The organism is Thiosocius teredinicola (genome assembly GCF_002009425.1).
Lineage (GTDB): Bacteria > Pseudomonadota > Gammaproteobacteria > Chromatiales > Chromatiaceae > Thiosocius > Thiosocius teredinicola.
In genome coordinates this window covers 285,406-400,748 of sequence record NZ_CP019936.1, presented here as the reverse complement: position 1 = coordinate 400,748, position 115,343 = coordinate 285,406, and the positions used below count along the sequence as shown (strand labels likewise).

General features: G+C 60.1%; 106 protein-coding genes (2 of these 106 only partly in view). 60 read left to right on the top strand and 46 right to left on the bottom strand.

Features of this window, described 5'->3' with window-relative positions; translation table 11 throughout:
* A protein-coding gene (locus B1781_RS01885) for a PP2C family protein-serine/threonine phosphatase (protein WP_125931826.1) crosses the window boundary here: on the top strand, positions 1-97 show its final stretch. It extends 1,349 nt beyond the left edge of the window; only the last 97 of its 1,446 coding nucleotides appear in the window; the start codon falls outside the window, past its left edge; it ends in the stop codon at positions 95-97.
* Positions 98-192: 95 nt separating this feature from the next.
* Here B1781_RS01885 and groL read toward each other — a convergent pair whose 3' ends face one another.
* Entirely contained in the window at positions 193-1,842 is a 1,650-nt protein-coding gene (gene groL / locus B1781_RS01880) for a chaperonin GroEL (protein ID WP_078118057.1), read from the bottom strand.
* Positions 1,843-1,899: 57 nt separating this feature from the next.
* A complete protein-coding gene (locus B1781_RS01875) occupies positions 1,900-2,190 on the bottom strand; it encodes a co-chaperone GroES (RefSeq protein ID WP_078118056.1) in 291 nt (96 codons plus the stop codon).
* A gap of 248 nt (positions 2,191-2,438) precedes the next feature.
* Here B1781_RS01875 and B1781_RS01870 point away from each other — a divergent pair, with 248 nt between their 5' ends.
* On the top strand, positions 2,439-2,954 hold the full coding sequence (locus tag B1781_RS01870; protein WP_078118055.1) for a hypothetical protein: 516 nt from the start codon (positions 2,439-2,441) through the stop codon (positions 2,952-2,954).
* 12 nt (positions 2,955-2,966) lie between these two features.
* Here B1781_RS01870 and B1781_RS01865 read toward each other — a convergent pair whose 3' ends face one another.
* Entirely contained in the window at positions 2,967-3,419 is a 453-nt protein-coding gene (locus B1781_RS01865) for an FxsA family protein (RefSeq protein WP_078118054.1), read from the bottom strand.
* Between the two features lie 203 nt (positions 3,420-3,622).
* On the opposite strand from B1781_RS01865, the gene cutA reads away from it, so the two are divergent.
* The 11 genes from cutA (at position 3,623) to purH (ending at position 14,142) form a co-directional block, all read left to right on the top strand.
* Positions 3,623-3,943: a divalent-cation tolerance protein CutA gene (cutA, locus tag B1781_RS01860; protein WP_078121875.1), complete on the top strand. Its 321-nt coding sequence runs from the start codon at positions 3,623-3,625 to the stop codon at positions 3,941-3,943.
* On the top strand, positions 3,928-6,312 hold the full coding sequence (dsbD, locus tag B1781_RS01855; RefSeq protein ID WP_078118053.1) for a protein-disulfide reductase DsbD: 2,385 nt from the start codon (positions 3,928-3,930) through the stop codon (positions 6,310-6,312). The genes cutA and dsbD overlap by 16 nt, the downstream gene beginning before the upstream one ends.
* Positions 6,309-6,866 carry a TlpA family protein disulfide reductase gene (locus tag B1781_RS01850; RefSeq protein WP_164513211.1) on the top strand — a complete coding sequence of 186 codons (558 nt, stop codon included), beginning with the start codon at positions 6,309-6,311 and terminating at the stop codon, positions 6,864-6,866. The genes dsbD and B1781_RS01850 overlap by 4 nt, the downstream gene beginning before the upstream one ends.
* Positions 6,867-7,017: 151 nt before the next feature.
* The gene (gene aroQ / locus B1781_RS01845; protein ID WP_078118051.1) at positions 7,018-7,452 is read left to right on the top strand and encodes a type II 3-dehydroquinate dehydratase; all 435 of its coding nucleotides are present in this window, start codon (positions 7,018-7,020) and stop codon (positions 7,450-7,452) included.
* A gap of 38 nt (positions 7,453-7,490) precedes the next feature.
* On the top strand, positions 7,491-7,940 hold the full coding sequence (gene accB, locus B1781_RS01840) for an acetyl-CoA carboxylase biotin carboxyl carrier protein (RefSeq protein ID WP_078118050.1): 450 nt from the start codon (positions 7,491-7,493) through the stop codon (positions 7,938-7,940).
* Between the two features lie 4 nt (positions 7,941-7,944).
* The gene (gene accC / locus B1781_RS01835) at positions 7,945-9,285 is read left to right on the top strand and encodes an acetyl-CoA carboxylase biotin carboxylase subunit (RefSeq protein ID WP_078118049.1); all 1,341 of its coding nucleotides are present in this window, start codon (positions 7,945-7,947) and stop codon (positions 9,283-9,285) included.
* A gap of 74 nt (positions 9,286-9,359) precedes the next feature.
* On the top strand, positions 9,360-10,238 hold the full coding sequence (gene prmA / locus B1781_RS01830; protein ID WP_078118048.1) for a 50S ribosomal protein L11 methyltransferase: 879 nt from the start codon (positions 9,360-9,362) through the stop codon (positions 10,236-10,238).
* Positions 10,239-10,247: 9 nt separating this feature from the next.
* Complete coding sequence (locus B1781_RS01825; protein WP_078118047.1) at positions 10,248-11,012, top strand: zinc-ribbon and DUF3426 domain-containing protein; 765 nt, start codon at positions 10,248-10,250, stop codon at positions 11,010-11,012.
* 186 nt (positions 11,013-11,198) lie between these two features.
* The gene (gene dusB / locus B1781_RS01820; protein ID WP_078118046.1) at positions 11,199-12,218 is read left to right on the top strand and encodes a tRNA dihydrouridine synthase DusB; all 1,020 of its coding nucleotides are present in this window, start codon (positions 11,199-11,201) and stop codon (positions 12,216-12,218) included.
* A complete protein-coding gene (fis, locus tag B1781_RS01815) occupies positions 12,215-12,511 on the top strand; it encodes a DNA-binding transcriptional regulator Fis (RefSeq protein ID WP_408646325.1) in 297 nt (98 codons plus the stop codon). Before dusB ends, fis begins: the two co-directional genes overlap by 4 nt.
* 68 nt (positions 12,512-12,579) lie before the next feature.
* A complete protein-coding gene (gene purH / locus B1781_RS01810; protein WP_078118044.1) occupies positions 12,580-14,142 on the top strand; it encodes a bifunctional phosphoribosylaminoimidazolecarboxamide formyltransferase/IMP cyclohydrolase in 1,563 nt (520 codons plus the stop codon).
* Positions 14,143-14,236: 94 nt separating this feature from the next.
* Here the strand turns inward: purH and B1781_RS01805 are convergent, their stop codons facing one another.
* Positions 14,237-14,575 (bottom strand): MGMT family protein, encoded by a 339-nt coding sequence (locus B1781_RS01805; protein WP_078118043.1) that lies wholly within the window; start codon positions 14,573-14,575, stop codon positions 14,237-14,239.
* A 49-nt stretch (positions 14,576-14,624) separates the two neighbouring features.
* Here B1781_RS01805 and B1781_RS01800 point away from each other — a divergent pair, with 49 nt between their 5' ends.
* From B1781_RS01800 to msrA, 6 genes are all read left to right on the top strand, one after another.
* Positions 14,625-14,927: a hypothetical protein gene (locus B1781_RS01800; RefSeq protein ID WP_078118042.1), complete on the top strand. Its 303-nt coding sequence runs from the start codon at positions 14,625-14,627 to the stop codon at positions 14,925-14,927.
* A gap of 70 nt (positions 14,928-14,997) precedes the next feature.
* The gene (locus B1781_RS01795; RefSeq protein WP_078118041.1) at positions 14,998-15,303 is read left to right on the top strand and encodes a hypothetical protein; all 306 of its coding nucleotides are present in this window, start codon (positions 14,998-15,000) and stop codon (positions 15,301-15,303) included.
* 378 nt (positions 15,304-15,681) lie between these two features.
* The gene (lpxA, locus tag B1781_RS01790) at positions 15,682-16,461 is read left to right on the top strand and encodes an acyl-ACP--UDP-N-acetylglucosamine O-acyltransferase (RefSeq protein WP_078118040.1); all 780 of its coding nucleotides are present in this window, start codon (positions 15,682-15,684) and stop codon (positions 16,459-16,461) included.
* A 78-nt stretch (positions 16,462-16,539) separates the two neighbouring features.
* Entirely contained in the window at positions 16,540-17,826 is a 1,287-nt protein-coding gene (gene purD / locus B1781_RS01785; RefSeq protein ID WP_078118039.1) for a phosphoribosylamine--glycine ligase, read from the top strand.
* A complete protein-coding gene (locus B1781_RS01780) occupies positions 17,823-18,194 on the top strand; it encodes a VanZ family protein (RefSeq protein WP_078118038.1) in 372 nt (123 codons plus the stop codon). Before purD ends, B1781_RS01780 begins: the two co-directional genes overlap by 4 nt.
* A 175-nt stretch (positions 18,195-18,369) precedes the next feature.
* Positions 18,370-19,002: a peptide-methionine (S)-S-oxide reductase MsrA gene (msrA, locus tag B1781_RS01775; RefSeq protein ID WP_408646324.1), complete on the top strand. Its 633-nt coding sequence runs from the start codon at positions 18,370-18,372 to the stop codon at positions 19,000-19,002.
* A gap of 19 nt (positions 19,003-19,021) precedes the next feature.
* Here msrA and hslO read toward each other — a convergent pair whose 3' ends face one another.
* A complete protein-coding gene (gene hslO / locus B1781_RS01770; RefSeq protein WP_078118036.1) occupies positions 19,022-19,909 on the bottom strand; it encodes an Hsp33 family molecular chaperone HslO in 888 nt (295 codons plus the stop codon).
* A 21-nt stretch (positions 19,910-19,930) separates the two neighbouring features.
* Here hslO and B1781_RS01765 point away from each other — a divergent pair, with 21 nt between their 5' ends.
* Genes B1781_RS01765 through B1781_RS01755 form a run of 3 tightly spaced genes read left to right on the top strand, consistent with a single transcriptional unit; the run spans position 19,931 to position 23,091 of the window.
* Complete coding sequence (locus tag B1781_RS01765) at positions 19,931-20,803, top strand: tetratricopeptide repeat protein (RefSeq protein ID WP_125931825.1); 873 nt, start codon at positions 19,931-19,933, stop codon at positions 20,801-20,803.
* 34 nt (positions 20,804-20,837) lie between these two features.
* Entirely contained in the window at positions 20,838-22,070 is a 1,233-nt protein-coding gene (locus B1781_RS01760; protein WP_078118034.1) for an aminotransferase class I/II-fold pyridoxal phosphate-dependent enzyme, read from the top strand.
* Positions 22,071-22,089: 19 nt separating this feature from the next.
* The gene (locus B1781_RS01755) at positions 22,090-23,091 is read left to right on the top strand and encodes a GNAT family N-acetyltransferase (protein ID WP_078118033.1); all 1,002 of its coding nucleotides are present in this window, start codon (positions 22,090-22,092) and stop codon (positions 23,089-23,091) included.
* Between the two features lie 6 nt (positions 23,092-23,097).
* Here B1781_RS01755 and B1781_RS01750 read toward each other — a convergent pair whose 3' ends face one another.
* Positions 23,098-24,339 carry a glycosyltransferase gene (locus tag B1781_RS01750; RefSeq protein ID WP_125931824.1) on the bottom strand — a complete coding sequence of 414 codons (1,242 nt, stop codon included), beginning with the start codon at positions 24,337-24,339 and terminating at the stop codon, positions 23,098-23,100.
* 223 nt (positions 24,340-24,562) lie between these two features.
* Here B1781_RS01750 and B1781_RS01745 point away from each other — a divergent pair, with 223 nt between their 5' ends.
* The 4 genes from B1781_RS01745 (at position 24,563) to B1781_RS01730 (ending at position 30,770) form a co-directional block, all read left to right on the top strand.
* Complete coding sequence (locus B1781_RS01745; protein WP_078118031.1) at positions 24,563-25,876, top strand: 3-deoxy-D-manno-octulosonic acid transferase; 1,314 nt, start codon at positions 24,563-24,565, stop codon at positions 25,874-25,876.
* Between the two features lie 562 nt (positions 25,877-26,438).
* Positions 26,439-27,884, top strand: a complete 1,446-nt coding sequence (locus tag B1781_RS01740) for an oligosaccharide flippase family protein (RefSeq protein WP_078118030.1) — start codon at positions 26,439-26,441, stop codon at positions 27,882-27,884.
* 153 nt (positions 27,885-28,037) lie between these two features.
* A complete protein-coding gene (locus B1781_RS01735; protein WP_078118029.1) occupies positions 28,038-29,144 on the top strand; it encodes a glycosyltransferase family 4 protein in 1,107 nt (368 codons plus the stop codon).
* Between the two features lie 159 nt (positions 29,145-29,303).
* Complete coding sequence (locus B1781_RS01730) at positions 29,304-30,770, top strand: lipopolysaccharide biosynthesis protein (protein WP_164513209.1); 1,467 nt, start codon at positions 29,304-29,306, stop codon at positions 30,768-30,770.
* On the opposite strand, the gene B1781_RS01725 is transcribed toward B1781_RS01730, so the two are convergent.
* A complete protein-coding gene (locus tag B1781_RS01725; RefSeq protein WP_078118027.1) occupies positions 30,764-31,915 on the bottom strand; it encodes a glycosyltransferase in 1,152 nt (383 codons plus the stop codon). The two genes, B1781_RS01730 and B1781_RS01725, sit on opposite strands and share 7 nt — an antisense overlap.
* Positions 31,915-32,880 (bottom strand): glycosyltransferase family 2 protein, encoded by a 966-nt coding sequence (locus tag B1781_RS01720; RefSeq protein ID WP_078118026.1) that lies wholly within the window; start codon positions 32,878-32,880, stop codon positions 31,915-31,917. Before B1781_RS01720 ends, B1781_RS01725 begins: the two co-directional genes overlap by 1 nt.
* Positions 32,881-33,652: 772 nt before the next feature.
* Between B1781_RS01720 and B1781_RS01715 the strand changes: the two genes are divergently transcribed.
* The 6 genes from B1781_RS01715 to B1781_RS01690 all read left to right on the top strand — a co-directional run bounded on the left by B1781_RS01715 (position 33,653) and on the right by B1781_RS01690 (position 40,358).
* The gene (locus B1781_RS01715; RefSeq protein WP_125931823.1) at positions 33,653-34,669 is read left to right on the top strand and encodes a glycosyltransferase family 2 protein; all 1,017 of its coding nucleotides are present in this window, start codon (positions 33,653-33,655) and stop codon (positions 34,667-34,669) included.
* 579 nt (positions 34,670-35,248) lie between these two features.
* Positions 35,249-36,340 carry a dTDP-glucose 4,6-dehydratase gene (gene rfbB, locus B1781_RS01710; protein WP_078118024.1) on the top strand — a complete coding sequence of 364 codons (1,092 nt, stop codon included), beginning with the start codon at positions 35,249-35,251 and terminating at the stop codon, positions 36,338-36,340.
* 22 nt (positions 36,341-36,362) lie between these two features.
* On the top strand, positions 36,363-37,241 hold the full coding sequence (gene rfbA / locus B1781_RS01705) for a glucose-1-phosphate thymidylyltransferase RfbA (RefSeq protein ID WP_078118023.1): 879 nt from the start codon (positions 36,363-36,365) through the stop codon (positions 37,239-37,241).
* On the top strand, positions 37,238-37,792 hold the full coding sequence (rfbC, locus tag B1781_RS01700) for a dTDP-4-dehydrorhamnose 3,5-epimerase (protein WP_078118022.1): 555 nt from the start codon (positions 37,238-37,240) through the stop codon (positions 37,790-37,792). Before rfbA ends, rfbC begins: the two co-directional genes overlap by 4 nt.
* Position 37,793: 1 nt before the next feature.
* Positions 37,794-38,672, top strand: coding sequence for a dTDP-4-dehydrorhamnose reductase (gene rfbD / locus B1781_RS01695; RefSeq protein ID WP_078118021.1), 879 nt, complete (start codon positions 37,794-37,796; stop codon positions 38,670-38,672).
* Positions 38,673-38,729: 57 nt separating this feature from the next.
* A complete protein-coding gene (locus B1781_RS01690) occupies positions 38,730-40,358 on the top strand; it encodes an ArnT family glycosyltransferase (protein ID WP_078118020.1) in 1,629 nt (542 codons plus the stop codon).
* 165 nt (positions 40,359-40,523) lie between these two features.
* Here the strand turns inward: B1781_RS01690 and B1781_RS01685 are convergent, their stop codons facing one another.
* The 3 genes from B1781_RS01685 to B1781_RS01675 form a co-directional block, all read right to left on the bottom strand.
* A complete protein-coding gene (locus B1781_RS01685; protein WP_078118019.1) occupies positions 40,524-41,246 on the bottom strand; it encodes a sulfotransferase in 723 nt (240 codons plus the stop codon).
* 209 nt (positions 41,247-41,455) lie between these two features.
* Positions 41,456-42,232, bottom strand: a complete 777-nt coding sequence (locus B1781_RS01680; protein ID WP_078118018.1) for a dienelactone hydrolase family protein — start codon at positions 42,230-42,232, stop codon at positions 41,456-41,458.
* Positions 42,233-42,315: 83 nt separating this feature from the next.
* The gene (locus B1781_RS01675) at positions 42,316-42,930 is read right to left on the bottom strand and encodes a uracil-DNA glycosylase family protein (protein ID WP_334223848.1); all 615 of its coding nucleotides are present in this window, start codon (positions 42,928-42,930) and stop codon (positions 42,316-42,318) included.
* A 109-nt stretch (positions 42,931-43,039) separates the two neighbouring features.
* Between B1781_RS01675 and B1781_RS01670 the strand changes: the two genes are divergently transcribed.
* The gene (locus B1781_RS01670) at positions 43,040-43,576 is read left to right on the top strand and encodes a metallophosphoesterase family protein (RefSeq protein WP_078118017.1); all 537 of its coding nucleotides are present in this window, start codon (positions 43,040-43,042) and stop codon (positions 43,574-43,576) included.
* Here B1781_RS01670 and B1781_RS01665 read toward each other — a convergent pair.
* Both B1781_RS01665 and B1781_RS01660 read right to left on the bottom strand, forming a co-directional pair.
* Positions 43,546-44,088 carry a histidine phosphatase family protein gene (locus B1781_RS01665; protein ID WP_078118016.1) on the bottom strand — a complete coding sequence of 181 codons (543 nt, stop codon included), beginning with the start codon at positions 44,086-44,088 and terminating at the stop codon, positions 43,546-43,548. The genes B1781_RS01670 and B1781_RS01665 overlap by 31 nt on opposite strands.
* A gap of 33 nt (positions 44,089-44,121) precedes the next feature.
* A complete protein-coding gene (locus B1781_RS01660) occupies positions 44,122-45,561 on the bottom strand; it encodes a DUF2628 domain-containing protein (RefSeq protein ID WP_078118015.1) in 1,440 nt (479 codons plus the stop codon).
* A 203-nt stretch (positions 45,562-45,764) separates the two neighbouring features.
* Here B1781_RS01660 and B1781_RS01655 point away from each other — a divergent pair, with 203 nt between their 5' ends.
* Positions 45,765-46,547 carry an ATP-binding protein gene (locus B1781_RS01655; RefSeq protein WP_334223847.1) on the top strand — a complete coding sequence of 261 codons (783 nt, stop codon included), beginning with the start codon at positions 45,765-45,767 and terminating at the stop codon, positions 46,545-46,547.
* Between the two features lie 33 nt (positions 46,548-46,580).
* Here the strand turns inward: B1781_RS01655 and B1781_RS01650 are convergent, their stop codons facing one another.
* Entirely contained in the window at positions 46,581-47,534 is a 954-nt protein-coding gene (locus tag B1781_RS01650) for a D-2-hydroxyacid dehydrogenase (RefSeq protein ID WP_078118014.1), read from the bottom strand.
* Between the two features lie 57 nt (positions 47,535-47,591).
* A complete protein-coding gene (locus B1781_RS01645) occupies positions 47,592-47,972 on the bottom strand; it encodes a DoxX family protein (RefSeq protein WP_078118013.1) in 381 nt (126 codons plus the stop codon).
* Between the two features lie 203 nt (positions 47,973-48,175).
* On the opposite strand from B1781_RS01645, the gene B1781_RS01640 reads away from it, so the two are divergent.
* From B1781_RS01640 to B1781_RS01630, 3 genes are all read left to right on the top strand, one after another.
* On the top strand, positions 48,176-52,009 hold the full coding sequence (locus tag B1781_RS01640) for a DUF3683 domain-containing protein (protein ID WP_078118012.1): 3,834 nt from the start codon (positions 48,176-48,178) through the stop codon (positions 52,007-52,009).
* A gap of 78 nt (positions 52,010-52,087) precedes the next feature.
* Positions 52,088-52,462, top strand: a complete 375-nt coding sequence (locus B1781_RS01635) for a hypothetical protein (protein ID WP_125931822.1) — start codon at positions 52,088-52,090, stop codon at positions 52,460-52,462.
* 214 nt (positions 52,463-52,676) lie between these two features.
* Positions 52,677-53,552, top strand: a complete 876-nt coding sequence (locus tag B1781_RS01630; protein ID WP_078118010.1) for an HDOD domain-containing protein — start codon at positions 52,677-52,679, stop codon at positions 53,550-53,552.
* A 25-nt stretch (positions 53,553-53,577) separates the two neighbouring features.
* Here B1781_RS01630 and B1781_RS01625 read toward each other — a convergent pair whose 3' ends face one another.
* Together B1781_RS01625 and B1781_RS01620 are read right to left on the bottom strand one after the other, a co-directional pair.
* The gene (locus B1781_RS01625) at positions 53,578-54,021 is read right to left on the bottom strand and encodes an NfeD family protein (protein ID WP_078118009.1); all 444 of its coding nucleotides are present in this window, start codon (positions 54,019-54,021) and stop codon (positions 53,578-53,580) included.
* Positions 54,018-54,941, bottom strand: a complete 924-nt coding sequence (locus B1781_RS01620) for an SPFH domain-containing protein (protein ID WP_078118008.1) — start codon at positions 54,939-54,941, stop codon at positions 54,018-54,020. The genes B1781_RS01625 and B1781_RS01620 overlap by 4 nt, the downstream gene beginning before the upstream one ends.
* Before the next feature lie 171 nt (positions 54,942-55,112).
* Here B1781_RS01620 and lipA point away from each other — a divergent pair, with 171 nt between their 5' ends.
* The 5 genes from lipA (at position 55,113) to B1781_RS01595 (ending at position 60,695) form a co-directional block, all read left to right on the top strand.
* Positions 55,113-56,084 (top strand): lipoyl synthase, encoded by a 972-nt coding sequence (gene lipA, locus B1781_RS01615; RefSeq protein WP_078118007.1) that lies wholly within the window; start codon positions 55,113-55,115, stop codon positions 56,082-56,084.
* Positions 56,084-56,860, top strand: coding sequence for a YdcF family protein (locus B1781_RS01610; RefSeq protein WP_078118006.1), 777 nt, complete (start codon positions 56,084-56,086; stop codon positions 56,858-56,860). Before lipA ends, B1781_RS01610 begins: the two co-directional genes overlap by 1 nt.
* A gap of 161 nt (positions 56,861-57,021) precedes the next feature.
* Complete coding sequence (locus B1781_RS01605) at positions 57,022-57,939, top strand: hypothetical protein (RefSeq protein ID WP_125931821.1); 918 nt, start codon at positions 57,022-57,024, stop codon at positions 57,937-57,939.
* Positions 57,940-58,074: 135 nt separating this feature from the next.
* Complete coding sequence (locus B1781_RS01600) at positions 58,075-59,643, top strand: inorganic phosphate transporter (RefSeq protein ID WP_078118004.1); 1,569 nt, start codon at positions 58,075-58,077, stop codon at positions 59,641-59,643.
* Positions 59,640-60,695: a substrate-binding domain-containing protein gene (locus tag B1781_RS01595; protein ID WP_078118003.1), complete on the top strand. Its 1,056-nt coding sequence runs from the start codon at positions 59,640-59,642 to the stop codon at positions 60,693-60,695. Before B1781_RS01600 ends, B1781_RS01595 begins: the two co-directional genes overlap by 4 nt.
* Here the strand turns inward: B1781_RS01595 and B1781_RS01590 are convergent.
* From B1781_RS01590 to trxA, 6 genes are all read right to left on the bottom strand, one after another.
* Entirely contained in the window at positions 60,680-61,168 is a 489-nt protein-coding gene (locus B1781_RS01590) for a 3'-5' exonuclease (protein WP_078121872.1), read from the bottom strand. The genes B1781_RS01595 and B1781_RS01590 overlap by 16 nt on opposite strands.
* Before the next feature lie 110 nt (positions 61,169-61,278).
* A complete protein-coding gene (locus B1781_RS01585; RefSeq protein ID WP_408646322.1) occupies positions 61,279-62,319 on the bottom strand; it encodes a M14 family metallopeptidase in 1,041 nt (346 codons plus the stop codon).
* Complete coding sequence (locus B1781_RS01580; protein ID WP_078118002.1) at positions 62,316-63,737, bottom strand: glutamate--cysteine ligase; 1,422 nt, start codon at positions 63,735-63,737, stop codon at positions 62,316-62,318. The genes B1781_RS01585 and B1781_RS01580 overlap by 4 nt, the downstream gene beginning before the upstream one ends.
* A gap of 196 nt (positions 63,738-63,933) precedes the next feature.
* A complete protein-coding gene (murU, locus tag B1781_RS01575; RefSeq protein ID WP_078118001.1) occupies positions 63,934-64,590 on the bottom strand; it encodes an N-acetylmuramate alpha-1-phosphate uridylyltransferase MurU in 657 nt (218 codons plus the stop codon).
* A 151-nt stretch (positions 64,591-64,741) separates the two neighbouring features.
* Positions 64,742-66,004 carry a transcription termination factor Rho gene (gene rho, locus B1781_RS01570; RefSeq protein WP_078118000.1) on the bottom strand — a complete coding sequence of 421 codons (1,263 nt, stop codon included), beginning with the start codon at positions 66,002-66,004 and terminating at the stop codon, positions 64,742-64,744.
* A gap of 186 nt (positions 66,005-66,190) precedes the next feature.
* On the bottom strand, positions 66,191-66,517 hold the full coding sequence (gene trxA / locus B1781_RS01565) for a thioredoxin TrxA (protein WP_078117999.1): 327 nt from the start codon (positions 66,515-66,517) through the stop codon (positions 66,191-66,193).
* Between the two features lie 193 nt (positions 66,518-66,710).
* On the opposite strand from trxA, the gene rhlB reads away from it, so the two are divergent.
* The 4 genes from rhlB to B1781_RS01545 all read left to right on the top strand — a co-directional run bounded on the left by rhlB (position 66,711) and on the right by B1781_RS01545 (position 71,897).
* Positions 66,711-68,081 (top strand): ATP-dependent RNA helicase RhlB, encoded by a 1,371-nt coding sequence (gene rhlB / locus B1781_RS01560; protein ID WP_078117998.1) that lies wholly within the window; start codon positions 66,711-66,713, stop codon positions 68,079-68,081.
* A complete protein-coding gene (locus tag B1781_RS01555; RefSeq protein WP_078117997.1) occupies positions 68,078-68,458 on the top strand; it encodes a YkgJ family cysteine cluster protein in 381 nt (126 codons plus the stop codon). The genes rhlB and B1781_RS01555 overlap by 4 nt, the downstream gene beginning before the upstream one ends.
* A gap of 67 nt (positions 68,459-68,525) precedes the next feature.
* Positions 68,526-69,383 (top strand): PhnD/SsuA/transferrin family substrate-binding protein, encoded by an 858-nt coding sequence (locus tag B1781_RS01550; protein WP_078117996.1) that lies wholly within the window; start codon positions 68,526-68,528, stop codon positions 69,381-69,383.
* A gap of 18 nt (positions 69,384-69,401) precedes the next feature.
* The gene (locus B1781_RS01545; RefSeq protein ID WP_078117995.1) at positions 69,402-71,897 is read left to right on the top strand and encodes a putative bifunctional diguanylate cyclase/phosphodiesterase; all 2,496 of its coding nucleotides are present in this window, start codon (positions 69,402-69,404) and stop codon (positions 71,895-71,897) included.
* 15 nt (positions 71,898-71,912) lie between these two features.
* On the opposite strand, the gene yrfG is transcribed toward B1781_RS01545, so the two are convergent.
* Positions 71,913-72,581, bottom strand: a complete 669-nt coding sequence (yrfG, locus tag B1781_RS01540; RefSeq protein WP_078121870.1) for a GMP/IMP nucleotidase — start codon at positions 72,579-72,581, stop codon at positions 71,913-71,915.
* A gap of 98 nt (positions 72,582-72,679) precedes the next feature.
* On the opposite strand from yrfG, the gene cysQ reads away from it, so the two are divergent.
* Complete coding sequence (cysQ, locus tag B1781_RS01535) at positions 72,680-73,465, top strand: 3'(2'),5'-bisphosphate nucleotidase CysQ (RefSeq protein ID WP_078117994.1); 786 nt, start codon at positions 72,680-72,682, stop codon at positions 73,463-73,465.
* A 92-nt stretch (positions 73,466-73,557) separates the two neighbouring features.
* The gene (locus B1781_RS01530) at positions 73,558-74,565 is read left to right on the top strand and encodes a thioredoxin family protein (RefSeq protein WP_078117993.1); all 1,008 of its coding nucleotides are present in this window, start codon (positions 73,558-73,560) and stop codon (positions 74,563-74,565) included.
* Here B1781_RS01530 and B1781_RS01525 read toward each other — a convergent pair.
* Complete coding sequence (locus tag B1781_RS01525; protein WP_078117992.1) at positions 74,541-74,984, bottom strand: DUF4124 domain-containing protein; 444 nt, start codon at positions 74,982-74,984, stop codon at positions 74,541-74,543. The two genes, B1781_RS01530 and B1781_RS01525, sit on opposite strands and share 25 nt — an antisense overlap.
* Positions 74,985-75,225: 241 nt before the next feature.
* On the opposite strand from B1781_RS01525, the gene B1781_RS01520 reads away from it, so the two are divergent.
* Entirely contained in the window at positions 75,226-76,353 is a 1,128-nt protein-coding gene (locus tag B1781_RS01520) for a GGDEF domain-containing protein (RefSeq protein ID WP_078117991.1), read from the top strand.
* Positions 76,354-77,438: 1,085 nt separating this feature from the next.
* Positions 77,439-77,861 carry a hypothetical protein gene (locus tag B1781_RS01515; protein WP_078117990.1) on the top strand — a complete coding sequence of 141 codons (423 nt, stop codon included), beginning with the start codon at positions 77,439-77,441 and terminating at the stop codon, positions 77,859-77,861.
* Positions 77,862-77,930: 69 nt separating this feature from the next.
* Here B1781_RS01515 and mtgA read toward each other — a convergent pair whose 3' ends face one another.
* The 3 genes from mtgA to B1781_RS01500 all read right to left on the bottom strand — a co-directional run bounded on the left by mtgA (position 77,931) and on the right by B1781_RS01500 (position 80,213).
* A complete protein-coding gene (gene mtgA, locus B1781_RS01510; protein WP_334223845.1) occupies positions 77,931-78,611 on the bottom strand; it encodes a monofunctional biosynthetic peptidoglycan transglycosylase in 681 nt (226 codons plus the stop codon).
* A gap of 130 nt (positions 78,612-78,741) precedes the next feature.
* Complete coding sequence (locus B1781_RS01505; protein WP_078117988.1) at positions 78,742-79,050, bottom strand: EF-hand domain-containing protein; 309 nt, start codon at positions 79,048-79,050, stop codon at positions 78,742-78,744.
* Positions 79,047-80,213 (bottom strand): hydrogenase small subunit, encoded by a 1,167-nt coding sequence (locus B1781_RS01500; RefSeq protein WP_078117987.1) that lies wholly within the window; start codon positions 80,211-80,213, stop codon positions 79,047-79,049. The genes B1781_RS01505 and B1781_RS01500 overlap by 4 nt, the downstream gene beginning before the upstream one ends.
* A gap of 191 nt (positions 80,214-80,404) precedes the next feature.
* Here B1781_RS01500 and B1781_RS01495 point away from each other — a divergent pair, with 191 nt between their 5' ends.
* The 3 genes from B1781_RS01495 (at position 80,405) to B1781_RS01485 (ending at position 86,559) form a co-directional block, all read left to right on the top strand.
* Positions 80,405-82,195, top strand: a complete 1,791-nt coding sequence (locus B1781_RS01495) for an ATP-binding protein (RefSeq protein ID WP_164513208.1) — start codon at positions 80,405-80,407, stop codon at positions 82,193-82,195.
* Positions 82,196-82,470: 275 nt separating this feature from the next.
* Positions 82,471-84,300 (top strand): response regulator, encoded by a 1,830-nt coding sequence (locus B1781_RS01490; RefSeq protein ID WP_078117985.1) that lies wholly within the window; start codon positions 82,471-82,473, stop codon positions 84,298-84,300.
* Positions 84,301-85,116: 816 nt separating this feature from the next.
* Positions 85,117-86,559, top strand: coding sequence for a lipopolysaccharide biosynthesis protein (locus tag B1781_RS01485; RefSeq protein WP_164513207.1), 1,443 nt, complete (start codon positions 85,117-85,119; stop codon positions 86,557-86,559).
* Positions 86,560-86,783: 224 nt separating this feature from the next.
* On the opposite strand, the gene B1781_RS01480 is transcribed toward B1781_RS01485, so the two are convergent.
* From B1781_RS01480 to B1781_RS01430, 11 genes are all read right to left on the bottom strand, one after another.
* Positions 86,784-88,352 (bottom strand): hypothetical protein, encoded by a 1,569-nt coding sequence (locus B1781_RS01480; protein WP_125931818.1) that lies wholly within the window; start codon positions 88,350-88,352, stop codon positions 86,784-86,786.
* Positions 88,353-88,516: 164 nt separating this feature from the next.
* Positions 88,517-89,476 (bottom strand): glycosyltransferase family 4 protein, encoded by a 960-nt coding sequence (locus tag B1781_RS01475; protein WP_164513206.1) that lies wholly within the window; start codon positions 89,474-89,476, stop codon positions 88,517-88,519.
* A gap of 11 nt (positions 89,477-89,487) precedes the next feature.
* Positions 89,488-90,654 (bottom strand): hypothetical protein, encoded by a 1,167-nt coding sequence (locus B1781_RS01470; protein ID WP_078117981.1) that lies wholly within the window; start codon positions 90,652-90,654, stop codon positions 89,488-89,490.
* Between the two features lie 540 nt (positions 90,655-91,194).
* Positions 91,195-92,598, bottom strand: coding sequence for an FAD-dependent oxidoreductase (locus tag B1781_RS01465; protein ID WP_125931817.1), 1,404 nt, complete (start codon positions 92,596-92,598; stop codon positions 91,195-91,197).
* A gap of 5 nt (positions 92,599-92,603) precedes the next feature.
* Positions 92,604-92,984 (bottom strand): DUF302 domain-containing protein, encoded by a 381-nt coding sequence (locus B1781_RS01460; protein WP_078117979.1) that lies wholly within the window; start codon positions 92,982-92,984, stop codon positions 92,604-92,606.
* 44 nt (positions 92,985-93,028) lie between these two features.
* Positions 93,029-94,162, bottom strand: a complete 1,134-nt coding sequence (locus B1781_RS01455) for an acyl-CoA dehydrogenase family protein (protein ID WP_078117978.1) — start codon at positions 94,160-94,162, stop codon at positions 93,029-93,031.
* A 29-nt stretch (positions 94,163-94,191) separates the two neighbouring features.
* Entirely contained in the window at positions 94,192-94,740 is a 549-nt protein-coding gene (locus B1781_RS01450; protein ID WP_078117977.1) for an OsmC family protein, read from the bottom strand.
* A gap of 225 nt (positions 94,741-94,965) precedes the next feature.
* Entirely contained in the window at positions 94,966-96,564 is a 1,599-nt protein-coding gene (locus B1781_RS01445) for a sigma-54-dependent Fis family transcriptional regulator (protein ID WP_334223844.1), read from the bottom strand.
* 189 nt (positions 96,565-96,753) lie between these two features.
* Positions 96,754-97,596 (bottom strand): ABC transporter permease, encoded by an 843-nt coding sequence (locus B1781_RS01440; RefSeq protein ID WP_078117975.1) that lies wholly within the window; start codon positions 97,594-97,596, stop codon positions 96,754-96,756.
* The gene (locus B1781_RS01435) at positions 97,593-98,828 is read right to left on the bottom strand and encodes an ABC transporter substrate-binding protein (RefSeq protein WP_164513205.1); all 1,236 of its coding nucleotides are present in this window, start codon (positions 98,826-98,828) and stop codon (positions 97,593-97,595) included. Before B1781_RS01435 ends, B1781_RS01440 begins: the two co-directional genes overlap by 4 nt.
* A 64-nt stretch (positions 98,829-98,892) precedes the next feature.
* Positions 98,893-99,696: an ABC transporter ATP-binding protein gene (locus B1781_RS01430; protein WP_078121868.1), complete on the bottom strand. Its 804-nt coding sequence runs from the start codon at positions 99,694-99,696 to the stop codon at positions 98,893-98,895.
* Between the two features lie 290 nt (positions 99,697-99,986).
* On the opposite strand from B1781_RS01430, the gene cynS reads away from it, so the two are divergent.
* Positions 99,987-100,427, top strand: a complete 441-nt coding sequence (cynS, locus tag B1781_RS01425) for a cyanase (RefSeq protein WP_334223843.1) — start codon at positions 99,987-99,989, stop codon at positions 100,425-100,427.
* 48 nt (positions 100,428-100,475) lie between these two features.
* Here cynS and B1781_RS01420 read toward each other — a convergent pair whose 3' ends face one another.
* Positions 100,476-101,405 (bottom strand): isoaspartyl peptidase/L-asparaginase family protein, encoded by a 930-nt coding sequence (locus tag B1781_RS01420; RefSeq protein ID WP_078121867.1) that lies wholly within the window; start codon positions 101,403-101,405, stop codon positions 100,476-100,478.
* 171 nt (positions 101,406-101,576) lie between these two features.
* On the opposite strand from B1781_RS01420, the gene edd reads away from it, so the two are divergent.
* Positions 101,577-103,439 carry a phosphogluconate dehydratase gene (gene edd / locus B1781_RS01415; protein WP_078117973.1) on the top strand — a complete coding sequence of 621 codons (1,863 nt, stop codon included), beginning with the start codon at positions 101,577-101,579 and terminating at the stop codon, positions 103,437-103,439.
* 17 nt (positions 103,440-103,456) lie between these two features.
* A complete protein-coding gene (locus tag B1781_RS01410) occupies positions 103,457-104,071 on the top strand; it encodes a bifunctional 4-hydroxy-2-oxoglutarate aldolase/2-dehydro-3-deoxy-phosphogluconate aldolase (protein WP_334223842.1) in 615 nt (204 codons plus the stop codon).
* Between the two features lie 80 nt (positions 104,072-104,151).
* On the opposite strand, the gene B1781_RS01405 is transcribed toward B1781_RS01410, so the two are convergent.
* Together B1781_RS01405 and B1781_RS23060 are read right to left on the bottom strand one after the other, a co-directional pair.
* Positions 104,152-105,264: an SGNH/GDSL hydrolase family protein gene (locus tag B1781_RS01405; RefSeq protein ID WP_125931816.1), complete on the bottom strand. Its 1,113-nt coding sequence runs from the start codon at positions 105,262-105,264 to the stop codon at positions 104,152-104,154.
* Between the two features lie 568 nt (positions 105,265-105,832).
* Complete coding sequence (locus tag B1781_RS23060) at positions 105,833-106,009, bottom strand: hypothetical protein (RefSeq protein ID WP_164513204.1); 177 nt, start codon at positions 106,007-106,009, stop codon at positions 105,833-105,835.
* A 351-nt stretch (positions 106,010-106,360) separates the two neighbouring features.
* Between B1781_RS23060 and B1781_RS01400 the strand changes: the two genes are divergently transcribed.
* From B1781_RS01400 to B1781_RS01385, 4 genes are read left to right on the top strand one after another with little or no spacing between them, the layout of a single operon-like run.
* Positions 106,361-107,542, top strand: coding sequence for an efflux RND transporter periplasmic adaptor subunit (locus B1781_RS01400; protein ID WP_164513203.1), 1,182 nt, complete (start codon positions 106,361-106,363; stop codon positions 107,540-107,542).
* A gap of 7 nt (positions 107,543-107,549) precedes the next feature.
* Positions 107,550-108,236, top strand: a complete 687-nt coding sequence (locus tag B1781_RS01395) for an ABC transporter ATP-binding protein (RefSeq protein ID WP_078117969.1) — start codon at positions 107,550-107,552, stop codon at positions 108,234-108,236.
* Positions 108,233-109,447, top strand: a complete 1,215-nt coding sequence (locus B1781_RS01390; RefSeq protein ID WP_078117968.1) for an ABC transporter permease — start codon at positions 108,233-108,235, stop codon at positions 109,445-109,447. Before B1781_RS01395 ends, B1781_RS01390 begins: the two co-directional genes overlap by 4 nt.
* Positions 109,448-109,473: 26 nt before the next feature.
* The gene (locus B1781_RS01385) at positions 109,474-110,568 is read left to right on the top strand and encodes a dienelactone hydrolase family protein (protein WP_125931815.1); all 1,095 of its coding nucleotides are present in this window, start codon (positions 109,474-109,476) and stop codon (positions 110,566-110,568) included.
* Between the two features lie 150 nt (positions 110,569-110,718).
* Here the strand turns inward: B1781_RS01385 and B1781_RS01380 are convergent, their stop codons facing one another.
* From B1781_RS01380 to menD, 4 genes are all read right to left on the bottom strand, one after another.
* Positions 110,719-111,096, bottom strand: a complete 378-nt coding sequence (locus B1781_RS01380) for a hypothetical protein (RefSeq protein ID WP_078117966.1) — start codon at positions 111,094-111,096, stop codon at positions 110,719-110,721.
* A 378-nt stretch (positions 111,097-111,474) separates the two neighbouring features.
* Complete coding sequence (locus tag B1781_RS01375; protein WP_078117965.1) at positions 111,475-112,323, bottom strand: SDR family NAD(P)-dependent oxidoreductase; 849 nt, start codon at positions 112,321-112,323, stop codon at positions 111,475-111,477.
* A 7-nt stretch (positions 112,324-112,330) separates the two neighbouring features.
* The gene (locus B1781_RS01370; protein ID WP_078117964.1) at positions 112,331-113,815 is read right to left on the bottom strand and encodes a lipopolysaccharide biosynthesis protein; all 1,485 of its coding nucleotides are present in this window, start codon (positions 113,813-113,815) and stop codon (positions 112,331-112,333) included.
* Positions 113,816-113,830: 15 nt separating this feature from the next.
* Positions 113,831-115,343 carry the 3' portion of a 2-succinyl-5-enolpyruvyl-6-hydroxy-3-cyclohexene-1-carboxylic-acid synthase gene (gene menD, locus B1781_RS01365; RefSeq protein ID WP_078117963.1) on the bottom strand. 248 nt of this gene lie beyond the right edge of the window, so the window shows 1,513 of its 1,761 coding nt (coding positions 249-1,761); the start codon falls outside the window, past its right edge — the gene reads right to left on this strand; its stop codon occupies positions 113,831-113,833.

Genomic DNA, 115,343 nt, shown 5'->3' with positions numbered 1-115,343 from the left:
GCCCACCGACGACATTTCGGTGGTCGAAATCGAGGCCCCCGCGCGGCTTGGCATACGCAGCGGCAGCGCCACCGTAGGCGAAGTCGCCGCTCGCTAATACCGCACCGCCCCCTGCGCACCGAAACGAAAAAGCCCCACCCGGGTTACCCAGGTGGGGCTTTTGAGCTACAGCACAGGTGCCGTGCGGCGTGATTACATCATGCCGCCCATACCACCCATACCGCCCATTCCGCCCATATCGCCGCCAGGCATTGCTGCCTCTTCCTTCGGCTCTTCAGCGACCATGCACTCGGTGGTGATCATCAGACCGGCAACCGAAGCCGCGTTCTGCAGCGCAGAGCGGGTGACCTTGGTCGGGTCGAGAATACCCATTTCGACCATGTCGCCGTACTCACCGTTGCCGGCGTTGTAGCCGAAGTTGCCTTCGCCTTCGACGACCTTGTTCAGCACCACCGACGGCTCGGCACCGGCGTTGGCAACGATCTGACGCAGCGGCTCTTCCATCGCGCGACGGGCGATCGCCACACCGATATCCTGGTCGTGGTTTTCACCTTTGAGCTCGCCCATCGTGGCCTGGGCACGCACCAGCGCAACACCGCCACCGGGGACGATGCCTTCTTCAACGGCGGCACGGGTAGCGTGCAGCGCGTCTTCAACGCGGGCCTTCTTCTCTTTCATCTCGACTTCGGTCGCAGCGCCAACCTTGATGACCGCAACACCGCCGGCCAGCTTGGCCAGACGTTCCTGCAGCTTCTCACGGTCGTAGTCCGACGTGGTGTCTTCCATCTGCGCACGGATCTGCTCGCAGCGTGCCTTGATGTCTTGCTCGGTGCCGGCGCCGTCGATCACGGTGGTCTCTTCTTTCGAGATCACGATGCGCTTGGCGGTGCCCAGCTCGTTCAGGGTGGCCTTTTCCAGGCTCAAACCGACTTCTTCGGAGATCACGGTCGCACCGGTCAGGATCGCGATGTCCTGCAGCATGGCCTTACGACGATCGCCGAAGCCCGGCGCCTTCACGGCGCAGACCTTGACGATACCGCGGATGGTGTTGACCACCAGCGTCGCCAGCGCTTCGCCTTCAACGTCTTCAGCGATGATCAGCAGCGGACGACCGGCCTTGGCGACCGACTCGAGCGCCGGCAACAGGTCGCGGATGTTGGATATCTTCTTGTCGTGCAGCAGTACGTAGGGCTCTTCGAGCTCGGCGGTCATGTTCTGCTGGTTGTTGACGAAGTACGGCGACAGGTAGCCGCGATCGAACTGCATGCCTTCGACGACGTCCAGTTCGTTTTCGAAGCCCGAACCTTCTTCAACGGTGATAACGCCTTCTTTACCGACTTTCTCCATCGCCTCGGCGATGATGTCGCCGATGTTGGTGTCAGAGTTGGCCGAGATGGTGCCGACCTGCGAGATCGCCTTGGTGTCGGCGCACGGCTTCGACATACCGGCGAGGTAATCGACCGCAGCGATGACCGCCTTGTCCATGCCGCGCTTCAGATCCATTGGGTTCATGCCGGCAGCAACGGCCTTCAGGCCTTCGCGCACCATGGCCTGGGCCAGCACGGTTGCGGTGGTGGTACCGTCGCCGGCGACGTCAGAGGTCTGCGACGAAACTTCTTTGACCATCTGTGCGCCCATGTTCTCGAACTTGTCCGACAGTTCGATCTCTTTGGCAACCGAGACACCGTCTTTGGTGATGGTCGGGGCGCCGAACGACTTCTCGAGCACCACGTTGCGGCCTTTCGGACCGAGGGTGACTTTTACGGCGTTGGCGAGGGTGTTGACACCCTTGAGCATGCGCTGACGGGCGTCGTCGGAAAACTTGACTTCTTTTGCACTCATTTCTCTATACCTGAAATCTGTCTGTTATTCGTAATCGTTGGCAACGCGGGGCTGGGATCAACCCTCGATGACACCCATGATGTCTTCTTCGCGCATGACCAGGACTTCTTCGCCGTTCACCTTGACCTCGGTACCCGAGTACTTGCCGAACAGCACGGTGTCGCCGACCTTGACGTCGAGCGGGCGCACCTGACCGCTTTCGAGGATCTTGCCGTTGCCGGCAGCAATGACTTCACCCTGAACCGGCTTCTCGGTTGCTGAACCGGGCAGCACGATGCCCCCAGGGCTGGTGGTTTCTTCTTCCTTGCGACGGACGACCACACGGTCATGCAGGGGACGAATGTTCATGTCTCGAAATCTCCTTAGCGATTAGAGAAGCAGTTGATATGTAAAGGAATTTCGCGCGGTACTTATTAGCACTCGCTGTCGATGAGTGCCAATAATAGGGGCGAACTTTGCTAAGTCAAGGGCGGGCCGAAAGATTTTTCGGCGTCGCGATTTTTGGCACTCGCACTCGCAAAGTGCTGATAACTAAACATTTTCCGAAAAATGCCGTAGAAATATGCATCAGGTTGTTTTGTCGGAGCGGAAGAATCATGTCCGAACACGATGACGGCCGTGTGATTCAAACGGCACACTTGAGCGAGTATTTTCACCACGCCGTGCAATCGGCAGCCGGGCGGCGCCACCTCAATGCCGATTCGGCGACACTGCACTACCTGGCCTCCCTGCTATGTCAGTACGCACGCAGCGAACAGGTGTTCGATTACGACGACCAGCGCACCCAGCTACGCCCCCTGGCACTGCTGTACGGTGAGGCCCTGGAGGCACCGAGCAATGGCGCGCGCCGCCTGTGGCTGCAACGCCTGGGCGATCTTGCCCTGTTCGTCGGCGGCATGTTCGCAGGGCAACTCAGCCGCCGCTTTCGGGACCTCGACTATTGCGTGGCCATGGGCGGCAACGCCTACAGCTACCTGGAGCAAACCGCCACCCGTCCCGGCGAACAAGCCCAAGCCATCGTGTTCGGCGAATTGGCGGATCAGTTCGGCCGCTTCGTCGATGTCGTCGCCATCGTCACCGGCCGGCCGCCATCAGCACACCTCGACGCCTGACCCGTTACAGGCTCATTCGTCGCGCCGGTACTCGCCCTCGATGATCCGATCGGCCTGGGTCTCGGGCGTGGTCCGTGCGCCGGGTTGTGCCGCGGGGCGCAGCGTGCCGCGCGACTTCAGCCAATGCACGATCAACCAGCGCCGCAGCGGGGTGATCAGCAATAGGAAACCGATCGCATCGGTGACGAAGCCGGGCAGCAGCAACGCCAGGCCGGTGAGCAGCAACAGTACGCCTTCGAGCAACTCGATCGCCGGCACTTCCTTGTTCGCCATCTGTGACTGCGCGCGGAACAGCACCGAGAAACCCTGCATGCGCACCAGCCATCCGCCGAGGGCGGCGGTGAAGATCGACAGCAGAATGGTCGGCAGGGCGCCGATCACACTGCCTACCTCGATCAGCAGGTACAGCTCAACGAGCGGCGCGCCGACGAAGATCAATAAAAAAACGACTGCTGGATTAATCATTTAGCTGGCCTGATCGGTTGCTGCAGTGGACCCGCCCGCCGACGCTTGTCGACTCAACCAGCCCAGAATCTGTATGTGAATTTCAATCCAAAGGATTTGCGATTGTGCCGCCAATCCGGCATAAAGTTGCGCCCGTTGAGACATGGGGGCCGTTTGGCCGGTCTTCAAGGTTGGTCGGTCATCGAATCCGCACCGAGGACAGCATGACAGAACTGCAACTGGTCATCACAACGATGCCGGATCAGGCCTCAGCCGAATCGCTGGCCGAGGTACTGGTCGGGCAGCAAATCGCCGCCTGCGTGAATATCAGCGCGCCGCTTACGTCTATCTATAGATGGGCAGGAAAAATCGAACGCGGCAGTGAGGTCATGCTGACGATCAAATCGAGCAAGGATCGTTACACGGCGCTGGAGCGGGCGATCGCCGACAACCACCCCTATGAACTTCCGGAGATCATCGCAGTCCCCATCACCGGAGGTCTCCCTGATTATCTGGCTTGGATCGAAACATGTACAAAAAACTAATTGCCTGGGTCTTGGCGATCGTCGCGACACTGCCGGTCGCGCACGCCGAGGACGAATTCCTCAAGCCCGACCAGGCGTTCGTGATCTCGGCCGAGGCGACCGACAACATGACGGTCCGCGTCAACTGGCAGATCGCAGAGGGCTATTACCTCTATCAGAGCAAGTTTCGCTTCCTCACCGAGAATGCCGATATCGAATTCGGTGATCCCAAGCTGCCGCCGGCAAAACCGAAGAACGATCCGGTCTTCGGCGAGGTGCAGATCTATCGCAACGATGTGACCATCGAGGTGCCGCTCGGCGCCATTCCGCCGAACACCGAGATGCTGACGCTCAAGGCTCGCTCACAGGGTTGCGCCGATGCCGGCATCTGTTATCCGCCGCACACACAGACGGTGCTCGTCGCACTCGACCAGGGCGTCGATGGCCCGCCGCCGGTCGACCCTGGCGCTGTCGACAACTTCGAACCGGCCGGCAGCGTCCCGCCCGAGATGCAGGAGACGGCCGTACCGGCGATTGCCGAAGCCGATCCGCTGCAAGAACTCGAGGCGCTAGGCGACGACCTCGGGCTGGGTGCGAACGAAGACGACATCCTGCCCGCCGAGAAGGCGTTCCGCGCCGATGCAAGCAGCACCGACGGCAGTCGACTTCGGGTGCAATGGGCAATCGCTGACGGCACCTACCTCTACCAGGACAAGGTCAAGGTGGTTCTGGAGGGCGACGGCGTCGCCCTGGGCGAGTTCGCCCTGCCGACACCCGATATCAAGAAAGACTCGATCAAACCGGACGGCACGATTGGCGATGTCGCCGTCTACCACAACCAGATCGACCTCGACATTCCGCTGGTGCGCACCAACACCGATGCCACCAGCATCAAAGTCACCGCCAGCTACCAGGGCTGTGCCGACCGCGGCATCTGCTACCCGCCGCAGAAGCAGGTCTTCGAGTTCGACCTACCGGCCGGCGAAGGCGCGACGACGGTCGCGGCCGCCGCGCCCGGCGATGCAGGCACGGACCAAACCGGCGAGAGTCAGCCGGCACCGCAGATCCAATCCGAACAGGACCAGATCGCCAGTCTGCTGGAAGGCGGCGACTTCCTGGTGATCGTCGCGACCTTCTTCGGCATCGGCGTGCTGTTGTCGCTGACGCCGTGCGTGTTCCCGATGATCCCGATCCTGTCCGGCATCATCGCCGGTCACGGCAAGAACATAACGACCCGCAAGGCGTTCACCCTGTCGCTGATCTACGTGCTGGCGATGGCGGTGACCTATACCATCGCCGGCATCCTGGTCGGCGTTTTCAGCGTCAATCTGTCGACCACGCTGCAGCAGCCTGCCTGGCTGATTGCATTCGCCCTGATCTTCGTCGCCCTCGCGCTGTCGATGTTCGGCTTCTACGAACTGCAGTTGCCGTCGAGTATCCAGAGCCGACTCACCGAGATCAGTAACCGCCAGAAAGGCGGCAGTTATACCGGCGTCGCGGTCATGGGCCTGTTGTCGGCGCTGATCGTCGGCCCGTGCCTCGCCCCGCCGTTGGCCGGTGCACTGATCTTCATCAGCCAGACCGGCGACGGCGTACTCGGCGGCACGGCCTTGTTCGCCATGGGTATCGGCATGGGCATACCGCTGCTGCTGATCGGCGCCTCGGCCGGCAAGCTGCTGCCACGCGCCGGCGCCTGGATGGATGCGGTCAAGGCGGTGTTCGGCGTGCTGATGCTGGGCGTCGCGCTGACGATGCTCGAACGCCTCGCGCCGACCTATATCTCAGAGATGATCATCCTCTTGGCCTGGGGCCTGCTGCTGATCGGCTCGGGCATCTACATGGGCGCGATCGAGCCGCTGCATGCCGAGGCTGGTGGTTGGCGCAAACTATGGAAAGGTGTGGGCCTGGCCGCGGTAATCTATGGCGCAACCTTCCTGATCGGCGCCGCACTGGGCAGCAAGGACACCGTGCAACCGCTGCGCGGCGTGTTCGCCGGCGGCGCGATAGCCGGTCAGGCCGAGCATGCCACCTTCAAACAGATCAAGAGCAACGCTGATCTCGACCGTGAACTGGCCGCGGCCAAGGCACAAGGCAAACCGGTCATGCTCGATTTCTACGCCGACTGGTGCACCTACTGCAAACAGATGGAACGCGAGACCTTCCCCGACGCGAAGGTACAGCAAGGCATGTCGCAGATGGTGTTGCTGCAGGCCGACGTGACTCGTCAGGATGACGCCGACAAGGCACTACAGGAACGCATCGGCATTCCTGCACCGCCGGCAATGATATTCTGGGGACCCGATGGCAATGAGCGTAGGCACTTGCGTCTGCTCGGATTCAAAGGCCCGCAGGGATTTGCCGAGCACGTGGCACAAGCGATATCACCGTGAAAATCAACAAGCTGTTCGTCCTCACTGTCGTCTGTACGCTGATCGGCGCCGGGGTCGGATTCGCCTGGCGAAGCTACGAGCAACAGAAGACGGCAGACGCCGCAAAACTGATCGAGAAAGAGGTGGTGGTCGTCGACTCGCTGCCCGATGCCAGCTACCCGGACCTGCACAACAGCAAACGCAGCCTGTCCGACTATGCCGGCAAACTCGTCGTCGTGAACTTCTGGGCGACCTGGTGCCTGCCGTGTCGCGAAGAGACGCCACTGTTCGTCGAGTTGCAGCAAGAGTTCGGCGAACAGGTGCAGTTCATCGGCATCGCGATCGACGAGGTCGAACCCACGCGCGAGTTCGCCAACGAATTCGGCGTCAACTACCCGATCCTGATCGGCGGCATCGAGGCCACCGTCCTGTCGCGCAGGCTCGGCAACCGCTCCGGCGGCCTGCCGTTCACCGTGGTCGCCGCGCCCGACGGCACGATTGTGATGCGTCACACCGGCGGCCTGAAGCGCGAAAACCTCGAACCCGTGCTGCTGCAACACCGCGGCCGCGGCTGATCGCGGATAAAGGGCGCACAAAGGAAGCCCAGCCCTAGACAAAACCCTCAACTTGGTCGACAATTGCGGGCAAATTACAGCCTTTTCGGCACAAATCCCTGCAAGAGCAACGCTTTGGTCACACAAACGCGCTTGAGGAATCGACGTTAACATGGCGCACATTCTTGTCCTGAACGGGCCAAACCTGAACCTGCTGGGTTCGCGCGAGCCTGCGGTTTATGGACAAGACACCCTCGCCGACATCGAAGCACGCCTCGTCGAGCTGGCGACTGGCCATCAGCTCAGCTTCTTTCAGAGCAACGCCGAATACGCAATTATCGACAGAATCCACGCTGCGGGCACCGAAGGGGTGAACTTCATCCTGATCAACCCCGCCGCCCTGACCCACACCAGCATCGCCCTGCGCGATGCCCTGCTGGGGGTCGCCATCCCGTTCATCGAAGTGCACCTGTCAAACGTATTCGCCCGCGAATCGTTTCGCCACCAGTCCTATCTGTCCGACGTCGCCGTCGGCGTGATCAGCGGACTGGGCGCACAGGGTTACGAACTTGCACTCGCCGCCGCCCTGAGCCGGCTGGCCGATTGAACGGTTCGAGAAACTCCGCGAATTGAGAAAACATCCTGATGGATATCCGTAAAGTCAAAAAACTGATCGAATTGCTCGAAGAGTCCGACGTCGCCGAAATCGAGATACACGAAGGCGAAGAGTCGGTACGCATCAGCCGCGCCAGCACCATCGCCCCGGCGATGATGGCGGCCACGCCCCAGGTTATGGCGGCAGCACCAGTAGCGGCAGAATCGGCAGCCGCCGCCAAGCCGGAGGCACCGGCCGAGCCACAGGGCCACGTGATCCGTTCGCCGATGGTCGGCACCTTCTACCGCGCACCCTCGCCAGGCGCCAAACCCTTCGTGACCGAAGGCCAGTCGGTCGCGCCGGGCGAAACGCTGTGCATCATCGAAGCGATGAAGATCCTGAATCAGATCGAATCGGACAAGGCCGGCAAAGTCATCGAGGTGCTCGTCGAAAACGGCCAGCCGGTGGAGTACAACGAACCACTCTTCGTGATTGGTTGATCGCATGTTTGAAAAAATCGTTATCGCCAACCGCGGCGAGATCGCGCTGCGCATTCTGCGCGCGTGTCGGGAACTGGGCGTGCGCACCGTCGCCGTTCACTCTGAAGCCGACCGAGATCTGAAACACGTACGCCTCGCCGACGAATCGGTGTGCATCGGTCCGGCCGCATCTGCAGCCAGCTACCTCAACGTGCCGGCCCTGATCAGCGCCGCCGAGGTGTGCGATGCCCAGGCCATTCACCCAGGCTATGGCTTCCTGTCGGAGAACGCCGATTTCGCTGAGCGGGTCGAGCAATCCGGCTTCGTGTTCATCGGCCCCAAACCCGAAACGATCCGCCTGATGGGTGACAAGATCACCGCGATCGAGGCCATGAAGGAAGCCGGCGTACCCACGGTACCCGGATCGGACGGGCCGCTCGACGACAACGACGAACGCACCCTGCACCTGGCGCGCGACATCGGCTATCCGGTGATCGTCAAAGCCGCCGGTGGCGGCGGCGGGCGCGGCATGCGGGTGGTGCATTCAGAGGCCTCGCTGCTCAGCGCGATCTCGCTGACCAAGGCCGAGGCGGGCGCTGCGTTCGGCAACGAAACGGTCTATATGGAGAAGTATCTGGAGAACCCGCGCCACGTGGAATTCCAGGTGTTGGCCGACATGCACGGCAACGCCATTCACCTGGGCGAGCGCGATTGTTCGATGCAGCGCCGTCACCAGAAGGTGGTCGAGGAGGCCCCGGGGCCGGGCATCAGCGATGAGCTGCGCCAGCGCATGGGCGGGCGTTGCGCCGAAGCCTGCCGCCAGATCGGTTACCGCGGCGCGGGCACCTTCGAGTTTCTGTATGAGAACGGTGAGTTCTACTTCATCGAAATGAACACCCGCGTGCAGGTCGAGCACCCGGTCACCGAGATGATCACCGGCGTCGACATCGTCAAGGAACAACTGCTGATCGCCAGCGGCGAGCCGCTGAGCTACACACAGGACGACATCAAGTTCCGCGGTCACGCCGTGGAATGCCGCATCAACGCGGAAGACCCGAAGAACTTCATGCCGAGCCCGGGCGACATCACCCAACTGCATATCCCCGGTGGACCCGGCGTGCGCGTCGACACGCACATCTACAACGGTTATCGCGTGCCGCCCTACTACGACTCGATGATCGGCAAGCTGATCACGCACGGCGAGACGCGCGATGTCGCCATCGCCCGGATGCGTACCGCTCTGTCTGAAATGGTTATCGACGGCATCAAGACGAACATCCCGTTGCAGGCTGAGATCATGGTCGACGAGAACTTCGCCGCGGGCGGCATGAACATCCACTACCTGGAAAAGAAGCTCGGCTTGTAAGGCAGGCGAGCGGTGCGGCGGGCGAACCGGGCGCGACGCACCACCCGGCCTGACTTTCCACGTAGAATGCCGCCATGACCTGGCTGCAAGCTCATCTGACTGTCGACAAATCACGCGCCCCCCTCATCGAACTGTTGTTCGAAAACCTAGGCGCCGTGGCCGTCACCCTGGGAGATGCCGGTGACGAACCCATGCTCGAACCCGCGCCGGGAGCAACGCCGCTGTGGCAGGCGACCCGGGTGACCGGGCTGTTCGAACACGACACCGATGCCGACAGCTTGCGCAGTGCGATCAACCAGGCATTGTCGGCAGACGTCAGCCGCCACCTCACGCTCGAACGTATCGACGACCGGGACTGGGAACGCGCCTGGCTCGACTTGTTCAAACCCATGCAATTCGGCGAACGCCTGTGGATCAGACCTACCGGTCACCAGGTGGAACAGCCCGACGCGGTCATTCTCGACCTCGATCCCGGCCTGGCGTTCGGTACCGGCACACACCCGACCACCGCGCTCTGCCTCGAATGGCTCGACGGCCATTCCGTAACCGGCAAATCGGTGATCGATTTCGGCTGCGGCTCAGGGATTCTGGCGATCGCCGCACTGAAGTTGGGCGCCGCTCACGCGGTGGCCATCGACCATGATCCGCAGGCATTGACGGCAACCTTGGACAACGCCAGGCGCAATGGTGTCGAGGACCGGCTCGAGGTGTTTCACAGTTCGGTGTTCGAACCGCGGCAAGCCAACCTGGTGCTGGCCAACATCCTCGCCAACGTGTTGATCGAACTCGCGCCACAGATCGAACCGCTGGTGGCAGCCGACGGCGACCTGGTGATGTCGGGTATCCTGCGCGAACAGGCCGACAGCGTCATGCAGGCTTACACAAAACGTTTACACTTCGGCCCCATCAAACACAAAGAAGACTGGGTGCTGCTACATGGCCGGTCGTCGTAGAGGCAATACGTGAAGACCTATTGTCCGAAATGCCAAACGCTGAACAACGTCAAAGCGAGCGATCTTCTCGAATCCGAAGGTCTTACGCGCTGTTCCGCCTGCGATACTTTGTTCGACGCACTCGACGGCGTCGGCGAACCTCCGTCCGACCGTGCGCCCGATTCGCATCCGGGAGAGCGCGCGCGCGACAAAGGCGCCACCGCACCACAAGAATCCTCGCCGCAACCGCAGGCACTCGATGGCGATTTGCCGGCGCTACAGGCGTCGCCCGAGGCCGCACTTGATGTCTTGGACACCCTGTACGAGAAGAAATCGAGGTTCGGCGCCCTGTACGTGACATTGGCCGTGATATTGGTCGCCGCGTTGGCCATGCAGCTTGCCTGGCAGAACCGCGAGCTGCTGCTTCGCCAATTTCCGCTGCTCGAACCGGTTTGCGAATTTATCGAATGCAGACCCAGTCTGGTTCACGCGCCAAACAAGTTCATCATCGTTTATCGCGACATCCAGCCCACGGAGAACGTTGCCAGTTCATTAACGCTGAATGCACGCATCCGTAACGATGCAGACACCGCTCAACCGTTGCCGGACATTCAATTGTCGTTGATGAACACCAACGGGTTGGTGTTGGTTAGACGTCGTCTGACGCCACGCGAATATCTTTACCCACCACCGCCCAAAGATCGCGTTATCGATGCGGGCGAAGTAATCACTATCAGCCTGGATTTTGAAGATCCCGGGTACCAGGCAACCGGCTTTGCAATCGACTTTCTATAGCGTCGAATTGTCATACTTCTCTACTTGCGCACCTGTCATTTCGGCGTAACATAGCGTCCCCCTGTCGACCTCCTGCCGAACAAAAAAAACGGCGCGGATAACAACAGCGCAGCCAGACGGTACGCAGAGACCGCGAACGGCTTGCGAAGCGAGGCGACGCTGGAATTGTTGAGGCCATCAATCGACGTGCGAATCGGTCCACATCAACTTGACAACAATTTGATCGTGGCGCCCATGGCCGGTGTCACCGACCGTCCGTTTCGCGCCCTGTGCCGTCGCCTGGGAGCCGGACTCGCCGTATCGGAAATGATCACGGCCGACGCGAGTCTGTATGGCACCCGCAAGACCGTCAGGCGACTCGATCACAAAGGCGAACCCGGCCCGATCTCAGTGCAGATTGTCGGCACCGAGCCGCAACGCATGGCCGAAGCGGCACGCGTAAACGTCGCCCACGGTGCACAGATCATCGACATCAACATGGGCTGTCCAGCCAAGAAGGTGTGCAAGGTGGCTGCCGGTTCGGCGCTGATGCGCGACGAAGACCTGGTAAAGCGAATTCTCGACGCCGTGGTTGCGGCGGTTGAGGTGCCGGTCACACTGAAGATGCGCACCGGGTGGGATGCGCACAATCGCAACGCGCCACAGATCGCACACTTGGCGCAGAATGCCGGTATCGCGGCGATCGCCGTACACGGCCGCACGCGGGCATGCGGGTTTCGCGGCGAGGCTGAATTCGACACCGTGCGGCAGGTGAAGAATGCAGTGACGATTCCGGTGATCGCCAACGGCGACATCGACTCACCGCGCAAAGCCGCCGATGTGCTGTCTGTAAGCGGCGCCGATGCGCTGATGGTCGGACGCGCGGCGCAAGGCCGACCTTGGATATTTCGCGAGATCGTTCACTTTCTGAAGACCGGTGAACAACTTGCGGCACCGGATCCCGAATGGATACGGGATCTTCTGCTCGAGCACCTGGACGAACTGTACGGCCTGTATGGCGCAAAGCATGGCGTGCAAGTGGCTCGCAAGCACATCGCTTGGTATTGCAAATCGCAACCGGGAGCAACCGCATTTCGGCAACGGATCAATGCAGCACAAACAACACAAGAACAAGGTAGGCTGATCAGGGAGTTTTTCAGCACCCTCAATGACAAGAAGACAACGGGTATCAGCCCAGTGTCCACAAAGGAGGTACAGGCAGCGTGAGCTTTGAAGGTACGCATTATTCGCCCCGCGTTACAGGTAGTTTTGCCGTGGCCAAGACGAAAAAGAAAGAACCGCTCCGCGAAGTCGTTCGTGACGCCCTGGTCCATTATTTCGATCAGCTCGATGGCACGCAGCCCAATGACCTGCATCAGCTGGTGATGCAGCAGGTCGAACAACCGTTGTTCGAAACCGTGATGGAATACACCGGCGGAAACCAGAGCAAGGCAGCCACCCTGCTCGGAATCAGCCGCAGCACGTTGCGAAAAAAACTGGCGCAGTACGAAATCGAATAAACTCAGCCGAGAACCTAACCGAGAATACGCGGCCACTTGCTGGCCGCGCTTGTTTTTCAGGAATACCCATGCCCACTATCACCCGAGCACTGATCAGCGTCTCTGACAAAACCGGCGTCGTCGAATTCGCCCGCGACCTGGCCGAAGCCGGCGTCGAGATCCTTTCCACCGGCGGCACTGCGAAACTGCTGCGCGACAACGATATCGCCGTCATGGAAGTCAGTGACTACACCGGGTTCCCGGAGATGATGGATGGGCGCGTCAAAACACTGCACCCGAAAGTACACGGTGGCATCCTCGGGCGCCGCGGCACCGACGACGAGGTCATGGAACGCCATGGGATTGGCCGGATCGACTTGGTTGCCGTCAACCTGTACCCGTTCCAGCAGGCGGTAGCCGACCCCGACTGCACCCTGGAAAACGCCATCGAGAACATCGACATCGGCGGGCCCACCATGATCCGTGCGGCAGCCAAGAACTACCGCGACGTGGCCGTGGTGGTCGACCCGCAGGATTATGGCCAGATCATCCAGGAGATGCGCAGCAACAATGGCGAAGTCCGCGGTGAAACCTGCTTCCGCCTTTCGGTGAAGACGTTCGAGCACACCGCGCAGTACGACGGCGCGATCGCCAACTACCTCGGTGCCACCGATCACAGCGGCAGCAAGCGCGAGTTCCCCAATACCATCAACCTGCAGTTCCGCCAGGTTCAGACCATGCGCTACGGCGAGAACCCGCATCAGAATGCGGCGTTCTTCGTCGAACAGGATATCCAGGAATCCAGCGTGGCAACGGCGCACCAACTCCAGGGCAAGGAACTGTCTTATAACAACATCGCCGATACCGATGCGGCCCTCGAATGCGTCAAGCAGTTCGACGAGGGGCCGACCTGCGTTATCGTCAAGCACGCCAATCCGTGCGGCGTGGCGCTCGGCGAAAACCTGCTCGAAGCCTATGACCGCGCCTACAGCACCGATCCGGAATCGGCCTTCGGCGGCATCATCGCGTTCAACGCCGAACTCGATGGCGAGACCGCGCAGGCAATCGTCGACCGGCAGTTCGTCGAAGTCATCATCGCGCCGACCGTTTCGGCTGAGGCCATCGAGGCGGTGCGCGCCAAGAAGAACGTGCGCCTGCTGGCGTGCGGCGAGTGGGCTGCCGAAGATATCCACCGTTTCGACTACAAGCGCGTCAACGGCGGCCTCCTGGTGCAGGATGCCGATCTGCAACTGCTCAACGACACCAAAGTCGTCACCGAACGCAAACCGAGCGATGACGAGATGCGTGATCTGCTGTTCACATGGCGGGTCGCCAAGTTCGTGAAATCAAATGCAATCGTGTACGGCAAAAACGGCATGACCATCGGTGTCGGCGCTGGCCAGATGAGCCGTGTCAACTCGGCGCGTATCGCCGGCATCAAGGCAGAACACGCGGGCCTGGAGGTGAAAGGCTCGGTGATGGCATCCGATGCCTTCTTCCCGTTCCGCGACGGTATCGACAACGCCGCCCAGGCGGGGATTGCCGCGGTGATCCAGCCAGGCGGTTCGATGCGCGATGAAGAGGTGATCGCTGCGGCCAATGAGCACGGCATGGCGATGGTATTCACCGGCATGCGCCACTTCCGTCACTGATTCTGCAACGCCAAAACGAACGATCGGGCAAATCGCCCCACGGGCGTGAAGCGACTTCAGTCGCCGGGGTCGGCGTATCAATGCCGTGCCGACGCTAGTCCGACGCGCCAATCGATGCATCGTCAGCCGCGGGATCCCAACGGAATCGCGCCAGCGAAACCCGGCCGTCGACGACCAACACGCCCTCGCGGGCGAGCAGGCGCAGCTGACGATTCGAGCCGCCTTTGCCGAGAGGCAGGCTGGATCGACCGGCGGCATTGAGCACACGATGCCACGGCAGGGTCGAGCCCGGTGGGAGTTGCGCCATACGCCTGCCGACCCAGCGCGCGCCGTTGGGCCGCCCGATCAGCGCGGCAAGCTGTCCATAGGTCACGACGCGCCCGGACGGTATGGCGGCGACCCAGGTATAGAGTTGTTGTTCATAGTCGTCCATCGGCGCGCGTCTGCTTGATAATCCGGCGGGTCATTCGCATTATGCATTGATGCAAGAGGCCACTTCTGCTCCGCGCTGCGCCCTGTGCGGGCGCGCTACCGAACTGACGTTCCACCACCTGATACCACGCAAGGTGCATCGCCGCCCCTTCTTTCGCAAACACTACGACAAACAACAACTGCAGCAGGGCGTCGACATCTGCCGCTTGTGCCACAAGGGCTTGCACCGGCTATACGACGAGATGACCCTGGCGAAGCGCTTCAACACGCTCGACGCGCTGCGCGCCGACCCGATGGTGCAACGTCACGTCTCATGGGTACGCAAACAACGCACGCCGTCACCAAGTCGTTGACCGGGCTCAGCAAAACCGTTTCACCGGCGTCCTAGAATGGTATTCGTGTTCCACGCCTGACAGGGCCGAAGTGAAACCGGACTCCAACACCGCGATGCAGCAGCTGATCGAACGGATGCGCGATGCCTTTCCGTTCGACCGATCCGAAGCGCAGATTTGCGCCGGCCCCTGTCATGGCTGCCCGCTGAAACTGCTGCAGTTTCTGGAATCTGAACTCGACGCTTGGCAGCAGCGGCTCGATGACGGCGAGCGCGTGGGATTCGTGGAGCTTTCACAGCTGCTGCGTATCTCGCGAAAGATTCAACGTGCACTGCAGAAATCCGACCTGATGCTGACGCCGGCCTGCAACGACGGTGACGGAGCCGCTGTCGATTGATAGCCCGTGTGCCGCGCCCAGCAACGGGTCGACCGTCGGGGGTCAAAGCCCCACCTCATCGTCTGTCGCAGGCAGAACCGTTCGGCGAAACCACGCCACGTACCGGGCATCAACCGGCAGACATTGAGCCACGGTTTACTTCGCGTACGAAAAGCAACAATATCTCTGCCATCCAACGGCCTGTCGGATTCAACAGTTTGACGCGAAAAATCGTGGCAGCGAATCAGATGCGTTCAACGGACAAGGCGAATAGCCGGGGCTATTCAACGAGTTCGATGAACACGCTGGATCGTTATCCATGGATTTGCGGCCAAGCAGTGCCCAATCCGACAGACCCCTAGTTTCCTCCAACGGCACCAGGGCGAGAGAACAGCTGCCATGTCGCTAATTCACCCCAGCGCCATCGTCGAAGACGGCGCCATCGTCGACCCCAGTGTGCGCATCGGCCCGTTCACGCTGATCGAATCCGGTGCCGAGATCGGCGCCGGCTGCGTTATCGAAAGCAGTGTCCGGATCTATGCCCAGACCAAGATGGGCGAAAACAACACCGTGTGCCATGGGGCAACCATCGGTAGCGCGCCGCAAGACCTCAGCTATACGCCGGACAAAGGCAAGCCACTGACCATCGGCAGCGGCAACCATTTCAAGGAAGGCGTGAACATCAGCCACGGGGTCAAAGAGGAACATGGCACCATCGTCGGCAACGACAACTTCCTAATGGCCTTCAGCCATATCGGGCACGACTGCATCGTCGGCAACAACAACATCTTCGCCAACACGGCGACCCTGGGTGGCCATGTCGAGCTGGGTAACCGGGTGTTTCTGTCAGGCCATGTCGCCGTTCACCAGTTCTGTCGGATTGGCGATTTCGCCATGGTGGGCGGGGTGTCCGGCGTACGTCAGGATGTGCCGCCCTATGCCATGGCCAACGGGCAATATGCGCGCTTTGTCGGGATCAACCTGGTGGGCCTACGTCGCGCCGGTTTCTCACAGAGCCAACGCAGCGCCATCAAACAGGCCTACAGACTACTGTTGCAGAGCGGTCTGAAGACTCCGGATGCCATCGAAAGGGTCAAGTCCGGCGACATGACCGCCGAGGTCGAGGCGATCGTGCACTTCTTCGAGACCGGGCAGCGCGGAATAATCACCGTCGGCTAAATCGGACCCGCACGTGCAGGCGTGAACGGTTAAAATACGCCGCATCTTTCGTCCACTCAGTTGCAACGAACCCGACACATGAAGATTCTGGTCATCGGCGGCGGCGGCCGCGAGCACGCCTTGGCGTGGAAAGCAGCACAATCCCCCCTGGTAGATCACGTGTATGTCGCGCCCGGCAACGCCGGCACGGCGCGCGAACCCAAGATGGAGAACATCCAGATCTCATCGGAAAACGTCGAAGCGTTGCTCGAATTCGCCCGCCAGCGGGATATCGGGCTGACCATCGTCGGCCCGGAAGCGCCGCTGGTGATCGGCGTTGTCGATGCCTTCGACGCCGCAGGGATCAAGTGTTTCGGACCGACCCAGGGCGCCGCGCAACTCGAGGGCTCGAAATCGTTCACCAAGGACTTTCTTGCCCGGCACGATATCCCTACCGCCGCCTACCGCACCTTCACCGAGGTGGAGCCGGCGTTGGCCTATGTGCGCGAGCAAGGGGCACCGATCGTCGTCAAGGCTGATGGCTTGGCGGCCGGCAAGGGCGTGATCGTGGCGATGGAACTCGCGACCGCTGAAGAGGCGATCCGCGACATGCTATCTGGCAATGCGTTCGGCGAAGCCGGCCACCGGGTAGTCGTCGAGGAGTTTCTCGACGGCGAAGAGGCCAGCTTCATCGTAATGGCCGACGGCGAACACGTGCTGCCGATGGCCACCAGCCAAGATCACAAGCGGGTCGGCGACGGCGATACCGGCCTCAACACCGGTGGCATGGGCGCCTATTCGCCGGCGCCGGTCGTCACCGACGCTGTGTACGCGCGGATCATGGACGAAGTCATCATGCCGACGATCCGTGGCATGGCCGCCGAAGGCCTGCCCTACACCGGTTTTCTGTATGCCGGATTGATGATCACTGCCGACGGCACGCCCAAGGTGATCGAGTACAACTGCCGCTTCGGCGACCCGGAAACCCAGCCGATCATGCTGCGCATGCAATCCGATCTGGTCGCGCATTGCCTGGCGGCGCTCGACGGCAAACTCGACCATGAAGAAACCGCCTGGGACGAGCGGCGCGCGGTCGGCGTCGTGCTGGCAGCGGGTGGTTATCCTGCAAGCTACGACAAAGGTGATGTGATCACCGGTCTGCCAACATCAGACGCCGCCGATCGCAAGGTCTTTCATGCCGGCACGAGCATCGAGGACGACCAGGTGGTAACCGCTGGCGGTCGGGTGCTGTGCGCTACGGCGCTGGGCGCCACCGTTGCCGAGGCCCAGCAGGCAGCCTATGAACTCGCCGCCCGGATCAGCTGGCCCGGCATGTTCTACCGCAAAGACATCGGCTACCGCGCCATCGCCCGCGAAAACGCGTGATCCCGCTGTTCGGCCGGCAGACCGCCCCATTCTTCCGGGTGCTGTTTGCCTTGGCGCTCATCATAGTGACCTGGCTTGGGGTGAGCCCGGACCCACTGCCCAGCGTCAATTGGAGCGCGTACGACAAGCTGGCACATTTTGCGACCTACGCGCTGCTTGGCATGCTGATCGACGCCAGTTGGCCGGAACAGCCCTTCGGCGTTCACAAATGGCTGGCGCTGATCGCCTACGGCATCTTCATCGAGCTCGTGCAAAGCCAGGTGCCAAACCGCATGTTCAGCCTCGCAGACGTCGTGGCGAATACGGCAGGCATCGCGCTCTATGCCTTTGTCTTCGCAAGATTTTTTCGCACTTACCTCAGTCGCTGAAAGACCCGGAAGCAAGCCCGCACCGAAAGAGCCCAATCCCCCATTTAATGTGCTGGCTTGGACGGCATCGGCGGGGGCAAAATCGCCTCTCATAGTTTCGGCGGTTCACACTGCTGCCACCGCAGCGGCAGCGACCGGCACAACGACTACCAGCGAGGTATGCAGCGCGATGTGGATGCAGAAAAAGCGGACCGAGATGCCGGGGCCCAACGATGCGCTGCCCGGTCGAGATACCGCCATGCCGGTCGAAAACCGGCATTTCGTTTCCGGCCATCCGATCCAACCACCGTTCCCCGACGGGATGCAGCAGGCGATGTTCGGCCTGGGCTGCTTCTGGGGTGCTGAAAGGCGTTTCTGGCAACAGCCCGGGGTCTACACGACGGCCGTCGGCTACGCTGGCGGCTACACCCCTAACCCGACATACGACGAAGTCTGCACTGGGTTGACCGGTCACAACGAGGTCGTACTGGTCGTCTACGACCCGAGCACCGTCGACTACCGGCAGCTATTGAAGGTGTTCTGGGAATCGCACGATCCAACCCAAGGCATGCGCCAGGGCAATGACGTCGGCACGCAATACCGGTCAGGCATTTACGTTTTCTCCGAAGAGCAGCTCAACCAGGCGAAAGAAACACTGGCGGAGTTCCAGCAAGCGTTGAACTCGCGCAACATCGGTGCAATCACCACCGAGATCATCGAAGCGCCGACGTTCTACTACGCCGAGACGTATCACCAGCAGTACCTGGCGAAGAATCCGCACGGCTATTGTGGGCTGGGCGGCACCGGCATCTGCCTGCCGGAAGCCTGAAGCACCGGAGTCAGATCGACTACTGCGTCACATCCGGCGGTTCGGCGATCGGCGCCGGCGAGAACAGCGAGGCCACATCGATCGAATCGAAGCGGTAATGGGCGTTGCAGAACTCGCAGTGGGTCTCGATCGCACCCTGTTCGGCCAGGATGTCGTCGAGTTCCGCCCTCCCGAGAGACCGCAAGGTGTCGGCGACGCGCTCGCGCGAGCAGCTGCAACGAAATGCCACCGGCTCCGGCTCGAACAATCGCACGTCTTCTTCGTGAAACAATCGACGCAGCAACAGCTCCGGCGACGTACTCAGCAGCTCATCGTCATTTAGCGTGTCTGCGAGGATGCATACCCGGCGCCAATCTTCCTCATCGAAGTCGCCGCCGGGCAGACGTTGCAGCAACAGGCCGGCCGCGATGTCTTTGTCGGCCGCAAGCCAAAGCCGGCTGGGCAACTGCTCCGACTGGTCGAAATACTTTTCGATCACTCGCGACAAACGAGTGCCTTCGAGCTCGACTATCCCCTGATATCGCTCGCCGTTCGGCGCACTGGCCGTCAGTACCAGGCGACCCTGCCCAATCGCCGCCGCGATGTCGCCCGCCGGCACATCCCCCTCGCTGTGCGCCATACCGCGGATCATGCGCCGATCCGTGGCCTGGGCAACCAGGGTGCGCAACGGCCCGTCGCCCTGCAGCTGCAGAATCAACGAACCGGAGAACTTTATCGTCCCCGACAACAGGGTGGTCGCGGCAAGCGCCTGACCGAGATACGCCGAAATTGCATCGCCGTAATCGTGCCTTTCAACGACCGCTCGCCAGCTCGCAGCCAAAGTAACCACTTCGCCACGAACGCCGAATGCTTCGAACGTAAAGCGGTAAAGCGAGTCGCCGTGGATTTGTGCCGCGGGTTTAGGCATTGTTTTCGTGAAGTCGCGTAAATGGGAGAAATGAATGCCCAGCGCATAGTGGTGACTAATGCAATGGTGACCACGTATAGTACAGGTCCCATAACTGAATTACCCAAGTCGATCGTGTTCAACAACGTTACATTTCGCGCCGTTGCCATTGTGCTGCTGTTGTTCGGATTGGCAGGCCAATCGACCGCCAAGGTACGCCTGTTCGACAAAGATATCGGCTGGCCGGGTGAAACCCTGCTGGGAGAGCCCTGCTATGGCCGCCCTCAGGGAACCGGGCCTTTTGACTATGCCGACCCCAGATTCGCGACGAAGGGCGAATATCGCCACATCATCGGACACTCCGGTATGTCGGTGCGCACGCTGGTTGAAGGTGCCCATTTCAAACCGCAGACAGAGCGGCTGGAACGAGGCGTCAAATCGGTCAGCCCGATGCCCGATATCGACTATACGATTCGGGCATTCCCGAATCACCACCGCGCATTGTGGGCAATGGTGCGTTACTACCTGCGCCAGCTGAAGCGGAACCCGAACCCGGTCGTGCTCTCCGGTATCCGCCGCGGTAGTTCGTTTCCCCCTCCAGAATGTTATTTTTACCGCGCAGAGGCGTTCAATCCGCACGACCCGGGTGTGCCCGCAATCTTCGGCCTCTACCTGCATAAACTGGAAAAGTTTGACGCTGCCCTGGCCCAATACAAGAAAGCGGAAAGCATGGGGAGCCCCAGTTCGGACCTCTACTACAACATGGGCCTGTTGTACGCCGATATGAACGACCTCGAGAACGCGCAAAAGTATGCCGATATCGCGCGCAAGAGCGGACACCCCCTAACCGGACTACAACGAAAGATCGACCGCCTGAAGGCCAAACAAAAACAAAGCGATCTGGCCGACCAGTGAGCCGAGGGGAGTATCGTTCTCCGCACCCGAAAACATGACCGAAACCAACGCACAGCCGGGTGTCGTAGACAGCAATGACGATAGGCCGCACGCACAATATCCGCCGGCATCGGTACCACTGACGCCGCCGCTCACATCCAGCAGTCTTGGGCGCACGACCGAGCCGCCGCCATCCCTGTTGGATATCAACTACATCTGTGTGTCAGCCGGCCGGGCGGCGATCACCCTCGCCCTGCAACACGCAAGAATCGGTGAAGGCGACGAGGTGCTGGTACCGGCCTACCATTGCGAGTCGATGATTGCGCCGGTCGAACACGTCGGCGCTACCCCTGTCTACTACCGCATCCACGCGAACACCAATGTCGACCTGAGCGACCTCGAGAGCAGAATCTCGTCACGGACGCGGGCGATACTGGCAACGCACTACTTCGGCTTTCCGCAGAAGATCGTCGAACTGCGCTCAATCTGCGATCGCCACAAGCTGGTGCTGATCGAAGACTGCGCCCACGCCTTTTTCGGCTCACTCGGCGACAAACCCCTAGGCTCTTTCGGTGACTACGCCGTCGGCAGTGCCATGAAGTTCTTCCCGATGTTCGACGGCGGCCTGCTGGCCTCCGCTACGCGCGACCTCGGCACCATCGAGTTGTTCCAGCCCTCTTCTGCGCTCGAGATCAAAGGCCTGGTCAGCGTTGTCGAATACGCCATGCGCTACGGGCGCCTCAAGCTATTCAGCGTGCCGCTGAAGATCGCGATAAAGACCAAGGACGCCATATGGGGAATCGCCAAGAAAGCGATGGGCAGAAAGCTCAACAAGAGCCTCGCGCCATCGTCGTCCGAAGGCGGCTATGCCCTGGAGCCGCAGTGGATCAAAGCCAAGATGTCACGCGTGTCGCGCTTCATCCTGTGCAACTCGAAGATCGACCGCATAACCTGGGGGCGGCGCGGAAACTACAACAAGATCGTCAACGAGCTGTCCGGCCGACCGGGCATCAAGCCGCTGTTCGACACACTACCCGATGGTGTCGTCCCCCTGGTCGTCCCCATGATCGTCGACAACCCCGAAATCGTTTTCCCGAAACTGAAACATGCCGGCGTTCCAATCTGGCGATTCGGCGAGTATCTGTATCCCGAAATCAACGAGGAACTCTGCGCGAACACGATGTTCCTGTCGCGCCATGTTTTTCAGTTTCCCTGTCACCCTGAACTCACACGCGCAGAGATTCAGTGGATGCTGGATACGATAAAACAACACCTCCCTGTTAACTGATTAATCTCCAGGCAGTCGCATGTCGTGCAACTTACGTTCAGTCGCCGAATTCTCCGCCGTTGCCCCGGCGTGGGATGCAATCAACCAGGCGCATTTTCAACATCCGCTTCTTGAATCGCGCTTCGTGGCCACCGCGCTGAAGCATCTCGGCGATGGCAACGAGAAGATCGCCGTGTGCGGCGATGCGGATAAGCCGGATGCAATCGCGGTGGTTGCGCCAGCCAAGCTCGGCGCCTGGTCGACATTCCAGGCATCGCAATCACCGCTAGGAGCCATGATCCAGCGGCCGAATATCGACACCGGCGAGCTGTGCAAGTCCATTCTGTCTGCGTTGCCGATGAGCTGCCAGATCCTCAGCCTGACGCAACAGGACCCGGCGATCGCGCCACGCCCGGACAGCCAGCCGACGCTGAACACCCTCGACTATATCGACACGGCGCGCATCACCGTCGACAAGTCATTCGACGAATACTGGGCAAGCCGCGGCAAAAACCTGCGCCACAACATGAAGCGCCAACGCAACCGCTTGGGTCGCGAAGAAGTGGAACTGCGCCTGGAAACATTGGCGACACCGGAGCAGATGCGCGACGGCGTTCAGCAATACGGCGAGCTTGAATCCAAGGGCTGGAAGGCGGAACAAGGAACTGCCGTCCACCTCGACAACGAACAAGGCCGTTTCTACGCCGAACTGCTCGAACAATATGCAGAGTCCGGCAACGCCCGTATCTACAACTTTTACTACAACGATGTGCTCAGTGCGGTGGACCTGTGCATCCACAACCAAGATGCACTGATCATTCTGAAGACGACGTACGATGAGACCGTGAACACCTCGTCGCCTGCCCTGCTGATGCGGCGTGAGTATTTCCCGGCGATTTTCGACAACAGCGAAGTCGGTCGTATCGAGTTCTACGGCAAGGTCATGGACTGGCACACGAAATGGTCGGACGAGATTCGCACCATGTACCACGTCAACGCGTATCGCAACACGATGGTTGCCAAGCTGCACAACCGCGGCTGAAGTGAGCTACTGCGCCGTCACCTGATCGAGGATGTCGGCGAGTTGCTTGGCGCCGTATTCGCGAGAGTAGCGCGACACCACGTCGGCGGGCGCCACGGCGAGCTCATTGCGTTCGAGTCGCTTCAGCATGTCCGGCAGTTGAGTCTGTAGGACATCGGCATCCGCCAACGGCAACAGATTGGCGGCCCCCGCTTCACGCAGCACGGCAGCCGTATCTCCTACCGAGTCTGTAAGCGCAATGATCGGTCGCTGCGCTCGCAGGTATTCGTAGAGTTTTGCGGGTACCTGGTGGTTGCAGCCGGATGCCTGGAACAACAACAAGCCGTCGACGTTGGCCATCTCGCGCAGCGCTTCGGCATAAGGCAGGGGCGGCGCCAGTTCGACGATATCGGCGATCGCCATCTGTTCGAGTATCGGCAGATAGTGTCGATCGTGGGCGGTCGCCCGCAGGCGAATGCGCAACGACGAGGAATCGACCGCCCCGCTTTCCTTCAGCGCACGCAGCGCCCCAAAGAATGGCAGCGGATCACGCTCCACCGGATAAAGCACCCCCGAGTGCAGCAGCACTTTGGGCTTGCCTTCGGCCGCACCGACCGGCCCCGACTCAATCGCCGCGAAGTCGCGCTCATCGAACCCGTTGGGGATTACCTGCCATCGGCGTTCGTCGATATCGGGATACCTATCGCAGTACATTCGCCGAGTCGCTTGCGTGGTAAATATCGCCCGACGGCAGGCGTACGCCATGCGCCGGTCCAGCGCCACATGGACTGCCCTCTTATGCGGTTGTTCCGGATAGCCGTCATCAAACAAAGAGTCACGACAATCGGCGATCCACGGCAGCCCTGACCACCTCGCGAGACGCCAGCCGATCATATGCGCAGTCGCGATGGGGTAGGTACTGAAGACCGCCTGACATCCATGCTTGCGGATCAATCGACGCCCTTGAAGAACCGCGGAAAGCTGCCAACTGGCCCAACGGTCCGGGTTGGCGAGAAACCCCGGAAACCTGCCCGCGATCGATAGCTGGCGGGCCGCATCCCAGGCCTGCGCCCGATGCACGACCATACCCTCCGGAATGTCACCGATCTGCTCATCGCCGGCGGTCACGTAGGCTCGCGGGTGCGCGCTCAACACCACCGACTCCCAGCCTGCGTCGCGCAGATAGCGAACAAACTTCAGCGTCCGCTGCACACCACTCGAGTGTGTCATCGGTGGAAAATGAAAGGCGACGACAAGGACTTTTTTCACAGAATCATTTTCTTGATGGTCGTAAACAGCGCCGGCCGTATGGCGAATTGCTACTCGCAATATCCGCCTGTGACAACACTCAGGTCACCCGCTCAAGTGAGGTGCCCCCCGGCCGAATCCATTAGAATGGTTGCCCAGGCGGAATGACGGCCTGTCCCAAGCATTGGTACGCAACAAGTCTCACCCCCCGACGAACCACTCAAGAAACGCAACAATATCACCCATGGCGCGCCCTGCTACCCACAGATCTTCATTGTCGCTCGGCGAAACCGCCCGATGGTCGCTGTTTCGTCTGTTGGAGACGCTCAGTAAACAACCGTCGGTAGGCGACAACCGCAACGACGACATCTTGAGTCCAGGCGGCGCGCGTCCAGCGGTGTGGGTATTTGCGTCCACCATTGGGGAACTGAACGCAGTCGCACCGTTTCTGAAGCGGCTGACAGCGACACTGCAAGACACCGCGCTGGTGTTCATCTCGGACCACGAGCACTACCGCGACACCTATCTGGGCAAGTATCCGCAGGCTTACTTTTTCAGCAGCAAGGGCGCAACAGCAGACGCGTTGCGCCTCGCGCAGGCGTTTCCACCGCGGCAGCTGTACATTGCCGAGATCCCCTGCCTGCTCTCAGATGCGCCATGCCGCTTTTCCTATGCGTTCCTTCGAACAGCGAAGCAGCACAACGCAAAAATCAGCATTATTAACGGCTGGCTTTACGAACAAGCGCCGACCTGCAGACTCGATGCATGGGAACGACGGCTGCTGCTGAGCGACTATCTGGCGCACATCGACCACGCCTGCGTGCAGACGCCACACGTCGCAGAGCGTATGGTCTCGGCGGGTATGGCGCCCGCCAGGATTGTCGTTACCGGCAACATGAAGTTCGACGCCATCGACAAGCAAGGATGGTCGGCCGGGAAGACCCGCAGCCCGATCATGCTCGGCACCTTACTCGCCTCGGCTCGCCCGGTGCTGGTCGCCGGTTGCCTAAAAAAGCCACCCGAGCAGGCGATGATCATCGAAGCCTTCCTGCACACACTGCAATCAAGTCCGCAAACCTTGTTGGTGGTAGCCCACCGTCATCCCGAGGTACCGGGAAACATCGAACGATTGAGTTCCGCCCTGGACGAGGCGGGGATTGGCCATGTTCGCCGCTCGAAAGCAGGCGACGCGCCCGTGCCACCCGAAACCCAATGCCTCATACTGGATACGATGGGTGAACTGAGGGATTTTTATGCCGCAGCCACCATCGCCCACGTGGGCGCCGACCACAACCTACTTGAACCCCTGGGATTCGATAAGCCGGTAACGACAGTCAGCACCTGGCATGCCGGGTTCCCCAACTACCCGGTGTTCGAAATGATGAAAGAGGTCGACGGCATCGTGACCGTGGCTGATGCCGAACAACTAGGCACAACCTGGGCCGAATGGCTCGGTGACCCAGCGTCCTTGAGAAAACAGCAACAACGCATCCAACAGGTGCTGCTCGACGCTGCCGGCGCAACCCAGCGGACCGCCGAGGCGACGTCACTCGCATGAGCGGATCGATGCTGATCATAGTCAGACTGGTCACTCCGGAAGAACTCGGCACGTGTTCGGTAGAGGCGGGTTAAATCTTGATCGCACCCACCCCGCGCAAACTCGGTGTTGTCGACTGCCTGATGCGGATCGAAGGGCGGCCTGTGGAAAATACACGCCCAGCCCGTGACAATCTGGCTATGGCGTCGACGTTGCCTACGGCAAATCCGGTCAGCGTGATCGCACACGTGGCGCTTGTGCGACCCATTGCAGGCATTGGCCCAACGCAAACGCTAAACTCCGTGAGAAACCTGGCTTTGCCAGGAGTAGACGCACGCTTCGGCAGCCTCGGGGCTTTCCTCACGGCGCTCAACGACAGGCGCGCGCCCTCCCCACCGATAGGCGGCCTTGCCAGCGCTGCTGGCGCATCACCCGTTGTCCGACAAGCAGATCAGACCAACATGCCCCGTCCCGAGAATAGACTTCAGAAACCTGGCATGCCACCGAAAGTGAACTGCCCAGCCGCCGCTATGTCGTCGACGAATATCATCGATATGGCGTGCTTGTTTGAGAGCCACTGTTTGTGAGGGGCGCAGGCGTCAAGTCGATTGCCAAGAACGGCGCTTACCTGGCTATCGCAAAGGCGTTGACCAGCGTCGCACGTATTATCTACGCCGTCTTCCTGGCAAAGCTGCTCGGCCCAGAGCTATACGGTATGTTTCAGTATGGGTTCTCCTGGTACTTGATGTTCCTGCCGATCAGCATGCTGGGGCTCAATGCGATAATGGTTCGGGAGATAGGTCGCCACCAGAAGGCGGCGCTACCGCTTCTCCGCAGAATCGCCGCATTGCGCGGAGCATCGAGCCTATTGGCCGCCGCCCTGTGTATCGGGCTAGGTTTACTGTCCGAGCACGATCAGACAGCAAGAAGTCTGCTTTTCATTTTCTCCATAGCACTGATTGGACGTGGCTTGGCGGCCTGGACACAAGGCGTCTTCAAGGCATTCGAGAAGTCGATACTCGTACTCCAACTGGAAGCAACTTTCCGTATAGCTGAGGTAGTCGCCGGATTGGCAGCGCTGCTTGCCGGTGGCGGTGTGCTGGAGGTTGCAGCGGTCCATGCAGGCATCTGGGTATGCCAGGCGATCGTCGGGTTCCGAATGGTTCGCAAATCGATAGTAGTCGTTGAACCCATTTGGGATACCAGTGCGTTTCTCGATTTGGTGAAACAGGGACTACCGTTTGTTGTGGCAACGTTCCTTGCCGCATGGCTGGTACAAGGCGGCATCCTGCTGTTTCGCTGGACCGAGGGATACACCCATGAACTCGGTGAATATGCGCTCGCCGTACAAGCATTCTCTATCATCGCGGGCATCATCGCTGAATCGGCGAGCGCGGCCGTGCCTGTTTTAAGCCGATCCGCACACAGGCGCGATGGCAAAGGCAAAGTATTCGTCGACCTCGTGCTACGCTCCGGATTTCTGTTCGGCGCAGCAGCAACCATAGCGGGCATAACATTGGGTGACGCCGTCCTTGGCCTTGTGTTCAGCGACGCCTACGCCAATGTGGCGGCGCTGCTGCCATGGGCGTTGATGAGCGTCGGCCCTTACTTTTTCGTATCAAGTCTGAGTGGCGTCCTGACTGCCGAAGGCAAGTTTTATTCTGTCGCAATCTCTTACGCAATCGGCGCAGCTTTGTTCACCGCCCTCGTCGTGATCCTTTATCGACAATACGGGCCGGCGGGGATGTTTTGGGCAACAGCTTGCGGGCTCATAGCGACCAATGCGTTGCAACTATTTTTTCTACGAAAGCATACCCCCATTAAATTCGTCGCATCCTATGTCGCGCCACTTGTAGCGGCCGTCTCCTCGATCGCAATCTGTTACTGGTCGATTGAGCATCTCGGTACCCCGGCCTCTCTGGGGACATCTATCGGGGTACTGATTGGTACCAGCCTGATCCTGAATGTCATTCGTTGGAACGAAGTAAAGTCGGCGTTTGAACTGCTGCGTCCCCATAAGCGCCAGTAGCGCCCGCAAAGCCGCTCCGACAAATCCAATCAACCCGCATTGGCGCTTCCCATTGAATTGAGGATTAAGAGTCTCCGCAGGACGTATCAACGAGTGTAAGCAGTGTGCATAATCTAAGAAAAAATCACTGCCGACACCCATCCCGCAAACGTCATGCGAATACTGTTAACAACCCCCTATCGCCTGTTGCCTACGAACACCGGTGGCGCCGTCCGTACCATGCGCATAGCTACTGCACTACAGCAACTGGGCAATGACGTTCACATCCTCTGCGCTGAACCCGATATCCCTCAACCTGCCACCAGCGCTGTTTCCTTTCATACATTCAAGTTCCGAGGCAGTGTCGGCCATTTCTTCAACGCCGATTTTCAACGCCGGTTGCGCAGCGTCTTGAAACAGCCTTTCGACTTGGTCATAAGCGCGTTCCCATTTCAGTCCTGGATGCTGGCAAGGCCCATTGGAGAACGTCAACTGCCTGTTATCTACGATGCACACAATGTGGAAACGGACCGCTTTCGCAGAATGCGCAAACCCCTGGTGGCGTCTTTGATCATGTTGGCTGAACGCCGGATGTGCCGCCTGGCATCGCAAGTCATTACCGTATCCGAAGATGACAGGAAGCTGATGCAGCACATCCACAAGACACCGTCGATTATTATGGCGAATGGCGTGGACCTCACCTTGATGTCGCCCGGACGGACGAATCCCGAGACCCTGAAAGCGTTCGACCTACAAGCCGGCAACTACGCCATATTCTTTGGTGGCTATGACTACCCGCCAAACGTGGAAGCCGCCCGGTTCTTGATTGAAAAGGTCTGGCCGCGAGTCTCGAAAGCGCTACCATCGTTCAAGCTCGCTCTTGTCGGTCGCCTGCCGCCTGCCTGGGCGCGTGGACATAAGAATGTGGTCGTCACCGATGCGGTCGACGACCTCACAGGCCTTGTCCGAGGCGCACGACTGGCGTTGGCGCCATTGTTCAGCGGCGGCGGCACGCGGTTGAAAATACTCGAGGCCCTCGCCTGCGGAAAAGACGTGTTGGCAACGCCATTCGGCGCAAAGGGAATCGCCGACACCGATATGCCGGCCTTGAGGCTTTCACCACCCGAGACGTATGCTGACGACCTGGTAGCGATCGTAGAAACACCCATCGATGATCTCTGCGGCAATCACAGCGCGCGCAAACTGGCCGAAGCGTTCGATTGGCGGAATCTGGTGACAGCCGCACTCGCAGCCGTCGAGCATGTGACAGCAAAAGCGTGACGATGCGCACTCGCTTTCTATCGGGCGGTTGGTGCCCATTTCGAGTGCGTGATTGGCCGGGATGATGGAGCAACTAACTATCGTTGACGCATTGCCGCGTTCGAAATGCCATCGGCTTGCTTTCGAATCCAGCAGTTTCCGCGTTTGGAGTTAAGCCCCTTGGCAACAGACGATCCACACAAAGGCAGGAAGTCACTGGCAAGGAACTTCGCTCATCTGTTTGGGGCACGCCTTGTCACCCACGTAGGGCGCGGCCTTTACATCGTCGTGGTCGCTCGATTTCTAGGCCCCGAACTCTACGCCATACTTGCCTTTGTACACGCTTGGTACATGGCATTCTTCCCGCTCGCGGTGTTTGGATTGATGGGCACTCTGGCCCGCGAAGTCGGGCGGCGAGGATCAGAGTCCAAAGCGATCATCGGCCAATCGCTGTCCGTAAGCATCATCGCGAACATCAGTGCAGCGTTGCTCTGCGTTTTGACGGCCTGGACGTTCAACGACAAGCCAGAGATCGTCGCGCTGCTTGGCATTATGACGATCGCACTGACGGGTCGCGCCCTGGCGAGCTTTACCGATCACGTTTTCACAGCCGTAGAGCAGTCGCAATACGTCCTGAAACACGAAGCAATTTTTCGGTCTATTGAGATCGCTCTGGGCATTGCAGCCCTCTTTCTCGGTGCTGGCTTGCTGGGCGTCGTCGCGGTTCACGCGCTCGTATGGTGGCTGCACGCATGGCGCGGTTTCTACGTGATGCGCAAGGTGATGGGGGGCTCAATTGCATTGTCGACGAAGTATCACGAATGGCAGCCCATAGCTTTGATGGCCGTACCCTTTCTACTCGCCAGTGTGTTTACGAACCTGCTCCTGCAAGCTCCCATAATCCTGTTCAAGTCGGCAAGCGCCGATACGATAGCCACCGGAAACTTTGCCATCGCCGTACAACTTCTACTGCTGGCGGTTGCACTTCCGCAAACCTTGAGTTCTGCGGCTTTGCCCATCATGAGCAGGGCAGCGGCCCGGGGCGACGGCAAAGACGCTTTGTTCTTGAGCGTCGTTATCAGAACCGCTTTCATGGTTGGCTGCACTGGCGGTCTGGTCGGCACAACCGTTGGGCCATGGCTGATCCCGTTGGTTTTCGGGCCCAGCTATACGGATGCGGGATTGGTGCTCGGCCCGCTTCTTTGGTGCATCATTCCGCTGATGATCGTGTTCACATTGCCACCAGCGTTGTACGCAAGGGAAGCCAACAAGGGGGCCGTTCTTGCAAGCGCGGCGGGCGTCATTGTACTGGTCGTGACCACCTCGACACTGGTTGGCAGCTTGGAGCTGCGAGGGGGAATTCTCGCCCTGGCCTCCGCTCTATCGGTGACCGCAACCCTATTGTTGTACATCAGCACACAAAAACGACTGATTTCGCTGACGCACGATGCACTCAAGCCCGGCGCAGCGGCAGCAGCCAGCGCCGCCGCTTACTATGCCAGCCAGGAAACGGTTGGAGTCAGTCAGATACCGGCATTATTGATTGGTATGACGACACTGGCCGCGCTGACGGTCGCCACCAAAGTCGTGCGACCCAATGAACTCAGCGCGGCACGCAGGTTCATTCGCCAACGCTTCGGTCAATAGACCTCACGAACTTCGGCTTGTGCACCCGGAACAGAATGTTCACCGATGAGGGCGCCGGCAAGCGCATCCCAGGTCAGTGACTTCTTGAACTGCTCGATGGCAGGGCGCATGCCTTCACATTGTTCGCGCGACAGACTAGCCAGTGCTGATGCCAAAGCCTCGGCATCGTTGGCCGGCACGACAAGCCCGGTCTCGCCATCGACCACCACATCCGGCAAACCACCGACCCGAGTCACGACGACTGGCTTGTTGTAGTGATAGGCTACCGGCACCACGCCACTCCCTGTCGCGCTGCGATAGGGCAGCACCACCGCGTCGGCGCGTGCGAAGAGCTCCGCCGTTTCTTGATCACTATGGTATCGGGCCAGCACTTCGATACGGTCTGACAAACCCAGCTGCTCGATACGCTCGAGGATAGTGTCTTCACCGTCCCAGAACTCTCCCGCGATGGTCAGCTGGATACTGGGATCATCCAACCGCGCCAATGCATCGATCAACAGATCCAGGCCCTTGTATGGGCGGACAAAACCATAAAACAACAACTCAAGCGGCCGGCGGGCACCGAGGTTTCCGACGGGGGCCGGATACTGGTCGTAGATCGGGTGCGCTTGAATCGCCACCTCGGATCCCGGTAGCAAGGCCTGGAGGTTGACGGCATCTTCATGGGTGTGGACGACGAAGCGGTCACCCATGCGTAATACCAGTCGGCTCAATGCCGTCTTCCACGCGGCCGCCTCGTGTTCCACAACGTTGTGGCAAAAAAAAGCGATTGGCAGACGATGGCTCCGCAAGCGATGCACCATAACGCCGAAACAAGGCACCCAGTAGATCGTCCACCACGGAAACACCACGATATCCGGCTGAAAGTCGACAATCCGACGAACCGCCCTGATCCAAGTCAGTGGATTGACCGAGTCGATGACATAATCGACGCTCGGCTCTTCATGTCCCGCATACTCCGGATCCCTATCCGACGCGCCGGGAAAAAGCCATTTTGGATACTGGCGGGAAAACGACAGTGTCAGCAAAGAATGACCATCAGCTATCGTTCGATGCAGCATCGTGGTGTGCTGCGCAATGCCACCGCGAAACGGCAGTATCGGGCCGATGAGAACAACCCGCTTTTTTACCGTCTTCGGCCCCATCAATCGTCTTTCTCTTGGTCCCTGAGCGCGTCTAACTCGGCACGCTTGATCTTTTCCAGTGTCATCTCGAGCAATTGGCGATTGAACGAGATCAGATCGGCAATCAATCCACCGAGATAGGCGATGAAACCCATCAGAATCAATACGCCACCAAGCACCAGAGACTGCACATGACCGTCTCCTCCACTGGTGATATAGAAATACAGGAAGCGAAAAACCGGGATCAAACCGGTCAGTGTCAGCAAACTGCCGATAATGAAGAACACCCGCAGCGGCTGATACATCGCATACATGCGGACAATGGTGCTCAGCTGCCGCTCGATGAACTTCGGAATGCTCTTGAACAGTCGCGACTCGCGCGTTTTGGCGTTTGTCGACACAGGCACCGAGACAACGGCCATATCTCGCTTGCCGGCCTGTATGACCGTTTCGATTGTGTAACTGAACGTCGACAACACGTTGATGCGGATCGCCGCTTCGCGCGAGAACGCACGAAAACCACTCACTGCATCAGGCACCCATACACCCGCGAGCTTGCGCACCACGCCGCTGCCGAACCACTGCAAAGCTTTCTTGAGGGGTGAAAAGTGCCCAATCTTTGCAGTCTGCCGATCACCGATCACAATGTCGGCATAACCATTCAAAATCGGTTGAACCAGCTTGGCGATGTCCTCGCCTGCGTATTGGTTGTCGCCGTCGGTGTTGACGACGATATCGGCGCCGGCGCGCAAAGATTCCTCGAGGCCACGCCGGAAAGTCCGGGCCAACCCCATATTCTTCTTGTTTCTTACGATGTGATGAACACCAATCTCTTCCGCAACCTCCGCGGTTCGGTCGCTGCTTCCGTCATCGACAATCAGTATTTCAATGACATCAATGCCGTCGATATGCTTTGGGATATCGGCTACGGTCTGAGGGAGCGTAAGCTCCTCGTTGAAGCAGGGGATCTGCACTATTAGCTTCATGGTTCTTGGTTCATCCAGAGGCTGTCGGAGTGTCGACTCTTCGGCACGAGTGTGGTTTCAGCGTTGTCAGGCGGGCAGAATATCAGCCGCCGACGACGATCGAAAGACGCTCGGATGAGAGCTCGGCAGCACTCTCGCTGACAGCGTGACCCTCTAGGTCGGCGGCTCACCGACACTTTCTCCGGCTGCGAGGCTCCCCCGAGCCTTTCGCGAACCGCCAAAAATCTGCGTCGTCGGAGCACGCGGACAGAATGGACATCGCCGCACATGTTCGGTAAAAAGCCGCCTCGGTTCGGCCAACCAATCACCGTGGGGCGAAACCGTGCACTGCTGCGTGGCGCTCTTACAAGTCTGCAGCAACATTTGATGTGAAGGATACCCGCCGCTTAGACCAGCGGACGAGGGCGGCCACCAGCCTGTGCCATCATCCGACGCGCCAGGTCGCGAGGCTGCCCCGCCTGCTGCGGCATGAATGGCGGCACCCGGGCGACGGCAAGCTTCCTGGAGGCATCCCAGTACGTCGTCGCGGGCGGCGAGACCCGGCGCGATTCAATGCCTGCCGGCCTCACGCCCAATTGACGCTCGGAAACGCACGGAGAAAATGCCTGTTGGTCAACGTTATCATTGGCGTAGCAAGCCGCGGCCATCCTGCCTCGGAACCAGACCGACCGATCGACGTCAAAAGCACCGCAGCGAAGCGTGATTTCGGTCAATTCAACGAATAGCTATTTTGAGATAGCCTCCATCCCAGCGGACCGGGTGAACTACCAGCGTGAACAAATCGATAACCTATATCGTGATCGTCAATTGGAAGGGCTGGCAGGACACGCTGGAATGTCTGGAAAGCCTTTTCAGAATGAATGGAAGCTTCAAAGTCATCGTTTGCGACAATGGTTCCGACGATGACTCTCTGGCCCGTATTCGGGAATGGGCAGAGGGCGACCGGGAGGCAAAGCCGACCCTGTCCGCGATGTCGGCCTATTCATCACCTGCCGTGGCTAAGCCGTTGGACTGGCGGCAGATCGATCGCACCCAAGCGGGCAATCTTTCCAGCGGCTCTTGCCCTCAATTGCTGCTGGTCGACTGCCAGGAGAACCTCGGCTTCGCCGGCGGAAACAATGTCGGTCTGCAGATCGCGTTGGGGCAACCGGATATGCGCTGGGCGTGGTTGCTGAACAACGACACGGTCGTCGACAAGTCTGCATTGCAAGCGCTGGTACAGAAGGCGACCGACAGCCACGACACCGGTATCGTCGGATCAACCATACGCTACTACCACCATCCCGATCGGGTACAGGCGTTTGGCGGAGCCCGCTATTTCCCCATGATAGGCCGGGCAATGCATATCGGAAGAATCCGATCCACATACCGCACTGTTGATGAAGCCGGGATTGAAAGGCAACTGGACTACGTCATGGGAGCATCGATGTTTGTTTCCCGGCAGTTTCTGGAAACCGTAGGCTTGATGACGGAAGACTACTTTTTGTACTACGAAGAGATTGACTGGGCTTTGCGGTCGAAGCATCGGTATCGAATGCGCTATGCGCAAGATAGCTTTGTCTTCCACAAAAGCGGGGCAAGTGCGGGGTCGTCGAACTGGAGCAGCGGGCGTAGCGCACTTTCCGATTACTACCTGGTAAAGAGTCGACTGACATTTACCCGCCGGTTCTATCCACACTACATACTGTCAGTTAAGGGATACCTATTGGTCGAAGCGATGATTCGCGTGCTAAACGGACAACAGGAACGCGCATCCAAGATCTGGTCGATGGTACTCAACCGTACGTAACCCGGGTGCAGATGCTTGGGGCCCCTGGATAGATTGCGTTTAAAGATACGAGCGGCCGTATCCCTCATTCCCGAGGTGATGGCGGGACGCTGAAATTCCACGCCGGCCGTGCTACCCCGAAAGACCGAAATCTGTCGGTGATCAGAGCCGATTCGGCAGAAACCATTCCGGAAGACAACAAGTACCTTTACTGCCATACCCTGCAGCAACACCCGCCGCTGCAACTGATCTGGGCCATCGTCGACAGATTCGTCTAGCGCCGATCAACTAGGCAAAAGGAACCCGTTTGGATGCACCAAAGCCTACGCGACTAGAAATGATGCGCCGTGCTGGTGTCACAATTATGACGGCATCAAAGTGCACCATTGAGGAACACCTGATCACCAACCGCAGCCTCCATAACCAGAAGCGGCCCCGGCCTGCATGGTGCCCAAAACAATGAAATCGATTGGTTCAGTGCATCGATTGCCGACTTTGGTGGGTGGCTCACATCGCCCGCCGTGGAAAATCAACAGCCCGCCGGGGTGCGTGCTAGTATGCAGGCTCCGCTCGAATAGCATTCCGATGTAGCCAAAAAAAATGTTAGCTGATGCGCAAAACCCCCGGGTCATCGTGACCGGCGGCTGTGGATTCATAGGCAGCAATTTTGTTCGCCACCTGCTGACCGACACCCAGGCGCAGATCCTGAACATTGATCTGCTGACCTATGCAGGCAACGAAGCGTCGCTCGCCGACGTGGCAGGTACTGCAAGGTATGAATTCGTTCATGGCGATATCGCCGACCCGACGCTGATCGCGAAAGTGGTGGCCGATTTTCGGCCGACAGCCGTCGTCAACTTTGCCGCCGAGAGTCATGTAGACCGGTCGATCGAAGGCCCCGGCGCCTTCATTCAGACCAATGTTGTCGGCACGTACAACCTGCTGGATGTTGCTCTCAAGTACTGGCAGGGATTGCCGGCTGACGAGAAGGACGGCTTCCGGTTTCTGCACGTATCCACCGACGAGGTCTATGGAACGCTCGGTGAAACGGGTGCGTTCACAGAGAACACGCCGTACGCACCGAACTCCCCCTACTCGGCCTCCAAGGCTGCGTCGGATCACTTGGTCAGGGCCTGGCACCACACCTATGGTTTGCCGACCCTCACAACCAACTGCTCAAACAATTTCGGCCCGTACCAATATCCGGAAAAACTCATCCCACTGATGATCCTCAACGCCCTGGCCGGCAATCCGCTGCCGATCTACGGCACCGGGCAAAACGTGCGCGATTGGTTGTTTGTTGAAGACCATTGCCGCGCGATCTGGCGCGTAGTGACCGCGGGCCAGCCGGGGGAGATGTACAACGTCGGGGGCAACAGCGAGCGCACCAACCTGCAGGTGGTCGACACGCTCTGCGAACTGCTCGACGAGCTGGTACCCGATTCGCCTCACAAACCGCATGCGCAGTTGAAGACCTTCGTCGCTGACCGACCCGGCCACGACTGGCGCTATGCAATCGACGCGAGCAAGATCAAGGCCGACCTGGGCTGGGAGCCGCGCGAAACCTTCGAGTCGGCCATGCGCAAGACCGTTCGCTGGTACCTCGACAACATCGATTGGTGCGACGAGGTCAAATCCGGCAGCTACGACGGACAGCGCCTCGGTCTGGGAAACACTGCCGGCAACGGCTGATACAGGGACGCGAGATCACGACATGAAAGGCATCATCCTGGCGGGCGGCGCCGGCACACGTCTCCACCCGATCACACTGTCGGTCAGCAAACAGCTCCTGCCGGTGTACGACAAACCGATGATCTACTACCCGCTATCCACGTTGATGATGGCGGGCATCAAAGACATCCTGGTGATCACCACCCCACGCGACAACCCCTTGTTCAAGGACCTGTTGAGCGACGGTTCGCAGTGGGGCATCAACATCGAGTACGCGGTGCAGGATCATCCGGGCGGCCTGGCAGAGGCCTTCTTGATCGGTGAACAGTTCATCGACAATGAGCCCTGCTGCCTGATACTCGGCGACAACCTGTTCTTCGGCCACGACCTGCGTCAACTGCTGCGCAGAGCCGCGCAGAAGACCAGCGGTGCCACGGTTTTCGGTTACTGGGTTCGCGACCCCGAACGTTACGGCGTTGCCGAGTTCAACCAGGAAGGCCAAGTGGTCAGCCTCGAAGAAAAGCCCGCCAAGCCAAAATCGAACTATGCCGTCACCGGCCTGTACTTCTATGACGGCAAAGTCTGCGAACTCGCCAAAACACTCGAGCCTTCGACGCGCGGCGAGCTCGAGATTACCGACCTGAACAAGCTCTATCTTGACCAGGGCGAACTCGAACTCAGCCGCCTGGGACGCGGTATGGCATGGCTCGATACCGGCACCCACGACTCTCTGCTAGAGGCTGCAGCTTTCGTTGAAACCATCGAGAAACGCCAGGGCTTGAAGATCTGTTGCCCGGAAGAAATCGCATGGCGCCAGGGTTGGCTCGACTCAGACAAGCTGCGCACCATGGGCGAGGCGCTCAGCAAGAACGGCTACGGGCAGTATCTGCTTGATCTGCTAACGCTGGATGCTCCGGAATGAATATCACGAGATTCCCGATTCCCGGCCTGTTACTGATTGAACCCAAAAGGTTCACCGATGAACGCGGTTGGTTCTGCGAGACCTGGCAACAACAACGCTATCGCGACGCGGGCATCGACAAACCATTCGTACAAGACAACCTCGCCAAATCTTCCAAAGGCGTGCTGCGCGGATTGCACGCGCAGGAACCGTTTGCACAAGGCAAACTCGTTCAGGTATTTGAGGGCGCGGTCTTCGATGTTGCTGTCGACCTGCGGGTTGGCTCGCCGACCTTCGGCAAATGGCACGGCATCACATTGAGCGGCGACAACGGGCTCCAATTCTACGTGCCTCCGGGTTTCGGCCACGGTTACTACGTCATCAGCGACGAGGCACTGTTCGCCTACAAGTGCACCGATGTATACAGCCCACAGACCCAGTTCGGCGTGCGCTGGAACGACCCGGCCCTGGGCATCGAATGGCCACTGATCGGCGAACCCATACTGTCTGACAAGGATCGCGAGGCTCCGCTGCTCGCCGACATCCCCGTCGAACGTTTCACGAAGTTCTGACATGCGTTACCTGGTGTTAGGCGCCAACGGTCAGGTCGGATGGGAGCTCATGCAGCGGCTCCCGAGAAATACCGATACCGTCGGTGTGTCGCGAGACGGCCACGCCGGGATTGCGCTCGACCTGTCGGACCTACCTCGCGTGAAGGCCATGCTGGACGACCAGCGCCCCGAGGTGATCATCAACGCCGCTGCCTACACGGCCGTTGATCGTGCCGAACAAGAACGAGACCAGGCACTGCGCCTAAACCGGGACCTACCCGAGGTATTGGGCAAATGGGCAGGCCAGCACGACGCACTGGTTGTCCACTACTCGACCGACTACGTGTTTGACGGCAGCAAACCGGGGCCCTATTTGGAGTCCGATCCGCCCGCGCCGATCAACGTCTACGGCGAGAGCAAGCTGTCCGGCGATAAGGCGTTGCTAGCCAGCGGTTGTGCCGCCCTGATCTTCCGCGTCAGCTGGGTCTACGGCAATCGCGGGCATAACTTCTTGCTGACGATGCAACGCCTGATGCAAGAGCGCGACCAGTTGCGCATCGTGGCCGATCAGATCGGCAGCCCAACCTGGTGCGGCGACATCGCGACCGCAACGCTCTCGGTGATCACATCCCTACCGGACAGCATCGAAGCCCTGAAGCGTCTGAGCGGCGTCTACAATATGGCACCGTCCGGCTCGACGTCGTGGTTCGGTTTCGCGCAAGCTATCCAGCAAAGGCTCGGGCTTGATTGCGAACTCGAGGCCATCACGACGGCGGACTATCCAACGCCGGCGGCGCGCCCCAAGAACTCGGTGATGGACTGCACAAAACTCGTCGACACCTTTGGCGTCGCGCTACCCCCCTGGGGCGACGGCCTCGCACAATGCCTGGACGCCGCATAGCCGCGGTGTTGTTATTGCGCCGGCCTTCCATACGAAAGGCCTTGGAGCGCCCTGTTTATGTTTAAGCGCGACCCTGCCGCCCTGCACTGGAGTCTCGCCCAGATCATCGTGCTGGCGGTGATCTCGGCGGCCTTGGTGGCCATGGCCCCGGAAACGTGGCGCTACCACCCGGACGGGGCCGTATACATCGCGTCGGCCGTCACCATGGCCGAAGAGGGACGCTACTGGTTCAACGGCCATCCCAACATCCTCTACTATCCCGGCCTCAGCATGCTGTTGTACCTCCCGATCAAGATCTGGGGGCTGAATTTCCAAGTGCTGCATCTGGTCGCGGCGGCGTTGGGCGTCACCACGCTGTGGATCATCCGCGGCTATTTCAACGCCGGACGCTTTGGCTGGACGGGTCTGTTGCTGCCGTTGCTGATGGCGGCCAACGCGCTGATCATGCAGCAGACGACACTCGTCATGTCGGGCGTGCCTTTTCTCGGCGTATCCATCGCCGCGCTCTGGGTATGGCGGCGCTTCCTGACCGAAGACAACTATTGGCTGGTCTTCGCCTGTGCCCTGCTGGTCGGCTTCGCATCGCTTGTGCGCTTCCAGGGCCTGTTCCTTATCGGGGCGTTCGGCCTGGCGCTGATCGTGCATTTTGTGCGCAATCGAGACCGCAATTTCAAAGCGTTTTTTCTGCTGGCGATGGCCGGCATCGTCAGTGTTGTTCCATTCGTGATCTGGACCGCGCGTAACTATGCGCTGTACACACCAGATACCTACAACATGGCGGGAGAGTTTTTCTTCGGCCAAGAGGGCCTGAGCATTTCCGAAGCCGATTGGGGCGAAGCCGACTGGATCGACGCTGCATGGAAGTATCCCGTTTACCAGGCAATGACACTCTTCGGCTCACTGGCGAAAAGCTTTCTGAACGACGTGCAACACTGGTTTCCGCTTGAGGTGAAGAGCGCCCTTGCACTCGGATTGATGACCTTGGGCTTTTGGCCATGGCTGCGACGCGCCTCGGTGATGGAGGCGGCATACGTAATCGTTTCCCTGGCTTTCTTGATGAAAGACTCCCTCGAGGGGACAAGCCTCTACTTTCCCCAGCGCTACTGGATCCCGATGGTACCGTTTGCCGCCGTCATGGCCGGGCTCGGGCTGGCCTGGTTGTATGAGCTTTCGACGAAGGTGTGGATGAAGGCCACCATCGCCGTGGGCAGCGGGATTGCGGTCGCGCTCATGCTCGCCTCCGGTGTACTGTCTTGGAGCGACGATATCTCCCGCGAAAACACCGAGCGATGGGCAACGCGAATGGCATCAATCGACCGCACTGCGCAGCAGATACGCGAAACCACAGCGCCAGACAGCATCCTGCTATCGACAGACTGGGGGATCATGCCACTGCTCACCAACCGCCAATCGTTCCAGGTCTCGCGGTCGAAATGCAGCGGCCCAACCCTGTCGCTGATCGCCGAACGCCATCCTGATTACCTCGTGGAAATGCCGGGCCTGTTGCGTACGAGAATCGTTGAGCGGCTCGTCGACGACTACCCGGAACTGTTCGAACTGCAGTTTGAAGCAGGTACACGAGAGAGCCGCGACCGAGCCGCCCTGTATCGAATCAATCACGATCAGCTACCGGCAGCGTTGGACAATATCGATTGCCTGCCGGAGCCGGCAGAAGAGACGGAATAGGCAAAGCCCGGGCAGCAACTCGACCGGATATACCCCGGACGCGGCGGGAACGTGCGCCCGCCGATTACGTAACCCTATGCGACAAAACAGTCAGCGGCCGGAGCCGGTCGGCTTCAGCCCAACTGGGGCACATCGTGGGCGCCGCCAGCGCCCCGCGCCCACGACCTAACGATACCGCTCGCCGTAGTTCTTGGCGTAGATCAGGCCGGCCTTCACGATATCACCGAAGCCCTTCGGCTTTTTGTACAACTCGCCGCGGTAGACCGCCTGCAGATCCTCGACGCCCAACGAGCAGCCAAGAAATTCATTCAAACGATCGATGGTTGCCTCGGGACGCAGCAGCAGATCTTCAAACTGCAGCTCGATGTGTTCGGCGTTGTTGTCTTTGAGGAACTTGCGAATCGAATCGCGGATACCGTGCAGATAACCTTTGAGGTAGCCGAATTCCTGGATCTGTCGCCTGATGGTTACCGACACCCAGGTCTGCATCGGATCGCGTGTCAGATTGACGAACTTGATCTGGTCGAGATCGAGCAGATCGCGCCAGTAGTAGATCGTGAGCCACAGCCTGGGGTCTTTCCAGATCCAAGGCATGTGTTCGTTGCACTCGGCGAGAAACTCGCGGTATTCCGTGGGATCGATCGCCTGCTTGGGGTGGGCGAAAAAATCGATCTCGGCGGCATTGAAGACCATGTCGTAGTTGCCTTCATAGCCGACCTGGTCGAACAACTGCTTGTTCAAATCGACCAGTCGCTTGTTCTCGTAGGTATCGTAATCAGGTTTCTTGAACGTCTCCTTACCCAGCCAGTAACCGCCTCGCGCGATGAGGCCGGCAAGCACCGAACTGCCGGACAGGCCGTTGGTAAGAATGATGACGTTCTTTTTCATTGTCTGACACGCTACTTAAAACGATTCCGGTGCCGCGCTCACGAAAGACACCCCACAAGGTGGTATCCGAACCCGGCAGCCGAAGGAAAAATTGCGGCGACATGATGTCACAACCGGCGCCGCAGTTCTGCTGAAAGTGACACAGTCCCGATCTAAATGCCTCACAGCCAACGGCGCCCGCAGCGCCGTGACCGCTTGGCCGACTGCCTTCAGTCGAATATCTCGGTAAAGAACGACTGCATCCGCTCCCATGAACGCCGATCCGCCTGCTCGTTGTATTGCAGGTTCTCGATGCCGAACGACGCCGCATCGGGATTGGTGAAACCATGGCGCGCTCCGCCATACGTGTTCATTTCCCAATTGGCACCGGCTTCGTCCAGTTTGTTGCGGAAGTTGGTCACCACCTCGGGGGCCACGAACGAATCCGCCTGCCCGTGCAGAATCAGTATCTGCGGACCAATCTTGCCTTTTGCTTCTTCAGGGGCAGCCGGCAATGCACCGTGAAAGCTGACGACCCCTTTCAACGGCGCATTTGCATACGCCATCTGCAGGATCGTCGCGCCGCCGAAGCAATAGCCGATAGCGGCAACATTGTCTCCCTCCACCATGCCACTGGCCTTGAGTTGCTCCAGCCCGAGCAGTGCAAGCTCACGCCAGCCCTCGACATCCGCTGTGACCTCCTGCATCCAGGTCTTGGCCTGGTCCGGTTTGTCGGTCACATGCCCGTCACCGTACATATCGGCGGCAAACGCCACAAACCCCAGTTCGGCCAGCATGTGCGCGCGTTTCTTGGCGTAGTCGTTCAGCCCCCACCACTCGTGAATGACCAGCACGCCGGGGCGTTTGCCTTCGATCGCATCGTCCCAGTACAGGTGCCCGGTCAAGGTGGTCTCACCGTCTTTGTACTCGACAGCCTTGGTCTGTACTTCCGCCTGCGCGGTCACGCTGATCACCGCAAACAGCAAACCCGACAACAAAAGTCTCATGATGACGTCCCTCACGAATGTTCGAATTGATTGGTTGGGATACAGCGCAAAGCTTACGCGATTATGACGTGCCGGTATCGGATTCAACCATCCAATATTGCGCGCCACGCCGGATGCGATTCAATCAGGCCCAACGCCTTGTGCAACAGCGATATACCCGGTTCCGTGCGATGCCAGGTCGAGGCTCCCGACGGGTGAGGCAGTGGGATCACGTCTACCGCATGACCGGCCACCTCGACACGGTGCGATCGGCCGATGACATCGCTCAACTTGCCCACCGGCAGAAACTGCGCGATTGCCAGCTTACCCACGGGAATCAGCAAGCTCGGCCGCAGCAGGCGCAGCTCCGCGTCGAGCCACGCCGCGCAGTTCTCGATCTCGCCGGGCGACGGCACGCGGTCGCCTCCTTTGGCTTTTTTGCCGGGAAAGCATCGGCAGACCGCCGCCATGTAGACGCGCTCACGAAACGCCGTCTCGTCGAGGCCGATCTGCTCATACCAGCCGAACAGTGTCTTGCCCGCAGTCCAGGCAAACGGACGCCCCAATCGTCCCTCGTGTTGCCCCGGCGCCTGGCCGACCATCAGGATCGGCGACATGACCGGCTGCCCTACCACCACCGGGCCGATCATCTGCGGGCATTGGCGGCAGGCACGCAAGGCCGCCTGATGGTCGCTCAGTTGTTGCTTCGCCGAATCCATCTATCCCACACTGCCAGATCGACGGCGCAAACAAAAGACGGCCCTGCCGTCTCATTGGCACCGCCAGGTGCGCCTGCCGGACCAAGCGCAGAGGTGAAGCACAACGACAATGACGACGGACAGACAAACCGTTCTGCTGCTGGCCGACACGCATGGTCAAGTCCACGAGCGGATACTCGAGTTGGCGGAAAATGCCGACATCATCATTCATGCCGGCGATATCGGTGACCCGGGCATCCTGGATATGCTCGCCGCGCGTGCGGCACAGCTGGTCGCCGTGAGGGGTAACAATGACGTGCCGTCGAAATGGCCGCCGACCAGCCCCATCGACCCAAACAGCCTGCCACTGACTGCAGATATCCAGCTGCCGGGCGGCATGGTTGTCGTAGAGCACGGTGATCGTGCCAACCCGGTGGCCACGCGGCATGCGGTACTGCGCCAGCGACATCCGCAGGCGCGGTTGATCCTGTACGGCCACAGTCATCGCCAGACGGTCGATCAATCGGAAACGCCTTGGGTCGTAAACCCCGGAGCTGCCGGGCGCAGCCGCACCTATGGCGGTTCAGCCTGCATCCTGCTGTCGGCCGGCAGGCGGCGATGGCGGTTGACCGCGCATCAGTTCCCGCTAGGCAAGTCGAAAAAGTAAGGCCGGCAATTGTCGAATGATCTGCCCGCGACGGCCGCCAGCGACTCGCCCGCATATACCGATTGGAAGATTCGCAGCGTTTCCTCGTGGGCCACGAGCAGCACGCAGCCGAACGCCAGTTGCGACAGCTCGTGCAGAAAACCCTCAACCCGCTGCCTGTACTCGGCAAGTGATTCGCCATCACCAACCTTCGCGTGAACCGGGTCATGCGCGATGGCGCTCAGGTAATGTGCCACCGGCTGGCTTTCACAACCGGAACGGATATCGCTCAAGCGCGGCTCGTCGACAACATCTACCCCGATCGCCTCGCCGATGATCCGCGCGGTGCGACTGGCACGCAGCAGCGGAGAACAATAGATGGCATCGACGTGTAAGGTTTGCAGGCGGTGGGCTGCCGTTGCGGCCTGCTCGGCCCCTAACGGGGTCAGGTCGACCGCCGCCGCGGGATCATCGTTGCATAGGCCGAGCAGGTTGTATTGCGACTGGCCGTGACGCACGCCGATTATCTGCATCGCTGCACCCGCCGAACCAGTACGGCGGACCGATCAGCGCTGCAGGATGCGGCGGTACTCGACATCGTCCGCGGTACCGAACTCACCGTCCGGTCCGGCCGACCTGAGCACATAACCCTGGCCTTCCGGCAGGTAGCTCACCTCGCGCCCCCAGCCGTCGCGCATGCTCTCGGCATCGAGCGACATCGCCGCGGCGAGGCCCGCCATGTCGAAGCTCTGCGGATCGACACCGGCTCCGCGGTCGGCAAACCAGGCGTTGATCGATTGACCCAGCAGGCGCAGGCGATTGCGGGTCGCAACCCAGCGGTTCTCATTGTTCGGCGCCGTGGCTTGCAGATCGATCGGCGGCTGTGTCGCACCGCCGTTGGGCAACAGCGGCGGCGGATCGCTCGGCAGGGTGGCAGGCGTCGTGAACTCGGGCGTCGGCTTGATCACGTTGGCATACAGCGTGTCCATCACGCTCCATGACAGCAACGAGACCACGATTCCGAGCACCAGGCCGACGAAGGCCGAGGTACGGCTGGTCCCGCCGCGCGTTGCGATATCGATATCCGATGCATAGGTCGGCGCCAGACGGTGCATGTAACGGATCGTCCGCCGGGCATGTCGGCAATACAGGTTCTTCAGCACGGCAGGCCAGAACAGACGGTTGATCAGCAACAACGCCAATCCCGCGTACACCAGCTTGTCGGACATTCCCTCTTTGGCACCCAAGGTGATGAGGACGACCGGCAACAGGATCTCGACCGCGAAGATCACGGTACCCCATGCCCACATCTTGCGGTACATCGCCCACAGAAAGGGGCTGAGGAACGCGCCCGGCACCCAGGACAGCATCATGCGGGTTCGCCGACCCAACATCATCTTTTCGCAGGTCTCGGAAAGATCGGCTGAGCGCATCCCCATGAACAGGTTCACGTGGTATTGCTCTGTCGGTACCGAGTCCTCTTCGAGCCAGTCGTCACGCCAGCCGTCGCTGGCAGCGGCGTGGATATCGCGCGGTTTTTGCGGGGCCGTTTTGACCGGGCGGGCAGTGTGCGGAAAAGGATTCGCCGACTGGGTTTCGGCAACCACCGGCCCGGCGCGATGCTGACGGTTGTAGTCGGCGAACACCACGCCGCACTCATCACAGCGCTTGCTTACCAGCTGCTTGTGCCCACAGGCCGGGCAATGCATCAATCCCGCATCCGGTGGCGTGTCGTCCACCGGCAATATCAGGGCATCGTTCGCAACGTCCGAAGCCGCGGTTTCGACCCGCGCCTTGGCACCCAGGCGCTCTATCCGTTTTTGCAATGCCAGGGCTTCATGTTTGCCCAGCACATCGCGGATCGGATGCTCGCCACCCTCGAACACATCGGCGATCTTCGCGGCAGAGGTTTGAAACAAGCGGGACAGCGACGCCAGCACCGGCTCGCGCGCGAATCCCTCCATCAACTGCCCGGTCAGGACAACGCGAAAGCCCTGATTATCCATGTGGGTGATTATCCATGCGGGTGCGCTCGATTCGAATACATCCTGGGCTCCCAGACCCTCGTGTGCCGCCGACTCCAATCGGCCGCGCCTGATTTGGTGGCGCAGTATAACGTCAGTCGCAATGCGGCGTTTTTCTTTCCCGTGACTCGTGGCAAAGCAGATCGCCGGTCGCCCGGCGCGTCACTCCCCGCTAAAATCGACCGATGTGCGCTCAACTTCACGCTAAACCGCCGAAATCGCTGCTACGCAAAGTCGGTCGCGCGATCGCCGACTACGACATGATCCGCGACGGCGACCGCATTCTGCTCGGCGTATCGGGCGGCAAAGACTCGCTGAGCCTGCTGTCGATCCTGCGCCATCTGCAAACCTACGCGCCGGTCAAATTCGATCTTGGCGTGATCACGGTCGACCCGGAGGTCGAAGGCTTCGACCCTTCATCGTTGACCGGCTACTACGACGCAATCGGGGTGCCCTGGTATTACCGCAGCCAACCGATCATGGAAGAGGCCAAAACGCGCCTCGATGGCGATTCGTTCTGCGCCTACTGTGCGCGCATGAAGCGCGGCATCATGTACTCCACCTGCCGCGAACACGACTTCAACGTGCTGGCGCTGGCGCAACACCTCGATGATCTGGCCGAAAGCTTTCTGATGTCTGCCTTTCATCAAGGCAAACTGGACACCATGAAGGCGCACTACCGGATCGATGCCGGCGACCTGCGGGTAATCCGCCCCCTGGTGTACGTACGCGAGACCCAGACCGCGGCATTCGCCGCTTCCGCCGACCTGCCGGTGGTGCCCGATTCCTGTCCGGCGTGTTTCACCGCACCGACACAACGGGCCTATATGAAGACACTGCTGGCGCGCGAAGAACGTGAGCACGACCACCTTTTCGCCAACCTGTTGCACGCGATGCGGCCGCTGATGGGCGGCGATGTGGCGCTTGACGACAATCGTCCGTCGCAACGAGCCGCGGCCGAATCCTGAACCCAACGGAAACCACACCGACCGACTGCAGATTCAGGCAACCCGATTGACAGGCTGCCCATCGAGGTAGGCACGGATGTTGGCCACCGTTGCGTCGACCACGTTCTGCCTTGCCTGGCGTCCCGCCCAGGCGCTGTGCGGGGTCACGATCAGGTTCGAGATGTCCGCAGCCAGCAGGGGATGATCGGCGGGTGGCGGCTCGACATCCAATACATCGATGCCGGCGCCACCGATCTCTCCGCGGCGCAAGGCATCGGCCAGCGCAGCATTGTCGACCACCGCGCCGCGCGCCGTATTGATCAACAAGGCCGTCGGTTTCATGCGCTTAAGCGCGGCAGCGTCAATCAGATGATGGGTGCTGTCCAGCAGCGGCACGTGCAGTGTCAGCACGTCGGCCTGGGTCAACACTTCGTCGAACGCCAAGCGGCCCGGCTTGGCATCGCCCCCGGGGCGCTGCGAGACCAGCACGGTCATACCAAACGCCTCGGCAATCTTCGCCACTCCCTGGCCGAGTTCGCCGTAGCCGACGATGCCCAGCGTCATGCCACGCAACTCGCGCACCGGAAAGTCGAGCAGACAGAAGCGCGGGCTGTTGGTCCACTCGCCGCGGCGCACGGCCGCGGTGTAGTCGAACAGGCGGGTGTGATGGGCGAGGATCAGCGCGAATACGTGCTGCACAACGCTGTCGGTCGCATAGCCAGCCACGTTGCTGACCACGATACCCAGTTCCTTGGCCGTCTCGATCGCCACGTTGTTGTAGCCGGTCGCGGTCAGACACACGAGTTTCAGGCGCGGCGCGGCACGCAGAATCGCGTCGTCCAGCACGACCTTGTTGGTGACAACGATCTCGGCATCGCCGATACGATCGAGCCGTTGATCAGGCGCGGTGGCCGGATAGGTTCGCCAGTCGTTGATGACGCTGTCGAATGCGCCGAGATCCAGGTCCTGCTCGGCCAGGCTGGCCAGGTCCAAAAAAACGCCTTTCATAAGTTCCCCGCTGTCGTTTCGAATCGAAACTAGCACGCGAAGATCGCGTGCGCACCGCTACAGCGAAGACTTTGGCGCCAACAGCAGGTACAGCGCGACACCCAACAGCAGCACCTGGAATTCCATGCCGCCGAGCGGATGCGACTCGGAGGCGACGAACGACCAACGCGGCCAGTGCAGCATGGCAATCGCGCCGACCAGCACCGGGACGGCGGCAAGGCCGGTCAGGCGATTGACCAGAATGCGGTGCGGCGCTGCACTGAACCCGCCGACCACAACGCCGATGCCGGCCAGCACCTCGGCGACACCGACAACGATCAAGAGCCACACCGACACCCCCAGCATGTCTGACGAGGCCTCGGGCATCAGCAATTTTCCGGCCCCGTGGCCGGCAAAAGTGATGGCGAATGGCAATCGGATAAACCACAGCGGATTCATGGCAAAGGCGCTCCTGTATCTCGGCGTCTGAGGGGAGACCTGCTGACGCACGGAATCCTTTCGTCTTGCGGCAATACTCAGTCTTGAGCAGTTTGAAGCTGTCCGCGCCCCCGGGGCGCGCCGCGGCGCAACATTTTCGGATAGACTTCGGTCTCACGGCCCGTCTTCTCGGGCCTTGTTGATTTTGGCCGGCAGGAAACCCGATGGAGCGTATCCGCGAGATACCCTACAACTACACCTCGTTCTCCGACCGCGAGATCGTCATTCGCTATCTGGGCGAAGACAATTGGCGTCTGATCGAAGATCTGCGCGCGACACGTCGTACCGGTCGCTCGGCGCGCATGCTGTTCGAGGTGCTGGGCGACATGTGGGTGGTCGAGCGCAACCCCTACCTGCAGGACGACCTGATCAAGAATGCGGACCGGCGCGACGCGCTGATCCAGGCGGTGAATCACCGCCTGGAACAATTCGAAAAACGTCTCAACGACAACCAGGACGCGGCGCAGCTGCTCGATGCCGCGCGTACGGCGGTCGATCGCTTTTCCAACTGTTTCGGCGAACGCCAGCTGCTGCGTAGCCGGGTGCTACGCACGCTGAGCCGCATCACCCGCAAAGACAATATCGATTTCAGTGGGCTCGCCCGCGTATCGCACGCTACCGACGCCACCGACTGGCGCGTCGAGATGCCGTTCGTCGTGATCTCGCCCGACCGCGAAGAAGAGGTCGCCGCGATCGTGCGTGCGTGCATCGATTGCGGCCTGACGCTGATTCCTCGCGGCGGTGGCACCGGCTATACCGGCTCGGCCGTGCCGCTGGATGCCAACTGCGCAGTGATCAACACCGAGAAGCTGGAATCGCTGTCGGACGTCGAGCGCGTCGAACTGCCGGGCGTCGAAGGCGAGGTGCCGACGGTGCGTACCGGCGCCGGCGTCGTCACCCGCCGCGTCTCCGATCTGGCCGCGCAGAACGGTCTGGCATTCGCGGTCGACCCGACCTCACAGGATGCCTCGACGATCGGCGGTAACATCGCGATGAATGCCGGCGGCAAGAAGGCCGTACTGTGGGGCACCGCGCTCGACAATCTCGCCTCGTGGCGCATGGTCACGCCGCAGGCCGACTGGCTCGAGGTCGAACGGCTCGAGCACAACCTGGGCAAGATCCATGATCAGGCAAAGGTGCGCTTCCGCGTCACCCGTTACGCGACCGACGGCCGCACTGTAAAAGGCGAGCCTGAGACGCTGGAGATGCCCGGCGCGGCGTTTCGCAAGACCGGCCTGGGCAAAGATGTCACCGACAAGTTCCTGTCCGGTCTGCCCGGCGTGCAGAAAGAAGGCTGCGACGGCCTGATCACCTCAGCGCGCTTTGTGCTGCACCGCATGCCCTCGCAGATCCGCACCGTGTGCCTCGAATTTTTCGGCACCGACCTGGGCAACGCGGTACCGGCGATCGTCGAGATCGTGAACTACGCCAAGTCGCTGCCCGACGTGAAGATCGCCGGCCTGGAACATCTCGACGAACGCTACGTCAAGGCGGTCAACTACGCGACGAAGGCAGCACGCCGCGACCGACCTAAGATGGTGTTGATTGCCGACCTGGTCTCCGACGATGAAAATGCCGTCGGTGCCGCTGCATCCGAGATCGTGCGCCTGGCCAATGCGCGCGAGGCCGAGGGTTTCGTTGCCGTGAGCCCGGACGCCCGCAAACGCTTCTGGGCCGACCGCTCGCGTACCGCGGCAATCTCGGCGCACACCAACGCGTTCAAGATCAACGAAGACGTCGTGATACCGCTCGACAAGCTGGCTGATTACAGCCGCGGCATCGAGCGCATCAATATCGAACATTCGATCAAGAACAAGCTCGAGGTACTCGACAAGTTCGATGCACTGCTCGAACAACGCACGCCATCGCCCGACGAGGTCGAAGACTCCAACGATATCGTGCGCAACAAGTACCTGCTCGCACACTCGTTGCTCAAGCAGGTGCGCCAGCGCTGGCAGGCCTTGTCCGAGCATCTCGACGATCCTGCGGAGGCATACACCGAGGGCCGTCAGAACATCCTGCTTGCCGGCGAAACCGACAAGCTACGCGCTGGCGACACCCTGCTCGACATGCTGCTGCGCAGGGATATCGTGGTCTCCTACCGCAACGAGCTGAAGCAGCCTTTGCGTGAAATCTTCCAGGGATCGTCGCTCGAGTCGCTGCGCGAAGACCTGCGCGCGATCCATGCCGAAGAGCGCAACAACCGCTTGTTCGTCGCGCTGCACATGCATGCCGGTGACGGCAATGTGCACACCAACATCCCGGTGCACTCGCACAACTACCGCATGCTGCAAGAGGCCGACCGCATCGTCGACCGCGTCATGGAACTGGCCCAGGCGCTCGGCGGCGTCATCTCCGGTGAGCACGGCATCGGCCTGACCAAGGTGCAGTATCTCGAAGAAGACAAGCTGGCGCGTTTCGTCGAGTACAAGAACAAGGTCGATCCCGATCAGCACTTCAACCGCGGCAAGCTGATGCCCGGCTCCGGACTCAACGGCGCCTACACGCCGTCGCTGCGCCTGGTGCAGCAAGAGGCGATCATCCTCGAAGAGAGCGAGCTGGGCGCACTGAACGACGACATCAAACACTGCTTGCGCTGCGGCAAATGCAAACCCAAATGCATGACGCACGTGCCGCGCGCCAACCTGTTGTACTCACCGCGTAACAAGATCCTCGGCACCGGCCTGGTGATCGAGGCGTTTTTATACGAGGAACAAACGCGTCGCGGCCTGTCGCTCGAACACTTCGACGAGATGAACGACATCGCCGATCACTGCACCGTATGCCATAAGTGCGAGGCTCCCTGCCCCGTCAATATCGATTTCGGCGACGTCACGATCCGCATGCGCAAGATCCTGACCGAACGCGGCAAGAAGCGGTTCAATGCCGGCACCTGGGCGGCGATGAAGTTTCTCAACGCGACCGATCCGCGCACGATCAAAGTGCTGCGCAAGGGCATGCTCGACTGGGGATTCAAGGGCCTGTCGTTCGCCCACGACATGGCGCGCAAGACCAAGCTGCTCGGTGAACCTGACCGTATCCCGTCGACCACCACCGGCAAACCGAAACTCAAAGAGATCGGTGTTGAGCTGGTACGCCGCCCCTTGCGCGTCGAATTACCCAAGCGCTCTTATCGCAGCGAGCTCGGCCTGGAAGACCGCACGATGATCCCGATCATCCGCGACCCGGCCAAGGTCAGTGACGATACCGACGCCGTGTTCTATTTTCCCGGCTGCGGCTCGGAACGCCTGTTCTCCGATGTCGGTCTGGCGACGCTCGCGATGCTCTACGAAACCGGCGCACAGACCGTACTGCCACCCGGCTATCTGTGTTGCGGTTACCCGCAGACCTCGGCCGGCTTGCACGCCAAAGGCCAGCGGATCACGACCGACAACCGCGTGTTGTTTCACCGGGTCGCCAATACGTTGAACTACATGGACATCAAGACGGTGATCGTGTCGTGCGGCACCTGTATGGATCAGCTGCTCAAGTACGAGTTCGAGAAGATCTTCCCCGGTTGTCGCCTGCTCGACATCCACGAGTACCTGATGGAGAAGGACGTCAAGCTCGACGGCGTGGCCGGCAAGCAGTTTCTCTACCACGATCCCTGTCATACGCCGATGAAACAGTACGACCCGATCAAGGTCGCCGGCAACCTGCTCGGCCAGCCGGTGCTGCTGTCCGACCGCTGTTGCGGCGAGGCCGGCACACTCGGCACGGCACGCCCGGACATCGCCAACCAGTTGCGTTTCCGCAAGGCGGAGGAACTGCACCAGGGCATCCGCGAACTGACCGGCAAAGACAAGACCGACGGTGAGGTAAAGATCCTGACCAGTTGCCCCGCCTGCCAGCAGGGCCTCAACCGCTATGCCGACGAGACCGGCCTTCAGACCGACTACATCGTCGTCGAACTGGCCCGCCACCTGTTGGGCGACAAGTGGCAGCAGCGATTCGTCGACAAAGCCAAAGCGGGCGGCGTTGAACGGGTGCTGTTGTAGCAAAACCAAAGAGTTGAACTTACCGCGCAGCCGCTCAAAAACAGATGTCGGCTGCGCAAGCAACGAGGGAAAAAAACGATGACAAGGAACGCGAAACGCTCTTCCGGCCGCAGATTTGCCCGCAAAGGACTCGCTTCAGTATTGGCGATTCTGGCTCTGCTCGGCGGCCAACTGGTCACAGCCGGCACCTATGACAAAGCACGTATTCACGACGTGGCGATAAACCCGCAGCCCGATGGCAGTACCGTGATTACCGCCAAGCCGATACTGGAGACGCTGTACTGGTGCCCCGGCGCCGTCTTGCAGGAAACGGATACGACAATCTCCGTCTCATTGGTACGCTGCTGGTACAAATCCACCTGCGACGTCGACATCGAGGCAGTAACCGATCCGGCGGCGCCCGGTGTCGTGAAAATCGTCGTTCCGCCGAGCGACAAGCGGGTCGAATTCTGACCGGATAGCTACCTGCGGCACATCGATGCTGCAGGTAGCCCCTCACGGCGGCGCGCCCGGTGTCGCCGGCATGTCGCACCCCGCCTCAACCAAAACCGTTTCCCACCTTCTCTCGGCGCGCTCACTCTGCGACGCAGTCCACTCAAGGCCGACCGACCTCAGCCGATAAATTAGGGCAGAAAATCCCTTTTTCGCTCGCGAAGGCCACTACAGAATGACCTCAGCTATCAAGATCGACGAACTGATCGACGAATCCCTCGACGCATTATCACTACCCGATGTGTACATCCGCCTGCGCGAAGTCATGGATTCGGAGGATTCATCGATGGCCGATGCGGCGGAGGTACTGTCGCTCGATCCGGCCCTGGCCGCCCGCGTGCTGCGCATGGCCAACAGCGCGTTTTACGGGTTTCGCTCGCAGGTCGACACGATCTCGCGGGCGGCGAACATCCTCGGGATGCAGAAGATTCACGACATGGTGCTGGCCGCCAGTGTGTCGAAGGCCTTCGACGCGATGCGCAACGAGTTGATGGATATTGATACCTTCTGGTATCGCAGCGTGCACTGTGGCTTCCTCGCGCAATCGATAGCCGATGGTGCCGCCATGCGCAGCGCCGAAAGCCTGTTTGCCCGTGGCCTGCTGCACGACATCGGTCACCTGGTGCTGTTCAGCCGCTACCCGAAAGAATGTCGCCAGGCGCTGGCGCGATCCGACGAAGGCCTGGACGCGAGACTGTACGAAGAGCAGGAACTGATCGGCTTCGACGCCATGCAGTTCGCTGCCGAGCTGGCGCGCGCGTGGCAGTTGCCGCCGATTTTCGTCGATTCATTTGCTCACCTGATGCGCCCTGAAGATGTGGCGGGTGCTCAGGCACGTGAGATCGCCGTGCTGCACATCGCCGTGCAGCTCAGCAGCGGTGTCGATTCGGACCTGCTGATCGATGAAATCGTGCAGCGGATTCGCGCTCCGATCTGGCGAATCGCCGACCTGCCGCCGGAAGTCGGATCGGCCGCCCTGGACGCCTCGACGATGGAAATGGTCGACGCCATGTACAACATCATGGCGCAGCACGACGGCATGATGGCCTGAACCCCGGCCACCCGCCTGGCCGACCCTAGTCGACCGGCTCGACGACCAGAATCACCCCGTTGGCGGCCGTCACGCGCACCCGCGCACCGGCTGCCGCGTCGGCTCCCTGGGCGCGCCACAGGCTGTCGCCAACCCGCACCTTGCCGAAGCCGTTCTCGATCGCCGTCTCCAGCGTGAACACCTGGCCGACATATTGTTCGCCGCGCCGGTTCAAGGTGGGCTGATCGGTCTCCTCGGGATGCTTGCGCTGCCACCAGCGCCAGCCGACGATGCTGACCAGCGACAACACCGCGAACAGCATCAGCTGGGTCTCCCAACCCATCGCCGGCACCAGCCAAGCGACCAGGCCGAGCACGATGGCCGAGATACCCATCCACAGAAAGAAGGTGCCGGGCACCAGGGTCTCGACGATGATCAGGCCGAGCGCCAGGATCCACCAGTGCCAGAAGTCGGGCTCGTAGCCATTCATGCCTTGTCTTTCTCCATTGCGCTCTTGGCCAACTCGGCCACGCCGCCGAGCGCACCGATCACGCCACTGGCCTCCATCGGCATGAAGATCAGTTTCTGGTTGGGGGCGCTGCCGATTGTCTGCAACGCATCGACGTATTTCTGCGCAACGAAGTAGTTGACCGCCTGGATGTCACCGCTGGCGATCGCCTCGGACACCATGCGCGTCGCATTCGCTTCGGCCTCGGCCAGACGTTCACGCGCCTCGGCCTCGCGGAACGCCGCTTCTTTCTCGCCCTCGGCTTCGAGAATCGCCGCCTGCTTTTCACCGTCGGCCTTGAGGATCTCGGCCTGTCGACGGCCTTCCGCTTCCAGGATCGCGGCACGCTTGTCGCGCTCGGCCTTCATCTGGCGTGCCATCGATTCCACCAGGTCGGTCGGCGGGCTGATGTCCTTGATCTCGATGCGCGTTACCTTAACTCCCCAGGGCGTGGTCGCCTCGTCGACCACCATCAGCAGGCGGGCGTTGATGTCGTCGCGTTTCGACAGCAATTCATCGAGGTCCATCGAACCCATCACGGTACGGATGTTGGTCATGGTCAGGTTCAGCGCGGCGTATTGCAGGTTGCTGACCTCGTAGGCCGCCTTGGCCGAGTCGAGCACCTGATAGAACACCACACCATCGACCGACACCATGGCGTTGTCCTTGGTGATGATCTCTTGGGTCGGCACGTCCAACACCTGTTCCATCATGTTGAGCCTGTGGCCGATGCGATCGATGACCGGCACAATGAGGTTCAGGCCCGGACGCAGGCTGCGGGTGTACTTGCCGAAGCGTTCAACCGTCCATTCATTTCCCTGCGGCACCGATTTCACCCCGAGGAACAAAATGACTGCGGCGAGGCCGAACAGGAAGAGTGTAAAAACGCCGAATTCGCTCATCGATTCAATCCTTGTAGGTGGTTCGCGGAGCGCAGTATACCCTTAGCGGGGAAGCGCTCGCCCAACCCGTGATTGACTGGCTCCGCAGGTCACTCACGGCGAACTGCAAGGGTTCCGCGGTCTAAAAATCGGTACAATTAGATCACTTCGAAACGGAAGAAGACCGTCGCCATGGCGAACAAGAGCTACAACGCCCCATCGCGCAGCCAGCCTGCCACCCACCAACGCGGTCATGACAAGGTCAGCCGTATTCCGGTCAAGGTGCAGCCGACGACCGAGGTGGTGCGCAAACCCAGTTGGATTCGCGCCAAGGCGCCTAGCGGGCCCGGCGTAGCGCGGATCAAGCAGATCCTGCGCGAGAGCAAGTTGAGCTCGGTGTGCGAAGAGGCGCAATGCCCGAACCTGGGTGAATGCTTCAGCCACGGCACCGCCACATTCATGATCATGGGTGACATCTGTACCCGGCGTTGCCCGTTCTGCGACGTCGCGCATGGCAAACCGCAACCGCTGGACGGCGACGAGCCGCGGCACCTGGCGGACGCGATCGCACAGATAGCACTGCGTTATGTCGTGATCACCTCGGTCGATCGCGACGACCTGCGCGACGGCGGCGCCGGCCATTTCGCCGAGTGCATTCGGGCGGTGCGCCAATCGACCCCCAGCACGACGATCGAGGTGCTGGTACCCGACTTCCGCGGCCGCATGGAGGTGGCACTGGATCAGTTCAGCGATGCCGCACCCGACGTGTTCAATCACAACCTGGAAACGGTGCCGCGACTGTATCGCCAGGCCCGGCCGGGCGCTGACTACCAATGGTCACTCGACCTGCTCCAGGCCTTCAAAGCGCAGCACCCCGGTGTTCCGACCAAGTCGGGGATCATGCTCGGCCTCGGTGAAACCCGCGAAGAGGTCGAGCAAGTGATGCGTGACCTGCGCGACCACGATTGTGAAATGCTGACACTCGGCCAATACCTGCAGCCGAGCCGTGACCATCTGCCGGTCGACCGGTTCGTAACGCCGGAAGAGTTCGACGCACTACGCGTGCTCGGCGAGCAGATGGGCTTCTCGAACGTAGCCAGTGGACCGATGGTGCGTTCTTCGTATCATGCAGACCTTCAAGCCAATCCCGTGTTGGAGCGCTAGTGGACATAGACGTAGGGACTCGTGCGATCCTCAAACTGATCCTGCTGCCTCCGGGTGGCCTGATCCTGTTGATGCTGATCGGCTGGCTGTTCGCCAAGCATTTCTTCGGCCGCTTCCTGATCTTTCTGTCGATCGTCGCGTTTTACGCCTTGTCGACGCCGGTCGGCCTGAACTGGCTCGCGGCGCAGGTCGAAACCGTTCCGGCGCCCAGTCAGGAGCGCCTGAACAAGAGTGGCGCCGGCGCGATCCTGGTGCTGCTGGCAGACGTTTCGCGCCACAACCCGGAAGTCCCGGGTGGCGACAAGCTGGGAGGCTTGAGCCTGCAGCGGGTTGACTACGCATTGCAGCTGCAGCGGCAGACAAAACTGCCGATCGTCCTGAGCGGTGGCAGCGTGAAGGGCGATACCCGGCCACTCGCCGACCTGGCCGCCGACTGGCTGCGCGCACATGGCAGCGTCAAGATCCTGGCCACGGAAAACACCAGCAAAGACACCAAGCAGAACGCCCGCAACAGCGCCGGCCTGCTCAAGGAGCACAAGATTCAGCGGGTGATCCTGGTAACCCATGCCTCGCATATGCCGCGCGCCCTGATCGCCGCCCAAACCGAAGGCATCGACGCGATGCCGGCGCCGTTCGGTTTCGAGCACGTTCCGCCGACGGCACAGACCAGCAGCGAGCTCGGCGACTGGCTGCCGCATCCCGGGTACCTGGGCCGGAGCTACCGTATCCTGCATGAGATGGCAGGATTGATCTGGTACGGCTTCAACCACCACTAGTGCGCCAGCAGGGCCCCGGACCGGGCGCGTTGTAGCGCCGCTACGCCACCTTTTATTCACAATGTATATACAAACACGGAACTTCGGCTAGACTCGAAGGAGATGTCACGCGCCGGTCACACGGCGCTGACACCCGAAATGAGCTGGTTGGAGGTTGATCCGTGTCGGCTTGGATCACGAGAATCGGCGGTTTAGGAACCGCGTTCACAGCATGGGTGCTGCCGCTCACCGTCCTGGCTTCGGGCGCGACGGCGACCGACATCGCCCAAAGAAAGGCAGCCGTCCCGCCTGCCGCGCTGCTGGAACAACCGCTGATCGATGCCGTTGCCACCCGGGGTTGCGAAAACTATCCCTATGCCGAGCCCGCCGCCTTCTCGTCGGGTGAAGCAATACTGCGCAGCGACCTGAAACGTGGGTTGCAGATCGGCCTGCAATGCCTCGCCGGCAACGGCCCGATGGGCTATCTGCACCGCTACCACGCCGAACAGGCGGGTCGCCTGGCTGACCTGCTCGCCTCGCCGCAGACCAAGACCCTGCAATGCGTCGAAGACAAGATGTTTGCCACCGCGGTTGCCACCAGCCCGAATGGTACCAGCCTCGATGACCCCTTGTACTCGGTCCTGCACGAGGCGCGTTATCCGGCGATCATTCTCGATACCTATCGCCTCGGCGGTATCCTCAGCCGCCGCTACGACGACCAGACCTACCGCTCGTTCTTTCACCTGCGCGACGACCAGATCCTCGAGCACCGCAATGGCCAGCCACTCCGCCCGGCCAACCTGCATCGCTACCAGAACCGCCCGGCGCTGATGTTTCACGAGATGGTGCACTGGCTGGGGCATGAACACAGCGCGATCTACCCCGACCTCGCACACCTCTACGAAACCTGCTGCTTCGGCGGTAGCGACTACATTAGCGACGCCGATCGCAACCACGATCATCAGCAAACCGCCTGCATGATTCTCAAGGACGACGAGCTGTGGCGGGCCGGCGGACAACCTTACAAACAGATGCGCATCTGGCACCACAAGGGCTACGACAGGCTCAAAGGCGAGATGCGCAACGACTACGACTCCTGAGACTTCTCCAGCGCAGAAACCTTTGACGCCCATCAATCGGTTTTCGGGTTTATTCGGCCTGAAAATGTGACAATAATGTTGCGTTTTTTTGTCAGCCGACCGCGGTCCAACCTACAACCGATCAGGTTTCTCCGAATGGAATTGCAGAATATCTCGCAGATAGAAAAAGCGACCCGCTTCGGTCGCCCCGAAATGTTCCGATTCGGGACTGCCCTGTTCTTCATCATCCTGATCATGCTGATCGCCGGCATCAACATCGGCGACATCCCGCACAACTACATGCTGATCGCTGCGGCCATGATCGGCGGCTACATGGCGATGAACATCGGCGCCAACGACGTCGCCAACAATGTCGGGCCGGCCGTCGGCTCCAAAGCGCTGACCCTGGGCGGCGCGATTGCAATTGCTGCGGTGTTCGAGGCCGGCGGTGCCTTGATCGCCGGGGGTGACGTGGTCGGAACGATTAAGAAAGGCATCATCGATCCCAGCCTGATTGCCGACAGCAACACCTTTATCTGGCTGATGATGGCTGCGCTGCTGTCGGGCGCCCTGTGGCTCAACCTGGCGACCGCGTTGGGCGCACCGGTTTCGACCACGCATTCGATCGTCGGTGGCGTGCTCGGCGCCGGCATCGCGGCCGGCGGCCTCGGTATCGCCGACTGGGGCACCATGGGACAGATCGCCGCGAGTTGGGTGATCTCGCCGGTACTCGGCGGTGTCATCGCCGCCCTGTTTCTTTATCTGATCAAACGCACGATCACCTACCAGGAAGACATGACCGGCGCCGCCAAGAAGATGGTGCCGCTACTGGTGGCGTTGATGGCCTGGGCATTCGGCACCTACTTGATGCTCAAGGGCTTCAAGCACATCTGGAAAATGGGGATGGGTCCGGCGGCGTTGATCGGCGTCGGCATCGCCGCGACCGTCTATTTCGTCGTCAAGCCGATCGTGGCGCGCGCCGCCGACCGGCTGCCGAGTGAAAAGATCAGCGTCAACAAGCTGTTCACCATCCCGCTGATGTTTGCCGCGGCCCTGTTGAGTTTTGCCCATGGTGCCAACGACGTCGCCAACGCCGTCGGCCCACTGGCCGCGATCAACGACGCCATACTGCATGGCGGCATCGCCGAGAAGGCGTCTATCCCATTGTGGGTGATGATGGTCGGGGCGATCGGCATCGCGATCGGATTGGCCTTGTACGGGCCGAAACTGATCCGCACGGTCGGCACCGAAATCACCGAGCTCGATCAGATGCGCGCCTTCAGTATCGCCATGGCGGCCGCGATCACCGTGATCATCGCGACCCAGCTTGGCCTGCCGGTTTCGTCAACCCACATCGCAGTCGGCGCGGTGTTCGGTGTCGGCTTTCTGCGCGAGTTTCTCAAGGCAAGCTATTCGCAGATGGTCGAAGAGATCAAGGCGCACCACCACGGGCAGGACGAGGCCGAGGTCGAGGCGTTTCTGATCGAATTCCGCAAGGCATCGGTTGCCAAAAAAGGCGTCATGCTGCAGCAGCTCAAAGAGCATTCGGCCAAGGCCGAATTAAGCAAAAAGGAACGCAAAGGCCTCAAACGCGTCTACAAGACGGAACTGGTCAAACGTTCGGCACTGATGAAGATCGTTGCCGCCTGGTTGATCACGGTACCGGTGTCCGGCCTGCTGGCGGCGCTGTTGTATTTCATGATCCGCGGGATGATGTTGCCTTGAATCCGAACCGATGGTTTCCCTCGCTGGTTCTGGCCGGCCTGAGCTGTGCGGTGTTGAACTGCGCAGCTTTCGCGGCCGATCTCACACAGCGTAGCCACATCCTGATCGTCGGCTCATCGACCGCCTATCCCATTGTTACGGCCGCCGCGGAAGACATCGGCCGCGCCCAGGGATTCACCGCACCGGTGGTCGAATCGACCGGTACCGGCGGCGGCATCAAGCTGTTCTGCTCCGGCTTGGGTCTGGCGACACCGGATATCACCATGGCGTCGCGCAGCATGAAAGATAGCGAGCGCACGAACTGCACGCGCAACCATGTCAACGACGTGCGCGAGATCAGGATCGGTTACGACGGCATCGTGTTCGCCAACAGCAAGTCTGCCCCCGCGTTCGAGCTGACGAAACGCGACCTCTACCTGGCGCTCGCACGCGAGGTGCCGTCACCGTCGGACGGCGGCAAGCTGATCCCGAACCCCTACCAGACGTGGCAGCAGGTGAATCCGAAGCTGCCCAATCAACGCATACGCGTGCTCGGACCGCCCCCGACCTCCGGTACCCGCGACATCCTGGCTGAACGCCTTCTCGAGTCGGTCTGTGTCGAAACGCCGGTGCTTTCGTCGTTGCAGCGCACGGATGCCGACGCCTTCCACCAGCGCTGCCAGACGCTGCGCGAGGACGGGGCCTTCGTCAATGCGGGAGAGAACGACGCGCGGATCGTGCGCAAGCTGGTCAACGACCCCGAGGCCATCGGGATCTTCGGCTACAACTTTCTCGACCGTAATCGCGACCGCCTGCAGGCGGCATCGATCGATGGCGTGTTACCCGAATTCGCGCAGATCGAATCCGGCGTGTATGCGCTGAGCCGCCCCTTGTTCATCTATGTGAAGCCGCAGCACGAACGGATCGTGCACAATCTCGATACCTTTGTAGAGGCGCTGCTGTCGCCGCAGATCAGCGGCCCCGAAGGCGCTTTGATTGAGCAGGGGCTGATCCCGCTGGCACCGGCTGAGCGCCGCCAGTCGGATCAGCAGGCGGGTCAGGCCGCGCGCTGAACGACGCGCCGCCAGGTTTCTTGAAGAATACGTGCATCGCCGCTTGCGCGATGGCGACGCAGCCCCAACTCCTCGACTACCTGCTGCTTGACCTGCCCCCAGCGATCGCGCTGTTGTTCGTCGATCAGTTCGGCGATGTCGGCCACGCGGAAAGACTGCTGCATGTTCGCCGCGTCGAACAACTTGCCCAGCCACGACATATCGAACGACCAGGCGTCACTGTAAACAACCTTGTTCTTCAACAACTCGTTGAGCCGCCACGCCACATCCTGCACAGGGCGGCCGTGGGCTTCGAGTACGTCGCGTGAAATGCCGTGCACCTGCTCCGCCTCTTGGTCCCAGTGCCGCCAATTGCGGGCGGGGGCCACCAGGTAGCAATGACGCGACCCCTCGGGCAGCACCAGGCCGATTTCCACCGGATAGCTGCCCTTGCCGAACCCTGAAGCCTCGATGTCGATAATAATGGGGGTCATCGTCTTCTCCACGACGGTACTAATCTCCTTCCCGAACCTGTCGGCAGCGCCCGCTGAACCTTAACGGCGAATTTACCTGCCGGAGTGCCGGACGAAGACAGCGCAGCGGCTCACCCGGCATCGATCAGGCGGTCGTTGTAGCGCTCCATCAGGTAACACAGGCAATCCTGGCGGATCACGACCGGATCGCAGGTGAGCATCGACGGCATCACCGGCACCTTGGTCAACAGGCGGCCGTCTTCGATCTCGAAATAGCGTTCCGCAACATGCCGGTCACGCTCGTCGCGCACGTCGAGCGGTGCGACGAGTTCCGGCGCACACTCCGCGATCAGGCTGCCGGCAGGCAGTTCACGAAAATTCATCGTGTCCAGGTCGCGCGGGAAGTTGATCGGCTGATCGCTGCCGCCGCAACTGAACTGATGGTCGTCAGGTACGCGCACGATCGCCACCGTGTGGTACAGGTCGATATCGTGACTGGCAACCGGGTGGGTCGGTATCTCGGAGAGATTCAGGCAGGCTCGCAGATACTCGCCGGCGTGTTCGACGCCATGCGGCTGACCGACCTTGCCGCATTCCAGGGTTACCGACGGACCGAGCGCCGCCATTGCCATCGATGTAACGCCGCGCGGGCGCACGAAGTACACCACGGTGCGCCCGAACAGTGCCGCCAGGTGCAGCGACTGATGCTCGAGGACGTTGACACAGGCGTAGTGCGGATTGACCCCGGTGTTGTTGTGCACGTCTACCGACGCAAAGATCTCACGATCCGTCATGCGGTCGAGCACCGCCTTCATCAACTCGTGCTCGGGCGTGCCGTAGCTCTCGCTACCCGGCCACACACGGTTGTAATCGGGCTGATCGGGCAGGTGCCTCAGCCCTGCCTCTGCGGCGGCCGTGTTGCCGATAAACAGACTCAGCGAGCGCGGCAGATCGAAACCGTCTTCACGCAGGTACTCGTGCAGCACCTGCCGGATCGCATCCCAGCCACTGGTTTCGTTGCCGTGCATCAGCACCGCGACAAACAGCGCCGGCTCGCGCCGCCCTTTAAGGTGGAACAACGACGGCCCACCCAGAATGCCATGTAACCCCTTGGCCTCCGTTTCGAGCAGAGAAACAGGGAACTCATCAAACTCGCGTAACAACTCGCTCACGTCAAACTCCATTCGTGCACCGGGGTGTTGCTTACCTGCCGTTCGGCGTAGGCATCGACCAGTGCAGGAAAATCGCGCCCGTGGCGTTCAACCCAGGCCACCTGCCAGTCGGCGCCGGTCCGCATGCGTTCGGCACGTCCGCGAATCACACTCAACCAGTGCTCGGCTTCGTCATGCGACACCCCGGCCGAGACCAAACCCTCAACCGCGGTATCTACCAGATGGGATGTCAGATGTTCGGCCAGCGTCTGCTCGCCACCGTCGAGCCAGCGTATGCGGGCCGCCAGGCCATCGCGCGCGGCGGCATAGAAATTCGCGCGTGCCGTGTCGAACGGCAGCAAGTTCTCCAGCGCGTCACCCGAGCGCATCAGCGCCTCGAACAGCCCGAGGTACAGCGCCGTGTTGGCGAGTGCATCCACGGGTGTCGGCCCTGCCGCCGTCACGCGGTGTTCGATCCGGCAGTGCGGTTTGCCGTGCTCGTCGAAGCCGATCAACGGGCGGTTCCAACGCCAGATGGTACCGTTGTGCAGGCGCAGATGGGCCAGTCGCTCGACCGGCTCATCCATCAGGTCGGGCAGTATCACCGGGTAACGCGTGCGGTTGGCCTCGAACGTTTCGAGGATGCTGCGCTCGGCGTAGCGGATACCGAAGGTCACGCGCTTGCTGTAGTCGCTGCCACCGACCGCAACCGCCTGTTCAAATAACGGAATGCGCGTCTCGCGCCACAGTTGGCGACCGAACAGGAAGGGCGCGTTGGCTGCCGCACCGACCGTGATCGCCGACACCATCTTGCTGACATTGAATGCACGTGCCGCTTCGCGTGCGCTGACCTGGACATGGATCTGCAAGGAGGTTGTGCCGGCCTCGAGCATGACGTCGTCATGCTGATGCTGCAGCCGCTCCGCGCCCTGGATATCGAGCATGATCGGCTCACCGTGGCGCAGCCTGAATATCTGATCGTTTATCGCGCGGTAGCGCTCCATCGGCGACATGCTGTCGAGCGACAGATCCGAACTGCGCACGGTCGGCAGTATGCCGACCATCAACGGGCGAAGATCGAGCTCGGCGGCCTTGCGCTCACACTGCTGCCAGCGTGAACGCAGGGCATTGTGCATGGCGTCGAGCGCCCCCGGGGCCAGCAACAATGGCGCCGAATTAATCTCGAAGTTGAAACACGCCAGCTCCGGCACCACCATCGGATCGTCGACGGCGGCGAGAAACTCCTGGTTACGCGCAGCCGGCTGCGCGGATTCGTCGACCAACCAGCCTTCGATCTCGAAACCGAAATAGCGCTCGTCATCGGCCAGACGCTCGTCGGCAATCCAGTTCGCCAACAGCGCGGTTTCGGCATCCAGGCGCCGCCGAAACTCGGTGAATGCCGAGGCGTCGAATCGACTGTCGGTGATTTCCTGTCCCATGACCCCCTATCCGTCGGCCCGGGCGGAACCGGGCGGCTTTAACCCGATGATATACCCTTGTCCGCGGCTTGCACGCCGGGATCGGTCTTTCCGTCGATTCCGGCTGATCGGGATTGGAAGGCGGCAAACGCGGTGCACCCGAGTCGCTCGGCAACGCACACCCAAAGGTGACTCACCCGGAAATCCGTAGTGTCGATCAGTTGCGCAATTGCTCGTCGAGCGCTGCCAGTCGTTCAGGCGTGCCGACATCCGTCCACCGCCCGCGGTGGTGAAGACCGCTCACTTTGTCAGCGGCCATAGCCTCCCTGAGCAACGGCGCCAGCGGGAGTGCACCGGGCCTGCAGGCAGCAAACAGTTCAGGGTGATACAGGCCGACACCGCTGAAGGTCAGGCGTGGTTCGCCGTCGACCGCGACACGGCACTCGTGCAGAAAGAAATCCCCTTGCGGGTGATGTGGCGGATTGTCGACCAACACCAGGTGCGCCAGGTCACCGGCCGGCAGATGCAGCGCGGCAAAATCGATGTCGCTCCAGATATCACCATTGACCACGATGAACGGTTCGCCACCGAGCAGCGGCAACGCTTTGAATATGCCACCGCCGGTTTCCAGGGCCTTACCCTCACCTTCGGCCGAATACCGGATACGGACGCCCCACTTTTCGCCGTTACCAAGGGCCGTTTCGATCATTGCGCCGAGATGCGCGTGGTTGACGACGATATCGGTGATTCCGCTTTGGGCAAGCCGTTCCAGGTGCCAGGCGATCAGCGGCTTGCCCGCGACCTGCAGCAAGGGCTTGGGGGTGTGGTCGGTCAGCGGCCGCATGCGTTCGCCGCGGCCGGCCGCAAGAATCATCGCGCTACGAATCACACCGAACGCCGGGAGGCAGGCACGCCGGACACGCGCTCGGCCGGTTGACGGAATGCGCGAGCCAGCGAATGGACAAGCAGGGTAGTCGGCCGCCAGGCGGTGCCCGTGGAACGCACCGAGGACGACCAGGCGTGGGTCACGCCTTGGATTTCATCGCGTCGAAGAATTCCTGGTTGGTCTTGGTCGCCTTGAGCTTGTCGTACAGAAACTCCATGGCGGCCAGCTCGTCCATCGGATGGAGAATCTTGCGCAGAATCCACATCTTCTGCAGCTCATTCTCCGGCATCAGCAACTCTTCGCGGCGCGTGCCGGAGCGATTGATATTGATCGCAGGGAAGATGCGCTTTTCGGCGATGCGGCGGTCGAGATGGACCTCCATGTTGCCGGTACCTTTGAACTCTTCGTAGATCACGTCGTCCATGCGCGAACCGGTTTCGACCAGTGCCGTGGCAATGATCGTCAGCGAACCGCCTTCTTCGACGTTACGCGCAGCACCGAAGAACCGCTTGGGTTTCTGCAGGGCGTTGGCGTCGACACCACCGGTCAGCACTTTGCCCGACGACGGAATCACGGTGTTGTAGGCGCGTGCCAGACGCGTGATTGAGTCGAGCAGGATCACCACGTCCTTTTTGTGTTCGACCAGGCGCTTGGCCTTTTCGATGACCATCTCGGCAACCTGCACGTGACGCGCCGCCGGTTCGTCGAAGGTCGAGGAGATGACTTCGGCACGTACCGAACGCTTCATCTCGGTGACCTCTTCCGGGCGCTCGTCGATCAGCAGAACGATCAGGTAGCACTCCGGGTGGTTCATCGCGATGGATTGCGCGATGTTCTGCATCAGCATCGTCTTACCGGCTTTCGGCGGCGATACGATCAGGCCACGTTGGCCTTTGCCGATCGGCGCACACAGTTCGATGGTGCGTGCGGTGATGTCTTCAGTGCTGCCGTTGCCCATCTCGAGATGGAAGCGCTGGTTGGCGAACAACGGCGTGAAGTTTTCGAACAGAATCTTGTGTTTCGCGTTTTCCGGCTTGTCGAAGTTGATCTCGTCAACTTTGAGCATCGCGAAATAGCGTTCATTGTCTTTCGGCGGACGAATCTTTCCGGAAATCGTATCGCCGGTCCGCAGGCTGAAGCGCCGGATCTGGCTCGGTGACACGTAGATATCGTCGGGGCCGGCAAGATACGAAGAATCTTCGGAACGCAGGAAGCCGAAGCCGTCGGAAAGAATCTCCAGAACGCCGTCTCCGTAGATGTCCTCCCCCTTCTTGGCGTGTGCCTTGAGGATGGCGAAGATCAGGTCCTGTTTGCGGGAGCGCGCGACGCCCTCGATGTTCATGGATTGCGCCAGCTCATTGAGCTCTGGCACGGGCATTTTTTTAAGTTCGGTTAAGTTCATGTCCAGCCTTGGGGAACACGCTAGTTCTGTCGGAGTTGTCCGGGGGAAAGGCGCGAAAGCGCCGGCATCTGCTGAAAAGTAAAAATAGGAAGTGCGGCTCAGGGGGAGCCAGCCGGAAGTTTAGCACGCTCTGCGTGCGCGTAAAGGGTAAAAACAGCGGCGCCGGGGCGCCGCCTGTTCGCTGGTTTACAGGTTGCTGTCGATGAAAGCGGTAAGTTGCGACTTCGACACGGCGCCGACCTTGGTCGCTTCGACCTCGCCGTCCTTGAACAGCATCAACGTGGGAATGCCGCGAATGCCGTAGCGCGGCGGCGTGTTCGGATTGTCGTCGATGTTCAATTTGGCGATTTTGACGCGTCCGTCGTATTCGCCGGCAATCTCGTCAAGGACCGGGGCGATCATCTTGCAGGGGCCGCACCATTCTGCCCAGTAGTCCACCAGCACCGGTTCTGACGATTGCAGCACTTCGCTTTCAAAATTGTCGTCCGTTACATGAACGATCTTGTCACTCACTGACGTTCTCCAAATAAGTCGGAATACACAATATAGGTCGCCCGAAGGGCTCCCTGTCGCGTGGGAGAAGCCCATGCCCGGCGTTGCCGGACCACAACCTCTTTGCGCGGATACCGGCATTTGAGCCGATCAGTCCGCTTAATTCAAGCCCTTAGCGCTTGTCCTGACGGGATTTCAGGTATGCTTCCCGGCCATGAGCGAAAAACACCTGAGCAAGACCCGATTCGACAGTTTCCCCTTTTCCGAGGCCATCATGGACGGCGTACGAGACGCCGGCTTCGAATACTGTACCCCGATACAGGCGGAAACCCTGCCGATCGCCCTCGACGGTCGCGACGTAGCCGGCCAGGCGCAGACCGGCACCGGCAAAACCGCCGCATTCCTGCTGGCCACATTGCACCTGCTCGACCAGGAACCCGCGGAGATGTCGCGTCGACCGAACCAGCCGCGCGCCTTGATGCTGGCACCGACCCGCGAACTCGCGATTCAGATATTCAATGATGCCGAGGTATTGGCGGCGCACACCGGTTTGAAGGTGCGCGTGGTCTACGGCGGTACCGGTTATGAGTCCCAGCGCAAATCCCTCGAAGAGGGCGTCGACATCCTGATCGGCACCCCGGGCCGCATCATTGATTATTTCAAACAACATGTTTTCGATTTGCGGGCAATCCAGATCCTGGTGCTCGACGAGGCCGACCGCATGTTCGATCTCGGCTTCATCAAGGATATCCGCTATCTGCTGCGCCGCTGCCCGCCGCCTGCCGAACGCCAGGGGCTGCTGTTTTCGGCCACGTTGTCTTACCGCGTGACCGAACTGGCCTACGAGCATATGAACAACCCGCAGAAAATCGTCGTGGAAGCCGAACAGATCACGGCGGACAGGGTGAAAGAAACCGCCTACATGGTGGCCAACGACGAAAAGATCCCGCTGCTGATCGGCTTGATGCGCACGATCGAGAACGCGCGCGTGATTGTGTTCATCAATACTAAACGTGAGGCGGATAAGGTCTGGGGCTATCTCGAAGGCAACGGCTATCAGGCCGCAATCCTGTCCGGCGATGTTCCGCAAAAGAAGCGCATCAACCTGCTCAAGCGATTCTCCAGTGGCGAGGTATCGGTACTGGTGGCGACCGATGTGGCAGCACGCGGCCTGCACATCGAGGGGGTCACCCACGTCATCAACTATGACCTGCCCGAAGACGCCGAGGACTATGTCCACCGTATCGGACGCACCGCACGCGCCGGCGCCGAAGGCGATGCAATCTCGTTCGTCTGTGAGACCTACGCGTTCTCGCTGCCCGACATCGAGCAATACATCGGGCACAAGGTGCCGGTCGACTCTGTCGCCAGTGAATTGCTGGCCGACGTCGATCCGGCCAGCCGGGTGCGTATCGACAAAGCCGACCGGGTACAACGCCGCGACGGTGGCGGCCGCAAACCGCGGCGCGGACCTTCCGGCAACAGCGGCGACAAGCCGCAGAATCAGGGCGACCAGGCAGCCGCCAAAAAACCGCGGCGCCGCAGACGTCGTCCGCCCAAGGCCGACGGCTCTGCGCCTGCATGACCGACGCCGTCATCCCGGTCGACAACAAGTGCAGCCGCTGCCATGGATCGACCTGTTGTACCTATATGACGGAGGCCCTCGGGCCACTGCGCTCGAAGGCCGACTTCGACCATGTACTGTGGCAGATATCGCACGAGCACATCGAGGTGTATCGCGACGAGAGCGGCTGGTATTTGCTGGTGCGCGGCCAATGCGAGCATCTACAGTCTTCGGGGGGCTGCGCGATCTACGCGCAGCGCCCGCAGGTGTGCCGCGACTATCAGAATGATTGGTGCGAGTACGATGAACCTGCAGAAACGCACTTTGAGCTGCATTTCCGCAACTACGCCGAGTTGCTGGCGTATTGTCGTAAACGTTTCAAGCGGTGGGACAGCTGACGCCCGGCTTCGGCTGTCGCGATGCGCACAGGCGAAAGTTGACACTCACCGTTGATCGCCCGCAACCATGATTACCGCAACACGACTTCTCTTGCTGCTGTTCATCGGGTTCCTGCTTTCTCTGCCGGCACACGCAGCGCCCGACGAGATCAAGTTGGGCGTCTTTCCCCGTCGCTCCGCTGAAGTCACGCAGCGCTTCTTCCAACCCCTAGCGGACTATCTGACCGAGCGACTCGGTGTACCCGTCACCTTGCATACGCCGGCGGACTATCCCGCCTTCTGGGCCGCGATCGAGCGCGGCGACTACGACCTTATTCACTACAACCAGTATCACTACATTCGCGCCCACCGGCAGTACGGCCACCTGGTTATCGCGCGCAACGAAGAGTTCGGCAGAGACACCTTGCGCACAACGATCTGGGTGCGGCGTGACGCCCCATTCAAAACCTTGGCAGCATTGAAAGGACAGAAGATCCTGTTCGGCGGCGGCAAGAGCGCACTGGTCAGTTATATCGTGGCAGTCGATATGCTGCGCGAGGCCGGACTGCAACCCGGAGACTACCTGGAACAGTTCGCACAGAATCCGCCGAAGGCTACGATCGGCCTGTACTACGGTCAGGCGGACGCGGCAGCGGCCGGCGACGTGGTCACCCTGCTGCCCAGCGTGCAACGCCAGATTCGCACCGAGCAACTGCGCGTATTGGCCTATGGCAAACCCCTGCCGCATCTGCCGTGGGCGGTCACCCCGGATATCGAACCAGAACTACGCAAAAAGCTGATTCAGGCCCTGCGTGATTTGAACCTGTCGCACGAAGGCCGCGCCGTGCTGCAAAGCATGCGCATGACGGGCATCAGAGATGCCAAAGACAGCGACTACGACCTGATCCGCTCGGTGGTGCGCAGAATCACGGGCGAGTCCTACTGACCTTGTTGGTCGCCTGCGATGCGTCATTCCGATATCCCGTCACCACTGCAGCAGCAGAAGCTTCCGAGCTACCGTTTGCGCTACGCCGTCATCGTCAGCGTGTTGGCGCTGTTGTTCATTATCGTGGCGCTGGTTACCTATCGGTATATCGCGGATGTCAGCACGCGCAGCCTGCGTGCCGCTACGCAGCGCGAACAGAGCCTGGTTTACCTGAACGACAGTTACGCCCAGCTGCATCGGATGCAGTTGCTGCTGCACGGCTACCTGATGAACCCGGCACCGGAGACGCAGCAACGCCTGGAGACGAGCAGCAGGCAGGTGCGCAATGCCTTCAATCGATTGGCCGACGATGGCGAATCCAGTCACAACCTCGACGCCGCCCTGATCACGCGATCGCTGTATGACAGCACCGCCGAACTTGGCCGGCGCGTCGATGCCCTGATCGAGATCCGCTCGGACCCGGCACGTTGGTTTCCGGCATCGGAGATCATCGAGAATGAACTACAACCGAACAACAGTCTGTTCGTCGCTCACCTCGATGCCCTGATAGACAGCACCGGCTCCGGTGCCGAAGCAGATGTCGTCAAGACGCTCGAGCGGCTCTACAGCTTGCGCAAAGCGTGGCTGCGCATGACCGACGAACTCAGGCTGATCATCGCCAATCGCTTCGGTGCGCATGCCATCGATCCGCAGACCGGCATGCAGGTAAGGGCACAAAACGTAACGCTGTATGCCGGCCAGGTAAACGAGATGCTCGCGTCATTGACGGATGTCTCTACGCCGGATTCGGACAAGGTCGTAGCGACCCAGATCGATTCGCTCGCCGCCTACGCCGAAGCTTGGCGAAATGCCTATCAACGCCTCGCGACACTGCTCGACAGCCCAACCTGGCGAACCGATACGACCTATATGTCCGAACAGATCGAACCGCTGCTCGGGCGCATGGCGCAACGCCTCGACATCCTGCGTGTCGAACTGCAGTCACAATCGAGAAAACAGGTCGACACCTTGGCCAAGGTGAGCCTCGGCCTGGGCACCGTGTTGGTGGCCGCGCTGGCCATCCTGTTGTTGTTCGGCATCATCGGGTATTTCAGTGTCGACCGACTGATCCTGCGGCCGATACGCCTGCTTGCCGAAAACCTCAAGGCACACGCAAGGAACGCGCAGACCGTACAGCCTATGCCGCCGGCAGTCAGTGAAACACGCGACCTGCTCAACGCCTTCGCCGAGATGCAGGCCCAGGTACGCTCGCGCGAACGCCAACTCGATCACCTGGCACACCACGATTCGCTCAGCGGTCTTCCCAATCGCACCCTGTTCCGGCGCAAGCTGGCGATGGCCGTCGACAAGGCCGTGCGGCACGAGTCGATGCTCGGCCTGCTGTTCATCGACCTCGACCGCTTCAAACAGATCAACGACAGCTACGGCCATGCGGCCGGCGATCAGATGTTGATCGAGATCGCCAAGCGTCTGAGCAAGGTGTTTCGACAGGACGACATCGTCGCCCGGCTGGGGGGCGACGAGTTCGCTGTGCTGCTCGAGAATCTCAATGTGCGCGACGAGATGTCGTTGCTTGCGGCCAAGGCACTGAGTGCAATCAAGCAACCGTTTGAGTTCGAGGGTCACGTGTTCTACAGCGGGGCATCGATCGGCATCGCCGTAGCGCCCGCCGACGGCACCGACCCCGATCACCTGATCCAGCAGGCGGATGCCGCCATGTACGCAGCCAAACGCGACGACGGGTCGAGCTATCGCTATGTCAGTGAAGAACTCACCGCAGCTGCCGTGGCCCAGCATACCCTCGAGAACGAGCTGCGCGATGCGGTCAAGGCGCATGAACTCCAACTGCATTTCCAGCCGGTGATCGCCATGGGCGACGGTCACCTGCATTGTTACGAGTCGCTGCTGCGTTGGCCGCATTCCCAGCAAGGCATGCTGCGCCCGGCATCTTTCATGGACGCCCTGGCGGACGCCGGTCTGTGCAGCGCCATCAGCGACTGGGCGCTCGATCAGATCCCGGACAAGAGTCCCGACGCCAATACGCCATTGTCGATCAATCTCAGCGCCCGCCTGCTGCACGACGACGCCTTTGCCCAACGTCTGTTCGATCGCCTGGACACCGGCCGCTTGGCGCCATCGCGCCTGATTCTCGAGATCACCGAAGACACGCTGGAAAGCGACCTGCGCGCCGCGTCACGTGTCTTGCATGAACTGAAACGCCGGGGCGTACGCATCGCGCTTGATGATTTCGGCACGGGGCATGCCTCGCTCGGGCACCTGCGTCGTTTCCCTTTCGACTACGTCAAGATCGATCAGAGCTTCATCGCCGGGATCGGTAAGGTGCACAACGACGAAAAGCTGATCCAGGCCATCATCCGACTGGCGCACGCCTTGGGCATGAAGGTGGTGGCCGAGGGCGTCGAGACCGATGATCAACGCACCTTCCTGGCCGCGGAGCAATGCGACTATCTGCAGGGATACCTGGTCGGCCGACCGGCCGCCAGCAATACGTGAGCGCCCGATAGCTGTCTAGAGTGCCGCGCGCAGCGACGGCAATACTTCCGAGAAACCATGCACCGCATTGAACTCGGCGCGTTCGCGCACCGGCTGGCGCGTGTCGGGAAACAAGATCATCAGTAGGTGCGCAATGCCGTAGCGTTGCGCCGACCGCAATACCGCCAGGCTGTCGTCGACGAACAGGGTACGCTGCGGATCGAAACTTTCCTGTTTTTGCAGACGCCCCCAGAACGCATCGTTCTCTTTGGGCAGCAACAGATCGTGCGCACAGACGACGTGATCGAGGCGGTCGCGCAAGCGGGTGCGGTTCATCTTCAATTGCAGCGACTTCTGGTGGGCGTTGGTCACCAGAACACGCCGCTTGCCGGCCTGTTTCAGCAGGTCGAGAAAATCAACTACGTGCGGATGCACTGCGATCAGGTGGTCGACCTCTTCCTTCAGAAGGGCGATATCCAGGCCCAGCTCGCGCGTCCAGTGATCGACGCAATACCATTCCAGCGTACCCTGAATGTCGCTGTAACGCTGGTGGAGTTCGCTGCGTGCCTCCGCTTCGCTCAGACCATGCATCTCGGCGTAACGCCGCGGTACGTGCTCGAGCCAGAAATGGTTGTCGAAATGCAGATCCAGCAGCGTACCGTCCATATCCAGCAGCACGGTATCGATGTTTTGCCAGTCAAGCACGCGATGTTCCTCGCCCCAAGCCAACGGGGATTTTTGTATGATGGAATGCCCGCGGCCGCCGCCTGGAATGGCCGCGAATCACCAAGCAGAGGTAGTTCATGGATAAACAGGCAGAGCAGTTACTCGATATCGCACGAGCAGCCGGCGACGCCATTCTGGCAGTCTATCATCAGGATTTCGCCGTCGAACACAAGGACGACGAATCGCCGCTGACTGCCGCCGATCTGGCATCGCACCGCATCATCGTTCAGCGATTGGGAGAACTCGATCCCGACACGCCTGTCCTATCCGAAGAAGGGGCCGACATCCCGTTCGATGTGCGCAGCCAATGGGCGCGCTATTGGTTGATCGACCCGCTCGACGGCACCCGCGAGTTCGTCAAGCGCAACGGCGAATTCACCGTGAACATCGCCTTGGTCGACCGCGGCTGTCCGACCGTCGGCGTCGTACACGTGCCGGTGAGCGGCGTGAGCTACGTTGGACAAGTCGGCAAAGGTGCGTGGAAAATCGATCCAGAGAAAGGCACGCAGCCGATCGCCGTACAAAGCAATCGCCGTGCGGTCGCGCGTGTTGCCGGCAGCCGTTCGCACGCTGGCGACAGCCTGAAGCGCTTTCTCGAGCGCCTGGGCGAGCATGAAATCGTCAGCATGGGCAGCTCATTGAAGCTGTGCCTGGTTGCAGAAGGGGTGGCCGACATTTACCCTCGACTTGGCCCAACCTCTGAATGGGACACGGCTGCAGCTCAAGCCGTGGTAGAGGCCGCCGGCGGCAAGGTGACCGACACGCACCTCGAGCCGTTGCGATATAACACCAAAGAGTCCCTGCTGAATCCGCATTTTCTGGTATTCGGTGACGCCTCCGAAGATTGGGAGAGATATCTTTGATCCGAGTCGTTCACGCGTGGTGCACAAGCCGGATAGGCCGACTGGCACTCTTGCTGGGGTGCCTGGCCTTGACTGCCGGCGCGTTCGCCACGATGGACGAGTCGGTCTCCGACCCGCTGCAGTTCGACGACACGCCGCTCGACGATCTGCTGCAACACCCCGATTGGTTCAAGACCAGTTTCCTCGCCCTCGACGAAGACCTGCAAGAGGCCGTCAAAGGCGGTAAGAAAGGCATCGTGGTGTATTTCGGCCAGAAGCGTTGCGCTTACTGCAAGATGCTGATGGAAGTGAACTTCAAGACGCCGGACATCGTGACCTACACCCGGCGAAATTTCGACGTCATCCCGATCGACATCTGGAGCCCCGAAGAGGTCACGATGCCCGACGGCGAGACGTTGAGCGAACGCGAATACGCGCAGAAACTCGGCACCAATTTCACACCCTCGCTGGTGTTCTACGACGCTGACGGCAAGATCGCGCTGCGGCTGCGCGGTTACTATCCGCCGTATCAGTTTCGTGCCGCGCTGGAATATGTTGCCGGCGGCCACTACCGCCGTGAAAAGTTCTCGGTCTACATGGCCCGTGGCGACAAGACGCTGAGGTTCGAAGCAGGCGACCTGGTCGAAGAGCCGTTCTTTGCGCAGCCGCCCTACAATCTGGATCGCACGCGATTTCCTTCCGAGCTACCGCTGGTGGTCTTCTTCGAGCAGGGCGATTGCCATGCATGCGACATCCTGCACACCCAGCCGCTGCGCCGCAAAACGCTGCGCCGTCTGTTCAACCGCTTCGAGAGCGTGCAACTCGATATGTGGTCGGATACACCGGTGATCAAACCCAACGGTGAGCGCACCACGGCAAGTCAATGGGCCAAAGAGCTCGACATCTTCTACGCACCGTCGATCGTGTTCTTCGACGAACAAGGCAAGGAGATCATCCGTGTCGACTCGGTGGTACATTTCTTCCGCCTGCGCAATGTCCTCAACTACGTGCTGAGCCGCGGCTACGTTACCGAACCGAACTTCCTGCGCTGGAGCGCGCGCACCCGACGCGTGCTGAAAGAAGACCCTGAAGTCACTCAGGAACAGAATACGTCCAGGTAGTCTTCGTACTCGCGCCGCTTGCGTCGCAGACGTTCCCCCGCCGCCGGTTTATAGCCGCGGCGCAATGTCGAACGCACCTTGTCGAGCTTGGCGCGAGTCCGCTGACAGCGATACACCTGCTTGCTCGCCGCCGAGGCCGCCGAGTTGCTCCCGGAGCGTCGTACCTTGCGCGATGCAGGCTTGGCGCCTGCTCGACGTCTGTCACGTGCATCAAGCCATTGTGCCTCGCCGGGCCTCAGCCCCTGTGCCGCCTCTGTCGGTGCCGTCGCCCGGTAGACGGCCGAACCCTGCGCCGAGCTGCATGGCTGGAATGAGAAGACCGGCTCCCCCGCATCGCCCTTGCATCGATATATCTGGTCTGCGAGAGCGCCGTGATGGAACCCCGTGAGCAGCAACAGGCCTAAGGCAATGAAACGCATGATCCCTCCCTGGAATGCGTGAATCGGACACGGATTGTATCGTCGGGCCGTGACTCGCTGACCGATCTGCCGCCATGTCGTGCTTTAGGTTCCTGAGTTTTCGAGCGTTTCACGTACTGCCGACGCGCGCTGGGGCACCATCTGCCGGGACAAGTTACTATCGGCACAGCAAGCGACCGGCGCCGGGGCGCAGGCAAATCAGGATTTTAAAGCCTGACGCGGGCCGGCCGATAACCGATAAATGCTACGCCGAGCCTTCAAACGCATGCCCGAGTCGGACATCCAGCACGAAAACCGCATGCTCCGTGGCCTACTAGAGTCACTCGGCCGCGACGCGCTGCACAACCAGCAGGCAATGACGCGCTTTCAGGAACGCGAACTCGCCTTGCTGGGCGCCGCTGACTTAGCTCGCCTGTTGGAACGCCTGACCAGCGGCATGCGGCGCTCTTTCGAGCTGGATAGCGCCCGGCTGTATCTGCTCGACCCCTTCAACGTGATCCGCGACCTGCTGGCGACGGCGGTCGAGGAAAAAGCCGCGTTTATGCGCAATGTCGAACTGTGTACCGACGTTCGCGACACCACCGCGAAATTCTGCGACGCGCAGCGCCCCTGGCTTGGCGCTTGGGACGACGACAGGCATCTCGCATTGTTCCGCCGTCGCTTGGGTGGCAGCGTGGCATTGCTGCCGTTGCGACAGGCCGATGGGGTCGCCGGCTTTCTGTGTCTGGGCAGTCACGACCCTAAACGCTTCGTCCATGGGCAGGCGACAGATTTCCTCGCCCACATGGCGAGCGTGGCAGCGATCTGTCTAGAGAATGCCGTCAATCGCGAACGCCTGCGCTTGGTGGGCCTGACCGACAGCCTGACCGGGCTATACAACCGACGACACCTCGAACACCGATTGGAACAAGAGGTAACCCGCGCCCAACGCTACGGCCACGCCCTGTCGTGCATGTTCGTCGATGCGGATCACTTCAAGCAGATCAACGATCAGCACGGCCACACGGCAGGCGACCTGGTGCTTTCGGCATTGGCGCAAAGGCTGCGTGCACGCTTGCGAACCAGTGACCTTGCCACGCGTTATGGCGGCGAGGAATTCGCCGTGCTATTGCCGCAGACGGCGGCCGACAGCGCCGGTGCACTGGCGAGTGAGATCTGTCGCAGCGTCGCCGCCGAGCCCATCTTGCTCGACAACGGCGGCACGATCCCGCTGACGGTATCGATTGGTGTGGCGGCCTTGGCCGATGATCTTCGGCAGCCTGCCAGGGATGCCGGCCACCAATTGCTTCAGCGCGCCGACGAGGCGCTGTACCAGGCCAAGCAGGCGGGTCGCAATCGCGTGGTGTGCGCTAACCCCGCCTCTGCCTGAGGCGATGCCTTCATCCCTCCCTGCTCATCGGGCGGGTGCCGTTGCCGTTCGCAAGCTGTGCTTGAAAGCGGCAAAGCCCGCCAGGCGCTATCAGCTAAAGACAGCAAACCGCGGGGCGGCGCGGCAACGTGGCTGGCGCTCAATATCCCAACGCTGTTTACGGTTTTATAGGCCGTTGTTGGCTTTATTACATTTGTAACATTTAGGTAAAACCACACGCCCTACACGACACGCCGCTCCCGGCCTACCGGCGCCTTTCTTTATATTTCTTTACAACCTAATTAGCTTAACTTGCGTTGGGTTATTTCTTGCATCTGTTGTCTTCATCTATTGATTCGGCGGTCGATACATTTCCTATGGCTTAGACGATAGCGCGCTCACAGGCCGGTTTTGACCGCGTAAACACTCTGCTCGTGCACCCATCACGAACGAGGAAAGCCGCAGGTTCATGCTGACATTGTTGTGAACCGCGTTGAACAACACGGCAATGCAAAGCGTACAAAAGGAAACGGATTGACGATTAGAACGTCAAAGATCGCGAACTGATAGAAGTGCAATCGACTTTGGAGATCGATGTTCCGGGGTTGATTCTAAATTTCGAAATAGTCGCGAAAAGACGTGTCGACAACCGAGGTTGTCTGATAGATTAATTTGCAAACTACAAGGATCGGGAAATTAAACGTGCTGAAGAATAGTGGAAATGTGTCGCTGCTTTTAAGGCTTGGAAGCCGAATCTGCGTCTGCATGCGAAGCAACAGGCTCGACGATGGCGTTCGTGAACGCGTACGACCATTCGTCATCGGTTGGTTCTCATGCTGGTTCGACAGGCTCGCTACCAAGTAAAACTCTCCAGACGGGCACCCACAGGGTGCCCGTCTCGTTTAGCCAACCGTCTTCGGGCTCCTCTTCTTACCGACACCACTGCTGCAACACCCTCGCAGCACGCCTACTGAACAGGCGCCCAACCTTTCGACAGTCGGCACCCGCATCGAAACAGTCGTGAAAGAAAATGTGTAGCGCCAGGGTCTTGGTAAGCGAACGGAGCATTTGCTCCCACCAATAATTCGCTTGAGGAGACCTAAGCAATGAAAACTCTGATTACCGCAGGCCTGTTCGCGCTTGCCACGACCACCGCGTTCGCTCAACCGTTCGCTTACCAGCAGCAGATCGGTTCAACCGAGTACGTACCGTTTGCCGATACCGAGCACCTGACGTTCGCACCGGTGGAGAAAAGCGATTTCACGCCTTCGTTGAATCGCCTGATCGTTGAAGCCAATGTTGACGGCGCTGCACCGAACGATTTCCGCGGCACGATCATCAAGAGCGGCCCGAGCCGGATCAGCCTCTACGAGATTCAGCGCGGCAGCCCGGAAGCCACGGCCAATAGCGGCTACTACGCCCAGTTTCCGGCAGACACTGACTGGGACCGCGTAGCGCGCGACTACCGGGAGCAGCAGAAGCTGGAAGACGTAGCCTCTCAGCCCCACGGTGACAAATGGGATTCGTAAATCCCGCTAAGTCCGACACAGTGCCGGCTGCAGCGCAGCCGGCACTGGTCGACTTCGAGATTAGCCGCATCAATCAAGCATCTCGCCCAGATAACCGGGGCCACCGAGGTTGCGCATCTGCCTGAGAATCCAGGCCTGTCTTTGTCGCACGTAATCCGATGGCCGATCGGCGCGATAGCGGATCGGGTTTGGCAGTACCGCGGCAAGCAACGCCGCCTGCCGGTCAGTCAGCCGCCCGGGATCAACGTCGAAGTAATGGTCACTCGCAGCGGCAACGCCGAAGGTGCGCTCGCCCAACTCTGCGAAGTTCAGATACATCTCGAGTATGCGTTGCTTTGGCCACATCGCTTCGATCAGTCCGGTGAAGTACACCTCCAGCCCCTTACGGACAAAGCTGCGCCCCTGCCACAGGAAAAGGTTGCGTGCGACCTGTTGCGAAATCGTGCTGGCACCGCGCAACTTGCCACCATCGAGGTGATCCTGAACCGCTGCGAGTATTTCGTCCGTATCGAATCCCCAATGCACGGGAAAACGCTGATCTTCCGCTGCAACAACCGCCAGCGCCATGCCCGGGTGGATCTCGCTCAACGGAACCCATACCTGGTGCTGCGGTCCACCCTCGCTGGCGTAGCGCCATAACATAACCGCGGAATACGGTGGATCGACCCAGCGAAACAGCAACACGACGCCGACGGAACCGGCGATTGCGATCAACAGCAAGATGCCGAGCAGACGTCGCAATCGTTGCATGAACGTCCGACGAGGTTTTGCGCGTTTTGCCATACATAATCGGAAAGCAGGACTGAGTCGTCATTATCGCTGAGCGAAGGCCGACATCACAGCCGGGGTTCTCTGATCGACAACACAGAATCGTCGTGGACTAACGACTCAGATCGCCGCGCCGCGGGCGCCGGTGCAGTCGTTGCAGCAACTCATCGCGATCGATCAAGCCATTGCGATCGACATCGATGTCATCGAAGTCGTACACATGAAACGACCGACGGTTGCGTGCCTGATGCCGCCGCATACGTTGGTGAAATCGATAGTACTCGCGCCGATCGACAAATCCGTCGCGGTTCTCGTCATGCCGCGAAAAGACTTCCGCATTCGGCGCATCGCTTGGTGCGCTGTTGACGGTGACCGCAGCGGCAAGCAGAACGATGTAGATGACGTGTCTTACCCACCTCATCGGGTTGTCTCCAGAAATTTCATCAGGTCGGACCACTCCTCGTCGCTGAGCTCGGCGCGATGCGCACGTCCGCCGCGTCGTTCATAGGTCGCCCGCAGTTCGGTCGGCTCGACGCTCAGATCGGTTGCGTCGGGCTCATGGCAATAAACGCATTGATCATCGAACAGTGCCCGCCCGCGAGATGCCTCCTCGGTCGTCGAAACACCGGGGCCGGTAGACAGTTTTTGCCGATAGAATCCGCCGGCATCCCAGAAGTCGGGTTCCGAGCAACCGATACACGGGTGTCCTGCGTCCACCGGCGAACTCGTGCCTCCGTTCCACTTCTGGGTCATACAGGCATTGTGCGTGGTCGGCCCCCTGCACCCCAGCTTGTACAAGCACCAACCTTTTCGGGCGCCCTCATCGTCAAACGATTCGGCGAATTGGCCCGCGTAGAAAAAGTGAATGCGGGAACAACGGTCGTGCAAGGTGCGGCCATAGATCGACAATGGACGCGCCAACGCGTCCAGCGCGGGCAGACGACCGAATGCGATGAAGTGCGCCAAAGTGCCGGTGATCGCCTCCGGCAACGGTGGACAACCCGGCACATTGACCAGAGGGCGACGCGGGATACTGCCCTGCGCCATCAGTTGTTCGACCGCAAGTGCGGTTGTGGGGTTGGGGTTTGCGGCAGGTAACCCGCCGAACGCCGCGCACGAACCGACGGCGATCACCGCGGCCGCCTGCTCCACCGTTTCCGCCAACACCTCCATGCCCGATCTACCGGCGATCGTCGAGCAGTTCAGGTGTTGCCCACTGGAAACCGACCCATCGACAACCAGCAGATAACCCCCATCCGTCAGCGCAGCCGAACGTGCGGCTTCGGCCGCGTCACCGGCTGCCGCCTGTAAGGTGTGGTGATAGTCGAGCGAGAAATAGTCAAGGATCAGGGTATCGACGGATGGCGCGTAGGAGCGCAGCAGCGACTCGGTACACCCGGTACACGCCTGCAGTGACAACCAGACCAGCGGCGTGCGGCGCCCCGCCAGCGCTTCGGCGATCCGTCCGGTCGCGCTGCCCGGCAGTGCGAGCAGGCTGACCAGCCCGGCGCAATACTTCAGGAACCCGCGACGGCTGACCCCCCGGGTACGCAGATACGAATAAAAATCTCCATGGGCATGCATCGCGCTGCACCAAAAAAACTCCGCTTCCCAGAATGTGAAGCAAAGTCGCGCCACGTCAAGAACGGCCGTTGTTCCAGGTCAATTCATAGCGTTTCACGGCCCGCCCGCACTAACTTTCCCTGCCTATCAGCCGATACGTTCAAGAATTCAGCAACCGCGTCTTGACCATGCCGCATCAACAACCTGCAGATGTGACATTAGAAGCCGAAGACTATGCACACGCCCACCGCGACCTCGGTCAACAGGGTCTGCCGGGCAGTTTCCTGTACGCGCTTATCTGGTTGCTGGTCACCACGACAACGCCCGTCGCGACAACCTGGCCCAACATTACCTGGTTAGGGCTCGGCATCTTCGTGATCACCGGCACCCTACGGTTCTCGCTCGGGTTCTGGTTCGACAACACCTACTTTCGCGATACACAGCGTTGGGCCGCTACCTACTACACGGTGGTGCTGGTGCAGGCTGCCACTCTGGGCGGCCTGTCGTGCTTTCTGATCTGGCAGTTCGAACTCGGTTGGCCTGCCATGATGATCAGCTTCGCCAGCGCAGGCGTCATCGCCGGAGGCGTAGTTGCGCTCAGCACCCACCCGAAGCTGCAGCGCGGTTATATCTTCGCGGCGTTGGTGCCGACCGCTGTGGCGGGTTTGGCGAGCGGCAACGATAACTTGATGATGCTCGGGTTCTTGGTTGCGGTGTATATCTTCTTTCTGGTCTCGATCGGCAAAAAGCTCGATCGCGGCTATTGGGACAGCATGCGCAGCACGCGCCTGCTCAAGCGACGCGCAGAAGAACTGCTGGTCGCCCGCGAGAAGGCGGAGAGTGCAGATCGCGCCAAAGGGCAGTTCGTCGCCAAGGTAAGCCATGAATTGCGTACGCCGCTCAACGGCCTGATCAGTACGATCGGCATGATGGGTCGAACGGACGACCCGGCCAAGCGCACCAAGTACCTGTCGATCATGTCGAAGTCGGCCGACATGCTGCTGCAACGCATCAACGAGATCCTCGACTTCTCCAAGATGCAGGCCGGCAAGCTGGAACTCGAACCGGTCGCCGCCGATCCCAGCGCCGCCGTGGCCGATGCCGTAGCGCTGATGCAGGATGCGGCTGCCGACAAGGGGCTCGAGATCCAGGTCGACATCAGTCGGCCCGATCACGCATGGGTGAGCATCGACGAGATGCGCCTCACCCAAGTCCTGTTGAACCTGATATCCAACGCGATCAAGTTTACCCAGCAGGGCACCATCGTCGTCGCTTTCCAGCAGGGCGAAATAGAGAACGGCAGCGTATCCTGCCGGTTCACCGTTACCGACACCGGTATCGGCATCGCGCCCGATGCAAAAGACCGCATCTTCCGATCGTTCGAACAGGCCGATAGTTCGACCACCAGGCAGTATGGGGGTACAGGATTGGGTCTGGCGGTTTCTCAAGACCTGGTGCAGAAGATGGGCGGCCTGATCGAGGTCGAAAGCACACCCGGCGAAGGCAGCTGTTTCAGCTTCACATTGCTGCTGCCTGTTGCCGAGATGCACAACGAAACCCGCACAATTGCCGAAGACGGCGGAACCGAAATCAAGACTGCGCCACGCCTGCGGGTATTGATTGCAGAAGACAACTCGATCAACCAGTTCATCATTGAGGACCTGATGGAGACACTCGACTGCGCCTTCACGATCGTTGCGGACGGTCAGGCGTGCGTCGAGCGCGTGCAAAACGAATCGTACGACGTCGTTCTGATGGACTGCGAGATGCCGGTCATGGATGGCTACGAGGCGACCCGACGCATCCGGTCACTTGAACGCTCCGACAATCGCGTGCCAATACCGATTATCGCGTTGACCGCGCATGCGGACGAAACCAATCGGCGCAAGACCAGCGAAGTCGGGATGAACGATTTCGTCACCAAACCGTTTACGCTCGAAGAGCTCAGCGCCGCTTTGGAGCGTACACTGCGCACCGACGGGCCGATGCAGGCGATCGCCTGATCACCGCACAGCGCGCTGCGCGTTCCCAGATCATCAGCCTTCACCGACAACAGGCACTGCACCTGCTTCCCCTCACCTGCCGGGGATAGCGTAGGCCCACGGCACCTGGCGGCACTGATTAGGCCCCGCACTCGGCTGGCAGCAGCTGTGTTAGCCCGGCCAGGCGGGATATCTTGCGAGCGAATCCGCACCTGGATCCAGGGGAAGCGGTGATTTGTCGCATTTTCTGCGATGATTGACGGCGTTCTGCAAGATCGAACGACCACCGGCTACTCATGTTCAATCGACAATTACCCGCAGTAACGCTGGAAGCGGAAGATTTCAAACAGGCGCACCGTGATCTGGCCCGCCAGGGCCTGACCGGCAGCATGCTGTACGCCGCCGTATGGGCGGTCGTGGTTCTGTTTACACCGGTCGTCGTCGACTGGCCGATCCTGACCTGGAGCGGACTGGGCGCACTGGCCCTGATCGGCGCTTTTCGTTTCAGCCTGGGCCTGTTGTTCGACCGCGCCTATACCGCCTGGGGCGCCCGCGTCTGGGCAGCGGTGTATTACTCCGCCGTCCTGATCCAGGTCGGCACCTGGAGCACGCTATACACCTTTTTGATCTGGCACTATCACGCGAGCTGGCCGACGATGCTGTTGAGCTTCGCTTCGGCGGGTATCGTTGCCGGCGGCACGATCACGCTCAGCACCCACCCGCCGTTGCAGCGCACCTACATTCTCGTTGCGCTCATCCCCGGCATGATCGCGTTCTGGCTGACGGGCGACAATAACGCGATGGTCATGGGCATGCTGCTGGCGGCGAAGATCGTCTTTCTGCTTTCTGTCGGCCACAACCTCAACTTCGGTTACTGGGCGGCCGTGCGCAGCACCCGCTTGCTCAAGCGGCGCGCGTCAGAGCTCGAGGCGGCACGCAAGAGCGCTGAAAGTGCCGACCGTGCAAAAAGCCAGTTCGTTGCCAAGGTCAGCCATGAACTACGTACACCGCTGAACGGATTGATCAGCACCATCGATATGCTGGCCCAGGCAAACGATCCGGATAAGCGTTCGATGTATCTCGACATCATGTCGAAGTCTGCCGATCTGTTGTTACAACGCATCAACGAGATTCTGGATTTTTCGAAACTGCAGGCCGGCAAGCTGCAACTCGAATCGCTACCCATGGATCCGGCACAACCGGTGCGCGATGCAGCGCTGCTGATGCAGGATGCGGCTTCAGCGAAAGGTCTGATTCTCGAAACCCGTATCGACGACACAACCGGCGTTTGGGTGCTCGGCGACTCCATGCGCGTAACGCAGGTGCTGCTGAACCTGCTGTCGAACGCGATCAAGTTCACCGAGCGCGGCGTTATCGTCATCGAGCTCGAACAGCATATGGGGCCCTATTCGTCGGTTCACTGCCGCTATGCGGTGACCGATTCAGGCATCGGCATCGCCGCCGATGCCAAGAAACGCATCTTCAGGGCCTTCGAGCAGGCAGATGGCTCAACCACGCGGCAGTACGGCGGCTCCGGGCTGGGCCTGGCGGTGTCGCAAGACCTGGTACGCAAGATGGGCGGTTCGATCGAAGTCGAAAGCACACAGAACGAAGGCAGCCAGTTCGCCTTCACTGTCGCGATGCCTTCAGCACCAATCCCACAAGAAGAACCTACACCGCTGCACAAACACACGCCGGCGATATTCGCCAACCGTCGGATTCGCGTATTGATCGCCGAAGACAACCCGGTCAACCAGTTCGTCGTCAAGGCCATCATGGAGGTGCTCAATTGCGCATGCACACTGGTCGCTGACGGCCAAGCCTGTGTTGAGCGCTTCACCAACGGTGAATTTGACGTCGTGTTCATGGACTGCGAGATGCCGGGCATGGATGGCTACGAGGCCACGCGACGTATCCGTGCACACGAGCGCAACCAAGGGTTCGAGCGCCAGATACCGATTATTGCGCTGACAGCACATGCAGACGACGACAACCGGGTCCGTACGCGGCAGGTAGGCATGAGCGACTTCGTCACCAAACCGTTCACGCTGGAGCAGATCAGCGACGCCCTACAGCGCAATGTCATGCCCGACAACGAGACACCGCCGGACCAGCGCCTGCACTAATCGTCTTCGACCAGATCGTTCACGGCGCTGATCCGCCTTGGCTCAGTCCGCCTGGCCTCTTGAGGACACGACCGATGAAGAAGCGCTTGGTTATCCGGCTTGCGGCAAAGCAACGACATCGCCTGGCGTCGGGCCAACGGCTTGAGCCGGTCTGACAGCAACGGCGACGACTCAGAACGCGTCAACCTCAAATCGGATCGCGGCGCCTACGATTGAAGCGACGCTACCGGGAACACTTCATCGGCTTTGGTCGGTGGCTTCAGATTGTGAGCAAAGCCGGATCGGCCGGCACTCCCGCCGACAACCGTCGCTGCGCACCCTGAAAACTATCGCTCGGTTCAAACGGCGCTTGGTGGCGGATGTGTTCCTGCTGCGCTTCATCAGCAGCTTCCCGCAGGGTCGGAACCCCGCACCTGATACCGGCGTACTGTTGGTCACATCAAACGGGTTGTGCAGCCTCACACGGCACGGTGGCCATTATTGTATGCTTCCATGACGGTGGTTATACTGCCCGACCCAATCCACCGACTTGGGGTGGGAAGGTACGAATCCCCATCGGGGACTCTCAACGAAATGCGCCAGTGCTCTGCTCTCCCTTCCACAGTTCATCGTTGTCGCAGTGAACACGCCGATGCGCCGGACCATGGGGCGTGACGATCTGGGCTACGAGATCACCCTAGGACACCTCTCTAATAGATGGGCGCGCGACCGTTCGCGAACGCATGCATGGATTGCCGTGGCTGCAAGGCGAACGCTTTGTGTCCGCAATGGGTTTGATCGTACCCTCCGCAAGGAATACCGAGTGTAGGCGGCCAAGTGACTTCCGTTCGTTCATCCCTGGCATACAGTTTTCTCGGCGCCAACACGGTGACCGTTCTCCAGTTCGCGTCGACACTGATCATCGCCCGGCTACTTACGCCGGAAGAACTGGGTATCTACTCCATTGCAGCGGTGTTTATCGGCCTGGCGAACGTGCTGCGGGACTTTGGGGTATCCAACTACCTGATTCAGGTTGAGAAACTCACCAACGAAATCATTCGAACCGGCTACGGGCTGGTGATCATCGCGGCCGTATTGCTTGGCATGATCATCCTTCTCTCTGCGGATGCCATCGCCACATTCTACGGCGACGAACGCGTGGGCGAAGTGCTGGTGATCCTGGCAATCAACTTCTTTATCACGCCGCTCGGTTCGATCACATTGACGATCGCTCGCCGTGATATGCGATTCCGCGCACTGGCCGTTATCAGGGTATTGAGCGCCATTGTGGCAATCGGCACATCGATCAGCTTGATTGTTGCAGGACTCGGGCCTGCCGGTCTCGCTTGGGGTGCAGTGGCGGCAACGACCGTCACGTTCCTGCTTTCGATACGGCTCAGGCCGAGCGACATGCCGCTGCTCCCTGCACTGCGAAATGCCAAAGAAATTGCATCTTTCGGTGCCATCTCGACATTGTCCAACATACTCGGCGAGTTGAATGCCAATGCAAGCGACATGCTCCTGGGCAAACTGCTCAGCCTCGAGTCTGTCGGATTTTTCAATCGCGCGATCTCTCTCACGCAGTTTGTCAGTAGAGCGCTCGGCAATGCGCTCAACCCCGTTCTACTGCCTTGGCTGTCTGAGCTTAAGCGCGACAATCAGCATCCCCGAACGGCTTATACCAAGGTCGTCGAGCTCACCACGGGCGTCACTTGGCCGATCTATGTGTTTGCTGCCGTGTTCAGCGACGAAATCGTATTGCTGCTGTTCGGTGATCAGTGGGGGCAAAGCGCCGAACTCGTCCCCTATTTCTGTGCAGCAGCCGGGATCACCTCCATCTACAACGTTTGCTCCCCCCTCTACCACGCCGCAGGTAAACCTTCGGCCTGGCTCATCGCGCAGGGAGTCAACCTGCCGATCAAAGTGGCCAGCATCATTTTGCTCGCACCATTCGGGTTGATCGCAATCGCGATCTCTTGGCCACTGCTTACCTGCGTATCCGGGCTGACGCATCAGGTTCTGATGAAGCGATTGGCAGGTATAGCGTTCACCGATACATCAAACGCCATCAAGAAAAGTTTTGTGCTGGGGTTGAGCACCTTTGCGGTCGCGCAACTCGCGGCAACTCTCCTGCCGAGTGTCCTTGGTCAGCACTTGACCATGTTCGTTGCAGGGCTGCTCGTTGCCGCCGCTTATCTAGGGACGGCTCTCGCTATCAAACACCCCATCTTCTCTGAAATGAAGCTGATTCTGTCCAAGCTACGCGCTCGTCGGTCCTGAACGACGCAGCAGCACGGCACAGGCAACCCGTCCGCAGATTCGTTCAGCACCTGAAGTACGTGGGCTCCCCTTTTCGGGACTTCTCAATGCGTAGATTCGCCCGTTGGCCGAATGCGCGACGGTCGGGCCGATCACCTCCGGGGCGACTCCAATCTCGAAAAAGGGCAGCTTCCAGCCCCTCTTGGCAGAAACCCGACCGCCCTCGAGCGGACACTGCGGGTTCGTCAATCGAGATTCAGCTCCGCTTTCAGTTTGGTGCAGCCCTCAATTTTCCCTTGTTCAAACTCTTTCTGAATTCGCTTGATTTGTTCGTCATCAAGCTGCTCGAGAAAGGCGATTTTCTCCGGATCATCGGAAAAGTATGCCGCTTCCGGGATCTCAGTCCGGAAATGGTACTCGCTAAAGAACGCGACCTTAAGGTTGTAGGCCAGGGTAAACGCCACGAGGACGGCAGCGACCAGATTGAAACTCGCCGGCCACTTCACACGACCATCCACCCTGGTAGAAAAAACAAGAACGATTGCGAAGAGATAGATTGGCCATAGCTCCGCGATGTAGCGATGGTTAATAGTCGGGTATGACAGCTGAAAATAACCACCAACGGAAACAATGAGCCAGAAGAGAAGGAGCTGGGCACGTTGAGTCACGCGTTTTGTGACAAGAACATAAAAACTCGCCAGGATTGCCAGCGTAGGCGCCAGCCATAGAAACAGCGTCGGGATTATCGGCAAAGCCTTTCGCCCATACCCGGTGTGCAGGGTTCTTGTCAGATACTCATGCAGATCCCAGCCGCCAATCGTGTAGACGATTGTGTTGGGGATCATTCTCACCAACCGATAAAACTCCGACGTTTCGTAAATTCCGCAACGCCTCGGGGAATAGCCCTCGCCAGCCAACCCGAATCCGTAGTTCACTCCCAAGAACGCCAGGGCATCTTCATATCGCGCGTAGTTCATGATGAGAATCGAAACGCCCAGCAGGAACATCGCGGCGAAAGTCGCCCAGTGATGCCGAACAGCGGCCACGACCAAGCCGGGGAAATTGCGGATACCCGCTGTGAAACCAGACGCGCCAACTGTGCAGGCCGCGCTGATGATGATCAAGAAGACAGTTGCGCCATACAGAGCAAGCGCAGTCGGCATGCGGGCGTGCACACACAATCCCGCGAGAACGCCATAGGCCAAAGTCGAGTGATTGCCCTTTAAGAAGAACCGATCCTTGATCAATAGAGCGAAGAAAATATTCAGAAGACAGAGCGCAGCGGCATAGGGCTCGTGATACATGGTCGGGCGCTGCAGAATAATGAAGGTGGCAGAACCGAACCAAATCAGAAGACTCACGAGCACCAGCGCCACAACATGATTTCTATCGGCCTGGTGCTTTCTATTCTGTCTTGCATAGCTCAACACGGCTGCCTGCAACGCAACATTGCCGATGACACAGAAGAACCAGACAGAAAAAGCGGAGACGGGAACCTGGGTTAGATCAACGAAAGGATAAAAGAACACACGCACGAATGCCGGCAGAACCCCGTAGTACATGTAGGCCTTGCCATGCAAATACGACCCTTCCCTACCGATGGCTGCAGCAGGAACATCCAGTCGACCATCGGCTAGCGAAAGAAAATAGTGGTTGTACGCGTGCCAGTGTTTGTAGGGGGCAAAAAAATCAAACGTGAAGTCGGTTGCGAAACCCGCGTAAAGCAGAACGGGCACAAAAAAGTACGCGAAGATCTCGCGCACGGAGAGTTCGCAGCAGACGGAATTTGAAGATGGAAGTCGGAGGTTGAACATCAATGCTCCTTATCAGCATTCACCCAAGCCACACATTACTGGATTCTCTATTGCAGCCATGCATGCCGACCCCAAGGCTTTGACACGGAACATCTGGCTAAATGGATCCTGGACCAAATACGCAGCGCAGCCCGGCCATTTCATCTGGGGCATACAAACCGCTGTTAGCGTAGATAGAAATCGATGATATCGCGCGGTAGCCCTTCGCCGTAGAGTTCAGTCGCGGTCTCTCGCGCCTTCGCTGAAATAGACGCGTATACGTCTTGCTCGTCGCGGAGACGCATGATCTTCTGGATCGCTTCAGCATTGGATTCGAAGACGAAACCGTTTCGACCATCCTCGATCCGTTCGACATAGCCTCCGCGGTTGCCGGCCACGACGGGCAGACCACAGGCCATCGCTTCGAGGACCACCCGACCGAACGCTTCAAACCAATCGCTGCGCGTGCGATAGAGAAAACAGTCAAGGGTCGACAGAAACTCTTCCGGCGCTTCCGCACCGGCCGGGAGCAACTCGATCATGGGATGTGGCGGCATTTTCTCTCTCAAAACCGTCCCACCCATAATGCGTACTTTGACGCCCGCCTCCGCCAAGCGCATGTACAAGTCGCAATCGTCTGCATGATGCTTCTCTGACACATCTCGGCTCAAACGCCCTACCGTAAACTCCTGGTTTCGTTTTCGGGTGCCAGTCGGCCGAAATTGTTCGAGATCGATCGGTGACGGTTCAACCAAGCCGTCGAGTGCCGCATCTTTTCGCATCTGTTCACTCGCAAACACCCATTCGATCTCAGGCATCCACGGACTCTTGGCGCGTCGAAACCAATCTTGATAGGAATGATGCGGATAGTTGTGCAGAACGATAATACGCCGTGGAAACGTTACTTCGAGCCAGCGACCTACGTACCAGCAAGCCCCGCAAAAAATGAAAGTGCCGAACTTCGGAAATGCGAGGCGCTTCGGCCGTATCTGCCTGATGGGCCAGTCAGCTGCCAAGCCGGGATCAGGATCGAACTCAGACCACAGCCGGACTTGCGTGTGCCGCTTCAGGATGTTGTACAAACTGATGGCTCTCAGCTCAGTACCGCCGTGGGGATTGGTAAATTGTTGAACGATATGAATCACCAGCGAACGTCTCACACCCGATGAATACCAATTTTCCGCAATAAATTGCGAGCCTTCTTCAAGAGCAATGGAGGTTCCTTCGGCCAACGCTCATGCCGGGCATGCCAGTTCACGTCGTGAATCTCGTTATTGAGGAACCTGCCGGCAGCCGACTGCAGATCGAACCGTTGACTGAACGGCTGCCGGGGATTGGCGAGCACGTCGCGATAGATCACCAGGAAACGGCTTGCCATTTCGTCCATCGACCAGTATTTCGCCATCCATTCCGCGGAGTATTTCCCAATCTCCCTTACCATTTCGGGACGATCCAGGGTGGAAAGCAGAACCTCTTCGGCATCTTCCAGTCGAACGTTCACAGCGGGAAAATCGTTTCGACCACAAACTTCCGCTACCGCTTTCTGCACCCTGTCATCCATATGGGTGAGCACCATGCTGCCAAGCTCGAGCGATTCCAACGTACTCATGTGATAACTGCCGGTAACAAGATCGTCGATAGCGATATCGCATTCGGATTTGCGTGCCAGGCATTCACGATGACTTACCTGCTCGATAACGTCGATCTCTACCGATATGCCACGCGCCTTCGCTTTCCTCTCCAGGCGTCTCAACATGCTGATCGTTTCAGGATAACCCTTGGTATCCCACCGGGAGATTCGACCAGAACGGAAGCTGCTGGGAGAGTAGCCGATTCGTATCGGGCCCTCACGCACGCTTCGCTCGATTCCGTATTGGTTAGGCAACACGATGTTGGGGACAAGGCGCGCCGTTGGATAGAAACGTTCTGGATACTGAGCAATCGTCAATTTCGGTATCGGGCAGCGAAACACGTCAGAGACGTTACAGCGCATCATTCTCGCGACGAGATCCGGCGTCGAGTGAAAATGCCGCACCATCGGTTTGCCGCTTTCCCACAGCGCCGAGAAATCGAGCGGCGCAAACTCCTTGCTGTCGAGCGAGATATAGTTGTGCAGGTGCAGGATATCGGCTCGCTCGACCAACTCGGAGACGAGCGCCTTGTCGTCCTCCCACACCAGATCGATCGGATGGGATTGGTCTACATAACCTTTGGGATCGAGAACGACGAAACGTGCTTCTACGCCGTCCAGCCGACCAAGCGCTTCACACAAGCGGATCGGCGCGCCAACAAGAGGCGTCAACGAAAAGTGGACGATCAACATCGCTCGTACGTCAAGATTGCGACAGGGGATCGGCAGTATAAACCACCTTTTCGTTGGCTCGCAGCGGGGTGTCTCTCACCTGATGAACTCCGACAGCCCGGGCGGCTGCCGTCAGCCGCCAGGCTGGGACGCCGATGCCATCGTCCTGCCGAGGTTGTCGTGCGTCACGTCATCTATTCGAACTGAACCTGTTGCAGGACTTCTGTTCCGACAGTAACGCATGCGAATGGGAGAGAGCTCTTGCGGCTACCAGCGGAACGTCGCTCCAGACGATGTCCGGTGCCCCCCTGGACCGGCGGGATTCGCCGCAAGAGCGAAACAGCGCATTCAAAAACAACGCAGCCGGCAGACCGATGCTTCAATACGGACGCTGCTCGCATCAAACTGAAGCGACGTCACCCTGATCCAGCTGATCGACGCAGCACCAGTGCACTGCGTCGCAAGTTCGGGTCATTCCAGAGCCCATCCAGTCGGCCAAAAACTCGGCTTATGCTATGGCTGAGCGTTACGCAAAATCTGCACGGCTCGCTCAGCGCGCTATCAAGCGGCCTGTGTTTGTCCGCCGAGGCGGCGATAGTGACCGCCGGCCTGCGAGGCAACGTCGCCGGCCAAGGCGAAACCGGCGATGGTGTCGGGGCCCGCGATCTCGAAGTGCAGGCTGTCGCCGTTTTCTTCAATCGCCACCCAGTCATCATCGGCGACCGCACCGGACGGCTTGCATACGCTGATCGGCATGGTGGGCGTTTTGACCTTGACCAACGGCGGCAGCGGCATGAAGCGCTCGCGGGCGCCGGCAATGTCGGCGGCTATCGCCTCTGCCTGACGGCGAATCGGCTCGATGTAGGCGAACACCTGGCCCGCCAGTGAAGCGCAATCACCGACGGCATACACATGCTCAGCACTCGTTCGCATGGTGTTGTCGACGGCCACACCGGCATCGATTGCCAAGTCCGCCTTGGCGGCAAGCTGCGTGTTGGGAATCAAACCAGCGGCAGACAGCACGATGTCGGTCTGCACACTACAGCCGTCATCCAGCACCGCCTTGTAACCCTTGGTGGCTTTCGCCAGAGACAACATCGTCGATCCGAGGCGCCAATCGACACCCTTGTGCGCAAGCCGGCTCACCAACTCAGCGGAAACGGCACGAGGCACCAGGCTCTGCAATGGCCTGTCGGCCGGATCGACTACCGTCACCTGGAAACCGGCGCTCGTCATATCATCGGCGAATTCACAACCGATCAGGCCCGCCCCCAGGATGGTGATGTGCTTGACCTCGGGCGTGAGCTTCGCACGAAACTGCTTATAGCTACCCAGATCATTGACGCGCGCAACATCGTCTGCGGCATCGCCGTCTAACGGCAGCACCCGCTGGTGCGCACCCAATGCCAGCACCAGCTTGCCGTATTGGATACCACCGCGGACTGTGGTCAGTCGGCGGCGTCGGGTATCAAGCTTGACGATGCGTGTGTCGGTTCTTACCTCGATGTTGAGTTCAGCGGCTTTGCCTGCCGCATCGGTATCCACGAGGTCTTCCGGCTTTTTGTTCATGGCCAACGCCATCGATATCGCCGGCTTGGGATAGACCAGGCCGGGACAGGCGCTGACCAGCAACACCGGACGTGTCGGCTCGCGGCGGCGGATTGCTTCGGCTACCGACCAACCGGCGATACCGGCGCCGACGATAACGACATACTCGTCACCACCCTTACACAATGCAGATTTTCCCGCTGCCGATGCAGCGGGCCGGGAAGCAACTGCAGGCTTCGCCTCGGGCAACAGGCGCAAATCACTTTTTTTCATGCCGCACAGCGGACATTCCCAATCTTCCGGGATGTCGGCATAGCGTGTACCGGGCGCGAGGCCGGAGTCAGGATCACCCTTGGCCTCGTCATAGATATAACCGCAGGCATCACAGATCCAGCGCATGAACGATGCGTCATTCATAACTTTCACGCTTCCGGCACGGCTGCCAGGATTTTATCGAACAATGGATCGAGCTCGGCGCCGATGGCATCGAGCTCGGCGGATCCGAACGGTTCGAACACGGTGGTCGGCAATCGACACGCCACCTTGGTTGTATCGCCGTCTTCGTAGACATGGATTCGCAACGGAATGTCATGTCCTGCCGGCTTGCAGGCGCCCCACACACGGATCGCGAAATCCGGCCGGAACACTTCAAGAATTTGGTCGGCCGGCACTGTCTTGCCGAGCTTTGCGGCATTCGCCTGGCCGTTGATGTGGGCAACCAGGCGAAGCTCGACTTCGGCGATTGCGGCGATCAGCTTTTCGACTGCTTCATCCGCAGCCAGGCTGGTCGTAATGGTCTTCATCGATTAACTGTCTCCGTTGGTACGACGATCGGCAGGCGACCGCATCAGGCAGCGCGCGACAAGGCGTCGAGTTCCTTACGCAGGTGTTTGATGGCAGGCGTCACGATCGCCACGAAATAGGATTCACGCAGTTTGCGTTGTGCCGGCGCAGTTCGCAGATATCCCTTGGCGCCGGTGTGCAACATTGCCGACTGCGAGGCGCGTAACGCCAGCTCGCCGGCGGAGAGACGTAACTGCAATACCTCGCGGAAGAACTCCTCCGATTTTTCAAACGGATCTTCCGCCAATGCCATGCAGGCATCGACCGCATCGTCGAGTTCTTCCTGCAACTCATCGGGCCGATCGTCGAGATAGCCGTTCACGTGGCCGAGCAGCGGCTCGACTTCGCGGCACAGGTCGATGCAAGACTGCACGTTGCCGACGCCCATACCGAGCTGCAGCAACACAATGCCGGCACGCGCGCGCTTGAGAAACGCCGCACCGTCATCGTCGATGATCATCTCATCCGGTATGAACACGTTCTCGAAGAAGCAGGCAAAGGTGCGCGTACCCTCGAGCGCCGTGAAGTGCGCCGACTGGCGCAGCGTAAAGCCCTCGGCACTGCAGTCGACCAGCGCCATGATCGTTTGGTTTTCGCTGCCTTCGAGCGCGAACAGCGTGCCGAACACATGATTCTCACCGAGGTTGGAAACCCACGGCAGGGATCCGTTGACGATGTAGCCGCCATCGACTCGCTTGCCCTTGAGGCGCAGCGGCTCGATGTTGGCGAACGCCTTCATCGTGTTCGACATGCCGGTACCGCCGAGCACCTCGCCGCTGGCGAGTTTCGGCAACCAGGCGTCACGCACGACCGGATTGGCGGCATTCTGCAGGTACCAGGCACAGGTGTCCTGGCACCATACGGCAAACCCGGTGGACAGGCATTCGTGCGAAACGGCACCCATGGTCTGAATCGCCGCCCCCATGTCGGTCTCGCCATCCGGACGTGCCATCGAGAGGTGTTGACGGTAGCCGTCGACCCCGCCCAGCTGGCGCAGAAACGATTCGGGATAAAGCCCTTCAAGGTCGATCTTCACCGTCAGCGGTGAAAGCTCTTGCTTGACCAGCGCGCGGGTTATCGTGAGCTGTTCCTCAAGCGGCAGCACGGCCTTGAGTTCTTTGGCGGCGTTCAGACTCATGTTGTTCTCCTCGACTACCTCGGCCGCGATCAGGCGGGCGTCACCTCGACAGCGACGTTGTTACGCAGGGTGTTGGCAACCGGCGACCAGACATTCGAGTGAGAAATGATTTCGTCGATCTGCTCTTTGGGCGCATCGCCTTCGGCGGCGATCTTGACGCGTACCGCGGAAAAACCGAGGGTCTTGGCTTCGTCGAGATCACCGGTACCCCATACGGCGGTCACGTTGATGTCACCTTCGAGTTCGAGTTCGAGCTTCGACAGCTTCACGCCACGCGCCGTCGCGTTGGCATGCACGCCCACTGCCAGACAGGCACCGAGGCTGGCCAGTACGGCCTCTGACGGATTCGGCGCGTTGTCTTCACCGAGCAGGTGCGGCGGTTCGTCGATCAGCATCGGCTCGAGATTGCGCACATAGGTCTGCATACGGAACTGACCTTCGCAAACGGTTTTGGCCTTGAGCGTAACCACCGAGCTCGGGTTTGCCTTGCCTTTTTCGCCCAGCGCCTGCAGGCCTTCGGAGTCGATCGGACGCAGGCAGCTCATGGACTTGGCGATGGTCTGTGGGGAAGTACTCATACAGGGATCTCTCCGGGTTTGTTGTGTTGAAAGCAATGTTGCATTGCTGTCATAGCAAACCCTATGCCAAGGGAGAAAACCTGCGTAGTTTCAGATACCTAAGAAGTTATCGCTCGTCCCCTGGTAGTGAACGAACGATAACCGCGTCTGTAATTGTCGACATTGTCGAACCAGCCGGCGGCAATTGTCAGATTGTCATGTCCAATGACGATGTGCCGGCGACGCTCAACTGGCGATGTTCAGCTTGACCATGCGGTAGCGTAACTGTCGTGGCGTCAGGCCGAGGCTGATCGCTGCCCTCGTCTTGTTGCCGCGATGCAGACGCAGAGCCTCCACGATCTGGTCAACCTCGTCTTCCTGCACCTTGGAATACGGCCGCATGTTGTCGGGCACGGCATTGATCGTCTTGCTTTCCGAGACGGTTCGCGGCGGCGCGATCTCTGCCGCTTCGTGGCCACCCGGCGACGCGATCCCACCTTCTTCGGCGAGGATGTCCTGCATCAGTTTGCGACCGATCGCCGGGCCCGGCGTCAGCAGCACGGCACGCTTCACCAGGTTTTCCAGCTGTCGGATGTTGCCCGGCCACGGATAGGCTTCGAGCAGGTCGATACTGCCCATGCCGAACTCGACAGATTTGCCGTATTCCTCGTTGGCTGCCTTGAGAAAGTGATGCGCCAACACGGCGACGTCGCCCTGCCTGGCGCGCAGTGGCGGCAGACGTATCGGGAACACGTTGAGGCGGTAGAAAAGATCGAGACGAAAACGGTTGGCGTTCACCGCTTCCTGCAGGTTTTTGTGCGTTGCTGCGACGATGCGCACGTCGACCGGAACATCTCGCGTGCTGCCGACGCGCTGAATCACGCGGCTCTCCAACACCTTCAACAACTTCGCCTGCAGATCGAGTTCGAGGTCGCCGATTTCGTCGAGAAACAGCGTGCCGCCGTTGGCCAATTCGATCTTGCCCTTCTTGGTCGAGGTCGCACCGGTGAACGCGCCTTTCTCATGCCCAAACAGTTCCGATTCGATCAGGCTCGCCGGTATCGCCGCACAATTCACGGACACGAACGGGCCCTGGCTACAGTTGCCGGCCATATGCTGCATGCGCGCGAAACGTTCCTTGCCGGTGCCCGACTCACCGAGCAGCAACACAGTGGTACCGGTCTTGGCGACCTGCAGAGCCTGCTGCACGGCCTGCTGCAACGCCGGGCTTTCCCCGAGAATGCCGTACTTGGCTCCGTGGCTCTCGATCCGATTGCGCAGCAGGCGGTTTTCGGATTCGAGCTGCGCGGTGCGTTCATCGACCAAGGCCTTCACCTGCAGTACCTGGCCGACCAGTGTGGCCACGACCTGCAACAGAGTCAGGTCACGCTGGAAGGGATGATCGCGGTTGCGCAGACGATGCACCGCCAATACCCCGACCGGCGTTTCCTCGAGCACGATCGGTACCGCCATGTAGGCCACCGCCTCGTTCGGCAAGGTGGTGCGGTCAACCGCGCGCGCCAGGTAGGCCGGTTCATCGTCGATGTCGGGGATCAACGCCAGTTGCCCGGTCTGAAAGACGCGCCCGGTAATGCCCTCGCCGATCGAATAATGTCCGCGCACCCGTTCCTGCGGCCTCAGACCATAGGCGTAACGGATAGACAGCGTTCCCGTCTCATCCTCGGGCAGCAGTACGCGGCCGCGGTTCAACCCCAACAGTTCGGACAACAGACGCAGGATGCCCTGAATGGCAGGCTTGGGATCGGTGGACTTGGTGATGAGCTTGGCGGCCTCTTGCAAGACCAGCAGCTCTGATTCGGTATTGGTATCGTTGTGGTTTCCCATCTTGACTCGGCACGACAATGACGACATTGGCACTGGAGAGCAAGATTGGGGCCACTAAACTGGCTGCACCGGTTAATCAGACCCGGCGTGGTGCATTAATGACCGCCTTCGCGAACATTCGCGCGCCGCGGCCCCTAAACGGGGCAGCAGCGCGCCAAAACGGTGCTTCGAGCTATCGGGTTGGGCCGCTCAGCCTTCCTGGTGCCAACTGAAGCGGCGAATCAGGGTCACGCAGATACCGTCGAGAAGAAAACCAATAACACCGATGACAACGACCATCGCCGCCAGCGTGTCGTATTCCAGGGTATCGCGTGCATCGTTGATCGCGTAACCCAGACCGCTGGTCACGCCGAGATACTCGGCCGGCACCAACACGATCCAGGCCACACCGACCGCGAGGCGAATACCCGCAAAGATGTCCTGTGCGATCGCCGGGAAGATGATCCTGCGCAGCATCTGCAGACCGTCGGCACCAAGATTGCGCGCCACCTTGAACCACAAGGGGTCGATCCGGCGCACACCTTGCGCCGACGAAAACAACACCGGCCAGATTGCCGCCACCGCGACCAGGAACACAATCGCCGCATCCCAGGTCTCGAATGCCAGCACGGCGATCGGCATCCAGGCCAGCGGGCTGATCATGCGCAGGAACTGAAACGGCACGTGCGAGAGTTCACGCAGGCTGGCGTACAGCCCGATGGCGACGCCGGTCGGCACGCCGATCAGTACCGCCCACAACAGGCCGTAACCGATCCGTTCCAGGCTGGGAAACACCGCTGTCCAAACCGCGCCCGACTCGAGCAGGTCGCCGAGGCGAATGAACGCCGGCACCGGTGCAAAATCGGCGAACGACTCGGTATCCGGATTGCTCGCAATCAGATAGCCGCCGAACCACCAGACCGCTACCAGGATACTGATCCCGGCCAGCGGGTAGGCCAACCGTGCAAGAACGCTTCGCATCAGCGACCCCCAATCGATGCCGCCATCCCTGGCGGTGAGATGTTCGCCGGTGATCGACTGAACGCTACTCATACCTTGACGACCTCGACACGTTCATACGGGTTGGCCGGATCGACACCCGGTGCCTTTTCCCATCCCGGGTACTTGGCCATCGCAGCCTTGACGAACTCGTAATCCACCAGGTCGTCGGCGACGAACTGCGGATCGAGTCCGTCGAGGAAGGTCTTGTCACCCCCGACCAGTGTTTCGTTCATCGCATTGACGATCAGCTTGGTCGCCGACGGATACGGATAGGGTGAGAAGTCGATGCGGCCATTGCCGTATTCCGGGTGACGGATCGCGTCCGGCGAGGCGTACTTGGCGTCGTCGTAGAACGTCATCGCACGCACCACGGCCTTGGCCGGCATCGGCAGGTAACGCTTGCCGTCTTTCGACATCATGCGCGCCACTTCTTCCTTGTTCTCCTGCGCATAGACTTCGGCGCGCACGATGGCGTTCATGACCTTCTGCGTCCACTCCGGCTTGGCCTTCACGGTGTTCTCGTTCATGCACACCACGCAGCACGGATGGTTCTTCCAGATATCGCCGGTGAAGCGCAACATCTTGCCGCCGGCCTTCAGTTCACCGAATGCGTTGAACGGTTCGGCAACGATGAAGGCGTCGATCTTCTTGGCCGCCAGGGCGGGCGGCATGTCCGGCGGCGGCATGATCATCAGGTTGACCTCGTCGGCCGCGAGCGCCTCGCTCTGATCCTTGATGACGGGTTTCAAGCCGGCTTCGCGCAGCGCGATCTGCAGCACAATGTTGTGCATCGAGTACCAGTAAGGCACAGCGACCTGCTTACCGCCCAGGTCTTTGAAATCTTCCGCTTTGATGTGCTTGCCGACGACCAACGCCGAACCGTTGATATGCGCCCACGACATGATCTTGACCGGGAAGTTGTTGTTGTAGCGCATCCACACCGGGATCGGCTTGAGGAAGTGCACCAGGTTGAACTTGCCGGCAGCGAATCCTTCGACCAGTGGCGACCAGCCGCGGATCAACGTCGGCTTTTCCGCCTTCAGGCCTTCGTCTTCGAAAAAGCCCATGCCGTGTGCCACCAACAGCGCGGTGGCATCGGTGATCGGCAGATAGCCGATACGCACAACCTCGTCGTCGGGCACTTGGGCATTGGCAAATGCCGACGCCGACAGGCTCAGCCCGGCACCCATCATGCCGCCGGCCGCCATCATGTCGAGCATGAAATCGCGACGACTCATCTCGTGCTGTTCGATGTACTTCAACTCATCATCAAATTCGTTCATGGGATCAATCCTTCTCGGCAACTTTTCTGGGAAACCCTTAGGTGGGTCTGCGAAAATTCGGGAATCAGGCAGCTTCGAGGTCGTCGCTGGCTTCGTCCGGTGCGACCTTGCTCGTCGCCGCCGACTCATCACCCACCAACTGTTCGAACGTCGTCATCAGGGTTTCACGCTGACGACTGAACTCAGGGGTCGCGCGGTTGCGCGGAAAATCGAGATCGACATGCATCTCGCCGACGATACGACCGGGCTCGGCGGCCATGATCAGCACCCGATCGGCCATCGCCACGGCCTCTTCGATATCGTGCGTAACCATGACCATCGTCAGGCTCTGTTCACGCGCGATGCGCGAGACCTCGTCCTGCAGACTGGAACGCGTGAAGGCATCCAGCGCAGAGAACGGCTCGTCGAGCAGCAGCATGTCGGGGGACGTGGCCAGCGAGCGCGCCAGGGCCACACGCTGTTGCTGACCGCCGGACAGGCTCTGCGGGTTGGCCTTGGCCTTGTCGCTCAGTCCGACCAGATCGAGCAGATCGGCAACGCGCTTCGGGTCCTTCTTGCCGGCGAACGCCAGGCCCAGGCCCACGTTGTCGGCAACACTCATCCATGGGTAGAGCGACGGCTTCTGAAACATCATGTTCCACTTGGCGCTCGGTCGGGTGAGCTGGTGCCCATGAATGCGCACGCAGCCTTCCGAGGGCATCATCAAGCCGGCGAGCATATGCAGTAGCGTCGACTTGCCGCAGCCACTGCGACCGATCAGAGCGACCTGCTCACCGCTGCCGATGGTCACATCGATATCGCTGAGGGTGGGCGCCTTCTGACCCTTGAAGGTGTGGCTGACATAGTCGACGCGGACGTAATCGCTCATCGGGTGAGCCTCTCGGTTTTTGATTCGCGTCAACTTCTGCAGGCATCGTGCCAGCGCGATATTCGCCTTGATTTCAGCGAATTGCGTATCCATCCGGCTGCCAGCGCATGGACAATGATGACAATGTCCGACATTTCTCAGCGACTGCAGCAGTGGACAATCCGCGGCACACGGCCCCTGCCGAATCGTCCCTATTAATGATGCGAACTGCGCCGGACGCCATTGGCACCCCTCTTGCTGCAGCGGGTTCAGGCTTGCGATCCGTCGCTAACTGAACCTAGAGGAATTCGATGAACAAAGCGGAAATGAAGGCTGCCATTCTGGCGGCGAAGACAGAACAGGGACTGACCTGGAAGGCCATTGGCGATGCCGCCGAGCTTTCGACCGAGTATGTCTGTTCGGCTTGTCTGGGCATGAACCATCTCGATCCCAAACCGGCCGCAGCGGTCGCCGAGGTGCTTGGCCTCGGCAGCGAGGTTGCCGAAGCGCTGCAGGCGTTCCCGCACAAGACCTGGTCACAGACCGTGCCGACCGATCCGGTGATCTATCGCTGGTACGAGATCGTGGGCGTCTATGGCGAGACCATTAAAGAGCTGATTCACGAGAAGTTTGGTGACGGCATCATGAGCGCCATCGATTTCACGATGGACATCGACAAGAAAGAAGATCCGAAAGGCGATCGCGTCGTCGTCACCCTGAACGGTAAGTTCCTGCCGTATAAATCCTGGTAACGGACAATCTGCATAGGGGCGCGCAGCCATCAGGCTGCGCTGTGCCCGTCAGAGCTGCACGACCGCCTCACCGGATCGCTCTATCCAACCCTGCAACATCGCCGGCGTAGTGAAACCACTTGCGCAACGCCCATCGTGCCCAACGACGATGACGCCGCCCTGGCCGGCGACGCGCCGCTGCAGGTACGCCAGCCCGGCCCGCGTCGCCGATGCCGCATCCAATCCTTGCATCTGCATATAGTCCGCAATGGTCTTGGCCAACACCGTGCGCATGAAGTGCTCGCCGACACCGGTCGCCGACACCGCACAGGTTTCGTTGTCGGCATAGACGCCCGCGCCAACGATCGGCGTATCGCCGACGCGGCCGACCCGCTTGTTGGTCATGCCACCGGTCGAGGTGGCTGCCGCAAGGTTACCGTCGAGGTCGCGTGCGACGGCACCGATCGTGCCGTACTTGTCCGGGATCGCCCGCCCGGTATGATCAAGCTCGGTCTTGCCCGCTTGGCGGGCATGTTCGAGTTGCGCCAACCGGTAAGGCAACAGAAACTCGTCATCCTGCAGTCGCGGGATGCTGCACTCATCGGCAAATCGCATCGCACCGTCGCCGATCAGCATCAGGTGCGGCGTTTTTTCCATCACGAGCCGGGCCAGGCGGATCGGATTGGCGATATGATGGACGCCGGCCACCGCGCCAGCACCCAGGTTGCTGCCGTCCATCAACGCCGCATCCATTTCAACGGCGCCCTGCTCATTGAGTACCGAACCGCGTCCGGCGTTGAACATCGGGTCATCTTCCAGCAGGGCCGCACAATGGGTCACGACATCGATCGCCCGGCCGCCTGACGCCAACATCGCCCGGCCCTGTTCCAACACCCGCTGCAGCCCGCTGCGGTAGCCTGCTGCGCGGTCTGCGTCGTGTAGCTCACTACGCGCACCGGCACCGCCGTGGATCATCAAGGAGTAATGTTTGTCCGACATATTCTTTGCTTCGACCTGCCGTGTGCGGCACGGACCCGCATCTGCGTGCACAAAGCATAGCTTTGCTGCGTTGACCCGGGGCACGGCAATTGCAAACATCAGCGTACCCGGTCCCACAAGTGCGCCTTCCACGGCCCCGCCGAACCGCCCGCCATCGCCCAGGGAGAAGCCATGCCCCAGTTACATCCTGAAGTGGAACGCGTAACGCAGCGTATCATCGATCGCAGCAAAGCATCGCGGGCCGCTTACCTTGCACGCGTGGACCAGGCCATCGGCACCGGCCCGGTGCGCAAAGCCCTGTCATGTACCAACCTGGCGCACGCGTTCGCCGCCTTTCCCAGCGGCGACAAGAGAGTACTGCGCGAACTGCGCCACCCGAACCTGGCGATCGTCTCGGCATACAACGACATGTTGTCGGCCCACCAGCCCTTCGAGCACTACCCGGAACTCATCAAGGAAGCGACGCGCCAGGTCGGCGCAACGGCACAGTTCGCCGGTGGCGTGCCGGCCATGTGCGATGGCGTCACCCAGGGCCAACCGGGCATGGAGTTATCGCTGTTCAGTCGCGACACGATCGCAATGGCGACGGCCGTCGCGCTGTCGCACAACACCTTCGATGCCGTTCTATATCTGGGCGTATGCGACAAGATCGTGCCGGGATTGACCATCGCAGCGCTGACCTTCGGTCACCTACCCGCGGTGTTCGTACCGGCAGGCCCGATGACCAGCGGCATGTCGAACGACGAAAAAGCCAAAACCCGCCAACTCTTCGCCGAGGGCAAGGTCACGCGTGATCAACTGCTCGAAGCGGAGAGCAAGTCGTATCACAGTGCCGGCACCTGTACTTTCTACGGCACCGCCAACAGCAACCAGATGATGATGGAGGCCATGGGACTGCACATTCCCGGCAGCGCCTTCGTCAATCCGGGCACGCCCTTGCGGGACGCATTGACGCGTGAAGCCGCGCAGCGCGCAGTGGCGATCACGGCGCTCGGTGATCAGTTCATACCGGTCGGCCACATGATCGACGAGCGCAGTATCGTCAATGCCGTTGCCGCATTGCTGGCGACCGGCGGATCGACGAATCACACGATGCATCTGGTCGCGATGGCGCGCGCCGCCGGCGTGATGATCAACTGGGACGATTTCAATGACCTGTCTGCAGTGGTCCCCCTGCTGGCGCGCATCTACCCCAACGGCAAGGCCGACGTGAACCACTTTCAGGCGGCCGGAGGCTGCGGCTTCATGATCCGCGAATTGATCAGCGGCGGACTGATGCACGGCGATGCGCAGACAATCATGGGCGCGCCGCTCGAAACCTATGCCGAAGAACCCTGGCTGCATGGCGACAAACTGGCGTGGCGTGCATCGCCTCATACTACCGGCGATCCGGATGTCCTGCGCCCGATCGGCGAGCCGTTCAGTTCAACCGGCGGCCTGCGCCTGCTAACCGGCAATCTCGGACGTGCCGTCATCAAGGTGTCGGCCGTCAAACCCGAGCACCGGGTGGTCAAGGCGCCAGCCATCGTGTTCAACGACCAGGATGACGTACTCGCGGCGTTCAAACGCGGCGAGCTGGAACGCGACTTTGTGGCCGTCGTGCGTTACCAGGGGCCGCGCGCCAATGGCATGCCCGAGCTGCACAAGCTCACGCCATCGTTGACCGTGCTGCAGGACCGCGGCTTCAAGGTGGCGTTGGTGACCGATGGCAGGATGTCGGGCGCATCGGGCAAGGTGCCTGCCGCCATTCATGTCACACCGGAGGTATTGAGCGGTGGAGAACTGGGGCGGGTGCGAGATGGTGACGAGATTCTTGTCGACGGCGAGAATGGTGTATTACAGGCGCTGGTCGATCCCGACGAATGGCAGCAACGCAGCATCGAACCGATCGACCTGTCTGCCAGCCATTGGGGACTGGGGCGCGAATTGTTTGATGGCTTCAGGGCACGCGCAGATGGCGCGGAGCAAGGTGCGCTGAGCATCATGCTCGACGCCTTTCCCTTGCCAGCAACTGCACAATCCACCACCGAGTAGCCCAGCGGGGTTCCATCGTGACTATCGAAGACATACTGAAAGCCGCACCGGTTATGCCGGTGATCGTGATCGAAGACCTGACGCACGCCGTGCCGTTGGCCAAGGCATTGGTCGCCGGCGGGTTGCGCGTACTCGAAGTGACTTTGCGCACGCCGGTTGCCATCGATGCAGTTCGCAGCATCGCCGAATCCGTGCCGGACGCTATCGTCGGTGTCGGTACGCTGACGCATTCCGAACAATTCGCCAAGGTGATCGATGCCGGCGCAAAGTTTGCCGTGAGCCCCGGCCTGACGCCGGCACTGGCCAAGGCCAGTGCACAGTACGACTTGCCCTTCTTGCCGGGCGTGTTCACACCGGGCGAGGCTATGCAGGCGCGCGATGCTGGCTTCAACCACCTGAAGCTCTTCCCGGCCAAACAGGCAGGGGGCATCGGCATGCTCAAGGCCATGGCCAGCCCCTTTCCGGAACTCACCTTCTGTCCGACCGGCGGCATCAGCGCCGAGAGTTTCCGCGACTACCTCGCGCTGCCTAACGTCGCCTGTGTCGGCGGCTCCTGGGTAGCACCGTCAACATTGATGCGCGGCGGTGACTGGGACGGTATCACCGAGCTTGCCCGCGAGGCGTGTCGCTGAGCAAACCAGCTGAGCAGAGTAGATCTATCTTGCTTGCTGATGCCCGGCGCACCAAGGCACGACCGGGCCAAGCTGGGCTGTCAGGCGTTGCGGACCTCGCGTCCACGCTTGCTCAATGACCAGCCCGTCAAACCGCCGAACAGCAACAACAACGTCGGCGCCAGCGGTACATTGGCCGATCCCACGCCGACTTCACCTTCGGTATCGAGCAAGCTCAATGCGCCTGCGGCCGCCAGGTTATGCAGTGCGACAGTGGGATGTGCGCCATCCCAGAACACGTACTCGTCCGGGTTGGCACAGGGCTGTTGCGGTGCAAAGCCCAAGCATGCCTGGTTGGCTTCGGTGAAACCGTAGGCTTGTGGGTCGTTCACGACATCGGTAATCAAACCGAAGCTATCGAGCAACATCACGTTGACGTCCACGCCAATGGCAGCCAGCTGCTGATCGAGCGTAGACAGAGAGATATCCAATGCCTCGTTGTATACCGCCGACATCAGCGTCAGGTTGTCGGCGAAGCCGGGCATCAGGTTGTCCATCAATTGGCTTTGGGGCGTCAACCCGAGGTTCGGTACGTTGACCACCAGGATGTCGTGGGCGCCGGCGAGTGCGAGAGCAGTCACCGAGCCGATAAAGCTCTGCAACGATGCTGCCGTGATCTCACCGATCTGCTGCGGGCTCGTAGCGTAGGTGACTGCATCGAGCAAATCGTTGCCGCCTTCTGAGAACGCGTACAGTGCATCGGACGGCGCTGCGCCGCCATGTTGGGCCAGGAACAACTGCGTTTGCTCCTCGATAGACAGCACGGCTTCGTGTTCCGGGGGAACATATGGCAAGTTGTCGGTCGAATTGGCGCCTGCGGTGGCGTAGATCGTACCGCCTGTCGTCGAAGGCAGTGCAGGCAACCCAAGTCCCGCGGCCAGCGACTCGACCCATACAGGGCCGCTGTTTGTCATCTTGCGGCTCGCCTCGTATGCCGTTGTCGGCATCAAACTCGGAAAGCTATCGAAGTACAAGGGGTGCAATGACTGCCCCGCCGCTTCGGTAATGTTCGCAATATTGCCGTTGTCCGACAGACTGTCACCGAAAGCATACACTGCCGAATACTGCGGTGCGGCGACCGTGGTCGCGGAACAAAACACCAGCACTGCCATCGCAACGGCTTGAGACAAACGAACAAGATAAAACTGCTTCACGCAAGCTCTCCTCCCTGAGGATATGAAAGACAACTCTGCCGCGACACCGACAACCGACGTTGCGTCGTTGACGTCGCCGCGCAGCAACTAGGCACCATGTCTGCTCAGCGTTACAAAACACGTTTTAACAAGCGCGCCCAACCCCGAACGATGTGCGTTGTACACTGATGTACATCACGCCTCAAGCGTGAATTGGGCCACAAACTCAAATGAACGTAGTTCTCAAACACAACCAAACGCGCACTTACATACGTTTACGCTTCTTTGGTTTTTCTTGGGAGTTTGGAAGCTCAACAAGACCTGCAAAGCACGCCTTCGTTGACGCAGGCAATGCGCCTCATGGGGTCGACTGTGTACGCACTTCATTGCGCGGTTGACGTCGGAAAGGCAGCGCTTCGACATCACGACGGAACGGCTTGATCTTGGGCGCTGCAACTACCGACACTCAGCGCGGCATTGGTCGACCGGTTCACATGAAACAATAAAGCCGCCGATGTTCACACCGGCGGCTTTATTGTTTCATTCGACCTCAAGCCGTTCGCATTCAGCGAACGGCGAGGAACAACCGTTAGCGGTTGCTTCCCATATCGTCGAAGACCAGGTCGGCGTGTGGCGTATCCGCAACGTTGTCGTCGATCATCTCGTAGATCTCGGGATTGACGATGTCGGCAGCCGGGTGATGGGCGAATGCCGAAACGGAAGCGAACAACGAAGCCATAGCAGCGACTGTCAGGATCTTCTTCATAAGTACATACCTCATTCAGTTTGATGGGCTACCTGGGATGCACAGCGCCATAGTGCGCCTCGAAGTTGTGATGAATGCTTTCGCCAGGTGCGACGGTGATAGTACGCACTGGCTGGGGAGAGAGGGTTTCCCGTCAGTTAACAATTGTAACGAGGTGTTTCGGTCGATGTGACGGACTTCAATATCGGTGTCCGGTCCAGCGTGCTGCATGTAGATCGGCAATCGCAGTCGGCGCCGGACTTGGGGCGCCGTTCGATACCGAAAGGCTGACGGACGGCTTTCTGACGCAATTTGAAACATCTCCGATCCGAATATCCGGACGCAGCGGCTGTCCAATCGCGCATGCAACACTTGAACAAAATTCTACTCTCTGTCGCTGTGCTGACCGGTATCGCAGGTATCGCTGCATGGACACTCGGCGATGAAACGAGCAGTGCGACAACCGCTGCTTACAAGGTCGCCAAGGTGGAACGCGGCGAGATTGCCGCGATCGTCTCGGCAACCGGCACATTGAATCCGGTGAATGCCGTGCAGGTCGGCAGCCAGGTGTCGGGCACCATCCAGCACCTGCGAAGTGATTTCAATCAGCGCGTGCGCAAAGGCGACGTGATAGCGCAAATCGACCCTGCCGTGTTTCGCGCCAAGCTCGCGGAGGCAGACGCCAGTCTGAAGACGGCGGAGGCGGCTGCGAAGAAAGCCGAGGTCGGCGTGCGCGAAGCGAAGCGTGAACTCGACCGCCAGACCAACCTGCACGGCAAGAAGCTGGTGGCAGAAACCGTTATGGATGCCGCACGTTTCGCCCACGACGCAGCCCTCGTAGAACTCGAATTACGCCAGGCGGCAGTCGCTCAGGCGCACGCCGCGCGCGAACGAGAACGGGTCAACCTCGACTACACCACAATCATTGCACCGATCGATGGCGTGGTGATATCGCGTGACGTCGACGTCGGACAAACCGTCGCGGCAAGTCTGCAGGCGCCGACACTGTTCACGATTGCCAGAGACTTGACCAAGATGCAGGTCGAGGCCGACGTCGACGAGGCCTACATCGGCCAGGTCAAGGAAGGACAGCGCGTTCGGTTCAGTGTATTCGCCTATCCCGGCCGGTCTTTCTACGGCGAGGTTGGGCAGATCCGACTGCAGCCTAATGTCGACTCGGGCGTGGTCAAATACAACACCATTATCCGTGTCGACAACCCGGATCTGGCGCTGAAGCCCGGCATGACAGCGACTATCTCGATTCTCATCGCGAGTAGAGAAAACGCATTGAAAGTACCGGACGCCGCGTTGCGTTTCGTTCCGGATATCTCAAAGGAACGCGTCGCGGAACTGCGCCGCAACCTCGCGCCCGATGAACATGTCATCTGGACGGTCGAAGACGATTCACTGCACCCGGTGACCGTTACGTCAGGCATCGTCGGGCCGCGCCAGGTCGAGGTCTTGAACGACGCGTTGCGCGAGGGCATGACCGTCGCATTGCCGGGCACCCATAAAACCGAGAAGCAAGCGCGCTTCGGTCTCAGCCTGTTTTGACCTCGTCATGAATCAAACCGTCATAGAGGCACACGGCCTTAGTAAGCGCTACTCCCTCGATGGCGTAACAGTGCACGCGCTCAACGATGTCGATCTCGTTGTCGAGCAAGGCGAGTTCGTCGCCATCATGGGGCCATCGGGCTCGGGCAAGTCGACGCTGATGAATATCCTCGGCTGCCTCGATCATGCCGATGATGGTCAGTACAAGCTGAAAGGGCGCGACGTATCCGAAATGAACAATGATCAGGTCGCGGCTCTGCGCAACCGCGAGATCGGCTTCGTTTTTCAGGACTTCAACCTGCTCTCGAGAACCGACGCCTTGGAGAACGTCGCGACCCCGCTGGTCTATGCCGGTCTGGACCGACGCGAGCGCGACCGCTTGGCGGGCCAGGCCTTGGCTGACATGGGGCTGCGCGACAAGCAGGGCAATCTGCCGACCCAGCTTTCAGGCGGACAACAGCAGCGCGTGGCGATAGCCCGCGCATTGGTCACCAAGCCTTCGCTGCTGCTCGCAGATGAACCCACTGGCAACCTCGACAGCAACACGACTAGCGAGATTATGTCGGTACTCAAGATGCTCAACAAACAGCGGGGACTGACCGTGGTACTGATCACGCATGAACCCGATGTTGCCTGCTTCGCCGACAGGGTGCTCGAAGTCCGCGACGGTGAACTGTCGGAGCACATCGCATGAGCTGGCTTACGACGCTGCAACTCGCATTGCATGCGCTCTGGCGCAACCGCTTACGGGCCGCACTGACCGCACTGGGTGTGATCATCGGCGTCGCTTCGGTCATCACGATGCTGTCCATCGGCGCCGGCGCACAGCAGCGGGTAGCGGAAACCCTGGCCAGTCTGGGCACCAACATGTTGGTGATCAAACCGGGCAGTCTCTCGCGCGGCGGGGTGCGGCGTGGCGCCGGCGGGCAGATCAATCTCACGCTCGACGACGCAGAGGCCATCTCTAGACTGCCCGACCTGATCGGTGCAGCCCCCAGCATTCGTGCCAGCGGCCAGGTCCGCAGCCGGATGAATAACTGGGGCACCGTTATCGAAGGCGTCACCGCTGACTACGCCGTAGTGCATAACTGGACGCTCGAAGTCGGTTCGTTTATCACCGATCAGCAGGTCGCGGGCGCCACCCAGGTATGCGTACTTGGTCAGACGGCGGCGCGCGAATTGTTCGGCATCAGCAACCCAATCGACGAGACACTGGTCATAAAAGGTGGACTTTGCCGAGTTGTCGGCGTGCTAGAGCCGAAAGGTGTTACGGCATGGGGAAGCGACCAGGACGACGTTGTATTCATGCCGGTGACGACAGTTCAGCGCAAGCTGCTGGGCGTAAACTACGTTCACCGCATCGACGTCGCCGTGCCCAGCAGGGAGAAGACCGACCCTGTGCTGCAAGACATCAACGTGTTGCTGCGCTCCAGGCATCGACTCAGCGAAGAGCAGCCCGATGATTTTCGCGCCTACAATAGGGCGGAGTTGGCGCAGTCCTCTGAAGAAAGCGCCAGAGTTTTCACCTGGCTGTTGGGCAGTATCGCGTTCGTATCGTTACTGGTCGGCGGCATCGGCATCATGAACATCATGCTGGTCTCGGTCAGCGAGCGAACTCGGGAGATCGGCATCCGTATGGCGTTGGGGGCCCGGCAACGCGACATCCTCTGGCAGTTCCTGCTCGAAGCAGCCGTCTTGAGCGGCGTGGGCGGTGTCATCGGCATTCTGCTCGGTGTCGGCTCGGCAGCGGCCGTTGCCCTGTTTTCCGCGTTGCCGGTTAGCATCACGTTGACGTCGGTCGTTGTGGCATTCTTTTTCGCCGGCTTCATCGGCGTCTTTTTCGGCATACACCCGGCGCGCAAGGCCGCGCGTTTCGCACCCATTGTGGCTCTGCGACACGAATAACGATTGCTCGGAGTCGCACCGCGCGGTTGCCGCTGGCGCATCAAACGACAAAAACTGAACGAATTGTGGCTGAAATCCTTGAGGTGGATGGTTTCCGATCTACAGTGAAGAGGTTGATCGAAGCAAACATCTTTCACCTGAGCAGGGGAGTCAGGGTGCCGTATTCGTCGTTTCGTTATCTTTCAATCGTCTTTGCCGCCGGTGTCTTCTTGGTGTCGGCGGCACAGTCGCGCGGCTTCGACCACAAACCCGAACACTGCAAACCCGACATCTCTTTTGTCGAGTTTGCTTCACTCGACCTCGAAACGCAGTTACCGATCACGATGAAAGGTAAGTTGATGCTGCCGAGAGCCTGCCGCTCTCGTCACCGGTATCACTCGCAAGCAATGCCCGCGGTGCTGATTCTGCATGGCTCGGGGGGCGTGGATTCGCGCGGCGACTTTTATGCTCGTGCGCTCAATGCGGTCGGTATCGCGACGCTGGAGATCGACATGTGGGAGGCGCGCGGTGTTACCGGCGTCGACAACCGCCCGGCACTTCCCATTCTTTCCTATCCGGATGCATTCGCGTCACTGGCATTTCTCGCAAACCACGATGCGATCGACCCCCACCGAATTGGCGTACTCGGTTTCTCCTGGGGTGGCGTCATGAGCCTGGCAGCAGCCGAGGAACTGTACGCGGACCAGTTCGGCCAGGGCCTGCAGTTCGCCGCGCATGTCGCCAACTATCCTGTTTGCTATGGCGCCAACAACCCGGCAATACTCCCTCTGGGGATAACGCCGGCACAGGCCGGCACCCAGATACAGGATCTGACAGGCGCACCGCTGATGATCCAGGTTGGGACCGAAGACGACTACGACAATGGTGCGGATAACTGCGAAGCCCTGGTCGACCAGTTGGCCGCCAGCAACAACGGCACCGACGTTTCTATTGCAATCTATCCGGACGCATTCCACGCCTGGGACCGCTTGCAGGTTCCCATTACCGTGCCGGACCCCTTTGGCGATGAAGGCAGCTTTTTTACTACCGGGGTTTTGCCGCTGATCGAGATAATCCCCGATGTTGCGCTGGCCTACGAAGCGCGTCGAACGGTCGTAGGATTCTTTGTGCGCAATCTGTAGTTCTTGAGCCGGGCGAGATGCACACCCGCATCGGCAAAGCAGCGCGATTTTAGAGATCACAGCCATCCACGGTGGACGTACCGCGGCATTGTGGAAGCACGCCAACCTCGAGCGAGTTGCCGACCAACACACCCCGCCCAGGGGCGTGCGTCAGCTTTCGTCGAAGATCTGAATGATCAGCCAGTCATCTGGCGGGCAGGCGAGGATGCGGTCTTTATGCACGAGCGGGCCATCGTGCGGCTTGCCGACGACGATTTCGTAGGAAGCCGCCGTGAAGTGCTCGCGCGCGTGGGGCGGCCCCTTCAAGATCTGGGGCAGAACGAAGCGGGCCTGTGCCGTGGTTCGGTACGGATAGCCATAACCGTGCATCGGTTTGCACTGACCAAGTTCGATCAGTTCCTCGATCCAGTCGAGCCCGCGGATGCGAGCCTGCCAAGTTGCGAGACACTCGCCCTGCTCTGCATGAGGATCGGCAGGCTGGGTTCCATCCTCTTTCTGACGGCATACACTGAAGTACCAACCGAGCATATCGATATCCTTTGATTTCTTATTTGTTCCTGTCGGGCAGCCATCTTAGAGGCGGGCCAAGCCTGCTGCCGGCAAATGCTACCGATTTCCATAATGCAGCGGTAGGGACATCGGCGTTGACGACACCAGGGACGCGAAGATACTGGCAGGACGGACTCTACCGCCGGTTTGCTTTCATTCTTGTGGATCATGCGCGAATGCAGGCCGGCGCACGCGTCACGGCTTTTTCTCTTGGCCGGGAATACAAGTCGGCGCAAAAAAGACCACCGAACCGTTCGACGGTATGAGATGGACATCGTGATTTCGACCCGTCAACGCGCCGTCCCATAGCCTCTTGCAGGCAAAGCTGCGAGTGAACGGAGACAGAGCGACCTTCGATTACTTTGCATCTCCTCTCAAGCCCAGCGAACGCCCACCATCCACGACCAGGTTATGGCCGGTGATGAATCGACCTCCATCACCGACGAGGTAGGCTACGGCTTCGGCGATGTCTTCGTGCGCTCCGACCTCGCCCAACACGTTCGAGGAACGCTGCCACACCAACTGGTCTGGCGATAAGTCTCCTCGCGGGATCTGGCCTGGCGAGACAACGTTGATCCGAATATCCTGCTCACCCAGCTCGATCGCTGCGGCGCGCACGAAACCGATGATTCCGGCCTTCGATGCGGCATACCCGGAAAAACGCGCCTTGCCGCGCTCGCCGATTACACTGCTGAGGCACACGATACGCCCACCCTCACCCAACATGCGGCGGCTTGCCGCGGCGACGCACTGAATGGTCGTTCGCAGATTGCTGGCAATCACGTCGTCGATCACCGCCATAGACTGTTGCCATATCGGTGCGGCAGCATCGCGCTCGGAGCCACCGGCGCTGCAAACTAGAATGTCGAGACGAGGCAGGTCCGCAAAGAAGGATTCAACCGCAGCATCGTCGGACAAATCGACCTGACTGCCGTGCACCTCAGCGCCCAAAGCAACGCCTTCTGCGACCACGGACGCAAGACGCGACGCATCCCTGCCCAAGGCATACACGGTCGCTCCTTCAACGGCCAACCGCTGAACAATGGCACGCCCGAGCGCGCCGGATCCGCCCGTCACTACCGCCACCTTGCCAAGCAGCGGCTTCGGATCAGTTGTGCCGAGCACATACGTGCGAGAGGTTGCCGTCTGCTGTGCCAACCGCAGGCAGACCGCCCTGAACTTACGCGTTAACCGTTTCACCAGCATTCCAGAGTCATCCACGTTTTCTCGACAAAATCATCCGAACCAACCCTATCGCACCAACTGCTTCGCGTCGTCCGCCAGGCAGCAGAACTGCAACCACCAAGAACGTCAGTGTGCTCAGCGTCGCACCAGCCAAGACCGCCAGCCAAGGCGATTCAAACTGCACGGCATAATAGAGCCATGCCGTGACGGCAAACCCAATCAGTGCTGAACCCACCAGCCGTATGCCGTTCGCTGCGAAGCGCACGGGATCCTGCCCGGCCGTCTTCCACAACCAGATGACGTTGATCGGCCACGTTATGGCACGACCCAACGAAAACGCCCAGGCGACGGCTTCAACGGAATGGAATGCAGCCACGACAATCAGCGCGATCTGCATGGGCTTGGTCACCAGATTGCTGAGCAACAACTGTTTGGATTGCTGCTCGATCAAGTACGCCCAGTAGTTCGTCTGGCTCAGTGCCTTGAACGCGCCGCCCACGGCGAGAATCTGCAACAGTGGAATCGTCTGCCCCCACTGGTCACCCAACAAAAGCGGGATCAGGTAATCTGCCGTCGCTGCGGTGACCATCAGCAACCAGATCGCCGGGCCACACAACGCCGTTTGCGAACGAGCGAGGATGTCTTGCGAACTGCGCCCTTCGGCGATGGCGCGGTTCACGGTGGGCACGACCACAGATGTCAGCGGATTGAAAAACGACATCACGGCAGACATGAACAATTGGAATGCACGGTTGTATTGCCCCAATGCACCCGCACCCCACATCATGCCGATCATCAGGTTGTCGGCGTTATCAGCGGCGTAGCCCAACAAGCTGGCTGCACCGTTGGCAACACCGGTGTGCAGCAGGGGCAAAGAGCCATGTCCCCGTCGTGGACGCATCGGCAGCCAGCGCGACGCCGCCACCGACAACACGAGGGTCGCCGTGGCCATAGTCGTCGCCTGAATCACCAATGCCCAGTAGCCGGCACCGAGAAGGGCCGACAGGATACCCGCCCCGAGACCAGCGAGTTGCGCCAGCACGGCAATCAGGGTGACCGTCGAAAATCGCATCTGACGGGCAAGGCGCACTTTGTATTGTGCCTGTAGGCCGTTCACAACCAGCACGCCCGCCATCGCCGGGGCGATCAGGCTCAGCTCCGGCTGGTCGTACAACGCAACAATGAGCGGGGTCGCCAGCACCAGCAACACAGCGACCGCCGTGCTGAGCGCTGCGGTCACCCAGAACACATTCGATGCCTGCTGCTCCGACAGGCTTCTGGCCTGCAGTGCAGCGGTAGGCATACCGAAATCCCTGATTAGCTGCCCGATGCCCAAAAACACGGTCAACATGGCAAAGATACCGAAGTCGTCCGGACTGAGCAGGCGGGCGAGCACCACCGTCCCGACGAACTGGATCACCAACTGGGCACCTTGCCCGACCAGCGCCACCGCGCCGCCCTTGGCGCCCTTGGATAGCGTGTCTGTCTTCAGGCGTTCATCACTCGCGGTCATTGGCGTGAAACCGCTTTATCGCAGGATGCGTTTTGCAGCGTCGAGCAGGCCCATCTGTTCCAGCCTCTGCTTCATCAGCATCTTGAATCTTTTCTTGAACGTTGCACCGAGCAGGTCGTCACTTATCTGCTCGTAGAACGCCTTCATCTGGACAATGTCGGAGGTTTTCTCGGTAAAGACTTCCAGCACCATGGCCTCGGCCGCATTGTCATCCGTGAAGTCGACCAGCGCCGCATCGAGCTCGGCGAAGTCCGTCGCCGACAGATAGCGGATACCGAGTGACTCCACCCAACCACGAACACTGGTGTGGTGGGCAGCGGATACGTGCTTGCCGACCTGCGGCGATGATCCCCAGGACGAATGCATGATCGCACCGCCATCGTTGTTCAATACGAGGATGCGCAGGTTTTCGGGGCGATGGCGAATCCATAGCGAATTCATGTCGTAAAAGAAGGCAAGGTCGCCCAAGACGAGAAAATTAAGGCGCTCGCTCGCGGCGGCATAGCCGACCGCCGCCGACATCGAACCATCGATCCCGTTGATACCGCGATTGGCCAGCACCAGCACAGAACGATCGATGTCAAAAAACTGAACCATGCGCATCGGTGCGCTGTTGGCGATGTGCAGTACGCAATTCAGCGAAAGACTCGCGAGGAATCGGCCGATAGCCGCCGTTTCGCCATATAGATCCGGGGGAAACTCCGGCAGCCGTTCAACCAGCGTCATCGCAGCCTGGCGATACCGTTGTTGAGGGGAGGCGCTCGAAACGGCCTCGGCCGCTTCGCGAAAGAATTCCTCGGGTGACATCTCGAACACATCGCTGAGTCGCCTGAACGGGTCGGACACATCGCCGTCTTCACCTATTCTCCAATGCTCGACTGCTGACCCGCGGAACAAAGCATTCACGTTGTCCTGAAACACGATGTTTCCGAAGACCGTGATCACAATGTCGGGACGCATCTCGGATGCCCTTGCTGCCGGCAGGTGCAGGTAGAGCAACGGGAGTCGCACCCGGCTGGCATGATCGAGATTGGAAAGATGATCGGCCAATGTGAGCACGTCGAACGCCTGGGCAAAGGCATCGAAGGCTGCCTGCAGCGCCGGCGTGGGCGGCGGACTTTGTCCCCAGAGCACCTGGACACGCTTGCCACGCAGTCGCTGCCCGATTGCCGCCCAATCCGGCGGACTTGGGACATGACGATGCCGCCGAATCACACGTGACTTCGGCAACTCGGCAGTCGCGAAGTCTTTCTCCGCGGGATTGAGAATAGGTATGTTGATCTGAACGGGCCCACCGCCGTTGGTCGTGAGCGCGTCCAGTGCCTCGTTGAGCACACGATTGACGAACCACTTGTCCAGTGGACCAAGCACCGGTTTGAGCAGCGCCACGTACTTGGTGAAATCCTGGAACATCGTGGTCTGCGGAAACATCTGGTCTTCCATCTGCCCGAGCAGTTCGGGTAGGCGGTCCGGCGTAAGCACACACAGCGGAAGCTTCTGGTAGTAGGCCTCGACAACGGCCGAACCG

Bases quoted from the DNA above. Each gene is read 5' to 3' on its own strand.
- B1781_RS01660 (WP_078118015.1), bottom strand. From the start codon at position 45,561: ATGGATAATCAGGGCTTTCGCGTTGTCCTGACCGGGCAGTTGATGGAG.
- B1781_RS01665 (WP_078118016.1), bottom strand. From the start codon at position 44,088: ATGCAGATAATCGGCGTGCGTCACGGCCAGTCGCAATACAACCTGCTC.
- B1781_RS01390 (WP_078117968.1), top strand. From the start codon at position 108,233: ATGAGCTGGCTTACGACGCTGCAACTCGCATTGCATGCGCTCTGGCGC.
- lpxA (WP_078118040.1), top strand. From the start codon at position 15,682: ATGTCGCTAATTCACCCCAGCGCCATCGTCGAAGACGGCGCCATCGTC.
- rfbA (WP_078118023.1), top strand. From the start codon at position 36,363: ATGAAAGGCATCATCCTGGCGGGCGGCGCCGGCACACGTCTCCACCCG.
- B1781_RS01650 (WP_078118014.1), bottom strand. From the start codon at position 47,534: ATGAAAGGCGTTTTTTTGGACCTGGCCAGCCTGGCCGAGCAGGACCTG.
- B1781_RS01745 (WP_078118031.1), top strand. From the start codon at position 24,563: ATGGCGCGCCCTGCTACCCACAGATCTTCATTGTCGCTCGGCGAAACC.
- B1781_RS01550 (WP_078117996.1), top strand. From the start codon at position 68,526: ATGATTACCGCAACACGACTTCTCTTGCTGCTGTTCATCGGGTTCCTG.
- B1781_RS01635 (WP_125931822.1), top strand. From the start codon at position 52,088: ATGACAAGGAACGCGAAACGCTCTTCCGGCCGCAGATTTGCCCGCAAA.
- B1781_RS01470 (WP_078117981.1), bottom strand. From the start codon at position 90,654: ATGTTGATCGTCCACTTTTCGTTGACGCCTCTTGTTGGCGCGCCGATC.
- purH (WP_078118044.1), top strand. From the start codon at position 12,580: ATGCCCACTATCACCCGAGCACTGATCAGCGTCTCTGACAAAACCGGC.
- B1781_RS01645 (WP_078118013.1), bottom strand. From the start codon at position 47,972: ATGAATCCGCTGTGGTTTATCCGATTGCCATTCGCCATCACTTTTGCC.
- B1781_RS01760 (WP_078118034.1), top strand. From the start codon at position 20,838: ATGACCGAAACCAACGCACAGCCGGGTGTCGTAGACAGCAATGACGAT.
- mtgA (WP_334223845.1), bottom strand. From the start codon at position 78,611: ATGCAACGATTGCGACGTCTGCTCGGCATCTTGCTGTTGATCGCAATC.
- B1781_RS01440 (WP_078117975.1), bottom strand. From the start codon at position 97,596: ATGAGTAGCGTTCAGTCGATCACCGGCGAACATCTCACCGCCAGGGAT.
- B1781_RS01465 (WP_125931817.1), bottom strand. From the start codon at position 92,598: ATGAATGACGCATCGTTCATGCGCTGGATCTGTGATGCCTGCGGTTAT.
- B1781_RS01380 (WP_078117966.1), bottom strand. From the start codon at position 111,096: ATGCTCGGTTGGTACTTCAGTGTATGCCGTCAGAAAGAGGATGGAACC.
- rho (WP_078118000.1), bottom strand. From the start codon at position 66,004: ATGAACTTAACCGAACTTAAAAAAATGCCCGTGCCAGAGCTCAATGAG.
- B1781_RS01865 (WP_078118054.1), bottom strand. From the start codon at position 3,419: ATGATTAATCCAGCAGTCGTTTTTTTATTGATCTTCGTCGGCGCGCCG.
- B1781_RS01520 (WP_078117991.1), top strand. From the start codon at position 75,226: ATGCTACGCCGAGCCTTCAAACGCATGCCCGAGTCGGACATCCAGCAC.
- B1781_RS23060 (WP_164513204.1), bottom strand. From the start codon at position 106,009: ATGAAGAAGATCCTGACAGTCGCTGCTATGGCTTCGTTGTTCGCTTCC.
- B1781_RS01755 (WP_078118033.1), top strand. From the start codon at position 22,090: ATGTCGTGCAACTTACGTTCAGTCGCCGAATTCTCCGCCGTTGCCCCG.
- B1781_RS01500 (WP_078117987.1), bottom strand. From the start codon at position 80,213: ATGCATGCCCATGGAGATTTTTATTCGTATCTGCGTACCCGGGGGGTC.
- B1781_RS01480 (WP_125931818.1), bottom strand. From the start codon at position 88,352: ATGTTCAACCTCCGACTTCCATCTTCAAATTCCGTCTGCTGCGAACTC.
- B1781_RS01490 (WP_078117985.1), top strand. From the start codon at position 82,471: ATGTTCAATCGACAATTACCCGCAGTAACGCTGGAAGCGGAAGATTTC.
- hslO (WP_078118036.1), bottom strand. From the start codon at position 19,909: ATGCCTAAACCCGCGGCACAAATCCACGGCGACTCGCTTTACCGCTTT.
- cynS (WP_334223843.1), top strand. From the start codon at position 99,987: ATGAACAAAGCGGAAATGAAGGCTGCCATTCTGGCGGCGAAGACAGAA.
- lipA (WP_078118007.1), top strand. From the start codon at position 55,113: ATGGCGAACAAGAGCTACAACGCCCCATCGCGCAGCCAGCCTGCCACC.
- B1781_RS01805 (WP_078118043.1), bottom strand. From the start codon at position 14,575: ATGGACGACTATGAACAACAACTCTATACCTGGGTCGCCGCCATACCG.
- B1781_RS01545 (WP_078117995.1), top strand. From the start codon at position 69,402: ATGCGTCATTCCGATATCCCGTCACCACTGCAGCAGCAGAAGCTTCCG.
- rfbC (WP_078118022.1), top strand. From the start codon at position 37,238: ATGAATATCACGAGATTCCCGATTCCCGGCCTGTTACTGATTGAACCC.
- B1781_RS01460 (WP_078117979.1), bottom strand. From the start codon at position 92,984: ATGAAGACCATTACGACCAGCCTGGCTGCGGATGAAGCAGTCGAAAAG.
- B1781_RS01675 (WP_334223848.1), bottom strand. From the start codon at position 42,930: ATGGATTCGGCGAAGCAACAACTGAGCGACCATCAGGCGGCCTTGCGT.
- B1781_RS01505 (WP_078117988.1), bottom strand. From the start codon at position 79,050: ATGAGGTGGGTAAGACACGTCATCTACATCGTTCTGCTTGCCGCTGCG.
- B1781_RS01620 (WP_078118008.1), bottom strand. From the start codon at position 54,941: ATGAGCGAATTCGGCGTTTTTACACTCTTCCTGTTCGGCCTCGCCGCA.
- edd (WP_078117973.1), top strand. From the start codon at position 101,577: ATGCCCCAGTTACATCCTGAAGTGGAACGCGTAACGCAGCGTATCATC.
- B1781_RS01450 (WP_078117977.1), bottom strand. From the start codon at position 94,740: ATGAGTACTTCCCCACAGACCATCGCCAAGTCCATGAGCTGCCTGCGT.
- B1781_RS01430 (WP_078121868.1), bottom strand. From the start codon at position 99,696: ATGAGCGATTACGTCCGCGTCGACTATGTCAGCCACACCTTCAAGGGT.
- B1781_RS01515 (WP_078117990.1), top strand. From the start codon at position 77,439: ATGAAAACTCTGATTACCGCAGGCCTGTTCGCGCTTGCCACGACCACC.
- aroQ (WP_078118051.1), top strand. From the start codon at position 7,018: ATGGCGCACATTCTTGTCCTGAACGGGCCAAACCTGAACCTGCTGGGT.
- B1781_RS01875 (WP_078118056.1), bottom strand. From the start codon at position 2,190: ATGAACATTCGTCCCCTGCATGACCGTGTGGTCGTCCGTCGCAAGGAA.
- B1781_RS01685 (WP_078118019.1), bottom strand. From the start codon at position 41,246: ATGAAAAAGAACGTCATCATTCTTACCAACGGCCTGTCCGGCAGTTCG.
- B1781_RS01690 (WP_078118020.1), top strand. From the start codon at position 38,730: ATGTTTAAGCGCGACCCTGCCGCCCTGCACTGGAGTCTCGCCCAGATC.
- murU (WP_078118001.1), bottom strand. From the start codon at position 64,590: ATGATTCTTGCGGCCGGCCGCGGCGAACGCATGCGGCCGCTGACCGAC.
- groL (WP_078118057.1), bottom strand. From the start codon at position 1,842: ATGAGTGCAAAAGAAGTCAAGTTTTCCGACGACGCCCGTCAGCGCATG.
- rhlB (WP_078117998.1), top strand. From the start codon at position 66,711: ATGAGCGAAAAACACCTGAGCAAGACCCGATTCGACAGTTTCCCCTTT.
- B1781_RS01375 (WP_078117965.1), bottom strand. From the start codon at position 112,323: ATGCTGGTGAAACGGTTAACGCGTAAGTTCAGGGCGGTCTGCCTGCGG.
- accB (WP_078118050.1), top strand. From the start codon at position 7,491: ATGGATATCCGTAAAGTCAAAAAACTGATCGAATTGCTCGAAGAGTCC.
- B1781_RS01370 (WP_078117964.1), bottom strand. From the start codon at position 113,815: ATGACCGCGAGTGATGAACGCCTGAAGACAGACACGCTATCCAAGGGC.
- B1781_RS01530 (WP_078117993.1), top strand. From the start codon at position 73,558: ATGGACGAGTCGGTCTCCGACCCGCTGCAGTTCGACGACACGCCGCTC.
- purD (WP_078118039.1), top strand. From the start codon at position 16,540: ATGAAGATTCTGGTCATCGGCGGCGGCGGCCGCGAGCACGCCTTGGCG.
- B1781_RS01735 (WP_078118029.1), top strand. From the start codon at position 28,038: ATGCGAATACTGTTAACAACCCCCTATCGCCTGTTGCCTACGAACACC.
- dsbD (WP_078118053.1), top strand. From the start codon at position 3,928: ATGTACAAAAAACTAATTGCCTGGGTCTTGGCGATCGTCGCGACACTG.
- B1781_RS01455 (WP_078117978.1), bottom strand. From the start codon at position 94,162: ATGAGTCTGAACGCCGCCAAAGAACTCAAGGCCGTGCTGCCGCTTGAG.
- B1781_RS01625 (WP_078118009.1), bottom strand. From the start codon at position 54,021: ATGAATGGCTACGAGCCCGACTTCTGGCACTGGTGGATCCTGGCGCTC.
- B1781_RS01395 (WP_078117969.1), top strand. From the start codon at position 107,550: ATGAATCAAACCGTCATAGAGGCACACGGCCTTAGTAAGCGCTACTCC.
- B1781_RS01580 (WP_078118002.1), bottom strand. From the start codon at position 63,737: ATGGGACAGGAAATCACCGACAGTCGATTCGACGCCTCGGCATTCACC.
- B1781_RS01590 (WP_078121872.1), bottom strand. From the start codon at position 61,168: ATGACCCCCATTATTATCGACATCGAGGCTTCAGGGTTCGGCAAGGGC.
- B1781_RS01870 (WP_078118055.1), top strand. From the start codon at position 2,439: ATGTCCGAACACGATGACGGCCGTGTGATTCAAACGGCACACTTGAGC.
- rfbD (WP_078118021.1), top strand. From the start codon at position 37,794: ATGCGTTACCTGGTGTTAGGCGCCAACGGTCAGGTCGGATGGGAGCTC.
- B1781_RS01655 (WP_334223847.1), top strand. From the start codon at position 45,765: ATGTGCGCTCAACTTCACGCTAAACCGCCGAAATCGCTGCTACGCAAA.
- B1781_RS01555 (WP_078117997.1), top strand. From the start codon at position 68,078: ATGACCGACGCCGTCATCCCGGTCGACAACAAGTGCAGCCGCTGCCAT.
- B1781_RS01420 (WP_078121867.1), bottom strand. From the start codon at position 101,405: ATGTCGGACAAACATTACTCCTTGATGATCCACGGCGGTGCCGGTGCG.
- prmA (WP_078118048.1), top strand. From the start codon at position 9,360: ATGACCTGGCTGCAAGCTCATCTGACTGTCGACAAATCACGCGCCCCC.
- B1781_RS01725 (WP_078118027.1), bottom strand. From the start codon at position 31,915: ATGGGGCCGAAGACGGTAAAAAAGCGGGTTGTTCTCATCGGCCCGATA.
- B1781_RS01720 (WP_078118026.1), bottom strand. From the start codon at position 32,880: ATGAAGCTAATAGTGCAGATCCCCTGCTTCAACGAGGAGCTTACGCTC.
- rfbB (WP_078118024.1), top strand. From the start codon at position 35,249: ATGTTAGCTGATGCGCAAAACCCCCGGGTCATCGTGACCGGCGGCTGT.
- cysQ (WP_078117994.1), top strand. From the start codon at position 72,680: ATGGATAAACAGGCAGAGCAGTTACTCGATATCGCACGAGCAGCCGGC.
- cutA (WP_078121875.1), top strand. From the start codon at position 3,623: ATGACAGAACTGCAACTGGTCATCACAACGATGCCGGATCAGGCCTCA.
- accC (WP_078118049.1), top strand. From the start codon at position 7,945: ATGTTTGAAAAAATCGTTATCGCCAACCGCGGCGAGATCGCGCTGCGC.
- B1781_RS01630 (WP_078118010.1), top strand. From the start codon at position 52,677: ATGACCTCAGCTATCAAGATCGACGAACTGATCGACGAATCCCTCGAC.
- B1781_RS01670 (WP_078118017.1), top strand. From the start codon at position 43,040: ATGACGACGGACAGACAAACCGTTCTGCTGCTGGCCGACACGCATGGT.
- B1781_RS01445 (WP_334223844.1), bottom strand. From the start codon at position 96,564: ATGGGAAACCACAACGATACCAATACCGAATCAGAGCTGCTGGTCTTG.
- B1781_RS01680 (WP_078118018.1), bottom strand. From the start codon at position 42,232: ATGAGACTTTTGTTGTCGGGTTTGCTGTTTGCGGTGATCAGCGTGACC.
- B1781_RS01765 (WP_125931825.1), top strand. From the start codon at position 19,931: ATGGGAGAAATGAATGCCCAGCGCATAGTGGTGACTAATGCAATGGTG.
- B1781_RS01600 (WP_078118004.1), top strand. From the start codon at position 58,075: ATGGAATTGCAGAATATCTCGCAGATAGAAAAAGCGACCCGCTTCGGT.
- msrA (WP_408646324.1), top strand. From the start codon at position 18,370: ATGCAGAAAAAGCGGACCGAGATGCCGGGGCCCAACGATGCGCTGCCC.
- B1781_RS01435 (WP_164513205.1), bottom strand. From the start codon at position 98,828: ATGAACGAATTTGATGATGAGTTGAAGTACATCGAACAGCACGAGATG.
- B1781_RS01525 (WP_078117992.1), bottom strand. From the start codon at position 74,984: ATGCGTTTCATTGCCTTAGGCCTGTTGCTGCTCACGGGGTTCCATCAC.
- B1781_RS01800 (WP_078118042.1), top strand. From the start codon at position 14,625: ATGCAAGAGGCCACTTCTGCTCCGCGCTGCGCCCTGTGCGGGCGCGCT.
- B1781_RS01640 (WP_078118012.1), top strand. From the start codon at position 48,176: ATGGAGCGTATCCGCGAGATACCCTACAACTACACCTCGTTCTCCGAC.